103 protein-coding genes, 2 tRNA genes and 1 other RNA gene (1 of these 106 cut by a window edge) are annotated in these 113809 nt (G+C 66.9%); 48 read left to right on the top strand and 58 right to left on the bottom strand.

The window, feature by feature from the left end; all coding sequences use genetic code 11:
• Window positions 1–189 precede the first annotated feature (189 nt).
• From DW2_RS16425 to DW2_RS16455, 7 genes are all read right to left on the bottom strand, one after another.
• The gene (locus tag DW2_RS16425; RefSeq protein ID WP_081875041.1) at window positions 190–783 is read right to left on the bottom strand and encodes a helix-turn-helix transcriptional regulator; all 594 of its coding nucleotides are present in this window, start codon (window positions 781–783) and stop codon (window positions 190–192) included.
• A 3-nt stretch (window positions 784–786) separates the two neighbouring features.
• A complete protein-coding gene (locus DW2_RS16430; protein WP_156103005.1) occupies window positions 787–1308 on the bottom strand; it encodes a hypothetical protein in 522 nt (173 codons plus the stop codon).
• 351 nt (window positions 1309–1659) lie between these two features.
• Window positions 1660–2250, bottom strand: coding sequence for a hypothetical protein (locus tag DW2_RS16435; RefSeq protein WP_038148261.1), 591 nt, complete (start codon window positions 2248–2250; stop codon window positions 1660–1662).
• Between the two features lie 199 nt (window positions 2251–2449).
• Complete coding sequence (gene queE / locus DW2_RS16440; protein ID WP_038148262.1) at window positions 2450–3157, bottom strand: 7-carboxy-7-deazaguanine synthase QueE; 708 nt, start codon at window positions 3155–3157, stop codon at window positions 2450–2452.
• Window positions 3154–3507, bottom strand: a complete 354-nt coding sequence (gene queD, locus DW2_RS16445) for a 6-carboxytetrahydropterin synthase QueD (protein WP_038148263.1) — start codon at window positions 3505–3507, stop codon at window positions 3154–3156. The genes queE and queD overlap by 4 nt, the downstream gene beginning before the upstream one ends.
• On the bottom strand, window positions 3507–4208 hold the full coding sequence (queC, locus tag DW2_RS16450; protein ID WP_038148264.1) for a 7-cyano-7-deazaguanine synthase QueC: 702 nt from the start codon (window positions 4206–4208) through the stop codon (window positions 3507–3509). Before queC ends, queD begins: the two co-directional genes overlap by 1 nt.
• A gap of 126 nt (window positions 4209–4334) precedes the next feature.
• Window positions 4335–5399 (bottom strand): YeiH family protein, encoded by a 1065-nt coding sequence (locus DW2_RS16455; protein WP_081875042.1) that lies wholly within the window; start codon window positions 5397–5399, stop codon window positions 4335–4337.
• A 121-nt stretch (window positions 5400–5520) separates the two neighbouring features.
• Here DW2_RS16455 and DW2_RS16460 point away from each other — a divergent pair, with 121 nt between their 5' ends.
• A complete protein-coding gene (locus DW2_RS16460; protein WP_038148265.1) occupies window positions 5521–6399 on the top strand; it encodes a LysR family transcriptional regulator in 879 nt (292 codons plus the stop codon).
• Here DW2_RS16460 and DW2_RS16465 read toward each other — a convergent pair.
• The 4 genes from DW2_RS16465 to DW2_RS16480 form a co-directional block, all read right to left on the bottom strand.
• The gene (locus tag DW2_RS16465) at window positions 6387–6746 is read right to left on the bottom strand and encodes a response regulator (RefSeq protein ID WP_038148370.1); all 360 of its coding nucleotides are present in this window, start codon (window positions 6744–6746) and stop codon (window positions 6387–6389) included. The two genes, DW2_RS16460 and DW2_RS16465, sit on opposite strands and share 13 nt — an antisense overlap.
• Before the next feature lie 4 nt (window positions 6747–6750).
• Window positions 6751–10176, bottom strand: a complete 3426-nt coding sequence (locus DW2_RS16470) for a chemotaxis protein CheB (protein ID WP_038148266.1) — start codon at window positions 10174–10176, stop codon at window positions 6751–6753.
• 173 nt (window positions 10177–10349) lie between these two features.
• A complete protein-coding gene (locus DW2_RS16475) occupies window positions 10350–10901 on the bottom strand; it encodes a PAS domain-containing protein (RefSeq protein WP_038148267.1) in 552 nt (183 codons plus the stop codon).
• A 108-nt stretch (window positions 10902–11009) separates the two neighbouring features.
• Window positions 11010–11086, bottom strand: a tRNA-His gene (locus tag DW2_RS16480).
• Between the two features lie 130 nt (window positions 11087–11216).
• Between DW2_RS16480 and DW2_RS16485 the strand changes: the two genes are divergently transcribed.
• On the top strand, window positions 11217–11429 hold the full coding sequence (locus tag DW2_RS16485) for a DUF6324 family protein (RefSeq protein ID WP_038148268.1): 213 nt from the start codon (window positions 11217–11219) through the stop codon (window positions 11427–11429).
• Between the two features lie 3 nt (window positions 11430–11432).
• Here DW2_RS16485 and DW2_RS16490 read toward each other — a convergent pair whose 3' ends face one another.
• Together DW2_RS16490 and DW2_RS16495 are read right to left on the bottom strand one after the other, a co-directional pair.
• Window positions 11433–11891, bottom strand: a complete 459-nt coding sequence (locus DW2_RS16490) for an MmcB family DNA repair protein (RefSeq protein ID WP_038148269.1) — start codon at window positions 11889–11891, stop codon at window positions 11433–11435.
• A 45-nt stretch (window positions 11892–11936) separates the two neighbouring features.
• Window positions 11937–12284, bottom strand: a complete 348-nt coding sequence (locus DW2_RS16495; protein WP_038148270.1) for a hypothetical protein — start codon at window positions 12282–12284, stop codon at window positions 11937–11939.
• Between the two features lie 141 nt (window positions 12285–12425).
• Between DW2_RS16495 and ssrS the strand changes: the two genes are divergently transcribed.
• A non-coding RNA gene (gene ssrS, locus DW2_RS20405) (6S RNA) lies at window positions 12426–12580 on the top strand.
• Window positions 12581–12655: 75 nt separating this feature from the next.
• Here the strand turns inward: ssrS and DW2_RS16500 are convergent.
• The 5 genes from DW2_RS16500 to DW2_RS16520 all read right to left on the bottom strand — a co-directional run bounded on the left by DW2_RS16500 (window position 12656) and on the right by DW2_RS16520 (window position 15933).
• Window positions 12656–13000 carry a hypothetical protein gene (locus DW2_RS16500; protein WP_038148271.1) on the bottom strand — a complete coding sequence of 115 codons (345 nt, stop codon included), beginning with the start codon at window positions 12998–13000 and terminating at the stop codon, window positions 12656–12658.
• Window positions 13001–13140: 140 nt separating this feature from the next.
• On the bottom strand, window positions 13141–13635 hold the full coding sequence (gene nusB / locus DW2_RS16505; protein WP_038148272.1) for a transcription antitermination factor NusB: 495 nt from the start codon (window positions 13633–13635) through the stop codon (window positions 13141–13143).
• A complete protein-coding gene (locus DW2_RS16510) occupies window positions 13632–14177 on the bottom strand; it encodes a 6,7-dimethyl-8-ribityllumazine synthase (protein ID WP_038148273.1) in 546 nt (181 codons plus the stop codon). Before DW2_RS16510 ends, nusB begins: the two co-directional genes overlap by 4 nt.
• Entirely contained in the window at window positions 14177–15331 is a 1155-nt protein-coding gene (gene ribB / locus DW2_RS16515; protein WP_038148274.1) for a 3,4-dihydroxy-2-butanone-4-phosphate synthase, read from the bottom strand. The genes DW2_RS16510 and ribB overlap by 1 nt, the downstream gene beginning before the upstream one ends.
• On the bottom strand, window positions 15331–15933 hold the full coding sequence (locus DW2_RS16520) for a riboflavin synthase (RefSeq protein WP_038148275.1): 603 nt from the start codon (window positions 15931–15933) through the stop codon (window positions 15331–15333). Before DW2_RS16520 ends, ribB begins: the two co-directional genes overlap by 1 nt.
• Before the next feature lie 208 nt (window positions 15934–16141).
• On the opposite strand from DW2_RS16520, the gene DW2_RS16525 reads away from it, so the two are divergent.
• The 3 genes from DW2_RS16525 (at window position 16142) to DW2_RS16535 (ending at window position 20667) form a co-directional block, all read left to right on the top strand.
• The gene (locus tag DW2_RS16525; protein ID WP_038148276.1) at window positions 16142–17428 is read left to right on the top strand and encodes a capsule biosynthesis protein; all 1287 of its coding nucleotides are present in this window, start codon (window positions 16142–16144) and stop codon (window positions 17426–17428) included.
• A gap of 111 nt (window positions 17429–17539) precedes the next feature.
• Complete coding sequence (locus DW2_RS16530) at window positions 17540–18640, top strand: polysaccharide biosynthesis/export family protein (protein WP_238321354.1); 1101 nt, start codon at window positions 17540–17542, stop codon at window positions 18638–18640.
• Entirely contained in the window at window positions 18640–20667 is a 2028-nt protein-coding gene (locus tag DW2_RS16535; protein WP_038148277.1) for a capsular polysaccharide biosynthesis protein, read from the top strand. The genes DW2_RS16530 and DW2_RS16535 overlap by 1 nt, the downstream gene beginning before the upstream one ends.
• Here DW2_RS16535 and ribD read toward each other — a convergent pair.
• The 6 genes from ribD to dnaG all read right to left on the bottom strand — a co-directional run bounded on the left by ribD (window position 20646) and on the right by dnaG (window position 27384).
• Complete coding sequence (gene ribD / locus DW2_RS16540; protein WP_051856315.1) at window positions 20646–21740, bottom strand: bifunctional diaminohydroxyphosphoribosylaminopyrimidine deaminase/5-amino-6-(5-phosphoribosylamino)uracil reductase RibD; 1095 nt, start codon at window positions 21738–21740, stop codon at window positions 20646–20648. The genes DW2_RS16535 and ribD overlap by 22 nt on opposite strands.
• On the bottom strand, window positions 21737–22207 hold the full coding sequence (gene nrdR, locus DW2_RS16545; protein ID WP_038148279.1) for a transcriptional regulator NrdR: 471 nt from the start codon (window positions 22205–22207) through the stop codon (window positions 21737–21739). Before nrdR ends, ribD begins: the two co-directional genes overlap by 4 nt.
• Window positions 22208–22349: 142 nt before the next feature.
• On the bottom strand, window positions 22350–22766 hold the full coding sequence (locus tag DW2_RS16550) for a secondary thiamine-phosphate synthase enzyme YjbQ (RefSeq protein ID WP_038148280.1): 417 nt from the start codon (window positions 22764–22766) through the stop codon (window positions 22350–22352).
• Window positions 22766–23086 carry a hypothetical protein gene (locus tag DW2_RS16555; protein WP_038148281.1) on the bottom strand — a complete coding sequence of 107 codons (321 nt, stop codon included), beginning with the start codon at window positions 23084–23086 and terminating at the stop codon, window positions 22766–22768. Before DW2_RS16555 ends, DW2_RS16550 begins: the two co-directional genes overlap by 1 nt.
• 159 nt (window positions 23087–23245) lie before the next feature.
• Window positions 23246–25240, bottom strand: coding sequence for an RNA polymerase sigma factor RpoD (gene rpoD / locus DW2_RS16560; protein WP_038148282.1), 1995 nt, complete (start codon window positions 25238–25240; stop codon window positions 23246–23248).
• Window positions 25241–25422: 182 nt separating this feature from the next.
• Window positions 25423–27384: a DNA primase gene (dnaG, locus tag DW2_RS16565; protein WP_038148284.1), complete on the bottom strand. Its 1962-nt coding sequence runs from the start codon at window positions 27382–27384 to the stop codon at window positions 25423–25425.
• Window positions 27385–27757: 373 nt separating this feature from the next.
• Here dnaG and DW2_RS16570 point away from each other — a divergent pair, with 373 nt between their 5' ends.
• The 4 genes from DW2_RS16570 to DW2_RS16585 all read left to right on the top strand — a co-directional run bounded on the left by DW2_RS16570 (window position 27758) and on the right by DW2_RS16585 (window position 31827).
• A complete protein-coding gene (locus DW2_RS16570) occupies window positions 27758–29512 on the top strand; it encodes a TadE/TadG family type IV pilus assembly protein (protein ID WP_162178903.1) in 1755 nt (584 codons plus the stop codon).
• A 30-nt stretch (window positions 29513–29542) separates the two neighbouring features.
• Window positions 29543–30151, top strand: a complete 609-nt coding sequence (locus tag DW2_RS16575; RefSeq protein ID WP_156103006.1) for a TadE/TadG family type IV pilus assembly protein — start codon at window positions 29543–29545, stop codon at window positions 30149–30151.
• Between the two features lie 13 nt (window positions 30152–30164).
• Window positions 30165–30800 (top strand): hypothetical protein, encoded by a 636-nt coding sequence (locus DW2_RS16580; RefSeq protein ID WP_038148287.1) that lies wholly within the window; start codon window positions 30165–30167, stop codon window positions 30798–30800.
• 115 nt (window positions 30801–30915) lie between these two features.
• Window positions 30916–31827 (top strand): pirin family protein, encoded by a 912-nt coding sequence (locus tag DW2_RS16585; protein WP_038148373.1) that lies wholly within the window; start codon window positions 30916–30918, stop codon window positions 31825–31827.
• A gap of 45 nt (window positions 31828–31872) precedes the next feature.
• On the opposite strand, the gene DW2_RS16590 is transcribed toward DW2_RS16585, so the two are convergent.
• A complete protein-coding gene (locus DW2_RS16590) occupies window positions 31873–33531 on the bottom strand; it encodes an NAD+ synthase (protein ID WP_038148288.1) in 1659 nt (552 codons plus the stop codon).
• Between the two features lie 253 nt (window positions 33532–33784).
• Between DW2_RS16590 and DW2_RS16595 the strand changes: the two genes are divergently transcribed.
• Window positions 33785–35281, top strand: coding sequence for an MORN repeat-containing protein (locus DW2_RS16595; RefSeq protein ID WP_051856338.1), 1497 nt, complete (start codon window positions 33785–33787; stop codon window positions 35279–35281).
• Between the two features lie 3 nt (window positions 35282–35284).
• On the opposite strand, the gene DW2_RS16600 is transcribed toward DW2_RS16595, so the two are convergent.
• The 3 genes from DW2_RS16600 to DW2_RS16610 are packed head-to-tail and all read right to left on the bottom strand — an operon-like array spanning window position 35285 to window position 38149.
• Window positions 35285–36814: a cryptochrome/photolyase family protein gene (locus DW2_RS16600; RefSeq protein WP_038148289.1), complete on the bottom strand. Its 1530-nt coding sequence runs from the start codon at window positions 36812–36814 to the stop codon at window positions 35285–35287.
• Window positions 36804–37505, bottom strand: coding sequence for an SDR family oxidoreductase (locus DW2_RS16605; RefSeq protein WP_038148290.1), 702 nt, complete (start codon window positions 37503–37505; stop codon window positions 36804–36806). Before DW2_RS16605 ends, DW2_RS16600 begins: the two co-directional genes overlap by 11 nt.
• Window positions 37499–38149 carry an SDR family NAD(P)-dependent oxidoreductase gene (locus DW2_RS16610; protein ID WP_038148292.1) on the bottom strand — a complete coding sequence of 217 codons (651 nt, stop codon included), beginning with the start codon at window positions 38147–38149 and terminating at the stop codon, window positions 37499–37501. The genes DW2_RS16605 and DW2_RS16610 overlap by 7 nt, the downstream gene beginning before the upstream one ends.
• Window positions 38150–38471: 322 nt before the next feature.
• Between DW2_RS16610 and DW2_RS16615 the strand changes: the two genes are divergently transcribed.
• From DW2_RS16615 to DW2_RS16645, 7 genes are all read left to right on the top strand, one after another.
• Window positions 38472–40031: a 2-isopropylmalate synthase gene (locus tag DW2_RS16615; RefSeq protein ID WP_038148375.1), complete on the top strand. Its 1560-nt coding sequence runs from the start codon at window positions 38472–38474 to the stop codon at window positions 40029–40031.
• Between the two features lie 328 nt (window positions 40032–40359).
• Window positions 40360–41391, top strand: coding sequence for a rod shape-determining protein (locus DW2_RS16620; protein ID WP_038148293.1), 1032 nt, complete (start codon window positions 40360–40362; stop codon window positions 41389–41391).
• Between the two features lie 40 nt (window positions 41392–41431).
• Window positions 41432–42397 (top strand): rod shape-determining protein MreC, encoded by a 966-nt coding sequence (gene mreC, locus DW2_RS16625; protein WP_081875043.1) that lies wholly within the window; start codon window positions 41432–41434, stop codon window positions 42395–42397.
• Window positions 42394–42933, top strand: a complete 540-nt coding sequence (locus DW2_RS16630; RefSeq protein WP_038148294.1) for a hypothetical protein — start codon at window positions 42394–42396, stop codon at window positions 42931–42933. Before mreC ends, DW2_RS16630 begins: the two co-directional genes overlap by 4 nt.
• Window positions 42934–42942: 9 nt before the next feature.
• Window positions 42943–44892, top strand: coding sequence for a penicillin-binding protein 2 (mrdA, locus tag DW2_RS16635; RefSeq protein ID WP_038148295.1), 1950 nt, complete (start codon window positions 42943–42945; stop codon window positions 44890–44892).
• The gene (rodA, locus tag DW2_RS16640; protein WP_038148296.1) at window positions 44889–46034 is read left to right on the top strand and encodes a rod shape-determining protein RodA; all 1146 of its coding nucleotides are present in this window, start codon (window positions 44889–44891) and stop codon (window positions 46032–46034) included. Before mrdA ends, rodA begins: the two co-directional genes overlap by 4 nt.
• Window positions 46031–46972: a 2-hydroxyacid dehydrogenase gene (locus DW2_RS16645; RefSeq protein ID WP_038148297.1), complete on the top strand. Its 942-nt coding sequence runs from the start codon at window positions 46031–46033 to the stop codon at window positions 46970–46972. Before rodA ends, DW2_RS16645 begins: the two co-directional genes overlap by 4 nt.
• Before the next feature lie 57 nt (window positions 46973–47029).
• On the opposite strand, the gene hisG is transcribed toward DW2_RS16645, so the two are convergent.
• From hisG to hisS, 3 genes are read right to left on the bottom strand one after another with little or no spacing between them, the layout of a single operon-like run.
• Window positions 47030–47743, bottom strand: coding sequence for an ATP phosphoribosyltransferase (gene hisG, locus DW2_RS16650; protein ID WP_081875044.1), 714 nt, complete (start codon window positions 47741–47743; stop codon window positions 47030–47032).
• Entirely contained in the window at window positions 47740–48810 is a 1071-nt protein-coding gene (locus tag DW2_RS16655; protein ID WP_038148299.1) for an ATP phosphoribosyltransferase regulatory subunit, read from the bottom strand. Before DW2_RS16655 ends, hisG begins: the two co-directional genes overlap by 4 nt.
• Window positions 48810–50312 carry a histidine--tRNA ligase gene (hisS, locus tag DW2_RS16660; protein ID WP_038148300.1) on the bottom strand — a complete coding sequence of 501 codons (1503 nt, stop codon included), beginning with the start codon at window positions 50310–50312 and terminating at the stop codon, window positions 48810–48812. The genes DW2_RS16655 and hisS overlap by 1 nt, the downstream gene beginning before the upstream one ends.
• Window positions 50313–50387: 75 nt before the next feature.
• On the opposite strand from hisS, the gene DW2_RS16665 reads away from it, so the two are divergent.
• Window positions 50388–50594, top strand: coding sequence for a SlyX family protein (locus tag DW2_RS16665; RefSeq protein WP_038148301.1), 207 nt, complete (start codon window positions 50388–50390; stop codon window positions 50592–50594).
• Window positions 50595–50623: 29 nt separating this feature from the next.
• Window positions 50624–51019 (top strand): hypothetical protein, encoded by a 396-nt coding sequence (locus DW2_RS16670; protein WP_156103007.1) that lies wholly within the window; start codon window positions 50624–50626, stop codon window positions 51017–51019.
• 3 nt (window positions 51020–51022) lie between these two features.
• Here DW2_RS16670 and dnaE read toward each other — a convergent pair whose 3' ends face one another.
• Window positions 51023–54523 carry a DNA polymerase III subunit alpha gene (gene dnaE, locus DW2_RS16675; RefSeq protein ID WP_038148304.1) on the bottom strand — a complete coding sequence of 1167 codons (3501 nt, stop codon included), beginning with the start codon at window positions 54521–54523 and terminating at the stop codon, window positions 51023–51025.
• Window positions 54524–54767: 244 nt separating this feature from the next.
• On the opposite strand from dnaE, the gene xdhA reads away from it, so the two are divergent.
• The 8 genes from xdhA to DW2_RS16715 are packed head-to-tail and all read left to right on the top strand — an operon-like array spanning window position 54768 to window position 64386.
• The gene (xdhA, locus tag DW2_RS16680) at window positions 54768–56150 is read left to right on the top strand and encodes a xanthine dehydrogenase small subunit (protein ID WP_156103008.1); all 1383 of its coding nucleotides are present in this window, start codon (window positions 54768–54770) and stop codon (window positions 56148–56150) included.
• A complete protein-coding gene (gene xdhB / locus DW2_RS16685) occupies window positions 56147–58474 on the top strand; it encodes a xanthine dehydrogenase molybdopterin binding subunit (protein ID WP_038148306.1) in 2328 nt (775 codons plus the stop codon). The genes xdhA and xdhB overlap by 4 nt, the downstream gene beginning before the upstream one ends.
• Window positions 58471–59406, top strand: coding sequence for a xanthine dehydrogenase accessory protein XdhC (gene xdhC / locus DW2_RS16690; RefSeq protein WP_038148307.1), 936 nt, complete (start codon window positions 58471–58473; stop codon window positions 59404–59406). Before xdhB ends, xdhC begins: the two co-directional genes overlap by 4 nt.
• The gene (locus DW2_RS16695; protein ID WP_038148308.1) at window positions 59403–60917 is read left to right on the top strand and encodes an ABC transporter ATP-binding protein; all 1515 of its coding nucleotides are present in this window, start codon (window positions 59403–59405) and stop codon (window positions 60915–60917) included. Before xdhC ends, DW2_RS16695 begins: the two co-directional genes overlap by 4 nt.
• The gene (locus DW2_RS16700; protein WP_038148309.1) at window positions 60914–61993 is read left to right on the top strand and encodes an ABC transporter permease; all 1080 of its coding nucleotides are present in this window, start codon (window positions 60914–60916) and stop codon (window positions 61991–61993) included. Before DW2_RS16695 ends, DW2_RS16700 begins: the two co-directional genes overlap by 4 nt.
• Entirely contained in the window at window positions 61990–62319 is a 330-nt protein-coding gene (locus DW2_RS16705) for a hypothetical protein (RefSeq protein ID WP_038148310.1), read from the top strand. Before DW2_RS16700 ends, DW2_RS16705 begins: the two co-directional genes overlap by 4 nt.
• Entirely contained in the window at window positions 62316–63248 is a 933-nt protein-coding gene (locus DW2_RS16710) for an ABC transporter permease (protein WP_038148311.1), read from the top strand. The genes DW2_RS16705 and DW2_RS16710 overlap by 4 nt, the downstream gene beginning before the upstream one ends.
• Before the next feature lie 52 nt (window positions 63249–63300).
• Entirely contained in the window at window positions 63301–64386 is a 1086-nt protein-coding gene (locus tag DW2_RS16715; protein ID WP_038148312.1) for a BMP family ABC transporter substrate-binding protein, read from the top strand.
• Window positions 64387–64546: 160 nt separating this feature from the next.
• Here DW2_RS16715 and DW2_RS16720 read toward each other — a convergent pair.
• Window positions 64547–64623, bottom strand: a tRNA-Met gene (locus DW2_RS16720).
• A gap of 137 nt (window positions 64624–64760) precedes the next feature.
• On the opposite strand from DW2_RS16720, the gene selD reads away from it, so the two are divergent.
• Window positions 64761–66926, top strand: a complete 2166-nt coding sequence (gene selD / locus DW2_RS16725; RefSeq protein WP_038148313.1) for a selenide, water dikinase SelD — start codon at window positions 64761–64763, stop codon at window positions 66924–66926.
• On the opposite strand, the gene mnmH is transcribed toward selD, so the two are convergent.
• From mnmH to DW2_RS16740, 3 genes are all read right to left on the bottom strand, one after another.
• The gene (gene mnmH, locus DW2_RS16730; RefSeq protein ID WP_038148314.1) at window positions 66919–67965 is read right to left on the bottom strand and encodes a tRNA 2-selenouridine(34) synthase MnmH; all 1047 of its coding nucleotides are present in this window, start codon (window positions 67963–67965) and stop codon (window positions 66919–66921) included. The two genes, selD and mnmH, sit on opposite strands and share 8 nt — an antisense overlap.
• Complete coding sequence (locus DW2_RS16735) at window positions 67965–68549, bottom strand: L,D-transpeptidase (protein WP_038148315.1); 585 nt, start codon at window positions 68547–68549, stop codon at window positions 67965–67967. The genes mnmH and DW2_RS16735 overlap by 1 nt, the downstream gene beginning before the upstream one ends.
• Window positions 68550–68668: 119 nt before the next feature.
• A complete protein-coding gene (locus tag DW2_RS16740; protein ID WP_038148316.1) occupies window positions 68669–68875 on the bottom strand; it encodes a YgaP family membrane protein in 207 nt (68 codons plus the stop codon).
• A gap of 136 nt (window positions 68876–69011) precedes the next feature.
• Between DW2_RS16740 and DW2_RS16745 the strand changes: the two genes are divergently transcribed.
• Together DW2_RS16745 and DW2_RS16750 are read left to right on the top strand one after the other, a co-directional pair.
• Window positions 69012–71444: a heavy metal translocating P-type ATPase gene (locus DW2_RS16745; RefSeq protein ID WP_038148317.1), complete on the top strand. Its 2433-nt coding sequence runs from the start codon at window positions 69012–69014 to the stop codon at window positions 71442–71444.
• A 92-nt stretch (window positions 71445–71536) separates the two neighbouring features.
• Window positions 71537–71998 carry a lytic transglycosylase domain-containing protein gene (locus tag DW2_RS16750; RefSeq protein WP_038148318.1) on the top strand — a complete coding sequence of 154 codons (462 nt, stop codon included), beginning with the start codon at window positions 71537–71539 and terminating at the stop codon, window positions 71996–71998.
• Window positions 71999–72136: 138 nt separating this feature from the next.
• Here the strand turns inward: DW2_RS16750 and DW2_RS16755 are convergent, their stop codons facing one another.
• Window positions 72137–74644: an ABC transporter permease gene (locus DW2_RS16755; protein ID WP_038148320.1), complete on the bottom strand. Its 2508-nt coding sequence runs from the start codon at window positions 74642–74644 to the stop codon at window positions 72137–72139.
• Window positions 74641–75327 carry an ABC transporter ATP-binding protein gene (locus tag DW2_RS16760; RefSeq protein WP_038148321.1) on the bottom strand — a complete coding sequence of 229 codons (687 nt, stop codon included), beginning with the start codon at window positions 75325–75327 and terminating at the stop codon, window positions 74641–74643. Before DW2_RS16760 ends, DW2_RS16755 begins: the two co-directional genes overlap by 4 nt.
• Before the next feature lie 82 nt (window positions 75328–75409).
• Here DW2_RS16760 and DW2_RS16765 point away from each other — a divergent pair, with 82 nt between their 5' ends.
• The gene (locus DW2_RS16765; RefSeq protein ID WP_038148322.1) at window positions 75410–76036 is read left to right on the top strand and encodes an arylesterase; all 627 of its coding nucleotides are present in this window, start codon (window positions 75410–75412) and stop codon (window positions 76034–76036) included.
• 70 nt (window positions 76037–76106) lie between these two features.
• Here the strand turns inward: DW2_RS16765 and DW2_RS16770 are convergent, their stop codons facing one another.
• Window positions 76107–77312 carry an MFS transporter gene (locus tag DW2_RS16770; RefSeq protein ID WP_038148323.1) on the bottom strand — a complete coding sequence of 402 codons (1206 nt, stop codon included), beginning with the start codon at window positions 77310–77312 and terminating at the stop codon, window positions 76107–76109.
• A 187-nt stretch (window positions 77313–77499) separates the two neighbouring features.
• Between DW2_RS16770 and DW2_RS16775 the strand changes: the two genes are divergently transcribed.
• Window positions 77500–78057 carry a hypothetical protein gene (locus DW2_RS16775; protein ID WP_038148325.1) on the top strand — a complete coding sequence of 186 codons (558 nt, stop codon included), beginning with the start codon at window positions 77500–77502 and terminating at the stop codon, window positions 78055–78057.
• A 22-nt stretch (window positions 78058–78079) separates the two neighbouring features.
• Here the strand turns inward: DW2_RS16775 and hemC are convergent, their stop codons facing one another.
• Complete coding sequence (gene hemC, locus DW2_RS16780; RefSeq protein WP_038148380.1) at window positions 78080–79033, bottom strand: hydroxymethylbilane synthase; 954 nt, start codon at window positions 79031–79033, stop codon at window positions 78080–78082.
• A gap of 98 nt (window positions 79034–79131) precedes the next feature.
• On the opposite strand from hemC, the gene hemE reads away from it, so the two are divergent.
• Window positions 79132–80163, top strand: a complete 1032-nt coding sequence (gene hemE, locus DW2_RS16785; protein WP_038148326.1) for a uroporphyrinogen decarboxylase — start codon at window positions 79132–79134, stop codon at window positions 80161–80163.
• Between the two features lie 128 nt (window positions 80164–80291).
• Here the strand turns inward: hemE and hemF are convergent, their stop codons facing one another.
• Entirely contained in the window at window positions 80292–81191 is a 900-nt protein-coding gene (hemF, locus tag DW2_RS16790; protein ID WP_038148327.1) for an oxygen-dependent coproporphyrinogen oxidase, read from the bottom strand.
• Between the two features lie 115 nt (window positions 81192–81306).
• Between hemF and DW2_RS16795 the strand changes: the two genes are divergently transcribed.
• A complete protein-coding gene (locus DW2_RS16795; RefSeq protein WP_038148328.1) occupies window positions 81307–81714 on the top strand; it encodes a hypothetical protein in 408 nt (135 codons plus the stop codon).
• A gap of 15 nt (window positions 81715–81729) precedes the next feature.
• Here the strand turns inward: DW2_RS16795 and DW2_RS16800 are convergent, their stop codons facing one another.
• The 3 genes from DW2_RS16800 to clpS all read right to left on the bottom strand — a co-directional run bounded on the left by DW2_RS16800 (window position 81730) and on the right by clpS (window position 84049).
• Entirely contained in the window at window positions 81730–82539 is an 810-nt protein-coding gene (locus DW2_RS16800) for an SDR family NAD(P)-dependent oxidoreductase (RefSeq protein WP_038148329.1), read from the bottom strand.
• Between the two features lie 43 nt (window positions 82540–82582).
• Entirely contained in the window at window positions 82583–83638 is a 1056-nt protein-coding gene (locus tag DW2_RS16805; protein ID WP_038148330.1) for a class I SAM-dependent methyltransferase, read from the bottom strand.
• An 84-nt stretch (window positions 83639–83722) separates the two neighbouring features.
• The gene (gene clpS, locus DW2_RS16810) at window positions 83723–84049 is read right to left on the bottom strand and encodes an ATP-dependent Clp protease adapter ClpS (RefSeq protein ID WP_038148331.1); all 327 of its coding nucleotides are present in this window, start codon (window positions 84047–84049) and stop codon (window positions 83723–83725) included.
• A gap of 122 nt (window positions 84050–84171) precedes the next feature.
• Here clpS and DW2_RS16815 point away from each other — a divergent pair, with 122 nt between their 5' ends.
• Both DW2_RS16815 and DW2_RS16820 read left to right on the top strand, forming a co-directional pair.
• Window positions 84172–84870 (top strand): HAD family hydrolase, encoded by a 699-nt coding sequence (locus tag DW2_RS16815; RefSeq protein WP_038148333.1) that lies wholly within the window; start codon window positions 84172–84174, stop codon window positions 84868–84870.
• 235 nt (window positions 84871–85105) lie between these two features.
• A complete protein-coding gene (locus DW2_RS16820) occupies window positions 85106–86857 on the top strand; it encodes a serine hydrolase (RefSeq protein ID WP_038148335.1) in 1752 nt (583 codons plus the stop codon).
• Window positions 86858–87044: 187 nt separating this feature from the next.
• Here DW2_RS16820 and ccoS read toward each other — a convergent pair whose 3' ends face one another.
• The 5 genes from ccoS to DW2_RS16845 all read right to left on the bottom strand — a co-directional run bounded on the left by ccoS (window position 87045) and on the right by DW2_RS16845 (window position 92354).
• Window positions 87045–87206 (bottom strand): cbb3-type cytochrome oxidase assembly protein CcoS, encoded by a 162-nt coding sequence (gene ccoS, locus DW2_RS16825; protein WP_038148336.1) that lies wholly within the window; start codon window positions 87204–87206, stop codon window positions 87045–87047.
• A gap of 10 nt (window positions 87207–87216) precedes the next feature.
• The gene (locus tag DW2_RS16830; protein ID WP_038148337.1) at window positions 87217–89442 is read right to left on the bottom strand and encodes a heavy metal translocating P-type ATPase; all 2226 of its coding nucleotides are present in this window, start codon (window positions 89440–89442) and stop codon (window positions 87217–87219) included.
• 4 nt (window positions 89443–89446) lie between these two features.
• On the bottom strand, window positions 89447–89902 hold the full coding sequence (locus DW2_RS16835) for a FixH family protein (RefSeq protein WP_038148381.1): 456 nt from the start codon (window positions 89900–89902) through the stop codon (window positions 89447–89449).
• A gap of 5 nt (window positions 89903–89907) precedes the next feature.
• On the bottom strand, window positions 89908–91356 hold the full coding sequence (ccoG, locus tag DW2_RS16840; protein ID WP_038148338.1) for a cytochrome c oxidase accessory protein CcoG: 1449 nt from the start codon (window positions 91354–91356) through the stop codon (window positions 89908–89910).
• A gap of 107 nt (window positions 91357–91463) precedes the next feature.
• Window positions 91464–92354: a LysR family transcriptional regulator gene (locus tag DW2_RS16845; protein WP_038148340.1), complete on the bottom strand. Its 891-nt coding sequence runs from the start codon at window positions 92352–92354 to the stop codon at window positions 91464–91466.
• A gap of 101 nt (window positions 92355–92455) precedes the next feature.
• Between DW2_RS16845 and DW2_RS19875 the strand changes: the two genes are divergently transcribed.
• A complete protein-coding gene (locus tag DW2_RS19875; protein ID WP_156103010.1) occupies window positions 92456–92617 on the top strand; it encodes a hypothetical protein in 162 nt (53 codons plus the stop codon).
• Window positions 92614–92760 (top strand): hypothetical protein, encoded by a 147-nt coding sequence (locus tag DW2_RS19880; protein ID WP_156103011.1) that lies wholly within the window; start codon window positions 92614–92616, stop codon window positions 92758–92760. Before DW2_RS19875 ends, DW2_RS19880 begins: the two co-directional genes overlap by 4 nt.
• A gap of 110 nt (window positions 92761–92870) precedes the next feature.
• Here the strand turns inward: DW2_RS19880 and ccoP are convergent, their stop codons facing one another.
• Genes ccoP through ccoN form a run of 4 tightly spaced genes read right to left on the bottom strand, consistent with a single transcriptional unit; the run spans window position 92871 to window position 96341 of the window.
• On the bottom strand, window positions 92871–93755 hold the full coding sequence (ccoP, locus tag DW2_RS16850) for a cytochrome-c oxidase, cbb3-type subunit III (protein WP_038148341.1): 885 nt from the start codon (window positions 93753–93755) through the stop codon (window positions 92871–92873).
• Window positions 93756–93785: 30 nt separating this feature from the next.
• Window positions 93786–93986 carry a CcoQ/FixQ family Cbb3-type cytochrome c oxidase assembly chaperone gene (locus DW2_RS16855; protein WP_038148342.1) on the bottom strand — a complete coding sequence of 67 codons (201 nt, stop codon included), beginning with the start codon at window positions 93984–93986 and terminating at the stop codon, window positions 93786–93788.
• A 12-nt stretch (window positions 93987–93998) separates the two neighbouring features.
• Window positions 93999–94727, bottom strand: a complete 729-nt coding sequence (ccoO, locus tag DW2_RS16860) for a cytochrome-c oxidase, cbb3-type subunit II (RefSeq protein ID WP_038148343.1) — start codon at window positions 94725–94727, stop codon at window positions 93999–94001.
• Window positions 94728–94739: 12 nt separating this feature from the next.
• Entirely contained in the window at window positions 94740–96341 is a 1602-nt protein-coding gene (gene ccoN / locus DW2_RS16865) for a cytochrome-c oxidase, cbb3-type subunit I (protein ID WP_038148344.1), read from the bottom strand.
• 262 nt (window positions 96342–96603) lie between these two features.
• On the opposite strand from ccoN, the gene DW2_RS16870 reads away from it, so the two are divergent.
• Window positions 96604–97443, top strand: coding sequence for a universal stress protein (locus DW2_RS16870; RefSeq protein ID WP_038148345.1), 840 nt, complete (start codon window positions 96604–96606; stop codon window positions 97441–97443).
• Between the two features lie 90 nt (window positions 97444–97533).
• Here DW2_RS16870 and fnrL read toward each other — a convergent pair whose 3' ends face one another.
• A complete protein-coding gene (fnrL, locus tag DW2_RS16875) occupies window positions 97534–98280 on the bottom strand; it encodes a transcriptional regulator FnrL (RefSeq protein WP_038148346.1) in 747 nt (248 codons plus the stop codon).
• A 62-nt stretch (window positions 98281–98342) separates the two neighbouring features.
• Between fnrL and hemN the strand changes: the two genes are divergently transcribed.
• A complete protein-coding gene (gene hemN, locus DW2_RS16880) occupies window positions 98343–99698 on the top strand; it encodes an oxygen-independent coproporphyrinogen III oxidase (protein ID WP_038148347.1) in 1356 nt (451 codons plus the stop codon).
• 29 nt (window positions 99699–99727) lie between these two features.
• Here the strand turns inward: hemN and DW2_RS16885 are convergent, their stop codons facing one another.
• Window positions 99728–101395, bottom strand: coding sequence for a SulP family inorganic anion transporter (locus DW2_RS16885; protein ID WP_038148348.1), 1668 nt, complete (start codon window positions 101393–101395; stop codon window positions 99728–99730).
• 69 nt (window positions 101396–101464) lie between these two features.
• A complete protein-coding gene (locus tag DW2_RS16890; RefSeq protein WP_038148349.1) occupies window positions 101465–103087 on the bottom strand; it encodes a long-chain fatty acid--CoA ligase in 1623 nt (540 codons plus the stop codon).
• A gap of 236 nt (window positions 103088–103323) precedes the next feature.
• Between DW2_RS16890 and DW2_RS16895 the strand changes: the two genes are divergently transcribed.
• The 6 genes from DW2_RS16895 (at window position 103324) to acuI (ending at window position 111737) form a co-directional block, all read left to right on the top strand.
• The gene (locus DW2_RS16895; protein WP_038148351.1) at window positions 103324–105645 is read left to right on the top strand and encodes a Tex family protein; all 2322 of its coding nucleotides are present in this window, start codon (window positions 103324–103326) and stop codon (window positions 105643–105645) included.
• A 94-nt stretch (window positions 105646–105739) separates the two neighbouring features.
• Window positions 105740–106444: an ABC transporter ATP-binding protein gene (locus tag DW2_RS16900; RefSeq protein ID WP_038148352.1), complete on the top strand. Its 705-nt coding sequence runs from the start codon at window positions 105740–105742 to the stop codon at window positions 106442–106444.
• Between the two features lie 4 nt (window positions 106445–106448).
• Window positions 106449–108812 (top strand): ABC transporter permease, encoded by a 2364-nt coding sequence (locus DW2_RS16905; RefSeq protein ID WP_051856345.1) that lies wholly within the window; start codon window positions 106449–106451, stop codon window positions 108810–108812.
• 5 nt (window positions 108813–108817) lie between these two features.
• Window positions 108818–110035 carry an efflux RND transporter periplasmic adaptor subunit gene (locus DW2_RS16910; RefSeq protein WP_051856348.1) on the top strand — a complete coding sequence of 406 codons (1218 nt, stop codon included), beginning with the start codon at window positions 108818–108820 and terminating at the stop codon, window positions 110033–110035.
• Window positions 110036–110091: 56 nt separating this feature from the next.
• Window positions 110092–110733, top strand: a complete 642-nt coding sequence (gene acuR / locus DW2_RS16915; RefSeq protein ID WP_038148353.1) for an acrylate utilization transcriptional regulator AcuR — start codon at window positions 110092–110094, stop codon at window positions 110731–110733.
• Window positions 110734–110744: 11 nt separating this feature from the next.
• Window positions 110745–111737: an acrylyl-CoA reductase (NADPH) gene (gene acuI / locus DW2_RS16920; protein ID WP_038148354.1), complete on the top strand. Its 993-nt coding sequence runs from the start codon at window positions 110745–110747 to the stop codon at window positions 111735–111737.
• A 2-nt stretch (window positions 111738–111739) separates the two neighbouring features.
• On the opposite strand, the gene DW2_RS16925 is transcribed toward acuI, so the two are convergent.
• On the bottom strand, window positions 111740–112408 hold the full coding sequence (locus DW2_RS16925) for a FadR/GntR family transcriptional regulator (protein WP_038148355.1): 669 nt from the start codon (window positions 112406–112408) through the stop codon (window positions 111740–111742).
• Between the two features lie 88 nt (window positions 112409–112496).
• On the opposite strand from DW2_RS16925, the gene DW2_RS16930 reads away from it, so the two are divergent.
• Entirely contained in the window at window positions 112497–113246 is a 750-nt protein-coding gene (locus tag DW2_RS16930) for a sulfite exporter TauE/SafE family protein (protein WP_038148356.1), read from the top strand.
• On the opposite strand, the gene DW2_RS16935 is transcribed toward DW2_RS16930, so the two are convergent.
• Window positions 113243–113809, bottom strand: partial view of a helix-turn-helix transcriptional regulator gene (locus DW2_RS16935; RefSeq protein ID WP_038148357.1) — the 3' portion only. 420 nt of this gene lie beyond the right edge of the window; only the last 567 of its 987 coding nucleotides appear in the window; the start codon falls outside the window, past its right edge; its stop codon occupies window positions 113243–113245. The two genes, DW2_RS16930 and DW2_RS16935, sit on opposite strands and share 4 nt — an antisense overlap.

Below are 113809 nucleotides of genomic sequence, written 5' to 3' on the forward strand. Positions count from 1 at the left end.
AGCCAGGAAAGCTTAGCCGAAAACTCCAGCTTCAAACGGTCCAGTTTTCAGGGGGCAGAGCACACTCAAAAGCGCAAGCACGCCCGGAACGGAATGCTGTCGCCCGTCGACTTCGAGCGACAGCAGAGACTGAGACAAGACGGCGTCTAAGAAATGCGGGGCTATTCAAGGCGAGCCTCGCGCCGAGCTTCACTCCAGCGCAGGCTCCACGGCGGCTCCCGACATCAGTTCCTCGACGAGAAAAGCCGTAAGCTGCTGGCGGGTGTTCAGGCCGGATTTGCGGAAGACGGCGTTCAGCTGGGTCTTCACGGTCGATTCCGATTTGCCGCGCAGTTCGGCGATCTCGCGGTTCGAGAATCCCTTCATCGCGTAGACCGCGACGGCGCGCTCGGAGCTCGAGAGCCCCCATGCGTCGAAAAGGTCTTCCATATGGGACTGGAAGTTGCCCTGGACCACGTCGATCTGGCGCCCCATCGCCGCGATCCGCTTGCGGCTGTGGCGCACGAAAAGCGCGCTGGTGATGACACCGACGATCAACCCCACGCTGGCGAGGACCTGGATATATTCCTGCAAGGCCCAAGGCAGCAGCCAGGTGCGCAAACCCAGCACCTCGGACCACAGATCGCCGACGAAGAAAGCGGCACTGAGGCTTTGCACCACCAGCGCCGCATAGAGAAAGAAGGTCCGGCTCAGCCGCGCCCTCACGGGGCGCGCCGCAGGTTCGACGCCCATCGCGAGACGGGCCTTGGAAGAAAGCGGGACGTCTTCGCTCAGGTCTTTCACGGGTCAGAGACCTCCCAACCCGCCGGCGCCATCCCGGGACGAGGCCGCGCCGCCCGATCCGCTCGCCGCCTCTCCCGAGGCGCCCCCTGCTGCACCGAGCGACGCCCCCACGGAGACACCACTCGCCCCGACACCGGTCGCGACGCCGGTTGCACCGGAGCCGCTCGAGGGGCCCGCGTGCTGCGCGTTGGAGGCGCCGGTGTCCGCGCCCCCGCTCTCGAAACGCTTGATCACCGCATCGCGCTTGATCTCCCCGGTCGAACTGCTCACGATCACCTCGCGCAATTGGGTCGGGTTGCGGGCGAGGATCTGGTAACGCCCCAGAAAGGTTCGGCTCACCCGCTCGATCGCGTAGCCCTGCGCCTTGAGAGACTGGATCACCTGCAGATAGGCGGCGCTCGCCACCTGCACGGGGCGCATCAGCGGCAGGGCGCTGTCGGACAGCGCTGCGGCGGGCGCGCCGATCGCGATGGCGAGCAGCGCCGCGCCAGCCGCCGACAAACCGGATTTGTCGAAGAGGGTCATGACGATCTCCTCAAAAGAAATGTCGCTATCGCCGCCGAGGCAGGTGCAGCCGCTTCGTTGCGACGAAAGGCAGGGCGTGATCGGTTGCATGTTTCCCGGTTCTGCAGACGAGGTCGGACAGTTCTTTCGGGAAACAAACGCACCGGGCGCGTTTCGGATGCGACCTCGAGAAAAGGTGATCGCCCGTTGCGCGAAATTGTGCCCGAAATCTCGGGAACGGAAGTCCCCCGCGCTCTCGGGATCGGAAGAGAGCGCGGGGGGGAGAGGCCCTGGCCCCCGAGGGGGTGAAAGAGGGAAACGGGGGCTCAGGGCTCCGCCTGCCCCGAAAGGCTGGCGAACCGTGTTCGGGCGTTAGCCCGCGTTATCGACCACGATGGTGATGTCGCCACCCGCGTTCTGCGCCACGCCGACCACATCGCTGGCAGCGTAACCCTTGGCCGAGAGCGCGGCGGAGAGCTTCGCGTTCTCCGAGATCGCCTTCTGGACCTGACCGATGGTCGATTTCTGCGCCTCGATGGCCTTTTCGACCTGCGAGGTCAGCGCCTGCGAACCGGTCTCGAGATTGGCGAGCGTCACCAGCTTCACCTGCGTGGCGGCGTTTCCACCCGAGATCTTCGCGCTGACATCGCTCATGGCGCTGGCCTTGGCCGAAGCCTCCAGGCCGGAGACGACCGAACCGACGGTCATGGCGCCCGCTTGCGCCGCGCCTTTTGCGGTGTCGACGACCGCGCCCGCATCAGGGGTTTGCGCCGCGGCCTGACCCGAGGCACCCGCACCCGTCGAAAGCGTCACGCCCGAACCGGTATCCGAGCTGACTTGCGCGCCGGCATCCACGCCGACCGAAGCACCAACGCCCGCGGCGGAGGCGGTCAGAGGTGCGCCCAACCCGATAGCGGTGATGGCGGCGATACCTGCGGCGGTCATTTTGCTGCGATAGGACATTTCGAACTCCTTCCTGTTTCGAAGACTATGCCGGGCACGATCATCGCGCCGCGGCTCTCACGTCCCGGAAGAAAGGAGATCGGCGGCGCAAGACCATCATCCGATCGGATGAAAACGGCTCATTCGCCCCTTTGGGCCAAAGGGTTTACGCCGATTTTTCGCTCATTCGATGACGCAGGGCGGCCCGGTGCGACAGCCCTCAGACCCCGCGCTTGTTGCCCCAGAGAAAGACGTGGAGCTGCGGCAGGACGCGCGCCGAGAACCAGCCCGCCTCGGTGACCCGGTCGACGAGCCACAGCATCCGCTCGGAAAGCGTCTCGAGATCGACGGGCGTCTGCGGGTCGACCTCGGGATTGCCCGGCTGCAGGTAGAGCGGCAGATCGGGAAAGCGCGCAGCCGCCTCGCGCGCCCAATTGAAATCGGCCTCGTCGAAGATCACGATCTTCATCACCGTGGCCCCCGCGCCCTGCCCGGCCGCGACGCATTTGGCAAATGCCTCCCAATCCACTTGCTCGCCGCTCGAGGGTGGTTTGGGCGACAGCACCAGCCAGTCGAGATCGCCGAACCAGTCGCGGGCAATCGAGCCCTGCGTCTCGCAGGCGAAGCGGTAGCCCTCGGCCTTTCCGCGCCCGATTACCGGCGCGAAATCCTGGATCGCCGGGTTCCCTCCCGAAATCGAGACGGTCAGCGGCTGTCCGCCCGAAAGTCGGCGCACCTCCTCCCAGATCGCGTCGGGCTGCATCGGCCGCCACGTTTCGCGATAGGCGCTGTCGACCGCGTGCAGGCTGTCGCACCAGCTGCAGCGGTAATCGCACCCGCCCGCGCGGATGAACACGGTAGGCTCCCCGATCAGCGCGCCCTCGCCCTGGATCGTGGGGCCGAAGATCTCGGCGATGCGCAGGGTCATGGCCGGAACTCCGCCCAGGTCTTCGGCGTCTCGCTCACCTTCACCGCCGCCGTCTCCGGCCAGCGCGCGCGGCACCAGTCGAAGAAATGCCGCGCGAGGTTCTCGGCGGTCGAAGGCACATCCAGCACATCGTTGAGATGGCGGTGATCGAAGATCTCGTCGATATAGGTCTTGAGCGGCTTGAGCTCGTGATAGTCGCGCACGAAGCCATCGCTGTTGAGCTCGGCGGAAGCCAGCTCGACCACGACGATGTAATTGTGTCCATGCAGCCGCGCACATTGGTGATCGGCGGGCAGATGCGAGAGCTGGTGCGAGGCGGAAAAATGAAACTCCTTCGAGATCCGGTACATCAGCGCCCCTCCCGCGCCGCGATCGCCGCGCGCCAGTAATCGGGATCGTCATAGACGGTCGGATCGGGCACTCCGGCCAGATCGAAAGCCTCGCGGCGCTCGACGCAGGTGCCGCAGCGCCCGCAATGATGCGCGCCGCCCTTGTAGCACGACCAGGTCTCGGCGAAGGGCGTGCCGTATTTCGCCCCCTCGGTGACGATATCGGCCTTGCTGCGATGGACGAAGGGTGTCGAGAGACGCACATCCGCATAACCGTCGAGCGCGGCCTTCTGCATCGCGTCGAAGGCTTCGGTGAAGGCCGGACGGCAATCGGGGTAGATGAAGTGATCGCCGCCATGCACCGCGGTCGCCACCGCGTCGTCGCCATTGGCCGCGGCCACGCCGAAGGCGATGGCGAGCATGATCGCGTTGCGGTTCGGCACGACGGTGATGCGCATCGTCTCCTCGGCATAGTGGCCGTCGGGCACGTCGATATCGTCGGTCAGCGCCGAGCCTGTCAGCGCCGCGCCGATCGGGCGCATGTCGATGATGTCATGGGGCACGCCAAGGCGCTCGGCGGCGCGGGCGGCGAAATCGAGTTCCTTGCGGTGGCGCTGGCCATAATCGAACGAGACGAGACGGGTGAGCGTGTCCTCGGCCGCGACCTTGTGGGCGAGCGATACCGAATCCAGTCCGCCGGAGCAGATCACGATGGTTTTCATGTTGATCCCTTGTTTTGATACCCGGGTGGGCTGCGACCGGGACGCGCGACCCCGACGCGACCTGCGCCGGAGCAACGCGCTCTCCTATCAAATCCGGGCGGGAAAGGTCAATCGCGGCAGGGCGGCTCAGACCGGCAGCAGCGCGACCAGCGCGAGCCCGAGCGCGACGAGCACCACAAGCGAGAGCGTCACCGTCGCGATCACCCGCGGCCCCGCCGCCGCGACCGCGCGCACATCGACGCCCAGCCCGAGCGCGGCCATCGAGATCACGGTGAAGATCGTGGCCCCCGTGCTCATCGGGGCGAGTGCGTCATGCGGAAGGGCACCGGCCGAGCGCAGCGCGATCATCCCCAGGAAGCCGAGGATGAAGAGCGGCGGCATCAGCCCCTTGCGCGGCGCGCCCTTCGCGTTCGGATTGCGTCTCTCCTCGGGCAGGCGCGACGCCAGCAGCGAGAGCACCACCGTGACCGGGCCGAGCATGAGCACCCGCACGAGCTTCACCAGCGTGCCGATCTGGATCGCCCCCTGCCCCATCGGCGCGGCGGCGGCGAGCACCTGCGGCACCGCGTAGACGGTCAGCCCCGAGAGGATACCGTAATGCAGCGCGCCCATCGTGAGCGCATGGCCCAGCAGCGGGAGCAGCAATACCACCGCGACGCCGAGTACGGCGGTGAAGGCGATCGAGGCGCTCACGTCGCGGCTGTCGGCCTCGATGACCGGCGCGACGGCGGCGATCGCGGAATTGCCGCAGATCCCGTTGCCGCAGGCGATCAGAAGCGCCATGCGCGGCGGCAGGCCGAGCGCGCGCCCCAGAAGGAAGGCGAGCGGCACGATCAGCGCGACGACCGCGACGATCCCGAACAGCAGCCACGGCCCGACCGAAAGCAGCGTCTGCGCGCTCACCGAGGCCCCGAGAAGAACGATCGCGATCTCGAGCACGGTCTTGGCCGAGAAATCGATCCCCGCCTTGAACCGCGCATCGGGCCGCCAGAGCGTTCGCACCGCCGCGCCGATGAGGATCGCGAGCACCAGCGGTTCGAGCCATTGTGCCCCGAAGGCGGCCTCCTCGGCCTTCGCCGCGATCACCGCGAGCACCGCGACCCCGGTGCTGAGCGCCAGACCCGGCGCGAGCATGCGCAGATGCAGGTGCGGCTGGCGGAGCGCTTGCGGCAGGGCGGTGAGGAGCGGCATGGCGGGTCCCTTTCGTGGCGGATGTCTCGGTCTGTCCCCGCTCTAATTGCGCTCTCCCATTCATCCTTCAAACGAAATGTTTTTATCGTTATGATCGCTTTTGACGATCAATAGGACTCACATGACCCCCGAACAGCTTCGCGTCTTCGTCACCGTCGCCGAGATGGAGCACATGACCCGCGCCGCGCAGGCGCTCAACATGACGCAGTCGACCGCCTCGGCGGCGATCGCGGCGCTTGAGGCCCGCCATCAGGTGAAGCTCTTCGACCGGATCGGGCGCGGGATCGTCCTGACCGAGGAGGGCCGCGCCTTCCTGCCCGAGGCACGCGCGGTGCTGGCCCGGATCTCCGAGGCCGAGGCGATGCTGGCCGAGACGCGCGGGCTTGAGCGCGGCCATATCCGCCTGATCGCCAGCCAGACCATCGCGGGCTACTGGCTCCCGCGCCATATCGCGGCCTTCCGCGCCGCCCATCCGGGCATCGATATCACGCTCGAGATCGGCAATAGCGAGGAGGCGGCGCGTCAGATCCGCGAAGGGGCGCTCGATTGCGCGCTCGTCGAGGGCGATATCGAGGACGCGAAGCTGATCCGTCGCCGGATCGGGGCGGACCGGCTCGTTCTGGTGAGCGCGACCCCGCCCCCCGAGACCTTCGCGCCTGCCGCCCTGATCAAGGCGCGGTGGGTTCTGCGCGAGGCGGGATCGGGCACGCGCTCAAGCGCGCAGGCAGCGCTCGAAAGCCACGGCATCGCTCCCGAAGCGCTTGCCCCGGCGCTTGTCCTGCCCTCGAACGAAGCGGTGTTGAGCGCGGTCGAAGCCGGTGCCGGGGTGAGCATCCTCTCGGCCCATGTGGTCGAACGCTCGCTGAAACTCGGCGCGCTCCATCGCTGGCCGCTGGAACTGCCGCCGCGCCCGTTCTACGTCCTGCGCCACCGCGAGCATCACGAAAGCAACGCGACGCGCGCCTTTCTCAGGGAGATATCGGCGGCTCAGTCCGCTTGAGCGAGCAGCCGGGAGATATGCGCCTCGATCTCGGCGGGCAGCGCGGGCTTGGGACAGATCGCCGAGCCGGGATAGCGCGAGGTGAGATGCACCGCATCGGCATGGCCGGAATGAAACAGGATCGGCACCCGCGCATCATGCAGCCGATCGGCGAGCTCATAGACCTCGCCATCGGCCAGCATCACGTCGAGAATCGCGATATCGGGGACGGTTTCGGCCACGATATCCAGCCCCGCGGCCACCGTGGCGCAGGGTCCGAGCACGCAGACGCCCATATCTTCCAGCATGCAGCTCAGGTCGAGCGCGACAACGGCCTCATCTTCGGCCAGCAACACGGCACCGTTCATTTCGTCAGGCATCCTCACTTTCGGCCGCGTTCGTAAACCGGATGTTGTAGCTGCGCCATTCCGAAGTCTGGTCCATCTCGACTTTCGCGCCGATCTGTTGCGCCGAGATGTTGACGAGGGTGGAGCCGAACCCTGCCGTCTCGGGCACCGTCTCGAGGGGCTCGTCATAGACTTCCCTCCACTCCACCGTGATCGCGCCCCCGGCATCCATCCCCCAGCAGATATCGAGCTCCCCCGCGATCGGGCCGAGAACCCCATATTTCGCGGCATTGGTGCTCCACTCGTGGAAAATGAGCGCCAAGGCGGTCAGTTCGCTCGTCGAGACCGTGACTTCGGGCCCCTCCAGCCTGAAATTCTTCGTCTTCTCGCCATAGGGCGCGAGTGTCGTCTCCAGAAGCTCGCCCATCGGGATCGTCGCATCGATCTGGCGGGTGCGCGCAAGATCGTGCGAACGTGCCAGCGCATTGATCCGCCCGCTCACGTCATCCACGAGTTCGCGCGGGGTTTCCGCGCTGCGGCCGGAGATCCGGAGCATGCCCGAGACCACCGAGAACAGGTTCTTCACGCGGTGGTTCATCTCGCGCAGCAACAGCTCGCGCATCTTCGCCGCTTCCTGTTCGGAGGTGATGTCCACGTTCAGGCCGAGCAGGGTCGTGACGCCCCCCTCTCGCATCTGCCGCCCGAGACCGCGCAGGTAGCGCTGGCCGCCGCTGGGCAGGTTCACCGCGAAGCTGCAATCGAACTCGCGCTTCTCGGCAAGGGCCGACTCGATCTCGGTGGAGACCTTCGCGCGATCCGCCTCGTCGATCCGCCCGAGGATCTCGTCGAGCGCGAAGGTGCCGGGCTCGTCGAGCTCGTAGAACTCCGCGATCGTGCCGTCGATCTCGACCTCTCCGTTGCGCGGATCGAGCGACCACACGCCGACATTGGAAATCTCGAGCGCGAGGCGCAGCCGCTGCCCTTCGCGCAGCAGCTCGTTCTCCAGCCGGAGGGTCTTGGTGACGTCGGTGAAGATCAGGGTCGCCCCCGCCACCTCGCCACGCGCATTGGTGTAAGGCGTCGCGGCCAGGGACCAGATCCTCCCGAGGGCTTGCGAACTCACCCGGACCGGGCCCGGCGACTCGCCACCCAGTACCGCGTCGATGAGGCCGATCATCACCTCGGGCTGATCGAGCGAGCTCTGCACATCGCTCAGCGGACGCCCCTGGTCGCTGTTGCGCAGGCGGATCACCTCCGCCGCCCCGTCGGTGAAGTTGCGCAGGCGCTTCTTGCGGTCGACCGTCACCAGAGCATGCAGCTTGGAATCGAAGATGTTGCGCAGATCGGCATTGGCCGCGGAGAGTTCTTCGACCTTGGTCTTCAACTCGTCATTGACAGTCGCGAGCTCCTCGTTGGTCGACTGAAGCTCCTCGTTCATCGACATCATTTCCTCGTTCGAGGACTTGAGCTCTTCATTCGCGGTCTCGAGTTCCTCGACGGTCGAACGCAGGCGCGTGCGGGTCGCGCGCAGCTCCGCCTCGAGCACCTGGACATGGCTCTCGGACGGGGCGATTTCGTCGAAGTCGTCCTGCTCGCTCGGCGCGAAGGGTGCGCGGTCGCGGAACACGATCAGGATCGTCTCGTCGGAGAGCGGGTCCGCGAGCACGTCCACCTTCTGGGAGCCGGTCTCGGAAATCACCTCGACATCGCGTATTACCTTGCGCTGCCCCTCACTCCCCGCCTCGCGGATCAGGGCGGAAAGCGCCTCGCGCAGGCCGGCGCGGGCCACGGATTGGGCATATCCCTGCCCGGTCTCTGAAGGGTCGACCTCGATATAGCGCCCGAGCCGGCCGGTCGAAGCGAGGATCGCTCCGTTTCGGTCCACCTGCATGGTTGCCGGAGCGTAGAGGTCCAGAATACGGTTGCTAGCCACTGTGCCAGTCCAGTCCTTGGGTCGTCTGAGATTGGGTTTCGGACGCGAAGGAGAGAGCCGCGAAAACGGATCGCTGCGCGTCGAGAGTTCCGTCGGGTAGGGCGAACGGGGACCGATCGTCTTGAAGATCCGCATCTGCGCATCCAGCGGCGCGAACAGCGAATCGTGACGGCCCACGGTCTCGGAGGGGCCGAGGAAGAGATAGCCGCCCCGATTCAGCGCGTAATGGAAGATCGGCAACACCCGCGCCTGCAGCTTGTCTCCGAAATAGATCAGCAGGTTGCGGCACGAGATCAGGTCGAGCCGCGAAAAGGGCGGATCCTTGATCAGCGAATGGGATGAGAACCGCACCCGCTCGCGCAGCGCCGTCGTGATCTGGAAACTGCCGTCACGCCCGATCGTGTAGAGGTCGCGCATTTCCTCGGGCAGATCGAGCAACGCCGAAACCGGGTAGCGCCCTGCCCGCGCGATCGAGAGCATCCGCTCGTCGATATCGGTGCCGAATATCTGGAAATCGAGCGCCTTCTCCGCTTTGATGATCACCTGGTCGACGAGCATTCCCAGCGTGTAGGCCTCTTCCCCGCTCGAACAGCCGGGCACCCAGATACGCAATTCGCTGCCCGGCTCCGCCTGCGCGACCAACGGTTCGATCACCTTCTCTCGCAGGACCTCGAAATTGGGCTGGTCACGGAAGAAGCGGGTGACGTTGATCAGCAGGTCCCCAAGGAGCGCCTCGGCCTCGCCGGGCTCGCTATCGAGCCTCTCGAGATAGCATTTCGCATCGACCAGCCCCACCACTTGCATGCGCCGCTGGATGCGCCGCTCGAGCGTGGAATTCTTGTAGAGCGTGAAATCATGTCCGGTGAGGCGGGTGACCGCGGCGCAGATCTCCTCAAGCGTGCCCGAGACCGGCACGACCTCCGCCTCGGCCTGCTCGGGATCGACCTCGCGGTAACCGGCGATCCGCGCGATCACCTCGGAGGGCGGGCACACCACGTCCACCATGCCCGTCGCAACCGCGGAATTCGGCATCGAATCGTAGCGCGCGCTCGCGTCCTGCGCGATGCAGAAGCCGCCATGCTCCTTCACCGAACGCAGCCCGACGGTCCCATCCGTTCCGGTTCCCGAAAGGATCACGCCCACCGCGCGTGGGCCGCGATCCTGCGCGAGGCTCTCGAAGAAATCGTCGATCGGCCGCCGCAATCCGCGCGGCTGGTTGAAGGGCGACAGATGCAGCCGGCCCTCGCGCAGTTCCAGCCCCGATCCCGGCGGGATCGTGTAGACATGGCCCGCGCTCAGCAACTCTCCATCCTCGGCCTGTTTCACCGCGAGCGCGGAGGAGCGGTCGAGCAATTCCGCGAGCAAGGATTCGTGATTTGGATCGAGATGCTGGACGATGACATATGCGCAGGGGTCGTCCTGCGGCGCCGCCTCGAGCAATTCGCGCAAGGCTTCGAGCCCGCCCGCCGACGCGCCGATTCCCACGACATAGAGATCGGATTGAGCTCCTTCCGTCACACCCCCTCCGATCTGCGCAAAAAGCCCATCACACGGCACATGCGATGGGACGAGAGGGGCTTGAGGCGGGGCAGGTTCGAATGTCCCATCGGCGCAGCCCTGTCACCGGACAGGGAATGGCGCAATATCATATGACATGATCGACCACGCAGCGTTGTTGGCGCACGCATTCGTTACACCCCGCGATACAGAATGGAGGCCATGGTCGAGACGCTGTCCGCGATGACCTTCGCCGAGCCGATCATCGCAAGCCCGAATCCGCGCGAGATCGCCTCGAGATCCGACGCGTTGCGCAGAAGTGCGGCGTCATTCGCGGCAAGGTCGGCGCGCCGGGCGGCATGGGTCAGGTCGAATTGCGAGCCCAGCAGGAGCTGCGTCGTGCCGGCGCGATCGCTCAGGCGGGTCATGAAGACGAAATTGTCGAAGACGGTGCCGTCCCTGCGCGCGTTGATCACCCGGAATCGTCCCGCCGTCACGGAGCTGTCCCCGATGAATTCCCGCATCGCGGCGCGCGATTCCCCTGTGGTCCGTTCGGTTTGCAGAAAGCGGCAGTTACGGCCCAGTGCCTGATCTGCCCTGAAGCCCGTCAGAGCGCTGAAGGCCGTGTTGACATAGACGAGGGGTGTGTCCTCGAGAACGGGCGTCGCGATGGAAAGCGCCACCGTCGAACGATCACAATATTGCACCAGAGCTTCTGGCAAATCGAAATCTGCGAGAACTGACATTAAAGAACCTGACCAACCCGTCTCACACCAAATTAACCCTTGCAGGAAAAAGTCCAGTGCGCACCTGTTTTCGGCACGGATCGGGCAGCATTTGCGTCTTGGGGGAAGTGGTACCGCCTCCCCGGCTTGAACGGGGGACCTCTGGATCCACAATCCAGCGCTCTAACCAACTGAGCTAAGGCGGCACTGGCGCGGGAGATAGACCGGGTTCGCACGGATTGCAAGACCGAGGATGCAGGAAATTCACCCCAACTCTTGCCTGCGGCGCGTCCCGGCGTTACCTGAGATCGCGTGACCCGCCCGAGGAGAGTTCCGATGAGTATCGACAAGCAAAGCGACATCGCCGCCAACATTCAGATCGGTCCGACGTCTCTGGGGATGGTGCGGATCTATGTCGAGGGCGAAGGTGTCGAACTGCCCCTCGATTTCGATCCCGACGAGGCCGAGGAAATCGCCGAGGAACTGCAGGCCGCGGCCGAAGCCGCGCGCGAGCTTTCCAAGGGCGGCAAGGGCAAGAAGAAGCCCTGAACCTCAGGGCGCGAGCCCGTCGAGACCCGGATCGGTAAGACGTTGCAGCCGCCGCGCAGCCGCGCGCGCGAAATCGAGCGTGAGCGCCTTGCGCCGGGTGGGGGCCAGTTTGTCCAGCGGCGCCTCGCGGATCATCTCGGCCCCGTAGCCATCCGCGATGAAAAGCCCCGTCCCCTCGGGCAGCAGCTCGGTCGGGAAGGCGTCATCGACAGCCCAGAAGTAACGGTCGCACCACTCCAGATAGCCACCCCATTTCCGGTCCGAGGTGAAATCGGTCCGGCTCGACTTGCATTCCACGATCCAGATCTCGCCCTTGCGGTCGAGCGCCATCAGATCGGCCCGCAGACGGGGCCGCAGGGGCATTTCGGGCACGCAGTCGAGGCCGAGTTCGCATAGCGCCCGCGCCACGCCCCGGGCGAGAACCTGACCGGGCTGAAGGTCGGAAAGAGGTGTGCTCATCATCCGGCAAAAGATGAACGAAATGGGAACAAAAGTCCAGCCGGCCCCTCAGAACATCACGACCCACAGCACGAGCAGCACCAGCGCCGCGCGAAGACCGACCGCCCCGCGCCGCGCGCCCTTGAGCAAGGTCTCGTCCTCGTAGCGCGCGCTGGCCGGCACCAGCCGCGCAAGCCCGAGGCCGGTCTCCGAGACGAACTCGGCCGCAAAGAGCCCGATGGCCAGGAGAAGATACAATACGTATTGCGCGGCAATCGCGTGCCCCGCCACGAGAACCGGCAGCAGCAAGGCGCCGGCCAGCACTTCGTGACGCACGCGTTCCACCTGCCACAGGCGCTCCAGGCCCTTTGCGAGACCACCGCTCGTACGGGCGCCGGGCCCGAATCCCTCGTCCATCTCAAACCTGCTCCCTGTCGGATCCGTTTCCTGCGATGGTAGCGACAGAACCGCCCGTGCCAAGCGCCAGAGTTTCGCATCCGCGTGAGCCCGCCGATGCCCCTTGCCGAGACCGCGAAGGCCCCCTATCTGTGCCTCCGACGGTTACTGCTCTTTCCGTGTGAGGCCCTTTTCCAGTGGCCTATACCATTCCTGAGGGAGCTGGCTCTGGCGGGGTCCTGGCCTCGTTACCTGGCGCCCACCTGATTTTTCAGGTCTCCGGGAACTTTCGCCTCCACGTCTGCTGCGGTTTCCGTCACTTTCCCCCCGAAGACAGCAAAAAGCCCCGCCGGTTCAGGCGGGGCTTTTGTCGTTGGGATCTTCGGGAAAGATCAGCGCTTGAGCTGGATCTCGCGGCGCGATTTCGGCTGATCGACCGGAACCGGGATCGCGAGCCGCTCGGCCGCGAACCCCGTGGGAATCGCGTCGCGCTTGCCGCCCCCCGCATCTTCGTCATCCTCCGCCATCCGCATCACCGCGATCGCGAACTGCACGCCGGAAAACACGATGGTGTTGAAGACGACCAGAAGGAGCACGGCGATGAAGCCGACATCCGAGGTCGAGACGAGATGCCAGAGGTTCCCGACATTCAGGCCGAGCAACAGGCCGACAAAGGCCAGTGCGATGCCGAAGCCGATGAAGACGTTCTTGATGTAGAGCCGGACGAGTTCGGGCATGGGACCTCCTCTTGCTTGATCACAATCTAGCGCAGATTCGCGTGATTCAAACAGGGGAATCTCCGAAATCGGCCCGATCGGCGGGGTTTGGCCCGTGACATGCCGACGCAGAGCCAGACCGGGCTGGCCCGCCTCGCGGCTCAGAACGCTTCCGGGCGCAACGCACGGGCCATGTGATCGAGCACCGCGTTGACGAATTTCGGCTCGCGACCTTCGGGGAAGAAGGCCCGCGCGACATCGACGAACTCGGTGATGACCACCTTGGGCGGGGTCGCGGGGGTGATGAGCTCGGCCCCCGCCGCACGGAACAGGGCACGCAGAACCGGGTCGATCCGCTCGATCGGCCATTTCGCCACCAGGGCCCGGTCGGTCGCCTGGTCGATCTTGGCCTGCCAGGTCACCGCGTCATCGACGAGCCGGCGGAACAGGTTGGGATCGCCCTCGGCCATCTCGGTGCCGTCCTCGTCGATCACACCGAAGCGATGGCTCTCGAATTCGCGGCACACCTTGGTGGCCGACTGCCCCGCAGCCTCCATCTGAAACAGCGCCTGCACGGCATAGAGCCGGGCGGCGGATTTCATCTGCCGCTTCTCTTCGGTGGTCAGTTTGCGGGGCTTGGGGCTGTCTTCGGTCATGCGCTCTCGGATCCGTCAGTCTCGCCGGCGATACGGAAGGATTCGGCGGGCTTGAACCCGATACCCTTCGTCCGGCGCGCCCATTTGCGCGACAATGAGATGAGATGCAAGGCCGCAGCGGCCGCGCCGCCGCCCTTGTTCTGTTCAGCGGGGTCCGCGCGCACCGCGGCCTGCTCGTAATTCTCGACCGTGAGGATGCCGTTGCCGATGCAGGTTCCCTCGAGCCCGAGCAGGGTCAGCCCGCGCGAGCTGTCGTTGCACACCGTGTCGTAATGGGTCGTCTCGCCGCGGATCACGCAGCCGAGCGCGACGAAACCGTCATAATCGGCCATGCGCGCGGCCATCGCGATCGCGCTCGGGATCTCGAGCGCGCCGGGCACCTCGACGATATCGACATAGGCGCCGGCCTTCTCGGCCTCCGCCTTCGCACCCGCCACGAGATTATCCGCGATTTCCTTGTAATAGGGCGCGACCACGATCAGGAGCCGCGGCGCGGTGTCGAATTTGGGAAGGTCGAGAATGTAATGCGATGCGCCAGCCATCAGCCAAGCTCCGAGATCTTGCGGGTTCCGACGATTTCCAGGCCGTAGGCGTCGAGGCCGATCACCTTGGGCTTGGGCGAATTGGTCAGCAGTTCGATCTGCGACAGGCCCAGCGACGACAGGATCTGCGCGCCGAGGCCGTATTGGCGCAGCGTGCGCGGGCTCGCCGCATCATGGGGGGCCAGTTTCATCGAGGTGTCGCGCAGCAGCACGACCACGCCCCTGCCCTCCTCGGCCACGAGCTCCATTGCGCGCGAGAACTCGTCGGCGCGCCCCTGCGGGCCGGTCCCCACGATATCGAGCAGCGGGTCGAGCGCGTGCATCCGCACCAGAACCGGCTCGGGCGTGGTGATGTCGCCCTTGATCAGCGCGAGATGCTCGTCGCCATGCGAGGCATCCGAATAGGTGCGCATCAGCCAGTCGCCGCCGAACTCGCTGGCGATCGTCTCCTCGCGCTCCACCCGCACGAGATTGTCGTAGCGGCGGCGATAGGCGATCAGGTCGGAGATCGTGCCGATCTTGAGCCCGTGTTTCTGGGCGAAGGCCACGAGATCGGGCAGGCGCGACATCGAGCCGTCCTCGTTCATGATCTCGCAGATCACACCCGACGGGTTGAGGCCTGCCAGCCGCGCCACATCGACGGCGGCTTCGGTATGGCCCGCGCGCACCAGCACTCCGCCATCGCGGGCGCGGAGCGGAAAGACATGGCCCGGGGTCGCGATATCGGCCGCGCCCCTGGTCGGGTCGATCGCGACGGCTACGGTCCGCGCGCGGTCATGGGCCGAGATGCCGGTGGAGACCCCCTCGCGCGCCTCGATCGAGACGGTGAAGGCGGTCTCGTGGCGCGAGGAGTTCGACGACGCCATCAGCGGCAGCCCGAGCGCGTCGATCCGCTCGCCCGGCAGCGACAGGCAGATCAGCCCGCGCCCATGCGTCGCCATGAAGTTGATCGCGTTGGGCGTGGCCATCTGCGCGGGGATCACCAGATCGCCTTCGTTCTCGCGATCCTCGTGGTCCACGAGGATGAACATCTTGCCGTTGCGCGCATCCTCGATGATCTCCTCGACCGGCGAGATCGCGTCGCGATAGGTCTCCTCGACCGGGCCGGGAGTGTCATGGGTGCCCGACTTGTTCACGGGGCTCTGGGTCGTCATCAGTTCCACTCCTGCAAACGGGCGACATAGCGTGCGAGCGTGTCGATCTCGAGATTGACCGGATCGCCCGCCTTCGCCTGCCCCCAATTGGTGACCTGCTTGGTATGGGGGATGATGTTCACGCCGAACTCGCGGCCCGAGACCTCGTTCACGGTCAGCGAGGTGCCGTTGAGCGCAACCGATCCCTTGGAGGCGATGAATTTCGCGAGGCTCTCGGGGGCGCGGAAGGTGAAGCGCGTGCTGTCACCCTCATCGGCGAGCGAAACGATCTCGGCCACGCCGTCGACATGGCCCGAGACGATATGCCCGCCCAGTTCGTCGCCGACCTTGAGCGCACGTTCGAGATTGAGCTTCTTGCCCGTCCACCAGCCGTTGCGCCCGATATTGGTCTTCGAGACGGTCTCGGCGGAGATCTCCACATCGAACCAGTTGCGCGGCTCCGAACCCTTGGCGATCACGGTCAGGCAGACCCCGTCGCAGGCGATCGACGCACCGATATCGATGCCCGTCACGTCGTAACTCGTCGCGATGCGCGCGCGCAGGTCGCCGCGCTGCTCAAGCTCGAGCACCTCTCCAACATCGGTCACGATCCCGGTGAACATGGTCTTATCCCCTTAGATTTCGGCTCCTAGCTAGCCCGCACGCCGCCCCTTCGCAAGGGATCAGGCCCGCACATCGCCTGCGCCCTGTCGCGTAGCTTCCTGCCGCGGGCCGCAAATTCGCCGCACTGGCGGATGAAAATGGCACAAATCCCGTGACTTCGCACCCGGCATGCGCGATCACGGGCCAGGGACGGGGTGACGGGGCGGAATGCAAGGCTTTCACGATCGCCATTTTCTGATGCTGCAGGGGCCGCACGGGCCCTTCTTCCACCAGCTCGGCGCGATGCTGCGTCAGGCGGGGGCTCAGGTCTGGCGCGTCGGCTTCAATCCGGGCGACGAAGCCTTCTGGCGCGACCGCCCCTCCTATATCCGTTTCGACGCCCCTTCCGACAGCTGGCCCCGCCGCCTGCGCGAACTCGTCTCCGAGAAGGCGATCACCGATCTCGTGCTCTATGGCGACATCCGTCCCCTCCATGCGCAAGCCGTCGAGATCGGGCGCGAGCTGGGCCTGACGGTGCATGTCTTCGAGGAAGGCTATCTGCGCCCCTATTGGGTGACCTATGAGCGTGGCGGTTCGAACGGCCATTCGCGCCTGATGGAGATGTCGGTGGCGCAGATGCGCGAGGACCTCGCGCGCTCCGAGATCGAGTTTCCCGACGCCCCGCCCCGCTGGGGCGACACCCGCCACCACATCTTCTACGGCGCGCTCTACCATTTCCTCGTGATGGCGCGCCCCCGCCCCTATCGCCATTTCCGACCGCATCGCGACATCGGCGTCATCGAGGAGTTCCGCCTCTGGCTGCGCCGCCTTCTGCTGATGCCATTGCACATGACGGAACGCCGCCTCGCCACCCGGCGGGTGCGCCGCGGCGGCTTTCCCTATCATCTCGTGCTGCTTCAGCTCGAGCATGATGCGAGCTTCCGGGCCCATTCTCCCTTCACCAGCCAGACCGAGTTCATCGAGCGCGTGATGGCCGGGTTCGCACGCGGCGCCCCGCCCCATCACCACCTCGTCTTCAAGGCCCACCCGCTCGAGGATGGCCGCGCCCCGATCCGGGCCGCGATCCGCAGCGCCGCGCGCAGCCACGCCCTGGAGGCGCGCGTGCATTTCGTGCGCGGCGGCAAGCTCGCGGGGCTTCTGGCGCAGGCGCGTTCTGCCGTCACCGTCAATTCCACCGCTGCGCAGCAGGTGCTCTGGCGGGGCCTTCCGCTCAAGGCGCTCGGCCGGGCGATCTTCGACAAGCCGGGCTTCACCTCCGCCCAGCCGCTCGAGGAGTTCTTCGCCAATCCCGACCGCCCCGATGCCCGCGCCTACCGCGCCTATCGCCATTACCTCCTCGAGACGAGCCAGGTTCCGGGCGGCTTCTATTCCGCCCGCGGCCGGCGCGCGCTGCTTCGACAGGTGGTCGACATGATGCTGGCGGCGGAAGATCCCTATGACGCGCTGACCGAGGGCAAAGCGGCCCCGAGGCAACAGTTGCGGGTGGTGAGATAATTTTTTCTCGTTTTTTTACCGATGGTTCGGTAGATTCGCTGCAAAACGAACAAGCAGCATCCCGAACGAGGAGCGCGAGCAGTGAATACCCGACCCAACCGCAGGGCCCTGTTGACGGGCCTTTCCGCGACGTTGCTGACCGCCTCTTGCGGCCTGCCGCGCTCCGGCCCGAACAAACGCGAGCTCTTTTCCGGCTCGGTCTTGCGTCAGGGCGACGCTTTCGTCGTTCAGGTCAATGATTTAGTCACCCGCGCCACGGCCGTGCAGCCCGCCTTGGGCTTCTCGTCGAAATTCATCAATGCCAGCCCGCTCGGATCGGACACGATCCGGCCCGGCGACACGCTCGCGCTGACGATCTGGGAAAACGTCGATGACGGGCTCCTCGCGAACCAGGGCGCGAATGCGACGCAGCTGCAGCAGGTCCAGGTGGACAGCGCCGGTTACATCTTCATCCCCTATGCCGGGCGCATCAAGGCCGCAGGCAACACCCCCGAAGGGCTGCGCCGGGTCATCACCGCCAAGCTCGACACCCAGACGCCGGACCCGCAGGTGCTCATCTCGCGCACGGCCGGAAATGGCGCGACCGTCTCGGTGATGGGCGCGATCAACGGCCAGGGCGTCTATCCGATCGAGCGGCCGAACCGCACGCTGTCGGCGATGATCGCCCGGGCGGGCGGCGTTTCGATCCCCGCCGAAGTCGCCAAGATCACCGTCAAGCGCGGCAGCATGGCGGAATCGGTCTGGCTCAAGGATCTCTACGAGAATCCGAGGATGGATATCGCGCTGCGCGACAATGACGTGATCCTCGTCGAGAAGGACAAGCGCTCCTTCACCGCCCTCGGCGCGACCGGCAGCCAGGCGCGGGTGCCCTTCGAGACCCAGACCCTCTCGGCGCTCGAGGCGATCGCCACCGTGGGCGGCCTGCAACCGAACCTCGCCGATCCGACCGGTGTCTTCGTGCTGCGCAACGAGCCCGCCGATATCGCGATGAAGGTGCTCGGCCGGACCGATCTCGTGGGCGATCAGCGCATGATCTACGTCCTCAGCCTGACCGAGCCCAACGGCATGTTCCTGGCTCGCGATTTCGCGATCCGCGACGGCGACACGGTCTATGTCACCGAAGCGCCCTTCGTGCAGTGGCAAAAGATGCTCTCGGCCCTCACCGGGCCGCTCGGGACGGCGAACACGCTGAACTCGCTCGCCGGAAACTGATGCGCGCCGCGAAAGATCTCGAAGCCGTCGGGGACATCCCCCGGCGGCTTTTCTTCTACAATGCAGGCATGTTGCGCCAGCGGCGCCTGCGCGAGATCCTGCACGCGGCCGGCCACGAGACGCTCCTCGGCCTGCCCGCGCCCGATGACGGCGTGGTGGTCTGGGGCCGCTCTCCTTACGCCGCGCGCGGAGAAGCCGTCGCCGCCCGCCGCGCGGTGCCCCTGATCCGGCTCGAGGACGCCTTCCTGCGCTCGATCCGGCCGGGGCGGATGGGCGATCCGCCGCTGGGACTGCTGATCGACCCGGAGGGCGTGCATTTCGACAGCGCCAGCCCCTCGCGGATCGAACGGCTTCTGGCCGGGACGCCGCTCGACGATCACGCGGTCCTGCAACGCGCCCGCGACGGGATTGCCCGCATCCGCGAGCTGGAGCTTTCGAAATACAATGATTTCGACCCCGCCCTGCCGGCGTCCGACCCCGGCTATGTGCTGGTGATCGACCAGATCGCAGGCGACGCCTCGATCACGCATGGCGGCGCGACCGCCGCGACCTTCCGCGAAATGCTCGCCGTCGCCCGGATCGAGAATCCCGGCGCGCGGATCGTGATCCGTACCCATGCCGAAACCCGCGCGGGGCTCCGCCCCGGTCATTACACGTCAGAGAGCGGCGATGCGGCGACGGAAATCTGCGATGCACCGATCTCGCCATGGAAGCTATTCGAGGGCGCGATCGCGGTCTACACGGTGTCGTCCCTGATGGGTTACGAGGCTATCCTCGCGGGGCACAAGCCGCGCGTCTTCGGCCAGCCCTTCTATGCCGGCTGGGGCCTCACACAGGACGAAAATCCGGTACCGCGCCGCACCCGCAAGCTCACCCGTGCGCAGATCTTCGCCGTGACCCATATCCTCGCGCCCACATGGTTCGACCCGTGCCGCAAGCGGCTATGCAGCTTCGAGGAGGCGGTCGATCAGCTCGAGGCGGAAGTGCGCGCCTTTCGCGAGGACCGACACGGCTATGTCGCGGGTGGCATGTCGCTGTGGAAGCGCCCGCATCTGCGGCGCTTCTTCGGACGGCATGGCCCGCTCCGCTTCTCAGAGCGCCCCCTCCCGGGTCGCCCGTTCCTCTATTGGGCCTCGCGGATATCCCCCGAAATCGCCGCACAAGAGCCGATCCGGGTCGAGGACGGCTTCCTGCGCTCGCGCGGTCTCGGGGCCGAACTCGTGCCGCCGCTATCTCTTATCACCGACCGTCAGGGGATCTACTACGACCCCACCCGCCCCTCCGATCTCGAGGACCTGATCGCGCAGGAGCCGCCCGCCGGCGGGCGGATGCGGGCCGAGCGTCTGAACGCCCGGCTGAGCGCGGAAGGGGTGACGAAATACAATCTCGAGGGCCCCGCACCCGCTCTTCCCGAAGGTCACCGCATTCTGGTCCCGGGCCAGGTGGAGGATGATGCCTCGATCCGGCTCGGGGCAAGCGAGGTTTGCACAAATCTCGCATTGCTGTGCGAAGTCAGGCGTCGAAACCCTGACTCCATTGTCATTTTCAAACCTCATCCCGATGTCGTAGCAGGGCTTCGCCCGGGCGCGGTGGCGCGGGACATGGCCGCGAAATATGCCGATCTGGTGTTGCCCAAAGTCGATCTGGGCGCCCTGCTCGAAACCGTGGACGAGGTCTGGACGATGACCTCCGGGCTGGGCTTCGAGGCGTTGTTGCGCGGCAAGCCGGTCACCACGCTCGGCGCGCCCTTCTATGCCGGATGGGGGCTCACCCGGGATCTCGCGCGGATGCCGGAACGGCGCAAAGCCCGGCCCGATCTGTTACAGCTCGCCCATGCCGCGCTGATCGCCTATCCGCGCTATCTCGACCCGGTGAACCGCCTGCCCTGTCCGCCCGAGGTGGTGCTCGACCGGCTTGCTCAGGGTGAGATCCCGCGCAGGGGGCCGCTCAATCGCGGCTTGTCGAAATTCCAGGGGCTGCTCGCTTCCCAAAGCTGGATCTGGCGTCAATCACGCCGCCACCGGTGAAGCACATCCGCGCCGATCCGCGTGGTCTCCACCAGCCGGAAGCGCGGCGCGTCTGCCAGGTTTCCCACTCCCATCCCCCCGATCCCCGCCCGTCCATCCGAGCCCAGCAGCACCCCGGCGGTGAAGCCGATCAGCTCATCGACAAGCCCCGCCGTCGCCAGCGCGGCCGCGAATTGCCCGCCACCCTCGCAAAACACGCGGGTGAGGCCCCGCGCCCCGAGCGCCTCCATCACCGCGAAGGGATCGAGCCCGCCCCCAGCCAGGGCAGGCAGATCGAACAGCTCGGCCCCCAGTTCCGACCAGTAATCGCGCGCCTCCCGCGGCGCACGGGGGCCATGCATGAGCCAGAGCGGGGCCTGATCGAGCGACCCGGCCAGACGCGCGCTCGGCAGATCGAGCGTCTCGGAGACGATGACCCGGACCGGCGCGCGCAGCGGCGTGAAATTGCGGACGGTCAGCAGCGGGTCATCCGCCCGCGCGGTCCCGCCCCCCACCATCACCGCGTCGAATTCGGCACGCATCGCATGAACGCGTGCGCGCGCCTCGGGCCCGGTGATCCACTGGCTCTCGCCCGTGGCGGTGGCGATCCGGCCGTCGAAGCTGCTGGCGAGCTTGAGTGCGAGCCACGGCCGGTTGCGGGTGATGCGGCTGAGGAAGCCGGCCTGAAGCGCGCGCGCCTCGGCCTCGAGGCAGCCGGTCTCGACCGCGATCCCGGCCGCACGCAGCTTTTCATGGCCGCCGCCCGAGACCCGCGGATCGGGATCCTCCATCGCCGAGACCACCCGCGCGACCCCGGCCGCGATCAGCGCCTCGGAACAGGGCGGCGTCTTGCCGTGATGGGCGCAGGGTTCGAGCGTGACATAGACGACAGCGCCGCGCGCCGCCGCACCGGCCTGGGCCAGCGCGCGCACCTCGGCATGGGGGCGGCCACCCGGCTGGGTCCAGCCGCGTCCGACGATGCGCCCCTCGCGCACGATCACGCAGCCTACCGCCGGGTTCGGCCAGACATTCCCGAGGCCGCGCCGCGCGAGGCCCAGGGCAAGCGACATGAAGCGCCGGTCGGCGCCCGTCACTCCGCCTCGCCCGGCTGCGGCGGACGCAGTTCGGAGACGAATTTGTCGAAGTCGTCCGCTTCCTGGAAGTTCTTGTAAACGCTCGCGAAACGCACATAACCCACGGTGTCGATCCGGGCCAGCGTCTCCATCACGATCTCGCCGATCACCTTCGAGGAGATATCGGTCTCGCCCATGCTCTCCAGACGGCGCACGATGCCCGAGATCATCTGGTCGATCCGCTCGGGCTCGACGGGGCGTTTCTGCATCGCGATGCGGATCGAGCGTTCGAGCTTGTCGCGGTCGAAATCCTCGCGCTTGCCCGAGGTCTTGATCACCACGAGGTCGCGCAATTGCACGCGCTCATAGGTGGTGAAGCGTCCGCCACAGGCCGGGCAGAACCGCCGCCGCCGGATCGCCACATGATCCTCGGCCGGACGGCTGTCCTTCACCTGAGTATCGACATTTCCGCAAAATGGGCAGCGCATCGCGTCCCCCTCGTCCTTGGTCCCGCCTCTACCTGGGGTCTTAGGGCCCCGGTTGTCCACAAGACCTTAGCCTGCCCCTCAGCATTTGGGTAGAAAAAATGTATGAACCCCAGATATGGCGGCGAGATGTGTCTTGGGAGACTCAGCGCAAAAGCGCCACCACCTCGCGCCGATGTGCCGCCCGGCGATGTTCGAAAAGGTAAATTCCCTGCCAGGTCCCAAGCGCCATCCGCCCAGAAATGACAGGTATCTGCAAATGCGTAGGCAGGAGAGCGGCTTTGATATGGGCGGGCATATCGTCCGGCCCCTCATAGGTATGGGTGAGATAACCCATGCTCGGATCGGTCGTAGGCGGCACGAGGCGGTGGAAGAATTCCGTCAGATCGGTGCGCACCTCGGGATCGGCGTTTTCCTGAATGAGCAGGCTCGCGGAGGTGTGCCGGACGAAGAGCGTGAGCAGCGCCTCCTCGACATTCGCGACATCGACCCAGGAGCGCAGCTCGCGGGTGAATTCGTAGAGGCCCGGACCCGACGTGGAGATTTCGAACGCGGTATGCATCAGCGCTCCGACGCGGGCCGCGCCTGCGTGCGATCGGTCGCGACAATCGCGAGGCATTCGGGGTTGAGGTCCATGATCCTGCGCTCCTTCACCCAGAGCGCATCCGCCGCCGCCGCGCTGAGCCCGCGGGTGACCATCGCCTTGGGCGCGGGCGTCCCGTCCCCCACCCCGGAGACCACGGTAAAGGTCCCGTCGGGCGCCGCCTCGACATAAAGGAAACAGGTCCCCGCCTGATCCATCCGCGCAGGATCGCTCGCGGGCGCGCCCGTCATCTGGCAGGCCGCAAGAACCAGAGGGGCGAGGAGGAGAAGACGGGTCATGGCGGGCTCCCTGTTGGTGTCCGTTCAGGGATAGCAGGCGGGCCGGTTTCGGGGAAGCCTCGGCGGGCGGCCTGTATCGGATGGGGCCCCGGCCAGAGTGACCATGTGAGCGCCCCCAGCCCCAAAAAGCAAAACGCCCCCTTCCGGGGGCGCCTTTCATTACTGGTCGAGGAAGCTCCTGAGCTTCCGGCTCCGGCTCGGATGCTTGAGCTTGCGCAGCGCCTTCGCCTCGATCTGGCGGATCCGTTCGCGGGTGACCGAGAACTGCTGCCCCACCTCTTCGAGCGTGTGGTCGGTATTCATCCCGATGCCGAAGCGCATGCGCAGCACGCGTTCCTCGCGCGGGGTGAGCGAGGCCAGAACCCGCGTCGTGGTTTCCTTCAGGTTTTCCTGAATCGCGCTGTCGAGCGGCAGGACCGCGTTCTTGTCCTCGATGAAATCGCCGAGCTGGCTGTCTTCCTCGTCGCCGATCGGCGTCTCCAGCGAGATCGGCTCCTTGGCGATCTTCATCACCTTGCGGACCTTCTCGAGCGGCATCTGCAGCTTCTCGGCCAGTTCCTCCGGCGTCGGCTCGCGGCCGATCTCGTGGAGCATCTGACGGCCGGTGCGCACCAGCTTGTTGATCGTCTCGATCATGTGGACCGGGATGCGGATCGTGCGCGCCTGGTCCGCGATCGAGCGGGTGATGGCCTGACGGATCCACCAGGTCGCATAGGTCGAGAACTTGTAACCGCGGCGGTATTCGAATTTGTCGACCGCCTTCATCAGGCCGATATTGCCTTCCTGGATCAGGTCGAGGAATTGCAGGCCGCGGTTGGTGTATTTCTTGGCGATGGAGATCACGAGACGCAGGTTCGCCTCGACCATTTCCTTCTTCGCCTGACGCGCTTCCTTCTCGCCCTTCTGCACCTGGTTCACGATGCGGCGGAATTCCGAGATATCGACCCCGACATACTGGCCGACCTGCGCCATGTCGGCGCGCAAATCCTCGACCTTGTCCGAGGAGCGCTCGAAGAGCATCTGCCAGGCCCGGCCCGATTTCGCGGCCATCCGCTCCATCCAGGTCGGATCGAGTTCATAGCCGCGATATTCCTCGATGAACTCGCGGCGGTTGATGCGCGCCTGATCGGCGAGCTTCACCATATTCGAGTCGATCGACATGATCTTGCGGTTGATACCGTAGAGCTGGTCGATCAGCGCCTCGATGCGGTTGTTGTGCAGGTGAAGCGAATTCACCAGCTCGACGATCTCGGAACGAAGTTTCTGATAGGCGGCCTCATCGGCGACCGAGAAGGAGCCATCCTCGTTGAGCGTCGCCGACATCCGCAGATCCTGCATCTCGGCCAGGTTCGCATAGTCGCGCGCGATCAGTTCGAGCGTCTCCAGCACGCGCGGCTTGAGCGCGGCCTCCATCGCGGCAAGAGAGAGGTTCGCCCCCTCCTCGTCGTCCTCGTCGTCGGTCTGGATCGGGTTGCCGTCGGCGTCGAGCTCTGGCTCGGAGGATTTCTTTTCCTCCGACGGCGCGGCGCCGTCGAGCACCGGCTCGGCGATCTCTTCCTCTTCCTCGCCTTCGAGCGAATTGCCGAAGGTGGTCTCGAGGTCGATCACGTCGCGCAGCAGGATCTCCTCGTTGAGAAGCTCGTCGCGCCAGATGGTGATCGCCTGGAAGGTCAGCGGGCTTTCGCACAGCCCGGCGATCATCGTGTTGCGCCCGGCCTCGATACGCTTGGCGATCGCGATCTCGCCCTCGCGCGAGAGCAGTTCGACCGAGCCCATCTCGCGCAGGTACATCCGCACCGGATCGTCGGTGCGGTCGAGCGTCTCGCTCTGGCTGGTGGCGACGGCGACCTCGCGCGAGCCGGACGAGGTCGTGGTGACCTCACCGCCGGAGCTCTGCGCGCCATCGTCCTCGTCGGCCTCCTCGGCCTCGATCACGTTGATGCCCATTTCGGAGAGCATCGACATGACATCCTCGATCTGATCCCCCGAGACCTGCTCGGGCGGCATCACCTTGTTGAGCTGGTCATAGGTGATGAAGCCGCGCTCTTTCGCCTCGGCAATCATCCGCTTCACCGCGGCTTGACTCATGTCGAAAGAATTGGCGTCGTCACTCGGGGTGTCGGACTTGTTGTCGTCGATGTCTTTGGCGGCCATTTGGGCTCCTCGGTCAGGGCTTGGATCGGCTCAAGCTATGACGAAAGCGAATCATATCTAGTCTGTCTAACGAATCGTGGCGGCGAATCACAGGGGCGCGAGGCGGGCGGACATAAAGTTGATCACATCTGTGTCCACAACGATTCGCTTTCCTGCATCCGGATGCTCCGACGCCATCCTTCTCAACTCTTTTTGCGCCAGATTTCCCCGTCGATCATGGCCTGAAGCGTCGCGGACAGGGCCGCGCGGTCTTCGCCCATATCGGAGTTGTCCTCCAGCTTCGATCTCTCGGCGCGATGACGCAAAGAGGTGGCTTGTGCAAGCCGCCATGTCACGCCCTCGTCTGCCAGTCCCTCCAGATCCTCCATCGCGTCAGCGACCTCTTCACGAACCGCCCGCGCCGCATCGAGCTTGGCAAGCTCCTCGGTCAGGCACATCCGCGCCAGATCCGTGTTGTCAGCATTGCGAACCGGGGGGGCAGAGCGCAAATGGGGCAGAGCCAAAAGCTTTTCAAGGTCTGCCGCCGCCTCTTCGCGCAAGATTTTTTCGATCGCGGGGGCCGGTTCCGGGGCGAGTCGCAGCATCAGGTGGCGCAGCCGGTCATGCCCCTCGTCGCGCAGCGGCACCGCCTCGAGCTCGGCCTCGAATTCCGCGATCAGAGCGGGATGGGTGGCGCAGATCCCCAGGATCATCGCCTCGCGCAAATGCTCACCCACATCGTCGGGGGCGGTCGCCAGCAGCGAGGCGCGGGTCTCGGGGAGCGCGGGCAGCGCCATCGGGAACCGTCCCCGCCCGGGCGCATTGCGCGCAAACCGCCCCTGCCCCTGCCCCTGCGGCGGGCGCGAGCCACCGCGCGGCCCGGCGCCGAACAGCTCCCAACGCAGGCGTTTGATCTCTTCGGCGTAATGCGCGCTGATGGAGGGGTCCGCGATCTGCTTGATCGCGGCGCGCAACCGCTTGTCGAGCGCGGCGCGCCGTTCCGGACTGTCGAAGACCTTGCCTTCCGTCTCGCGCTGCCAGAGCAACGCGACCATCGGCTTGGCCTCGGCGAGCAGCTTCGCCATCGCCTCGCGGCCCTGTTTCTTGATCACGTCATCGGGGTCGAGCCCCGGCGGCATGACCGCGAAGCGCACCCCCTTGCCCGCCTCGAGCAGCGGCATGGCGAGATCGATCACCCGCAACGCCGCGCGCAGCCCCGCCGTGTCGCCGTCGAGCGCGATCACCGGCTCGTCATGGATGCGCCACATCAGCCGCAGCTGATCCTCGGTGATCGCGGTCCCGAGGGGGGCGACCGCGCCGCCGAAGCCCGCCTCCACCATCGCGATGACGTCCATGTAACCTTCGCAGACGACAAGCGGCGCGCCCTTCCCGCAGGCCTCGCGCGCGGGGCCGTGGTTGTAGAGCGAGCGTCCCTTGTCGAAAAGCTCGGTCTCGGGCGAATTGAGGTATTTCGCGGGATCGCCGGGGTCCATCGCGCGACCGCCGAAGGCGATGCAGCGCCCGCGCGCATCGCGGATCGGGAAGATGATGCGATTGCGAAAGACGTCGAAGGGCTCCTTGCCCTTCTGGCTTTCCCTTGCGAGCCCCGCGCCGAGGATCAGATCGTCCGGAATTCCCTTGGCCTTGAGCGCTTCGCGCAGCCCCTGCCATCCGGGCGGCGCGAAACCGATCTCGAAGCGGTCAATCGCCGCCTTGTCCAGCTTGCGCCCGGCCAGGTACTCCCGCGCCGGGGAGCCGGCCTGGGTGTTGAGATGCAGGCGGAAATATTTCACCGCCTCCTCCATCACGCGGGCAAGCTCGGTCCGGCGGTCCGCCTTCTCCTGCGCCTGCGGATCGCGCGCCGGCATCTGCAGGCCCGCCTCGCGTGCGAGGATCTCGACCGCCTCCATGAAGCCCACATTCTCGGTCTCGCGCACGAAACTCAGCGCGTCGCCCTTCGCGTGGCAGCCGAAGCAATAGTAGTAGCCCTTGCGGTCGTCGACATGGAACGAGGCCGACTTTTCCTGGTGGAACGGGCACGGCGCCCACATGTCGCCCTTGGCCTGGTTGGACTTGCGCATATCCCAGATGACCTTGCGCCCCACGACCTGAGCGATCGAGGTGCGATTGCGCAATTCGTCGAGGAATCCGGGCGGCAGGCTCATGCTCTCTATATTGGCCGGAGAGGGGCGAGAGTCGAGGGGGGAGAGCGGGCGAAACATGCCCCGAGATAACCGCGGGTCGGGCTCTCGGCACGACCGGGACCTCGCCGAATCACGCAGCGCTCTCTTATCAAAAGCTAAATAATTGTTGCCCGCGACGACACCAAATGCGCCTGCAGCACCGACTGACGCCGCAGAATCCCACAATGTGAAGGAATACAGAGGCCTTCTGCCATATTTTGGCCTCAGGCATTGGCCAACCTCTCCGACTGGAGGGGTCTCCTCGTAAGGGCGCCGGTGATGACATCGGCGCGAACCAGTCCGGAGAAGTGGGATGCGGATTGTCAGTGCGAAACGTAATGAATGCGAACCGGGCATGAGAACGCCGGGGCGCTTTCGCTGGTTCGTGCAAGATGAGACGGGCGCCGTCTTCATATTCGGCCTTCAGATCTTCCTCATCCTGCTTGTCGTGAGCGGGCTAGCCATCGATTTCGTCCGCCAGGAAGAACGTCGGACCGTGATCCAGAACACGCTCGATCGTGCCGCCCTCGCCGCCGCGAGCCTCGATCAGACCCTCGATCCCAAAGCCGTCGTGAAGGACTACCTCGACAAGGCCGGGCTCGGCTATCTGGGCATCACCCCGGTCGTCGAGGAGGGCAAGAACGTCGAATACCGCCGGGTGACGGTCGAGGCGCATGACGACATGCCCACCATCTTCGGCAACCTTCTGGGCGCCGCCTCGCTCAGAACCAACGCGAAAGCCCGTGCCGAGGAATCGATCGGCAATGTCGAGATCTCGCTCGTGCTCGACGTCTCCGGCTCGATGGGCCAGCGCGACGCGAATTCGAGCTCGGGCAACAGCAAGATCGCCTCCCTGCGCGGCGCGGCGGACAATTTCGTCAGGAAGATGTTCGACAACGTGCAACCGCCCGGCGCGCCGGCGGGACGCCTGTCGATGTCGATCGTGCCCTACAATCAGCAGGTCTCGATGGGCAACACGCTGGCCGGCATTTACAACCTGAGCACCGATCACACCCAGAATACCTGCGCGGATATCCAGCTGCTGGGTTTCGACAACCTCGCGATCCCGCCGAGCGACCCCCTGCAGCGGACGATGTACGGGTCGAGCTACGATTTTCTCGGCCAGAACCGCTCGATCTCCAGGACGATGAGCGCATCCGGCGAGAACTGCTACGAGCGCAGCTACTCCCCGATGATGGCCTTCGAGGACAACGAGTCCGACCTTCTCAACAAGGTCCAGAGCCTGAACGCGGGTGGCGACACCGCGATCGATATCGGCGCGAAATGGGGCCTCGCGCTTCTCGATCCCTCGGCGCAGCCGGTGGCCCAGAAACTGGCGGATCTGGGCGTGATCGATGCCGCCGTCGCCAATCGCCCCCTCGCCTATCCTGACGGGCAAAGCAGTGTCGCCGACAGCTCGATGAAGGTGATGATCCTGATGACCGACGGCGAGAACACGCGCACCTTCTCGATGAAGATGGCCTATCGCACCGGGGCATCGGGCTTCTACTCGACCGTCTCCGCAACCGATTTCTCGGATCAGGACATGAGCAATCTCTACTGGTATTCGGAACAACGCGCCGCGGACAATCTCAAGCCCTATTACAGCTTCTTCGACCATAACTGGCACAGCCTCGACGAAGTCGGCAAGACGACCACGACCCAGTCCTGCACCTGGAAGCAATCCTACTGGGGCTGGTATCAGGATTGCACGACCAATACGACTTTCGAGAAGAAGGCCCCGATCTCCATCGATTGGGAGACGATCTGGGGCAAGGGCTGGACGCTGCAATACGTGATCAAGACCTTCCTGCTGCCGCCGCGCCAGGCGCTCGATTCCAGCACCACCATCTCGAGCATCTATGACGAGATGGCGATCGCGTCGGTCTACGCCCAGAAGGACGCGAACCTCGCGCAGGTCTGCACGGCCGCGCGCGACCGCGGCGTGCTGATCTTCACCGTCGCCGTCTCCGCCGAGCAGAAGGGGATCAACGCGCTCTCGAATTGTAGCTCGGGGCCGAGCTACGAATACACGGTGGGGGCCGACGATCTCAATGACGCCTTCTCCTCGATCGCAACCCAGATCAGCACCTTGCGGCTGACGAACTAGGATCGGAGTCCGGACCGCATGGATCATCCGATGACAGGCACAACCGTCCCAGAGCGCGAGAGCACGCGACGCCATCGCTTCCTTCGCGACGAGGACGGTGCGGTCACGATCCCGGCGCTGTTCTGGATCGTGTTCTACCTGTTCGTGCTGTTCTCGGCCATCGACATGGCGGTCGTCTTCACCAAGCAGGTCCTGCTCGATCGCGCGACGGAGGCGACGGGGCGGATCGTCCGTCTCAGCCTTCAGCCCAAGGTCGACGAAGAGGTTCTGCGCAACTCGATCTGCCGGCATGCGGGGTTCTTCGGCAAGGACTGTCTCCAGCGCGTTTCGGTCGAAACCTTCTCCGTCGACAAGACCAACTGGAGCTCATCGATCGACAACCACCCGCTGCGCTGCGTCGATTTCTCCGACACCGACAATCCGCCTCCCGCGGCAACGCTCGAGGGCGGCGCTCCGAACCAGCTCGTGCTGATGCGGGTCTGTCTGCGGGTCAAGCCGATGATGATCGACGACTTCTTCGCGCAAGCGATGCTGAGCGCATCGCCGCTCAACACGCCCGGGGAATTCGCCCTCGTCTCGACTACCGCCTTCGTCATCGAACCCAATTCGGGCGCGGCCGCCGCGTCTCCGGGCAGCTGAGACGGAGACACGCATGAGACGCTTCAGGTTCAGACGGTTTCGCGACGACGAGACAGGCTCGATCCCGATCGAGGGGCTGATGGGCTTCCTGCTGATCATGGGCTGGTTTCTCGTCGCCTTCGAAATCTACGACGCCTTCCGCATTCGCGCCGCCGCGACCCGCGCCAGCTATGTCGTTGCCGATCTCCTGTCGCGCGAACGCAACCCCGTCGGGCCGAAATACGTCGAGGGCATGAAGCGCGTCTTCGATTTCGTGGCCGGGGCACAGGATGCGAACCAGGCGTGGATGCGGGTCACGCTCGTCAAGTGCTGGGACGATCCCAACAACCCCGGCGTTCCGTGCAATGACGGCGATCCGAACCGGCTGGTCAAGCTGGTGGCCTCCTACGCGACGGGGACGGCCGACATCTATACCCAGACCGCGCTCGACAGAGAGGCGCCGCGCATTCCGGTTCTGGCGGCAGGCGATACCGCGACGATCGTCGAGACCTCCTTGCAGTTCCGCCCGCTCTTCGGCATCGGCGAGCGTTGGGTCAAACACCAGAATGACGAATTGGGCCAGATGGGCCTGACGAGCGCTCTGCGTTTCTCGAGCTTCGTGGTCACCCGCCCGCGCGTGACGCTGCTCGTCTGGGATCCCAACAAGTAACCTCGCCAGCTTGCGTTGTGCGCCCGCTCAGAGGTCCTGTGCCCCGCTGAGCGATTGCGCTTTGGCGGCGCGCGGCTATCTGATGGACGAAGCCGCAATCCCGAAAGGTGGTGCCATGTCGATCCGTCCCGTTCTCGAAACCCGCAAGTCCCAACCCTTCATGGAAGGCGCGGGCGTGCATCTTCATCGTGCCTTCGGGTTTCAGGACCCGTCAGAGGCCGATCCGTTCCTGCTCTTCGACGATTTCCGCAACGACCGGCCCGAGGATTACCTCGCCGGCTTTCCCTGGCATCCTCATCGCGGGATCGAGACGATCACCTATGTTCTGGCCGGCACGGTCGAACATGGCGACAGCCTCGGCAATCGTGGAGAACTGGGCGCCGGCTCGGTGCAATGGATGACGGCGGGCTCGGGCATCCTGCATCAGGAGATGCCAAAAGGAGATGCGGCCGGCCGGATGCACGGGTTCCAGCTCTGGGCGAACCTGCCCTCGCACCAGAAGATGACCGCGCCGCGCTACCAGGACATTCAGGGGTCGGACATTCCCGAGGTGATCGACGATGACGGCACCCGCGTGCGCGTCGTCACCGGCGAATTCTGGGGCAAGCGCGGCCCGGTGGACGGGATCGCGGCCGATCCGCAATATCTCGACATCTCGGTCCCGCCCGGCGTGAAGAAGCGCTTCAAGGTCGACACCTATCGCAACACCTTCGCCTATGTCTTCGACGGCGCGGCGGCGTTCGCGGATGCCTCGAGCCCCTCCGGCGTGCTTCTGGAAAAGGAAGTGATGGGCCAGGAGGTGAACATCCGCGACCTTTCGGGCGACCGGACGCTCGTGCGCTTCGGCACCGGCGACGAGATCGTCGTTCAGGCAGGCGAGAAGGGCGTGCGTTTCCTGCTGATCTCGGGCGCGCCGATCCAGGAGCCCGTCGCCTGGCACGGGCCGATCGTGATGAACACGCGCGAGGAACTCCAGACCGCCATGGCGGAACTGCGCAACGGCACCTTCATCAAGCCCGCGCACTGATCGCGAAAAGACAACGGGCTGGGGGCTGCGGCCCCCGCCCCCGGCTCAGCCGTGATCGCGCCAGCGGTTGACGATCGGATAGCGCCGGTCGAGCCAGAAGGCCTTGCGCGAGAGCCGCGTGCCGGGCGCCGACTGGAAGCGCTTCCATTCCGAGATATAGAGCAGGTGCTCGACCTTCTTGATGGTCGCGTGGTCATAGCCCGCGGCCTCGAGATCGGAGACCGAGGCATCATGCTCCACCAGCCCCTCGAGGATCGCATCGAGCACCGGATAGGGCGGCAGGCTGTCCTCGTCCTTCTGATCGGGCCGCAACTCGGCCGAGGGCGGCTTGTCGATGATCGCGACGGGGATCACCTCGCCCTCCGGGCCCTTCATCCAGTCGCGGTGATTGGCATTGCGCCAACGGCAGGTCTCGAAGACGCGGGTCTTGTAAAGATCCTTGATCGGATTGTAGCCGCCCGCCATGTCGCCGTAGATCGTGGCATAGCCGACCGCCATCTCGGATTTGTTGCCGGTGGTCAGGAGCATCTCGCCGAACTTGTTCGACAGCGCCATCAGCATCATGCCGCGCAGGCGCGACTGGATGTTTTCCTCCGTCACGTCCGGCTCGGTCCCCGCCATCAGATGCGCGAGCGCCTCGGTGACCGCGTCGCGCGCCCCGTCGATGCGCACCGTATCGAGGCGCAGCCCCTGACGCTTCGCCAGTTCGGCCGCATCGTCGAGAGAGCCCTGCGAGGTATATTCCGAGGGCAGCATCACGCAATGCACCGCCTCCGGCCCCAACGCATCGGCCGCGATCGTGGCGACCAGCGCCGAGTCGATCCCGCCCGACAGTCCGAGCACGACCTTCGAGAAACCGGATTTGCGCAGGTAATCCCCGAGCCCAACGACCATCGCGCGGTAATCCTGCTCCCATTCCGAGGGCTGCGGATCATCGCGACCGGCCTCGGCATGCCACCCCTCCGCGTCGCGGACGAAATCGACATGGTCGATGATCTCGTCGAAGGGAGCGAATTGCGCGGCAAGCTGGCCGTGACGGTTGAGAACGAAGCTCGCCCCGTCGAAGACCTGATCGTCCTGACCGCCGACCGAATTGAGATAGGCCAGCGGCAGCCCGGTCTCGACCACCCGCGCGACCATGTGGTTCATCCGCGTCTCGAGCTTGTTGCGGTAATAGGGCGAGCCGTTGGGCACGATCAGGATCTCGGCCCCGGTCTCGGCCAGCGTCTCGGCGACGTCCGGGTGCCACGCATCCTCGCAGATCGGCGTGCCGATCCGCACCCCGTTGATCGCATAGGGCCCCGAGATCGGGCCGACATCGTAGATCCGGTATTCGTCGAAGATGCCGTGATGGGGCAGCTCGTGCTTGAGCATCCGCGCGACGAGCTTGCCGTCCTTCCAGACCCAATAGGCGTTGTACTGGCCTTCCTCGCTCCACCAGGGGCCGCCGATCCCCAGCGCGGGGCCATCGGTGATGCGCCTGCCCAGCAGCTCCATCGCCTCGACCGAGTCCCGCACGAAGGCGGGTTTCGCGATCAGGTCCTGGGTCTGGTAGCCGGTGATGAACATCTCGGGCAGCACGACCATGTCCGCACCCGCCCGCTTGCCCTCTTCCCAGGCGGCGAAAGCTTTGTCGGCATTGGCCTCGAGCGCGCCCACTGTGGGGTTGAGCTGGGCCATGGTAAGGCGGAAACGATCGGCCATGCGGGTCCTCGGCTAACGGTTTGTCCCCCATTTAGCAGAATGTGCCCGGCAGGGAAGGCCGTGCAGGGAAAAGCCGCCATTCCGAGGCGATCCCGCCCGCGCCGATGCGCGCCCTTCGCGCCACTGTCCGGAGGCGTTCGCGGCACAGCGGAGCGCGGCGCTTGTCACCCCCTGCCCCGTTGCCTAATCTTTTCGGGAACATGGGCGGGACGAATCCCGCGCCCCAGGCTGGGCAGAAGCATCGAGGACAGGCATGGCAGAGGCGCAGCTCCGGTTGATCGTATTGGCGTTTCTCGCCGGGCTCGGCGTGCAGCCCGCGCTCGCCAAGGACGTCATCACCAAGCAATACGAGGATGGCGGCCTCTACACGGGCACCTTCACCGACGGCAAGCAGGACGGCCACGGCACCTACAAGCTCCCCTCGGGCTACGAATACGAGGGCGAATGGGTGATGGGGGAAATCCGCGGCGAGGGCCGCGCGCAATTCCCCAACGGCTCGGTCTATGTCGGCCATTTCGCCCGCGGCAAGCCCGACGGCAAGGGCAAGATAACCTTCGCGGACGGCTCGACCTACGAGGGCGACTGGGTGAACGGCCAGATCACCGGGACCGGCGTTGCCAACTATGCAAACGGCTCGACCTATACCGGCCAGTTTCTCAACGCGATGCATAACGGCACCGGCACGCTGGTGAGCGCCAACGGCTATCGCTACGAGGGCGACTGGGTCGAGGGCGTCAAGCAGGGTCAGGGCAAGATCACCTATCCCGACGGCTCGGTCTATCTCGGGCAGATGAAGAACGGCCAGCGCGACGGCACCGGGACGCTCACGATGGCCGACGGCCTCGTCTACGAGGGCGCCTGGCAGAACGGCCAGATGAGCGGGACCGGAAAACTCACCCAGGCCAATGGCGATGTCTATGAGGGCCAGATGGCCGACGGCAAGCGCGAGGGCAAGGGCAAGGTCACCTATGCCAATGGCGACACCTACGAGGGCGAGTTCCACGACGACAAGCGCGACGGCACCGGCACCTTCCACGGCACGGATGGCTATATCTACGAGGGCGAGTGGAAAGCGGGCCGGATCCAGGGCACGGGCAAGGTGACCTATCCCGACGGCTCGGTCTATCAGGGCAGCTTCAAGAACGACCTTCCCGACGGGCAGGGCAAGATCACCTATCCCGACGGGTCGAGCTACGAGGGGGGCTGGGTCGCAGGCGTGATCGAGGGCAAGGGCGTTGCCAATTACGCGAACGGTCTGGTCTACGAGGGCGAGTTCAAGAATGCGCGCAACGAGGGTCACGGCAAGATGACCTATCCCGACGGCTACACCTATGAGGGCGAATGGGTCGGCGGCCAGCGTCAGGGACAGGGCGTTGCGCAATATGCCGACGGCACGGTCTATGACGGCACCTTCAAGAACGGCCAGCGCGACGGGATGGGCAAGCTCACGATGCCCGACGGGTTCGTCTATGAGGGCGAGTGGCGCAACGGCGCGATCGACGGCCAGGGCAAGGCGACCTATGCCAATGGCGATACCTACGAGGGCTATTTCTCGAACGGCAAGCGCGAGGGCCGGGGCACGATGACCTATGCGTCGGGCAAGGTCGCCGAGGGCCAATGGGCGAATGACGAACTCAAGAGCGGCGGCGACGCGGCGCCAGCGCCCGCCACCCCGGAGGCAGGAACGAGCGCGGGCGGGCAGGATGCCGCCCCGCCGTCGGAAACCGCCCCGCAACCGCAGGACAACTGAGGCTCAGACGCGCGCGCCCGCGTCGAGCTTTCGCAAGATCGCCTCGGCTGTCTCGAGCTTCGCCTTGCGGGTCTCGGGCGCCTGCCGGTCCCAGTTCCGGTAGATCATCCTCATCCGCATATTCCCCTCGAACCGGTCGCGGTGACGGTCGAGGAAATGCCAGTAGAGGCTGTTGAACGGACAGGCCCTGTCGCCGTCCTTCGCCTTCACGTCATAGGCGCAACCCGCGCAGTAGTCCGACATCTTGTCGATATAGACACCCGAGGAGATGTAGGGTTTCGAGGCCACGACGCCCCCATCGGCGAACTGGCTCATGCCTGCGGTGTTGGGGGCCTCGACCCATTCATAGGCGTCGATATAAACCCCGAGATACCACTCCTGCACCTGCGCGGGGTCGACGCCTGCGAGCAGCGCGAAATTGCCCGTCACCATCAATCGCTGGATGTGATGGGCATAGGCCAGATCGCGGGTCTGCTCGACCGTTGCGCGCAGGCAGGCCATGTCGGTTTCCCCCGACCAGTAGAACCAGGGAAGATCGCGGTGGTGCGCGAGCGCGTTGCGGGAAGTGTAATCGGGACCCTCGAGGAAATATACCCCGCGTACATATTCGCGCCAGCCGAGGATCTGCCGGATGAACCCCTCGGCCGACTGGATCGGCACCTTGCCCGCACGGCAAGCTGCCTCGGCGGCCTCGCAGACCTCGCGCGCAGACAGCAATCCGAGATTGAGCGACGAGGACAGGAGCGAGTGATAAAGTAGCGGGTCGCCATCCAGCATCGCGTCCTGATAGGGGCCGAACTCGACGAGGTTATGGGCGATGAAATGCGCGAGCGCGCGCAAGGCCTGCGCCCGGCTGACGGGCCAGTTGAACTGATCGAGCCCACCGAAACTGTCCGGAAACTCCGCCTCGACCATCTCGATCACCTCCTGCACCAGCGCATCCTTGCGAAACGTGGGCGCGGCTTCGCGGAAGAGATCGGCCTGGGCGGGCTTGCGGTTCTCCTTGTCGTAATTCCACTCCCCGCCTGCGGGCTTGTCGCCCTCCATCAAGAGCCCCGTCTCGCGGCGCATTTCGCGGTAGAACCACTCCATGCGCAGCTCCTTGCGGCCCTTGGCCCAGTCGGCAAAGCGCGTCTCGGAACAGAAGAACCGGTCGTCGGGCAGCTGGCGGATCTTCAGCGGCGCGGCCTCGAACGCTTCGCGCAACCGCCATTCGCCGGGCGCGATCGTCAGAACCTCATCGGCCCCCTCCTCCCCGGCGCGGCGCGCGAACTCGCCGACCAGAGATCCCGCATTCTCCGGATCGGTCAGCTTGGTGTAGCGGACCTGCCAACCCTCGCGCGACAGCTCATCGGCAAAGCGGCGCATCGCGGCGAAGGTGAGCGCCAGCTTCTGCTTGTGATGGGGCGCGTAGCTCGCCTCCTCGCGCACTTCGGCCAGCACCACGACATCGCGCGCCTTGTCGCCTGCGCGCAAAGCCGCACCGTCATGGCTGAGCTGATCGCCGAGAACCGCGATCAGCCTAGTCGGCATAGATCATCTTCCGTGTCATGCCGCCATCGACGACAAGAACCTGGCCCGTCACGAAGCCCGCACCCGCAAGGTAGAGCACGGCTTCGGCGATATCGGCAGGCTCACCCACCCGCCCCGCGGGATGCTGGGCATGATCGGCCGCGCTCAGCTCCGCGCCCGCAGAGTTGATCCAGCCCGGGGCGATCGCGTTGACGCGCACGTCCGGCCCGAGCCCGACCGCCATCGCATGGGTCAGTGCCACCACCCCGCCCTTCGCGGCCGCATAGGCATAGGTATCGGGTTCGGATTGCAGCGCGCGGGTCGAGGCGATGTTGACCACGGCGCCCCTGGCCGCCCGCAGGCCCGGCAGACATTCGCGGGTCATCAGGAAGCTGCCCGTCAGATGCGGGGCGACCCAGTCATTCCAGCGCTCCAGGCTCAACTCCTCCAGCGGGCCGCAATGGGGGTCCGCCGGCCCGCCATTGTTGACCAGCAGATCGACCCGATCGAACCCCGCCTCGGCGACAGCCGCGCGGATCACGTCTTCGCGCGCGAGATCGCAGCGGATCGCGCGCAATCCTTCACGGGGGTCCAGTGGGCCGATATCCAGATCGAGCGCCGCGACCTGCCAGCCCTTGTCCAGCAGCATCTCGGTCACGGCGCGGCCGATGCCGCGCGCGGCTCCGGTGACGATGGCTGTGCGCTTTACCATGGGATCTCCTTGCCTCCGTAATCGAAAAAGCCACCCGAGTGCTGCGGGTCCAGCCCTTCGAGCACATCGAGAAGGCGGCATGCCGCCTCGGCGGGGCTCAGCTTCTCACGCGGGTAATCGGCGGTGAAGGGGGTGTCCACCGTGCCCGGATGGAGCGCCGCGATCACAAGCTGCGGATGGCTGCGCGCCAGTTCGATCGCCGCGCCGTGCAGGAACTGGTTCAGCGCCGCCTTGCTGGCGCGGTAGCTGTACCATCCGCCCAGACGGTTGTCCCCGATCGAGCCCACCCGCGCCGAAAGCGCCGCGAACCGCGCGGGACGATCCCGCGGCAGCAGCCTGCGGACATGCTTGAGCACCAGAGCCGGGCCCATTGCGTTCACCGCGAATTGCGCGGCCATCTCTTCCGGAGCGAGATGAGAGAGCGCCTTTTCGGGTGTGCCGAGCTGCCCCGAGGCCACGAAGACCAGATCGACCGGCTCCTCGATCGGCGCGAGCCCCGCCTCGATCGACGCTTCGTCGGTCACGTCGAAGCCGTCGCGCGAACGCGACAGCCCCGTCACCGAGACCCCGCGCGCCTCCAGCTCCGTCCGGAGCGCCGCCCCGATCCCGCCCGTGTCCCCGATCACGATTGCCCGAGATGCCACCCGTGCCTCCTCTGTGCCCTGCTCCTCCTACGCGAGGCTGTCCCGCGCGGTTCCTTTTTTGCTTTTCATTTCGACAGGCTGACCTATAGTGCGCTGCATGACACGGGAAATGCACATCGCGACACCGCCGACCGGAGCCATTCTGCTCCGCGCGACCACCCGTGGTCTCCTTCTTCTTAGCAGCCTCTGAGCGTGCCTTCGGGCGCGAACGCTCAGGGGTAACCAGCGCCCGGACAACTCCCGAAGCCCAAGCGCGATGCTGGTCTTCGGGCCCAAGTGACGCTAAGACCTGCGAAGAGAGAGACTAGAGATGGCCCCGACCATGGCCGACAATTCCCGCGTTCTGATTTTCGACACGACCCTGCGCGACGGCGAGCAATCGCCCGGTGCGACGATGACCCATGACGAAAAGCTCGAGATCGCCGAGCTGCTCGACGAAATGGGCGTCGATATCATCGAGGCCGGGTTCCCGATCGCCTCCGAGGGCGATTTCGAGGCGGTCAGCGACATTGCCAAGCGCTCGAAGAATTCGATGATCTGCGGCCTCGCACGGGCGAATTACAAGGATATCGACCGCTGCTGGGAAGCCGTGCGCAACGCCGCGCAGCCGCGCATCCACACCTTCATCGGCACCTCGCCGCTCCATCGCGAGATCACCAAGCTCACGATGGACGAGATGGCCGAGCGCATCCACGACACCGTGACCCATGCGCGTAACCTGTGCGACAACGTGCAATGGTCGCCGATGGACGCGATCCGCACCGAGCGCGACTATCTGGCCCGCGTGGTCGAGATCGCGATCAAGGCGGGCGCCACGACGATCAACATCCCCGACACGGTGGGCTACACCCTGCCCGAGGAAAGCGCGCAGATCATCCGCGAACTGATCGAGCGCGTGCCCGGCGCCGACGAGGTGATCTTCGCCACCCATTGCCATAATGATCTGGGCATGGCGACGGCGAACGCGCTGGCCGCCGTTCAGGGCGGCGCGCGCCAGATCGAATGCACGATCAACGGCCTGGGCGAGCGCGCGGGCAATACCGCGCTCGAAGAGGTCGTGATGGCGATCAAGGTGCGCAAGGACCTGATGCCCTTCGTCACCGGTATCGACACCACGAAGATCATGCACCTGTCGCGCCGCGTCTCTCAGGTCTCGGGTTTCCCGGTCCAGTTCAACAAGGCGATCGTCGGCAAGAACGCCTTCTTGCATGAATCCGGCATCCACCAGGACGGCGTCCTGAAGAATGTCGAGACCTTCGAGATCATGAAGCCCGCCGATATCGGCATCACCGAGACCAATATCGCGATGGGCAAGCATTCGGGCCGCGCCGCGCTGCGCTCGAAGCTGAAGGATCTGGGCTACGAACTGGCCGACAACCAGCTCAACGACGTCTTCGTGCGGTTCAAGGCGCTGGCCGACCGCAAGAAGGAGATCTACGACGACGACCTGATCGCGCTGATGACCGACAGCGCCGCCAATACCGCGGATGATTATCTGCAGGTGAAATGGCTGCGCGTGGTCTGCGGCTCGGACGGTCAGGAAGCCGAGCTGAAGATGCTGGTCGATGGCGAGGAAAAGAGCTGCAAGTCCGAGGGCGACGGCCCGGTCGATGCGGTCTTCAAATGCGTCAAGGAGATCTACCCGACCCAGGCCAAGCTGAAGCTCTATCAGGTCCATGCGGTGACCGAAGGGACCGATGCGCAGGCCACCGTTTCGGTGCGTCTCGAGGAGGAGGGTCGGATCGTGACCGGCGCGGCCTCCGATACCGACACGATCCTCGCCAGCGTGAAGGCCTATGTCGGCGCGCTCAACCGCCTTCGGGTGCGCAGCCAGAAGACCGCTCCCGATGCCGACGTGAAATCGGTCAGCTACAAGCTCTGATCGCGGAGAACCGATCCGCCGTTTCGAAGGGCAGCCGCCAAGGCTGCCCTTTTTCGTCTCCGCGGCCGACCCGAAGCCTCGCGGACAGCACGATTTCGTGACGGATCGCAAAAGTTCAACTTCAGGCTGAGCAGATGGGCCCAGAACACGACAAATGTTGAAAAAGGTATATTCCTTCGCCGCCCATGCGCGGATTGCTGCCCCACTCACCTTGCATTGGCGCAAATCCGCTTCCCCGACTGGCCCCGTTTGACTATACGAAACGCCAACAACGGCTGGGGCGAGTCGGGGTTTCAAAACGTTATTTTGCGGATGGGACGGCGAAAAAATGGTAGGCGGGATCTTCTCTTCGGACATGGCGATCGACCTCGGGACGGCGAACACGCTGGTCTACATGAAGGGCAAGGGGATCGTTCTTAACGAACCCTCGGTGGTCGCCTATCACGTGAAGGACGGCAAGAAGCAGGTGCTCGCGGTTGGCGAGGACGCCAAGCTGATGCTCGGCCGCACCCCCGGCTCGATCGAGGCGATCCGCCCGATGCGCGACGGCGTCATCGCCGATTTCGACAGCGCCGAGGAGATGATCAAGCATTTCATCCGCAAGGTGCACAAACGCTCGACCTTCACCAAGCCGAAGATCATCGTCTGCGTCCCCCATGGCGCGACCCCGGTGGAAAAGCGCGCGATCCGTCAGTCGGTCCTATCGGCCGGCGCACGTCGCGCGGGCCTGATCGCCGAACCGATCGCCGCAGCCATCGGCGCGGGCATGCCGATCACCGACCCCACGGGCTCGATGGTGGTCGATATCGGCGGCGGCACGACCGAAGTGGCCGTGCTCTCGCTCGGCGACATCGTCTATGCGCGTTCGGTGCGTGTCGGCGGCGACCGGATGGACGAGGCGATCATCTCCTACCTGCGCCGCAACCAGAACCTTCTGGTGGGCGAATCCACCGCCGAGCGGATCAAGACCACGATCGGCACCGCGCGGATGCCCGATGACGGCCGGGGCATGAGCCTGCATGTGCGCGGCCGCGACCTTCTGAACGGCGTGCCAAAGGAAACCGAGATCACCCAGGCCCAAGTCGCCGAGGCGCTCTCCGAGCCGGTGCAGTCGATCTGCGACGCGGTGATGCAGGCGCTCGAGACCACCCCCCCGGATCTGGCCGCGGACATCGTGGATCGCGGCGTGATGCTGACCGGCGGCGGCGCGCTTCTGGGCGAGCTCGACCTCGCGCTGCGCGAGCAGACGGGCCTGTCGATCTCCATTGCCGACCAGTCGCTCAACTGTGTTGCGCTCGGTACCGGCAAGGCGCTTGAATACGAAAAGCAGCTTCGCCACGTCATTGACTACGACAGCTGAGTCGGGCGGCCCCCGGCCAGCGAGCTGACCGGAGACGGATTTGGCCAGAAATCGCGACGATCAGGACTATATCGGACCGCTGCGCCGGCTTGGTGTGGCGGTTCTGGCCCTGCTGCTGCTCCTGTCCTTCTTGTTCTGGCGCATCGACAACCCGCGCATGGAGCGGCTGCGCTCCGCGCTCGTAGATCGCGTGGTGCCCAGCTTCGACTGGATGATGGCCCCGGTCACGAAGCTCACCGACATGATCGAGAGCTTCCAGTCTTACACGCGCATCTACGAACAGAACCAGGAGCTGCGGCGCGAACTTCAGCAGATGAAGGCCTGGAAGGAAGCCGCCGTTCAGCTCGAGCAGCAGAATGCCAAACTGCTCGCGCAGAACAAGGTGCGGCTCGATCCGAAACTGACCAGCGTTTCGGGCCGCGTGCTGGCCGATAGCGGCTCGCCCTTCCGCAAATCCGTGCTTCTCAATGTCGGCAGCCGCGACGGGATCGTCGATGGCTGGGCGACGATGGACGGGCTCGGTCTGGTCGGACGGATCTCGGGCGTGGGCAAATCGACCTCACGCGTGCTTCTGCTGACCGACGCCTCGAGCCGGATCCCCGTCTCGATCCCCGCCTCGGGCCAGAATGCGATCCTCGCGGGCGACAACTCCCCCTACCCGGTGATCGACTTCCTCGAACATCCCGACCGCGTGCGCCCGGGCGACCGGGTGATCTCGTCGGGCGATGGCGGCGTCTTCCCCGCCGGCCTGCTTGTCGGGCAGGTCTTCCAGGGCACCGACAAACGTCTGCGGGTGCGCCTCTCGGCCGATTACGAGCGCCTCGACTTCCTGCGCGTGCTGCGCTCGCATCCGGCCGAGCAGATCAGCAACGGCGGCGGGCTGATCGCCCCGAACCCCTCGCAGATCGAGAAGGAAGCGGCCGAGAAAGCCCGCGCGGAAGCCGCGATGGGCGCGATCGAAACCGATGACGGCTCGGGGGACGGCACGTCGGGGTCGGGCCAATGATCGATCCGCTCACCCGTCGCAGGCTCTCGCATCGCGCGCTCTTCGCCGCGATCGGCATCGTGCTGATCTTCATCCGGCTGATGCCGGTGAACCACACGCCCGGGGGACTTCCCGGCCCCGATCTGACATTGGCGCTCACCCTTGCCTGGCTGCTGCGCCGGCCGGAATATGTGCCCGCGGCCCTGGTCGTTCTCGTCTTCCTGCTCGAGGACGTGATGTTCTGGCGCCCGATCGGGCTCTGGACGCTGATCGTGCTGGGGGCGACCGAATTCCTGCGCACCCGCGAGCAGAGCCTGCGCGACCTGCCCTTCGCCCTGGAATGGGCCTTGGTCACGGGCCTTCTCATCGCTATGGTGACGCTCAAGCGGATGATCCTGCTGATGACGATGGTCGAGCAACCCGCCCTCGGGCTCGAACTGTTCCAGATGCTGATGACGCTCGTCGCCTACCCGATCGTGGTGGTGGTGTCCCGCGTGGCCTTCGGCCTGCGGCGCGCCGCCCCGGGCGAGGTCGACGCCTTCGGCCACAGAATGTGAGGGGGAACGATGAGACGATCCCCGAAAGAGACACAGCAAAGCACGCGCCGCATCACCCGCCGTGGCCTCATGCTCGGGGGCGCGCAGGCCGCGGTGGTCGCGGTTCTCGCCGCGCGGATGCGCAAGATGCAGCTCGAGGACGCGGCGCAATACCGTATGCTGGCCGAGGGCAACTCGGTGAAGATCCGGCTCATCCCGCCCGCGCGCGGGCTGATCTACGACCGCAACGGCGTGCTGCTTGCGGGCAACGAACAGAACTACCGCGTCACCATCACCCGCGAGGACACCGATGACGTCGATGCGACGCTGGCCGAGCTGCGCCGCCTCGTGCCGATCACCGATGCCGATGCGGAGCAGATCCTGCACGATATCCGCCGCCGCCCGCCGACGACCCCGGTGACGGTGGCCGACCGCCTCACCTGGGACGAATTCTCGCGCGTGGCGGTCAACACCCCTGCCCTGCCCGGCGTCAATCCCGATGTCGGCCTCTCGCGGGTCTATCCGCGCCGGGAGGATTTCGCCCATGTGATCGGCTATGTGGGACCGGTCTCGGATTACGATCTGAGCAAGATGGAAGACCCCGATCCGGTCCTGCTGATCCCGCGCTTCCAGCTCGGAAAGTCGGGGATCGAGGCGAAAGAGGAGGACGGGCTGCGCGGCGCGGCGGGCCAGCGCCGGGTCGAGGTGAACTCGGCCGGGCGCGAGATGCGCGAGCTGTCGCGCGAACCCGGCAAACCCGGCGAGAACCTTCAGCTGACGGTCGACTACCGGCTCCAGAATTACGCGCTCAAGCGCCTCGAGGCGGAATCGGCCGCGACCGTGGTGATCGACGTCACCAACGGCGATGTTCTCGCCTGCGCCTCCGCCCCCGCCTTCGACCCGAACCTTTTCGTGCGCGGGATCTCGGTCACCGATTATCGGATGCTCACCCAGAACGACCATCGCCCGCTTGCCGACAAGACGGTGCAGGGTCTCTACCCGCCAGGCTCGACCTACAAGATGGTCACCGCCCTGGCCGCCCTCGAGGCCGGCCTGGTCACCCCCGAGGAAACGATCTGGTGCCCCGGCTATGTCGAGATCGCGGGCCGCCGCTTCCACTGCTGGAAAAGCGCAGGCCACGGCCATGTCAACATGACCAAGAGCCTCGAGCAGAGCTGCGACGTCTATTACTACGAGCTCTCGCAGCGCATCGGCATCGAGAAGATGAGCGCGATGGCGGAACGCCTCGGCGTGGGCGTGAAGCCCGACCTGCCGATGTCCGCGGTCAAGGAGGGTGTCGCACCGACCAAGGAATGGAAGCAGGAGCGCTACGGCAAGGACTGGCTGATCGGCGACACCGCGAACGCGGCGATCGGCCAGGGCTACGTGCTCGCCTCGCCGATGCATCTGGCGATCATGGCCGCGCGGATCGCCAGCGGCAAGAAGGTCGAACCGCGGCTGATCCGGTCGCGCGACGGGGTCGAGGAGCCGATCCGCGTGAGCGACGATCTCGGCGTGACGAAGGCGCATCTCGACAATGTGCGCCGGGGCATGACCGCCGTGGTGAATTCGAACCGCGGCACCGCGCGCGGCTCGCGCATCGCGATGGCCGAATGGAAGATGGCGGGAAAGACCGGCACGTCCCAGGTGCGCAACATCACCAAGGCCGAACGCGCGCGCGGCGTGCTCCGCAACGACCAGCTGCCCTGGGACCAGCGCGACCATGCGCTCTTCGTGGCATTCGCCCCTGTCGACAACCCGCGCTACGCGGTTTCGGTCGTGGTCGAACATGGCTCGGGCGGCTCCACCGCCGCCGCGCCGATCGCGCGCGACGTGCTGCTCTTCGCGCTCGCGGGGGGGCTGCCCCCCGACGATGCCTATCCCTCCTTCGCGCGTGACAAGGCGAAGGAACTCAACGACGCGCTCGATCTGGTCGATCCCGAAACCGTACAGAAACCGCAGGCGAGGTCGCGCGCGTGAGCTATCTCGAAAGCAATCTCAAGACCGTCCCCACGGGCTGGCGCAAGATCTTCTATCTGAACTGGCCGCTGGTGATCCTGCTGACCGCCGTGGCCTGCGCAGGCTTCCTGATGCTGTATTCGGTCGCGGGCGGAAATATCCATACCTGGGCCGAGCCGCAGATGAAGCGCTTCGCGCTCGGCATGGTCGCGATGTTCCTCGTCGCCTTCATCCCGGTCTGGTTCTGGCGCAACGTCTCGGCGATGGCCTATTTCATCGCCTTCCTGCTGCTCGTCGCGGTGGAGTTCTTCGGCGCGATCGGCATGGGCGCGCAGCGCTGGCTCGAGATCGGCCCGCTGCGAATCCAACCCTCCGAGCTGATGAAGATCACCCTCGTGATGCTGCTGGCCGCCTATTACGACTGGCTGCCGGTCGAGAAGGTCTCGCGCCCGCTCTGGGTCTTCATCCCCGCGATCATCATCCTCGCGCCGACCTTCCTCGTGCTCGCCCAGCCCGATCTCGGGACGGCGGTCATGCTGGTGATGGGCGGCGCCTTCGTGATGTTCGCAGCCGGGGTCTCTCTGTGGTATTTCGGGACGGTCCTTGCGCTCGTCGTGGCCCTCGTCTTCGGCGTGATGGAGACGCGCGGCACGCCCTACCAGCTCCTGCATGACTACCAGTACAAGCGGATCGACACCTTCCTCGATCCCGGCTCCGACCCGCTCGGCGCGGGCTACAACATCATGCAGGCGCAGATCGCGCTCGGTTCCGGCGGCTGGGCCGGACGCGGTTTCATGCAGGGCACGCAATCGCGGCTGAACTTCCTGCCCGAAAAGCACACCGATTTCATCTTCACCACGCTCGCCGAGGAATTCGGCTTCGTGGGGGCCTTCTCGCTGCTGATGCTCTATGCCGGGATCATCGGCTTCGCGCTCTATACCGCGATGGCGACCAAGGATCGCTTCGCCTCGCTTCTGAGTTTCGGCGTGGCGGGGACGTTCTTCTTCTTCTTCGCGATCAACATGGCGATGGTGATGGGGCTGATGCCGGTGGTGGGGGTGCCCTTGCCGCTGGTAAGCTACGGGGGCACCGCCATGCTGATCCTTCTTGCGGCATTCGGCCTTGTCCAGAGCGCCCATATCCACCGACCGAGGCAGAGATGATCCGCATCCTTTTCGCCGACAAGCCCGAGAACCGGCCGCGCTACGAGGGGCCGCTCACCCGCGCCATCGCGCAGACCGGCATCGTGGCCGAAATCGTTCAGCCCGGCGAGACCGATCCCGCGAGCGTCGATTACATCGTCTATTCGCCGCAGGGCCCGGTGCAGGATTTCACCCCCTTCACCCGTGCCAAGGCGGTGCTCAATCTCTGGGCCGGGGTCGAGCGTGTCGTGGGCAACGAGACCCTGACCCAGCCGCTCTGCCGGATGGTCGATCTCGGCCTCGAGCGCGGGATGGTCGAATATGTCACCGGCCATGTGCTGCGCTACCATCTGGGGCTCGACGCGACGCTCGCTGCGCAGGACGGGGTCTGGCGCCATGACACGGGCGTGCCGCCGCTCGCACGCGACCGCTCGGTGGTGATGCTGGGACTGGGCGCGCTCGGCCGCACCTGCGCCGAGGCGCTCGCGGGGCTCGGGTTCAAGGTGACCGGCTGGAGCCGGACCCCGAAGGACATCTCCGGCATCGACTGTCTGAGCGGCCCGGATGGCCTGCACGCGGCGCTCGCGCGCGCGGAGATCCTCGTCTCGATCCTCCCCGACACGCCCGGGACGACGAACCTGCTCAATTCGGAGACGCTGGCCCTCCTGCCCGAGGGCGCGCGGATCATCAATCCGGGACGGGGCACGCTGATCGACGATGATGCGCTTCTGGCCGCGCTCGACGCGGGCCGGGTGGGCCATGCCACGCTCGACGTCTTCCGCGTGGAGCCCCTGCCGCCCGAACATCCCTACTGGGCGCATCCGAAAGTCACGGTGACCCCGCATATCGCCGCCGAAAGCCGGGCCGAGACCGCCTCCGAGGTGGTGGCGGAGAATATCCGGCGCGGCGAGGCGGGCGAGCCGTTTCTCTACCTGGTCGACCGGTCGCGGGGTTATTGAACGACCGGGGGTTTCACACCCCCGGACCCCCGTGGGATATTTCGGGCATTTGGAAGTTCAGAGTTCCGGCGCGGCTACCCCGAGCTGTTTGGCGAGATCGCCGAGGCGCATCTGCTTGCCGTTCCAGTCGGCCGCGCGCGAGGCGAACAGCGTCGCCTGGCTCTGGTGGATGAGACCGTCCGAGAGGATCTTGAGGTGGTTGGCGCGCAGCGTCTCGCCGCTCGAGGTGATGTCGGCCACGGCTTCGGCGGTGAGATTGGCGATCGTGCCCTCGGTCGCGCCCTGGCTGTCGACGAGCTGCCAGTCGGCCACGCCCTCGCGGATCAGGAACTCGCGCACGAGCCGATGGTATTTCGTCGCGATCCGCAGCCGGAACCCATGGGTCGCGCGGAAACGGTGCGCGGCCGCGTCGAGGTCCTCGAGGCTGTCGACATCCGACCAGCAGGACGGCACCGCGATGATCAGGTCGGCATGGCCGAAGCCCATCGGCGCGAGGGCGGCGACCTGGCTATCCCAGTCAGCGAGCTTCTCGCGCACGAGATCGGAGCCGGTGATCCCGAGATGAATGCGCCCGGCGGCCAGTTCGCGCGGGATCTCGCCCGCCGAGAGGAGCACCAGCGCAACGCCATCGGCGCCCTCGACCGCGCCCGCATATTCGCGTTCCGAACCGGTGCGCTTGAGCGTGATCTCCCGCTCGGCGAACCACTCGAAGGTCTTCTCCATCAGACGGCCCTTGGAGGGCACACCGAGTTTGATCATGGGATCGCTCATTTCCGGGCCTCCAGATCGGCCATCAGCCCCGCACGGATCACCGCCCCAACGGCCGGGATCTCGCGCCCCTGCCCCAGTTGCCGGGTCAGCGCGTCGTACCGGCCGCCGAGGCAGACCGGCGGCAGCGCGGGATCGGCGGCGGAGAAGGTGAAGACGAACCCGTCGTAATATTCCATCGTCGAGCGGCCATGACCGGCATCGAAGCGCAGCGCGGCCGGGTCGATGCCGCGCGCGGCGAGCGCTTCGAGACGGCGTTCGAGCCGCGCGATGGCCGGCTCGAGCGTGCCGATCCCGAGTGCGCGCAACGCGTCGGGGGCGCGATCGGCCGGGCAGCGCAGCTCGGCCAGCGCGTTGAGGGCCACGACATCCGCGGCCGCGATCGGCGGGGCCTCGGCATCGGCATGGAGCGCCGCGATCCGCGTCTCCATCTCCTCGGGGGTCCGAAGCCCGATCCAGGGCGCCTCGGAGCGGGTCCCGGCGAGCAGATCGGCGCGCGCCTGCGGGACCGGGATCTGGCCGGAATAGCGGGCGAGAAGATGCTGGAAGCGCCGGGGCCGCCAGATGTGCCGGGCGAGCGCGGCCTTGCGTTCGGGGAGGGTGTCGAGCCCGTCGACGGCCGCGCGCAGGAGCCCCATATCCCCGATCGTCGCAGTCAGATCGAGTTTCGCGAGCAGCCCCTCGAAGAGCGCGAAGACCTCGGCATCGGCGGCTTCGGGATCGGTGCGGTCGAAGAGTTCGAACCCGGCCTGGAAATACTCGTTCGAGCGGGCCGGGCCGCGATGGTCCTGGCGGCGGAAAACCTCGCCTGCATAGGCGTAGCGGGCAGGCTCGGCGCCGTTCGCCATGTGCTCCTGAACCACCGGCACGGTGAAGTCGGGGCGCAGCATCATCTCGCCGCGCAGGGGGTCGGCGGTGACATAGGCGCGGGCCCGGATATCCTCGCCATAGAGGTCGAGCAGCGCCTCGGCGGGTTGCAGGATATCGGGCGTGACCTCGAGCGCTCCGGCGGCGCGGAACGCTTCGAGAAGCCGGGCAGCCATCGCCCGAGACTGCGCCTTGTCCGCCATCACTCCGCCCCGTAGCGCGCTAGGATCTCTTGCACTTTTTCAACCATTTCGGCGGTGGGCACCTCGAATTGCGCGGGTTGGGATTTCCATTCCTCGACCGTGGCGTCCTGCGCGATCTTGGCACCGAGGATCAGGTCCTTGATCTGGACGACGCCGCGTTGCGCCTCGTCCGAGCCCTGGATGATCGCCACCGGGCTCTCGCGCTTGTCGGCATATTTGAGCTGGTTGCCGAAATTCTTCGGGTTCCCGAGATAGACCTCGGCGCGGATGCCCGCCGCGCGCAGCGTGCTCGCCATTCCGAGATACTCGGCCATCCGGTCGCGATCCATCACGGTCACGACGACAGGACCCTGCGCGGTGCCGCCGATGCGCCCCTTGGCGCGCAGTGCGGCCAGAAGCCGGTCCACCCCGATCGAGACGCCGGTCGCGGGCACTTCCTGACCGGTGAAGCGCTTGACGAGATCGTCATAGCGCCCGCCGCCCGCGACCGAGCCGAATTGGCGCGGGCGCCCCTTCTCGTCGGTGATCTCGAAGGTCAGTTCGGCCTCGAAGACCGGGCCGGTATAATAGCCGAGGCCGCGGACCACCGAGGGGTCGATCACGATCCGGTCGGGGCCGTAACCCTGCGCGTCGAGCAGCGCCGCGATCTGTTCGAGTTCCGCCACGCCATCCGAACCGAGCGCCGAGCCCGCGACCAGCTCGCGCAGCCGCGCGACCGTGGCCGCATTGTCGGCGCGCCTGGCGTCCATGAAGCTCATCACCGTATCGGCCTGCGCGTCCGAAAGCCCCGCCCCGTCGGTGAAATCGCCGGACTCGTCCAACCGGCCCTTGCCCATCAGGAGCCGCACGCCCTCCTCGCCGAACTTGTCGAACTTGTCGATCGCGCGCAGGACGATGCCGCGCTCGTGTTCGAATTTCGACGGGTCGGCCGGATCGAGCACGCCCGCGACCTCCATCACGCCGTTCAGAACCTTGCGGTTGTTCACCCGCACGACGTAGTCGCCGCGCGGAATGCCCACCGCTTCGAGCGCATCCGCGAGCATCCCGCAGATCTCGGCATCGGCCGCGACCGAGGAGGCGCCCACCGTATCGGCATCGCATTGATAGAACTGGCGGAACCGCCCCGGCCCCGGCTTTTCGTTGCGCCAGACCGGGCCCATCGTGTAGCGCCGATAGGGCGAGGGCAGATCGTTGCGGTATTGCGCCGCGACGCGCGCCAGCGGCGCGGTCATGTCATAGCGCAGCGCCAGCCACTTGCCGTCATCCTCTTCCTGCCAGGCGAAGACGCCGGCATTGGGACGGTCCACATCGGGGAGGTATTTCCCGAGCGCCTCGACCGTCTCGATGCCCGAGGTCTCGAGCGCCTCGAACCCATGTGCGCGGTAGACCTCGGCGATCTTCGCGAGCATCTCGGCCCGCTCGGTCACCTCCGCGCCGAAATAGTCGCGGAAGCCCTTCGGGGTCTCGGCCTTGGGACGGGGCTGCTTTTTCTGTTTCGCCATCGGCTTGCACCTGATCTTATCTCGCGCGAGGGTGTAGCCCAAGGGGCTGGCCCCGGCAAGCGATAGGGACGACAGATGCAGGATCGGGTTGAGCGCGCGGAAGAACAGATCGCCTATCTGACGCGGACGGTGGAGGAACTCTCCGACGTTGTCGTCGAACAGGGCCGCCGGATCGAGCGTCTCGAGCGGCAGCTGGGCCTGCTGATCGAACGCGAGGCCGAGCGCGAATATGAAGGCGGCGGGCAGGTTCCGCTCGCCGATCAGAAACCGCCGCACTGGTAATGCTGAACGCGCTCTGGGGAGTGTCCGGAGTGTGTCTGGGCGCCCAGGCGCTCCTTTATACCGGCTTGCTGGTCTGGCCCCTCGGCTTCCATCTCGACGCCGCGATCGAGCGCTTCGATCTCTGGGAGCGCAGCGGCATCGTCGCGTTGCAGATCTTCGTCATGCTCCCGCTTCTGAGCTTGCTGGCCTGGACCCTGCGCACGCACCGCCAGGCCCAGTTTCTGGTCAGTGTCGCCGTCCTCGGCGTCGCGCTTCTCGCGGTGAGCGGCTGGATCGAGATGCACGCCATCGCGGGCGCGATCCGCGAGTCGGTGGATGCGCAGGACCGTCTGCGCGGGGTGGCGTTCCTGCGTTGCGTGGAATTCGCGGTCGCATTGTCCGCCGCGATCATGGTGCGGCTGGCCTGGAGCGCGCGGCGGATCTGAGGATCAGACCTCTTCGACCTGCCCCACACCGCGCAAGCTCCTGAGCGCCCCCTTCACCTGTGGATTGACCGGAAACTCGCGGCCCGCGGCGATCTTGTAGCGGCAGTTGCGCTCGGGATCGAAGACCATGAAATGCACCGGCCCGCGCGAGCGGACCTTGCCCTCCTGCTCGATCCGGCCCAGCAGCGAGGCGATCGAGGGCAGCGCCTGCACGTCGTCGAGATGGATCAGCAGCCCCGACGACCCCGCATCCGCGGTCGCCTTGTCGACGGGCTGCGCGGCATTCGCGACCAGCCGCACCGACTCGCCATCGACCTCGACCTTCACCGTCAGCACCAGAAGGTTGCCGGTCTCGAGCATGTCGCGGCATGCCTCGAGCGCCTCCGACCAGAAGGCGACCTCATAGGGACCCGACGCATCCGACAGCGCCACGAAGGCGAACCGGTTGCCCTTGGCCGATTTCTTCTCGCGCACCGAGGCGACCTCGCCCGCGATCTTGGTGATGAAGGGGCCGCCTTGGGCCTTTTGCTGCACCTCTTCCCAGCTCAGAACATTCTTGCGCTTGAGCGCGGGCAGGAAATCCTCGATCGGGTGGCCCGAGAGGTAGAAGCCGATCGCCTTGTGTTCCTCGGCCAGACGCTCTCCGGGCAGCCAGTCATCGGTATCGGCCAGACGCGGCGGCGGCAGATCGTCGCCCGCCTCGCCGAAGAGCGAAACCTGCGCGCTCTGCGCCGCCTCGATCACCGCGCCCGACCAGGCCATCAGCGATTCGAGCGATTCGAAGACGCGCTTGCGGTTCGGATCGAGCAGGTCGAAGGCCCCGGCCCGCGCGAGCATCTCCAGCGGGCGCTTGCCGACGCGTTTCATGTCGACCCGGCGGGCGAAATCGAACAGATCCCGGAAAGGCTCCTCGCCGCGCGCGGTGACGATCATCTGCATCGCCTCGACGCCCACGTTCTTGAGCGCGCCCAGCGCATAGACCAGTTTCTGATCGACCACGTCGAACATCGCGAGCGAGCGGTTCACGCAAGGCGGGATGATCTCGATCCCGAGTTTCTTTTGAACTTCGTCGGCATAGATCGCGAGCTTGTCGGTCAGATGAATATCGCAATTCATCACCCCGCCCATGAACTCGACCGCGTGGTTCGCCTTCAGCCAGCCGGTGTAATAGGACACCACCGCATAGGCCGCCGCGTGCGATTTGTTGAAGCCGTAATTGGCGAATTTCTCGAGAAGGTCGAACACCTCCGAGGCCTTCTTCTTCTCGACCCCGTTCTTGGCAGCCCCCGCCTCGAATTTCGGGCGCTCGGCGTCCATCGCCTCCTTGATCTTCTTCCCCATCGCGCGGCGGAGCAGGTCCGCGCCGCCGAGCGAGTAACCCGCCATGACCTGCGCGATCTGCATCACCTGCTCCTGGTAGACGATGATGCCCTGTGTTTCCTCGAGGATATGGTCGATGGTCGGATGGACCGAGGTGATCTCGCGCAGCCCGTTCTTCACCTCGCAATAGACGGGGATGTTCTCCATCGGGCCCGGACGATAGAGCGCCACGAGCGCGACGATATCCTCGATACAGGTGGGCTTCATCTGGCGCAGGGCCGATTTCATGCCCTCCGATTCCACCTGGAACACCGCCACCGTCTTCGCGTCCGAATAGAGCTTGTAGGTCTTCGGGTCGTCGAGCGGGATCGCGTTGATCAGGTTCTCCGCGCCCTCGGCCGGTTCGTAAAGCGTGTTGCCCTGCGCATCGACATGCAGCGGCCGGCCCGATTTGAAGATCAGGTTCATCGCCGACTGGATCACCGTCAGCGTCTTCAGCCCGAGAAAGTCGAACTTCACCAGACCCGCCTGTTCGACCCATTTCATGTTGAACTGGGTCGCGGGCATGTCCGAGCGCGGATCCTGATAAAGCGGCACCAACTCGTCGAGCGGCCGGTCCCCGATCACCACCCCGGCGGCGTGGGTCGAGGCGTTGCGCAACAGCCCCTCGACCGCCTGCGCGTAATCGAGAAGGCGTTTCACCACCTCTTCGTTGCGCGCCGCCTCGCGCAGCCGCGGCTCGTCGGCCAGCGCCTTCTCGATCGAGACCGGCTTCACCCCTTCGACGGGGATCAGCTTCGAGAGCTTGTCGACATGGCCGTAGGACATCTGCAGCACGCGCCCCACATCGCGCACCGCCGCCTTCGACAGAAGCGCGCCGAAGGTGATGATCTGCGCCACCTTCTCGCGGCCGTATTTCTCCTGCACGTACTGGATCACCTCCTCGCGGCGATCCATGCAGAAGTCGATATCGAAGTCCGGCATCGAGACGCGTTCGGGGTTGAGGAAGCGTTCGAAGAGCAGCGAATAGCGCAGCGGATCGAGGTCGGTGATGGTTAGCGCATAGGCCACCAGCGAGCCCGCACCCGAGCCCCGCCCCGGTCCGACCGGGATGTTGTGCTCCTTGGCCCATTTGATGAAGTCGGCAACGATCAGGAAATAGCCGGGAAAGCCCATCTGCTCGATGATATCGAGCTCGAATTGAAGCCGTTTCTCATAGTCCTCGACCGGCGCGGCATGCGGGATCACCGCAAGACGCGCGCGCAGCCCGTCCCAAGCCTGTCGGCGCAGTTCCTCGACCTCGTCATCGGCGAATTTCGGCAAGATCGGCTTGCGTCGATAAGCGGCGAAGGCACAGCGTCTGGCGATCTCGACGGTGTTCTCCACCGCCTCGGGAAGATCGGCGAAAAGCGCGACCATCTCGCCTTCGGATTTGAAGTAATGCTGCGGCGTCAGCCTGCGACGCGGCTCGATCTGGTCGACATAGGCGCCCTCGGCGATGCAGATCATCGCGTCATGGGCCTCGTACATCTCGGTTTTCGGGAAATAGACGTCGTTCGTGGCGACCAGGGGCAGGCCCAGCTCATAGGCCCATTCCACGAAGGGGCGTTCGGTCGCGATCTCCGCCTCGGGCAGGCTCCCCCCCTCGCCCGGATGGCGCTGCAACTCGACATAGAACCGGTTCGGATAGAAGCCGGCAAGCCTTTGCAGCAGCGCCTTGGCCCGGTCCTTCGCCCCGTTCCGGATCAGGCGGCCGATCGGACCGTCGGGGCCGCCCGCGAGGCAGATCAGCCCCTCCGAATGCGCCTCCAGCTCCTCCAGCGTCACCTGCACCTGCGCCCCGTGCTTGTCGAGATAGAGGCACGAATTGAGCTTCATCAGGTTCTCGTACCCGCGCTCGGATTGCGCGAGCAGAACGATCGGCGCAGGCAGGCGCGGCTTCTCGCCGGGCTTGGCCGGATCGTATTCGAGAGAGACCTGGCAACCGATGATCGGCTGCAACCCCGCCCCGATCGCGGTGACGGAGAACTCGAGCGCCGCGAACATGTTGTTGGTATCGGTGACGGCGACCGCGGGCATGCCCGCGCTTTCGCACATCTTCACCAGTTTCTTCGCGGGCACGGCGCCCTCGAGAAGCGAATATTCGGTATGGACGCGCAGATGGATGAATCGGGGGCTGGTCATGGGCACAAGCTAGCCCCGGCCGCGCCCCCGCGCCAGCCTCTCGCGACGCCAACTACGGGACACGTCCGGCACCCGTCGCCCAAAATTTGACCACCGGATCAGATTCGAGGCAGCCCCGCCCCTCAATTTCCTTGCCAAGCCCCGCTCCGATCGGTTTTGCTGAAGCCCGGGCCGCCTTCTCTACGCCGCATCGAGCGGGCGCGCGCGCAGGACAGGGACCTCGGTAAGGCGGCGGAATTTTCTGATGCAGATCACGTTTCTTCTGAACGGAGAAACCCGGGTCGTCACGGTGAACGACCCGACGCAATCGGTGCTGGACTGGTTGCGCGGCGAAGGGCTGACCGGGACCAAGGAGGGCTGCAACGAGGGCGATTGCGGGGCCTGCTCGGTGATCGTGACCGACGAGACGGGGGCGAAACCGCTCAATGCCTGCCTGATGATGCTGCCGCATCTGCATGGCCGCGCGCTGCGCACGGTCGAGGGAATCGCGGGGCCGCAAGGCGCGCTTCACCCGGTGCAGGAGGCGATGATCGCGCATCACGGCTCGCAATGCGGTTTCTGCACGCCGGGCTTCATCGCCTCGATGGCGGCGGCGCATCTCAATGGCCGCAAGGATCATGACGACCTGCTCGCGGGCAATCTGTGCCGCTGCACGGGCTACGCGCCGATCATCCGCGCGGCGAAGGCCGCCGAAGAGGCGCCCGTCCCCGACTGGATGCGCGACACCCCCCTCCAAATGCCCGAAATATCCTCGGGGGTGCGGGGGCAGACAGCCCCCACCTTCCTGCCCCAAAGCGCCGACGACCTGGCCGAGTGGTACCTCGCCCATCCCGAGGCCACCCTGATCGCAGGCGCGACCGATGTCGGGCTCTGGGTCACCAAGCAGCTGCGTGAACTCGGCGAGGTCGCCTTTCTGGGCCAATGCCGCGACCTTCAGCGCATCGAGGAGACCGCGGACGGGTTCGCGATCGGCGCGGGCGTCACCATCGCGGCCCTGCGCGCAGCGATGGCCACCCCGCATCCGGCCTTCGCCGAGCTGCTTCGCCGCTTCGCCTCCGAGCAGGTCCGGCAGGCCGCGACCATCGGCGGCAATATCGCCAACGGCTCGCCGATCGGCGACGGCGCGCCCGCGCTGATCGCGATGGGCGGGCGGCTCACCCTGCGCAAGGGCGCCGCGCGGCGTACGATCCCGCTCGAGGCGTTCTTCCTCGAATACGGCAAGCAGGACCGCGCGCCCGGCGAATTCGTCGAAAGCGTCACGCTGCCGAAATCCGCCCCTGCGCTGACCTGCTACAAGCTTTCGAAACGCTTCGATCAGGACATCTCGGCGGTCTGTGGCGCGCTCAGCATTCCCCGCGAAGAGGGTCGGATTCGGGCCCCGCGCCTCGCCTTCGGCGGCATGGCGGGGATCCCGAAACGCGCCGCGGCCCTCGAAGCGGCGCTCGACGGCCAGCCCTTCACCGAAGCGGCGATCACGGCCGCGCTGCCTGCGCTCGAGGACGATTTCACCCCGCTCTCGGACATGCGCGCCTCGGCCCGCTACCGGATGGAGGCGGCCAAGGCGATGCTGATACGCTACCTGCGCGAGGCGGAAGGCGCACAGAGCATTCTCGAGGTGCAGCCATGAGCGTCGGAACCCGCAAGGAACACGATTCCGCGCATCTCCATGTCACCGGGGCCGCGCGCTATGTCGACGACATCCCCTGCCCCGCGAACACGCTTCACCTCGCTTTCGGCCTCTCGAGCGAGGCCCATGCCGGGATCACCGCGCTCGATCTCGAGGCGGTGCGCGCAGCCCCCGGCGTGGTCGCGGTGCTGACAGCCGCCGACATGCCCTTCGCCAACAACGCCTCGCCCGCACCCGAGCCCGAGCCGGTTCTGGCCGAAGGCGTTGTGCATTATGTCGGTCAGCCGATCTTCCTCGTCGCCGCGACGAGCCATCTCGCCGCGCGCAAGGCCGCCCGGCTTGCCAAGGTGGACTACGAACCGCGCCCCGCGATCCTGACCGTCGAGCAGGCGTTGGCGGCGAAAAGCCATTTCGAGGGCGGGCCCGTGATCTGGGGCCGGGGCGATGTCGCGGCGGGTTTCGCGCAGGCGGTGCATCGCGTCGAGGGCAGCTTCGATATCGGCGGGCAGGAGCATTTCTACCTCGAGGGCCAGGCCGCGCTCGCCCTGCCCGAAGATCAGGGCATGGTGATCCGGTGCTCCTCGCAGCATCCGACCGAGGTGCAGCACAAGGTGGCCGATGCCCTGGGCTGCGCGATGCATGACGTGCGCGTCGAGATGCGCCGGATGGGCGGCGGCTTCGGCGGCAAGGAGAGTCAGGGCAACCCGCTCGCCATCGCCTGCGCGGTGGCCGCGCGCGCGACGGGCCGGCCCTGCAAGATGCGCTATGACCGCGACGACGACATGATGATCACCGGCAAGCGGCACGATTTCCGGGTGCGCTACCGGATCGGCGCAGATGCCGAGGGACGGATCGTCGCGGCCGAGTTCACCCATCTCGTGCGCTGCGGCTGGTCGCCCGATCTCAGCCTGCCGGTCTGCGACCGCGCGATGCTGCATGCCGACAGCGCCTATGACCTGCCCAATATCCGCATCGAGAGCCATCGGCTGCGTACCAATTCCCAGAGCGCGACCGCGTTTCGCGGCTTCGGCGGCCCGCAGGGGATGATCGCGACCGAAGTGGCGCTCGATCATCTGGCCCATGCGATGGGGCGCGACCCGCTCGAGCTGCGGCAGAGGAATTTCTATGCGGAGAGGCCGGGGGCTGCCTGCCCCCGGACCCCCGGGGATATTTCCGGCATTTGGAAGGCGGGGGAGACCCATTACGGCCAGCCGGTCGAGGATTTCATCCTCGGCGGGATCACCGAGAAACTTGCCCAAAGCGCGGATTTCGCCGCGCGCAGGGCGAAGGTCGCGGCGTGGAACGATGCGAATGCGACGCTCAAGCGCGGGCTTTCGCTGACACCGGTGAAATTCGGGATCTCCTTCACGCTGACCCAGCTCAACCAGGCGGGCGCGCTTGTACATGTCTATTCGGACGGCTCGATCCAGCTCAATCACGGCGGCACCGAGATGGGCCAGGGCCTGCATCGCAAGGTCTGTCAGGTCGCGGCCTCGATCTTCGGGGTCCGCGACGAGGAAGTGCGCATCACTGCCACCGCCACCGACAAGGTGCCCAATACCTCGGCCACCGCGGCCTCGTCCGGGGCGGATCTGAACGGCATGGCGGTGAAGGCCGCCTGCGAGACGATCAAGGCGCGGCTCGCGGCATTCATGGCCGAGAGCACGGGCTGTGCGCCCGGGGAGGTGCGTTTCGAGGCGGGCGAGGTGCGTGCGGGCGAAACCGCCCTGCCCTTCGCGACGGTGGCCAGGCAGGCCCATGCGGCGCGGATCTCGCTTTCGTCGACCGGGTTCTACGCAACTCCCCGGATCAGCTGGGACCGGATCAAGGGTCAGGGCCGGCCGTTCTTCTATTTCGCCTATGGCGCGGCGGTGACCGAGGTGGTGATCGACACGCTCACCGGCGAGAACCGGATCCTGCGCACCGATATCCTTCATGATGCGGGCAAGTCTCTCAATCCGGCGATCGATATCGGGCAGATCGAGGGCGGCTATATTCAGGGTGCGGGTTGGCTGACGACCGAGGAACTGGTCTGGGACGCGGCCGGGCGGCTGCGCACCCATGCGCCCTCCACCTACAAGATCCCCGCCTGTTCGGACCGGCCGCGCATCTTCAACGTCGCGCTCTGGGACGAACCCAATCGCGAGGAGACGATCTACCGCTCCAAGGCGGTGGGCGAACCGCCCTTCATGCTGGCGATCTCCGCCTTCCTCGCGCTGGAAGATGCCTGCAGGGCCTGCGGGCCGGACTGGCCGGCGCTGCGCGCGCCCGCCACGCCCGAGGCGGTGCTGGACGCGGTGCGGCGCGCACGGGGCGCGGCATGAGCCTCGATCCCGGATATCTCGCACGGATGGCCGAACGCGGTCCCTTCACCCGCGTGGTGGTGGCGCGCGTGCAGGGTTCGACCCCGCGCGAGGAAGGCGCGGCGATGCTGGTCTGGCCCGATCGGTGCGAAGGCACGATCGGCGGCGGCGCGCTTGAATTCGCGGCGATCGCGAAGGCGCGGGCGGGGATGGAGGGGCTCGAGACCGTGCCGCTTGGACCTGCGATGGGCCAATGTTGCGGCGGGGCGGTCACGCTGGCCTATGAGCGCTTCGACACGCAGCGCATCGCCCGGATCGAGGGCGCGTGGCATGCCCGCCCGGTCGGCGGCGCAGGCGCCGCGCCGCTTGCCGTGACCCGCGCCCTCGCCCGGGCCCGCGATCGCGGCGCGGCGCCCCCCTTGCTGACCGGCGCCTGGCTGATCGAACGCGTCGCCCCGCCCGCCACCCCGGTCTGGATCTGGGGCGCGGGTCATGTCGGGCGCGCCCTTGTCGGCACGCTCCACCCCCTGCCCGATCTGGCGATCTCCTGGACCGATAGCGGCGCGGAGCGGTTTCCCGAAGCGATCCCTCAAGGCGTCACCCCGCTCATCGCGCAAGACCCGGCCCGGCTGGTGCCGCTCGCCCCCGCGACGGCGCGCCACTTTGTACTGACCTATTCACATGCGCTCGATCTCGAGCTGTGCCACCGGCTTCTCGGCCACGGGTTCGGCACGCTCGGCCTGATCGGATCGGCGTCGAAATGGGCCCGGTTTCGCAAGCGGCTGCGCGCACTTGGCCACAGTGACGCACAAATTTCGCGCATTGCCTGCCCGATAGGCGACCCGAGCCTCGGCAAGCACCCTCAGGCCATTGCCCTCGGGGTCGCCGCCGCGCTAGTGAGAGACCTGAACGAAGCGGGGGCTGCCGAGACCATGGGGATGCGTGCCGGGTGAGCGAGCTGTTGAAGATCGAAGGGCTGACCAAGGCCTATCCCGGCGTCGTGGCGAATGACGGCGTCGGTTTCTCCGTGAGGCCCGGCGAGGTTCATGCGCTTCTGGGCGAGAACGGCGCGGGCAAATCCACGCTGGTCAAGATGATCTACGGGTTGGTCAAGCCCGATGCGGGCAGCATGCAATTCGCAGGCCAGCCCTTCGCCCCGGCCGATCCGCGCGCGGCGCGCGCCGCCGGGGTGGCGATGGTGTTCCAGCATTTCTCGCTCTTCGAGGCGCTCAACGTGGCCGAGAACGTGGCGCTCGGGATGGAGACCCCGCCGCCGATGCGCCAGCTCGCGGCGCGGATCCGCGAGATCTCCACCGCCTACGGCCTGCCGCTCGACCCGATGCGGTTGGTGGGCGATCTCTCCGCGGGCGAACGCCAGCGGGTCGAGATCGTGCGCTGCCTGCTGCAGGATCCGAAACTCCTGATCATGGACGAGCCGACCTCGGTGCTGACCCCGCAGGAGGTGGAGATCCTCTTCCACACCCTGCGCAAGCTCTCCTCGGAGGGCACCGCGATTCTCTACATCTCGCACAAGCTCGAGGAGATCCGCGCGCTGTGCGACGGCGCGACGATCCTGCGCGGCGGCAAGGTGGTCGCCTCCTGCGATCCGCGCGAGAAGACCGCGCGCGAACTGGCCGAACTGATGGTGGGGGCCGAGCTGAAGGTGACCGACCGGGCCGAGAGGAGGCTGGGCGATGTCGTGTTGAGCGTGCGCGAACTCTCGCTTGCGCCGATGTCGCAATTCGGCCCGTCGCTGAAGGGCGTGAGCTTCGATCTGCGCGCGGGCGAGGTGCTCGGTATCGGCGGGGTCGCGGGGAACGGGCAGGAGGAACTGCTCGCCACGCTTTCGGGCGAGCGCCCCTCGGCGGCCGCGACCGTGATGCTGAACGGCATGGATATCTCCGGGCTCGGTCCGAACGGACGCCGCGCGAAAGGTTTGCTCGCCGCTCCCGAAGAACGTCTGGGCCATGCGGCGGTCCCCGCGATGAGCCTGACCGAGAACGCGATCCTCACCGGCACGATGCGCAAGCCGCTCACCCGGCACGGCTTCGTGGATCAGGGCGCCGCGCGCCGCTTCGCGGAGGAGACCATCGCCGCCTTCGACGTCCGCACGCCGGGGGCGCATGTGGCCGCGCGGGCGCTTTCGGGCGGCAATCTCCAGAAATTCGTGATCGGGCGCGAGGTCTTGCAGGCCCCGTCCGTGCTCGTGGTCAACCAGCCGACCTGGGGCGTGGACGCGGCCGCCGCCGCCGCGATCCGGCAGGCCCTTCTCGATCTCGCGGCCCAGGGCGCGGCGGTGATCGCCATTTCGCAGGATCTCGATGAGCTGATGGAAATCTCCGACCGTTTCGCCGCCCTCAACGAAGGCCGCCTGAGCGCGCCGCGTCCGATGCAGGGGCTGACGCTCGAGGAGATCGGGCTGATGCTCGGGGGCGCGCACGGGATGCAGGAGGCGCAGCCGTGATCACGCTTGTCCGCCGCCCGACGCCCTCGAAACTCTGGACCTATGCCACCCCCCTCGTCGCGGTGATCGCGACGATGATCGCGGGCGGGCTGCTGTTCAGCCTGCTTGGCAAGCACCCGGTCGAGGCGATCCGCGTGATCTTCTGGGAGCCGCTTTTCGGGGCCAATGCGAGCTATTTTCGCGGCCAGCTTCTGGTCAAGGCGGGGCCGCTGATCCTGATCGCCGCGGGCCTCGCGGTGGGCTTCCGCGCCGGTATCTGGAATATCGGGGCGGAGGGGCAATACATCATGGGCGCGCTTTTCGCAGCCTGGCTCGCGCTCAGGATCTACCCCGCCGAGAGCCATTGGCTGTTCCCCGCGATGATCGTGCTCGGCGCGCTCGGCGGGCTTCTCTGGGCGCTGATCCCGGCGCTGTTGCGGGTGTTCTTCGGCACCTCCGAGATCCTCGTCTCGCTGATGCTGGTCTATGTCGCCGAGAACCTGCTCGCCTATATGGCCTTCGGCCCGATGAAGAACCCCGAGGGCTACGGCTTTCCCGGCTCGCGCAACCTGCAGGATTACCCCTCCGCCTATAACCACGAACTGATCGCGGGCACGGGGATGCACTGGGGCGTCGTCGCCGCGCTCGTCGCGGTGATTTTCACCTATGTGCTGATGCATCGCCACATCATGGGCTTCCGGATCCGGGTCGCGGGCGAGGCCCCCAAGGCCGCGCGCTTCGCGGGCGTGATGCCGGCGCGGCTGGTGATCTTCTGCCTCGGCCTCGGCGGCGCCTTCGCGGGACTTGCGGGGATGTTCGAGGTCGCGGGCCCCTCCGGCCAGATCACCGACAGCTTCAACGTGGGCTATGGCTTCACCGCGATCATCGTGGCCTTCCTCGGCCGCCTGCACCCGCTCGGCATCCTGCTCGCGGGGCTTTTGATGGCGCTCACCTATATCGGCGGCGACATGGCGCAGCTCACGCTCGGCCTGCCCTCCGCCGCGATCCAGGTGTTTCAGGGGATGCTGCTGTTCTTCCTGCTCGCCTTCGACGTGCTGACCAATTTCCGGATCCGCATCGGGAGGGCCATCGCATGAAGCTGCCCTCGCTGCATCTGCCGGTTATCGTTCTCGCCGGCTTCCTCGGGGGACTCGGGCTCTATTATCTTTTCGCGCTGCTGGGGGTCCTCTGGCGGCTGGTGCTGATGGGCGTGGTGCTGCTCGTGGTGCTCGAGGCGCTGGTGCGGATCTCGCAGGCGGTGATCTACCGGATGGGTGCGCGTCCCGAAGACGAGGCCCCCGCGATGCCGCGGCTGCGCGGGCGCGACCGCTACGCGGCGCTTGGCGGGGTGATCGCGGGCATGGCTGCGGGCTTCGCCCTCTGGGGCCCGGTCCTGATCTGGAAACACGGAGGCGGCGCATGATCGTCGGCGGTATCGATGTCATCACCCTCACCGCGACCCTGATGGGCGCCTCCACCCCGGTGCTGCTCGCCGCGACCGGCGAGCTGGTGGCCGAGAAATCGGGCGTCCTCAATCTCGGCGTCGAGGGCATGATGATCATCGGCGCGGTCGCGGGCTTCGCGGCGGCGGTGACGACCGGCAACCCGGTTCTGGGCTTTGTCGCGGGCGCGCTCGCGGGGGCCCTTCTGGCCACGCTCTTCGCCGCGCTCACCCAGCTTCTGCTGTCGAACCAGGTGGCGACGGGGCTTGCGCTCACGCTGTTCGGGCTCGGGCTCTCGGCGCTGATCGGCAAGGGCTATGAAGGGGTGCGGCCGCCGGGCACGCCGAAGCTCGATTTCGGGCCGCTCTCGGACATTCCGGTTCTGGGGCGGATCCTGTTCTCGCATGACTGGGTGGTCTATCTCTCGCTGCTCCTCGTCGCGCTGGTCTGGTTCGTGCTGCGCTTCACCCGGGCGGGGCTGATCCTGCGCGCGGTGGGCGAGAGCCACGACGCGGCCCATGCGCTCGGTTACCGGGTCGTCGCGGTGCGCTTCGCAGCCCTCGCCTTCGGCGGCGCGCTTGCCGGCCTGGGCGGGGCCTATCTCAGCCTCGTGCGGGTGCCGCAATGGACCGAGGGCATGACCGCGGGCGCGGGCTGGATCGCGCTCGCCATCGTCGTCTTCGCAAGCTGGCGGCCGTGGCGCGTGCTGCTCGGGGCCTATCTCTTCGGCGGCATCACCGCGCTCCAGCTCCAGCTTCAGGCGGCGGGCTACGCGATCCCCGTGCATATCCTGTCGATGGCGCCTTACCTGGTGACGATCGTCGTCCTCGTCATCCTCTCCGCCATCCATCGCCACGGCGTGCAGGCCGCGCCCGCCTGCCTTGGCAAACCCTTCCACGCCTCGAGCTGAGGCATTCATCCTCAGGGTCCTCAAGAGGCCCGCAACCAACTGGGAGTCACCGATGAACCGCAGATCCTTCCTGAAAACTTCCGCCGCGACCGCCGTCGTCGCGGGCGCGGGCCTGCCCGCCTTCGCCGCAGACGAGCCGCTCAAGATCGGCTTCATCTATGTCGGCCCGGTGGGCGACATGGGCTGGTCCTACCAGCACGACCAGGGCCGCAAGGCGATCGAGGCCGAATACGGCGACAAGGTGAAGACCTCCTTCATCGAGAACGTCCCCGAAGGGCCCGACGCAGAACGTGCGCTGACGCAGCTGGCGCTCGAGGGCAACAAGCTGATCTTCGCGACCTCCTTCGGCTTCATGGATGCCGTGATGAATGTCGCGAAGAAATTCCCCGACGTGAAATTCGAGCACGCCACCGGCTACAAGCGCGCCGACAATGTCGCGACCTATGACGCGAAATTCTACCAGGGCCGCGCCATCCAGGGCACGATCGGCGGCCGCATGACCAAGACCAACAAGATCGGCTATATCGGCTCCTTCCCGATCCCCGAGGTCTATCAGGGCATCAACGCGGCCTATCTCGCGGCGAAGAAGGTGAACCCCGATGTCGAGATGAAGGTGGTCTGGGCCTATACCTGGTTCGATCCTGCGAAAGAGGCCGACGCGGCCTCTGCACTGATCGCGGACGGTGTCGACGTGCTGCTTCAGCACACCGATTCGACCGCCCCGCAGGCGAAGGCGCAGGAAGCGGGCAACGTCATCACCTTCGGTCAGGCCTCGGACATGTCGAGCTTCGCGCCCAAGCCGCGCGTCTCCTCGACGATCGACAACTGGGCGCCCTATTACGTCAAGCGCGCAGGCGCGGTGATGGACGGCACCTGGAAGTCGGAGGCCACCTGGGGCGGCATCGATACCGGCATGGTCGAGATCGGCGAGATCTCGGACGCGGTTCCGGCCGATGTGAAAGCCGAGGCGCTTCAACTCAAGGACGACATCGCGGCGGGCAAGGCCCATCCCTTCACCGGCCCGCTCAACAAGCAGGACGGCTCGGCCTTCCTCGCCGAGGGTGAGGTCGCGACCGACGAGCAGCTCCAGTCGATGACCTTCTATGTCGAGGGCATCACCGCCGAGCCGCCGAAATAAGACGCTCACGCAGAGAACACCCCGAGGGCCGGCCAAGCGCCGGCCCTTTTGCGTTCGGGGCATCCGGCGAGACCGGGCCCGCAAATTCCGCGCGGGGCCGGAAAATGCAAAGGGCGCTCTCACGAGCGCCCTTTTTGGCAGATCTTCCCTAGGAAGGAAGTGGTGGCGAGGGGGGGACTCGAACCCCCGACCCCACGATTATGAGTCGTGTGCTCTAACCAGCTGAGCTACCTAGCCACTGCCCGCGCTAACTAGGCAAAGCGCCCCGCCCCGTCAAGGGCGTTTTGTGCGAAAAATGCCTCGGCCCCGGCGGCAGATTGACGATTGGCGAAACCACCTGCAACGGCTAGGCATGACGGGCGAAAGGAGTCCCCATGCGCCAAGACGCCGATCTGCCCCTGACCCGCGACCTCGTGCTGATCGGAGGCGGGCATTCCCACGCGCTGGTGCTGCGCATGTGGGGGATGAAGCCCCTGGCCGGCGTGCGCCTGACCGTCATCAACCCGCTGCCGAGCGCCGCCTATTCGGGGATGCTCCCGGGCCATGTGGCGGGGCATTACGCGCGGCAGGAACTGCAGCTCGATCTGGTCAGGCTCGCCCGTCATGCCGGGGCGCGTCTGGTGCTGGGCCGTGCGACGGGGATCGACCGCGCGCGCAAGCTGATCGAGGTGCCCGGGCGCGCGCCCATCGCCTATGACGTGGCCTCGCTCGATATCGGGATCACCTCGGAGATGCCGCAGCTGCCGGGCTTTTCCGAGCATGTCACGCCCGCCAAACCCCTCGATGCCTTCGCCGATGCCTGGGAGGCCTTCGCGACGGACCCGCCGCCCGAGCCCCGCATCGCGGTTGTGGGAGGCGGCGTGGCCGGGGTCGAGCTGGCGATGGCCTGTGCGCATCGTCTGCCGCAGGCGCGCGTCACCGTCTACGAGGCGGCGCGGGAAGCGCTTCGGTTGCTCGGGAGCGGGGCGCGCGGCGCGATGCTGCGCCATTGCGCGCGCCTCGGGGTGAGGATCGAGACCGGCGCGGCGCTCGCCGGGGCCGAGGCCGGGCAGCTCCTGCTCGAAGGCGGCAAGACGGCACGGGCCGATTTCGTCATCGGAACCGGCGCGACCAAGCCTGCGGACTGGCTCGAGCGGACGGAGCTCGATCTCACCGACGGTTTCGTCACCGTCGGCCCGACGCTGCAAAGCTCGGACCCCGCGATCTTCGCCTCCGGCGATATCGCCCATCTGAGCCACGCCCCGCGCCCCAAGGCCGGCGTCTATGCCGTGCGGGCGGCGAAGCCCCTCTTCCGCAATCTGCGGGCCGCGCTCTCGGGCCGGCCGCTCACGCGCTTTCAGCCGCAGCGCGACTATCTCAAGCTGATCTCGACGGGCGGCAAGCATGCGGTCGCGGACAAATGGAGCCTGCCGCTCGACGGGGAATGGCTGTGGCGCTGGAAGGACCGGATCGACCGCAAGTTCATGGCCAAGGTCCATGACCTGCCAATCATGGCACCCCCGCCCCTGCCGCGCGAGCGCGCGCAAGGCCTCGAGGAGGTTCTGGGGACCAAGCCGATGTGCGGCGGCTGCGGCGCGAAACTCGGAGGGGTGGCGCTGCGCGAGGCGCTGGCCGGTCTCCCTGCCCCCACGCGTCCCGATGTGCTCAGCGGCCCGGGCGACGATGCGGCGGTGCTTGCCTGCGGGCCGCGCAAGCAGGTCTTCACCACCGATCACGTCCGCGCCTTCACCGAGGATCCCTGGGTGCTGGGCCGGATCGTCGCGCTGCACGCGATGAGCGATGCCTGGGCGATGGGCGCCGCCCCGCAGGCCGCGCTCGCGCAGGTCACCCTGCCCCGCCAATCCGAGGAACTGGGCGCGCGGGCGCTTTCCGAAATGCTCGGAGCGGCGGCCGAGGCCTTCCGCGAGGCGGGGGCGGATCTCGTGGGCGGGCATACCTCGATGGGCGCGGAGCTGAGTCTCGGCTTCACCGTCACCGGGCTGTGCGACGACCCGCTGGGGCAGGACGGCGCGCAGCCGGGCGACCGTCTGATCCTGACCAAGCCGATCGGCGCGGGCGTGATCCTCGCCGCCGAGATGCTGGGGGCGGCCCCCGGCGCAACCGTCGCGAAAGCGCTCGAGATGATGGCGCGGTCCTCGGGGCCGGCAAGCGCAATCCTCGCGCCCCATGCCCATGCGATGACCGACGTGACCGGGTTCGGGCTGGCGGGCCACCTGCTGGGACTGTGCGAGGCCTCGGCCGTATCCGCGCGGCTCGACCTCGCCGCGATCCCGGTCCTCGAAGGCGCTGAGAAGCTCGCGGCGGCGGGGCACCATTCGAGCCTGCTGCCGCAGAATATCGCGAATTGCGCGGGCCGGATGACCGCGCCGCCCGGGCCGCGCAGCGAAATCCTGCACGATCCGCAGACCTCGGGCGGGCTTCTGGCGGCGGTCCCGGCGGAAAAGGTCGAAAAAATTCTCGCCTCGTTGCGCGCGGCGGGATACGAGGCGGCCGCGATCGGCGCGATCGAGCCGGGCCCGGCCTTCCTGCGCGTCAGCTAGTCAGACGCCTGGCCATTTCGGCCACCCGGGCGGCGAGCCCCTCGATCGCCTCCGCATCGAGCCGCTCGGCCTCGACCACCAGCTCACCCTCGACATGGCGAGCGCGGTGCTTCTCGTAGCGCGGATCGTAATGGTCGCGCATCAGCTCCCCGGCGAGCGCGGCATACTCCCCGGCCACGGCCTGCGCCTGCCACGCGGCGATCCGCTCGGCCGGCTGGAAGGGGCGCAACTGCTCGATCACCGCCAGCAGCCGCTCCGGATCGGCGGTGATATCGGCATAGGCGCGCGCCAGATAGCTCGCCCGTTCGGAAAGCGGCGCCCGGACGCGGATGCGCGGCGCGTTGCGGATCGCGTCCCAGACGCCCTTGGGCAGTTGCAGATCGCCGATCTTGGAACTTTCCGCCTCGAGCAGCACGGGACGCGCCGGATCGAGCGCGGCGACCTCCATCGCGAGGCGCGTCTCGAAATCCTTCTGGCCCGACTGCCCGCCCGCCATCGCTCCGAACAGCGAGCCGCGATGATTTGCAAGCCCCTCGAGGTCGATCACCTGTGCGCCCTGGCGCGCGGCGGATTTCAGGATGTCGGTCTTCGCGGTGCCGGTATTGCCGTCGAGCACCACCACCGGACCGGGCATCGGCGCGTCATTGGCCTCGATCACCAGCCGCCGCCAGCTCTTGTAACCGCCCTCGACCAGTTCCGCCCGCCAGCCGACCTGACGCAGGATCGTCGCGAACGACCCCGAGCGCTGCCCGCCCCGCCAGCAATAGACCAGCGGCCGCCAGCCGCCGGGCTTGTCGGCAAGCGCCCCCTGCAGGTGGCGCGCCGCATTCTGCGCGACCAGCGCCGCACCGATCTTGCGGGCATCGAAAGGCGAGACCTGCTTGTAGATCGTGCCCACCTCGGCGCGCTCGGCATCGTCGAGCACGGGCAGATTGATCGCACCGGGAACGTGATCCTCGGCAAATTCGGAGGGGGAGCGCACGTCGATGATCGTATCGAAATCGAGCGCGGCGACCTGCGCGACGGAGGTGAGTTGCATCAGTAGACGGTGACCTGCGTGCCGAGCGGGACCTTGTCGAATAGCTCGATCACGTGGTCGTTGACCATGCGGATGCAGCCATTCGAGACCGCATGGCCGATCGAACTCGGGGTGGTCGTGCCGTGGATCCGGATCGCGGTATCGCGGCCGTTCTGATAGAGATACATAGCGCGTGCCCCGAGCGGATTTTCCGGCCCGCCCTGCATCCCGTCGGCATATTTCGCATAGGAGCGGGGATCGCGCTCGATCATCTCCGGCGTCGGTTTCCAGCTCGGCCATTCGACCTTGCGCCCGACTACGGCCTGACCGCGGAAGGTCAGCTCCGCCTTGCCCACCGCGACGCCGTAGCGCATCGCCTCGCCGGGCGCGGTGACGTGATAGAGGAAGAACTTGTCCGACAGGATGATGATCGAACCCACGGGGAGATCGGGCTTCACCCGCACGCGCGTCGGGTAATATTGCGATCCGATCGGCCAGCGGCCCGCAGCCACGTTCTCGGCCTCCGGCTCGATCGCCTCGGCACGGGCGGCAAGCCCGCTGAGCGCAAGGGCGGCGAGCGAAAGCGTGAAGGCGCGGCGATCCATCGAAAACTCCTGACACAAGGCACGAAACGAACAAGGGCGAGGCTAGCAAAGCCGCCCCGCCCTCTCAAGATTTCCCACGTCGCGGGCGCGCTTGCCCGCGAAAGCGTGGCCGCGATGCCTTACTTGTCGAAGGCGCAGCCGGCCTTCACGCCGAACATGCCGAAGATCTTGGCCGCCGGGCAGAAGCCGGTGAAGGCGGATTGCAGGAGGTTCACGCCGATGAAGGCGGTGAACCAGAGCCAGTAGATCGACACGTAAACGGCCAGCAGAAGGCTGATCAGGATCATGACGCCGGCAAAGGCGAAGATGGCGCGGTCGAGGTTCATTGGATATCTCCGGAAAGAGTGAAAGCGCTTGCCTCGGAGATATCATCCCCGCGCAATAAATTCAATAGAATGCATATGTTGCCGCGACTCTTGACCACAGGTGCGAATACCTCACTTCTGCTACAGGAGCGACACGATGACCAAGACCGTTTTCACCATAGATGCAATGCATTGCGGGGCCTGCACCGGGCGCGTGGAACGCGCGCTGAGCGCCGAGCCCGGCGTCACGGAGGCGCGGGCGAACCTGATGGCGCGCACCGCCACAGTCGAGTTCGAGGCGCCCGCGACCCCGGCCTCGCTGATGGAGGCTCTCGAGAAGGCCGGCTACCCGGCCTCGGGGGGCGAGGCGCTGCTCGATGTCGAGGGGATGACCTGTGCCAGTTGCGCCGGACGGGTGGAACGCGCCCTGACCGCGCTGCCCGGCGTCAGCGCGGCGAGCGTGAACCTCGCGACCCAGAGCGCGCAGGTCTCCTACGTTGAGGGCTCCGTCACGCCCGAGGATCTCGCGAAGGCGGTGACCGAGGCGGGCTATCCCGCGCGACCGCGCGACCGTGCCGCGCCGCCCGAACCCGCAGCCGCGCGGCAGGCCGAGGAAGCGCGCCGCCTGCGCCGCCACTTCCTGACCGCGCTGGCACTCACCCTGCCCGTCTTCGCGCTCGCGATGGGATCGCATCTGGTCCCGGGCGTGCATCACCTGATCGCCACCACGATCGGCGAGCGCACCAGCTGGTGGATCCAGTTCGTCCTGACCGCGCTGGTGCTCGCCTTCCCGGGACGGCTCTTCCTCACCATCGGCATCCCCGCGCTCCTGCGCGGCGCGCCCGAGATGAATTCGCTCGTCGCGATGGGCTCGCTCGCGGCCTTTCTATATTCCGCCCTCGTCACCATCGCGCCGGGCTTGGTGCCCGAAAGCGCGCGCGGGGTCTATTTCGAGGCTGCCGCAACCATCGTCACGCTGATCCTGCTCGGCCGCTGGCTCGAGGCCCGCGCCAAGGGTCGCGCCGGCGAGGCGATCTCGCGGCTGATCGGGCTGCAACCCAAGACCGCCCGCGTGCAGACCGAAACCGGCATCGAGGAACGCGCGATCGCCGATCTGACACCCGGAGACATTCTGCTTCTGGCGCCGGGCGAACGCGTCGCGCTCGACGGGGTGATCGTGGAAGGTGCGGGCCATGTCGATGAGAGCATGCTCACCGGCGAGCCGGTCCCGGTCTCGAAAGCCGAAGGTGATCCGATCACCGGCGGCACCGTGAACGGCGAGAGCGCGCTGAGCTACCGCGTCACCGCGACCGGGGGCGACACCGTGCTCGCGCGCATCATCGCGATGGTCGAGGAGGCGCAGGGGGCGAAACTGCCCGTCCAGGCGCTCGTCGACAAGGTGACCCGCGTCTTCGTGCCGGTGGTGATGGCGCTCTCGCTCACGACTTTCCTGATCTGGCTCGCCGCGGGCATGGGATTCACCCATGCCTTCGTCGCGGCGATCGCGGTGATGATCATCGCCTGCCCCTGTGCGATGGGGCTCGCGACGCCGGTCTCGATCCTCGTGGGCACGGGGCGCGGCGCGGAGCTGGGCCTGCTGTTCCGGCGCGGCGACGCGCTCCAGCGCCTCTCCGAGGTGTCCATCGTCGGCTTCGACAAGACCGGCACGCTGACCCAGGGCGCACCCGCCTTGACCGACCTGCATCCGCTCGCCGAGCTCTCCGAGGACGAAATTCTCGCCTTGGCGGCGGGGGCCGAGAGCCGCTCCGAACATCCGCTCGCCCGTGCGATCCTCGGCGCTGCCGAGGCGCGCGGCATCGCCCATGCGCCTGTCAAACGGGTCAAGGCACTCTCGGGCAAGGGCCTGCGCGCCCAGGTCGAGGCGGGCAAGCTCTGGATCGGAAATGCGGGCGCGATGGCCGAGGCCGGGGCGGATATCGCCCCGTTCCGCGCGCAGGCCGAAGCGCTCGCCGCGAAGGGCCGAACCCCGGTCTGGATGGCGCTCGAGGACCGTGTCGTAGCGCTGATGGCGCTCTCCGATCCGATCAAGCCAGAGGCCCGCGCGGCCGTCGCGGCGTTGCACCGGGCGGGCGTCGAGGTCGCGATGGTCACCGGCGACACGCGCGCCACCGCGCAGGCCGTGGCGGATGAGCTCGGGATCGACCGGGTCGAGGCCGAGGTCCTGCCCGAGGGCAAGCGCGACGCGGTCGAGACCCTGCGCAAATCGGGCGCAGTGGCCTTCGTGGGCGACGGGATCAATGATGCCCCGGCCCTCGCCGCGGCCGATGTCGGCCTCGCGATCGGGACCGGGACCGATGTGGCGATCGAGGCGGCCGAGGTGGTGCTGATGCGCGGCGACCCGACCGGCGTCGCGCAGGCGCTCGGGCTGTCGCGCGCGGTGATGCGCAACATCAAGCAGAACCTGTTCTGGGCCTTCGCCTATAATGTGGCGCTGATCCCGGTCGCCATGGGCATTCTCGTGCCCTTCGGCGGGCCCGGCCTCTCGCCGATGCTGGCGGCGGGCGCGATGGCGTTTTCCTCGGTCTTCGTGGTCACGAACGCGTTGCGCCTGCGCCGCGCCGGAGGCTGATCGGCAAGGCGGCGCCGACCGCAACCCTGCCCCCTTGCTCCCTTGCGCGCCAGAGGCTTTGCTGCGCCAAAATCCCTGGCCGGAGCCCGCGCATGCTGCCTCGTCGTTCCTTTCTGCTCTCGCTGGGTGCGCTCGCCGCCTGCGGCGGTGCTCCGCATCCGCTCCCGAAGCCGGACAACAACCCCGCGCTGCACCGCAATGAGACCCCGCAGATACGCCGGCTCATCAACCATTATTCCGACCGTTACGGCGTGCCGCGCAGCCTCACGCACCGGGTGATCCAGCGCGAAAGCGGCTATCGCCCCGAGGCCCGCAACGGCCCCTATTACGGGTTGATGCAGATCCTGCCCCAGACCGCGCGCGGCATGGGGTTTCGCGGTCATCCCTCGGACCTGCTCGATGCCGAGACCAACCTGAAATACGCGGTGAAATACCTGCGCGGCGCGTGGCTCGTCTCCGACGGCTCGCAGGATCGCGCGGTGATGTGGTATGCGCGCGGCTATTACTACGAGGCCAAGCGGCGCGGGATGCTGAAGGCGACCGGGCTGCGCTGAGCCCTGCGGCGCGCATCGTGATCGGGTCGGGACGCTCCGCGGGGGTATTGGGGCTAGGTGAAGATCACAAGCGCCTTTGCCTTCACCGAGGTTCAGATCCCCCGCCGGAGGCGTCCGCGCGAACCGCCCACGACCGCGCTATTCGGGTGCGCGCAACACCCCGGCCGGGCGCGCGGCGAGCGGGCGCAGCGCGAAGAGCAGACCGGCGATCAGCGTCGCGAGCATCCCGCCGAGCACGATCACGAGCGCCGGCGCGAGGGCGAAGCGGTAATCCACCCCCATCACCTGATGGACCACCGCCCAGCCCGCGAGCCCGCCGAAGAGGATCGCGACCAGCCCCGCCGCCGCGCCCATCAGCGCCGAGCGCAGCGCGAAGCTCGCGAGGATCGCGCCTCGCGTCGCACCGAGCGTCTTGAGCATCGCCGCTTCCCAGGCCCGTTCGCGCTCGCCCGAGGCGGCCGCGCCCACCAGCACCACGAACCCCGTCAGCAATGTTACGCCAGCCGCCAGAGACGTCGCGCGCGCGATCGCGGAGAGCGCCTCGGTGACGCGCGCGATCGCGTCGCGGACCCGGATCGCGGTGATATTGGGAAATCGCTCGGCCAGCTGGCGCATCACCTGCGCCTCGGCCTCGGGCGGGGCGTAAATGGTCGCGAGCCAGGTATGGGGCGCGCCGCGCAGCGCCGCCGGGTCGAGGGTGAGGACGAAACCGATCCCGCCGGTCGAGAAATCGACATCGCGGAACGAGCTGATCGTCGCGGTGATGTCGCGGCCGAGAATGTTGACGGTGATCGTGTCGCCGAGTTTCAGCCCCAGCTCCTGCGCCTCCTTGGCCGAGAAGCTCGCAAGCGGCGGCCCGGTGTAATCCTCGGGCCACCATTCGCCTGCGGTGAGTTTCTCGCGCGGGGCATCGCCATAGGTCACGCCCCGGTCTCCGCGCAGCACCCAGTGCTCGCCCGCCACCTTGCGTGCATCCTGCCCGTTGATCCTGGTGATCACGCCGCGCAGCATCGGCACCGCCTCGACCTTGCTGACCTCGGGCATCTGGCCCAGCAGGGTCTCGAAGGGGTCGATCTGGTCGGGCTGGATATCGAGGACGAAATAGGCCGGCGCGACTTTGGGCAGATCCCGGTCGATCGCATGGCGGAGCCCCTGATCGACCTGCCCCACCGCGGCGAGCACGGAGAGCCCGAGCCCGAGCGAGAGGATGACGGGGCGCGCCTCGGAGCGCGGGCCGCCGATCGCGGCGAGGGCCGCGCGCAGCACCGGACGCCCGCGGGCGAGATGCCGGGCGCCGCGCGCGGCGCGGCGGATCAGCGCGGCGGCGAGCGCGAGGATCAGGAGCGCGACGGCGATCCCGCCGAGGCTCGACAGCGTCAGCCCCCAGAGCCCGGAGAAGAGCGCCGAGACCACGACGATCACGCTCAGGAGCGCCCCCGTCAGCATCAGCGTCGGCCAGCCCGGCAGCATCCGCCCGCTGCGGGTGTCGCGATAGAGCCGTGCTGCGCGCATTCCCGCCATCCGCGAGAGCGGCCAGAGCGCGAAGAGCGTCGCCACCAGAGCGCCGTAGAGCGCGGCTTCGCCGAGCGGGCCGGGATCGAGCGTGAGCGTCACCGGCAGCGGCAGCGCCCGCTCGATCAGCCCCGAAGTGCCGAAGACGAGGCCAGCGCCGAGGCCGAGCCCCAGGAGAATACCCACCAAACCGATTGCCGCGAGCTGGATCAGGAAGGCCGCCCGGATGACCGCCCCCGTCGCGCCGAGCGCGCGCAGCGTCGCGATCGTGGGCGCTTTCCGCTCGATCCAGGCCGCAACCGTGGCCGAGATGCCGACGCCGCCCACGGCAAGCCCGGCGAGCCCCACCAGCACGAGGAAGGAGCCGAGGCGTTGCACGAAGCGTTCCGCGCCGGGGGCCGCGCGGCGACGGTCGGACCAGCGCATCCCCGCCCCCTCGAACCGGCGCAGGGCGTCGCGCTTGAGCGTGGCGAGTTCCGTTCCGGGCGGCAGTGTGACGCGGTATTCCGTCTCGAAGAGTGAGCCTGGGGCGAGCAACGGCGTCTTCTCGATTGCCGCGAGCGACACGATCGAATGCGGCCCGAGCGCGAAGCCCGTGCCGGTGCTGTCGGGCTCGCGCAGGATCCGCGCCATCATGACGAAGTCCTGCCCGCCGAGCTTGACCGGATCGCCCGGTTCCAGGCCCAGACGATCGGCGAGGATCGGGTCGAGAAAGATCCCCGGCCTGCCCCCCTCGCCCTTGAGCGCGCCCATCCCGACCGGCGGGTCGAGCTGAAGCTTGCCGGCGAGCGGATAGGCCCCGTCGACCGCCTTGGCCTGGGTCAGCGCCCGGTCGGCAAGGTCGGTGCCGGTCGCGAGCATCGAGCGGAAATCGATCACCTCCGACACGCGCTCGGCGTGCTCCGCGATCCAGCTCAGTTCTTCGGCTTTGGCGCGGCGATAGGTAAATTCGTATTGCGCATCGCCGCCCAGAAGCACCGCCCCCTGATCGGAGAGCGCGCGTTCGATGGCGGAGCGCACCAACCCGACCGCGGCGATCGCGGCAACGCCCAGCATCAGGCACAGGAGCATCACCCAGAACCCGCGAAGCCCCGAGCGGAGCTCGCGCCGGGCGATGGTGAGGGCGGTCCTCATGCAGATTTCTCCGCGCCCGCGACCTGCCCGTCATGCAGCTCCACGATCCGGCCGCAGCGCGCGGCGAGATCGGGGGCGTGGGTGACAAGAACCAGCGTCGCCCCGTGGCGCGCCTGCAGGTCGAAGAGCATCTCGATGATCGTCTCGCCGGTCGCGCTGTCGAGATTGCCGGTAGGCTCGTCGGCGAGAAGGATCGCGGGGCGCGGCGCCACCGCGCGGGCGAGCGCGACGCGCTGCTGCTCGCCGCCCGAAAGCTGGCTCGGATAGTGATCGACGCGATGCCCGAGCCCGACTGCGTCGAGTTCGCTCAGCGCGCGCTCGAACGCCCGCGCGACGCCCGCGATCTCGAGCGGCATCGCGACGTTTTCCAGCGCGGTCATCGTCGGGATGAGGTGGAAGCTTTGGAAAACCACCCCCATATTACCTCTGCGGAAACGGGCCAGCGCATCTTCCGACATGCGCGACAGATCCTGACCCAGAGCCGTGACCGATCCGGAGGTGGCCCGCTCGAGCCCCCCCATCAGCATCAGGAGCGAAGATTTGCCCGATCCCGAAGGCCCCGTCAGCCCGACGCTTTCCCCCCGCGCGATCGCGAGGTCGATCCCGCGCAGGATCTCGACCGGCCCGGTATTGCCCTCGAGCGCGAGCCGCGCCGCCTTCAGTTCGAGAATGGTCTCATTCATGCGCCGCCGTCTTTCTTTTGCTTCAAAGGGATATGGTCCGCTCGGGGCGTTACGCAAGCGGATCGCGGCCGGATTTCTCGTCATGCTGCTCGGTCCGGCCCCCGCCCTGCCGGCCGCGGCGCAGGTCTCGATCCTCGCGCTCGGGGATTCGCTCACCCAAGGCTACGGGCTCGACAATCCGCAAGACGGGCTGGTGCCGCAGCTGCAAAGCTGGCTGCGCGAACACGGGCAGGATGTTCAGGTGATCAATGGCGGCGTCTCGGGAGACACCACGGCCGGGGGGTTGTCGCGGATCGACTGGCTGCTGACGCCGCGTCCCGATGCGGTGATCGTCGCGCTCGGGGGCAATGACCTGTTGCGCGGGCTGCCGCCGCGCGAGGCGCGCTCCAATCTCGACGCGATCCTCGCCAAGCTTCAGACGCAGCACATCCCGGCGCTGATCGCGGGCCTGCCCGCCCCGGGCAATTACGGCCCCGATTACCAGACCGAATTCGATGCGATCTGGCCCGACCTGGCCCAGAAATACGACGCGGTCCTCGTGCCGAACCTGCTGCAGCCGATCACCGACACCCCGATCGAGGAGCGCGCGAAGATCGACCTGATGCAGCCCGACAATATCCACCCCTCGCCCGCGGGCGTGAAGAAGGTGATCGCGGCGCTCGGGCCGAAGGTGCTCGATCTGCTGGCGAAGGTGAAGCCGGGGAACTGAGGCTTGCGACGCTGGCGCGGCTGGGATGCCTCCGGCAGGGGTATTTCCGTCTAGGTGAAGGGGGCGCGGATCAGCTGCGCGCCGCGCGCCGGTCGAGCGCCCAGAGCGCGCCCGCGCCCGCCACGCCGAGAAGCGCGCCCGCGGCGGCGGCCAGTTCGTAGCCCGCGATTGCCGTGCCGATGGCGAAGATCGCCGCCGAGAACCCGTCCCCCGCGAGCTTCTGGAGCGCCATCAGCGAGGCCCCCGCGCCGGGTCGGTTCGAAAGCAGGTCCTGCAGATAGGCCATCGGCTGGGTGAGCACGACCGCACCGCCCGCCGCGCCGGGCAGCGTGAGCAGCCAGACGAAGGGCGTGGGCGCCAGCAACGGGATCAGCCCGAGATGGGTCGCGTAGAGCGCGCTCCCGACCCAGATCAGCGTATTGCGCGAGATCCGCCCCATCACCAGCGGCAGCGCGAGCATGAAGGGCACTTCGAGCCCCGCCATGATCCCGGCATAAAGCGCGGTATCGGCAGCCCCGCGCCCGGGCGTCGCCTCGAAGACGAGGCCCATCACGACGAGATAGAGCATCACCGCGCCATTGATCGTGCCGAGCGCCACGACCCGGGCGAGGATCGGCAGATTGGCCATCTCGTGCAGCGACTGGCGGAAACTCAGCCCCGATTTCGGGTCCGGCCAGCGGGTCGCCCCGTCGCGCGGCCAGAACAGGTAGGTGAGCGCGAGGATCGCCGCCCCCAGGCTCAGCGTCACCGGGTAGATCGAGGTCAGCGGCGCGCCCTGATCGAAGATCACCGACCAGATCGGCAGCACCACCAGCCAGGGCAGCGCGAAGAGCGCGCGCAGGGTGGAGAGGATCGCGGGCCGGTCGGGTTCGGGATGGGTCGAGGCCGCGAGCCGCGAGAGCGCGAAGAGCTGGCCGAAGATCGAGGCCGAGAGCGGCAGGATCAGCGTGTTGGCCACCACGAAGACGGTCGCATTGTCGCCCGCGAGCACGAGGCCCGAGCCGAGGATCAGCATCGCCGAGGTGCCAAGCGCGATCACGCGCCGATTGGCCCGCTGATCCGCGAGGATGCCAAGCCCCACCGAAGCCGAGACCGACAGCACCGAAGCGCCGAGCAGCACCGCCGAATAGGCGCTGTCCGAGAGGCCGAACACCTTGATCGCGAGCGCCGAGACATAGGGCCCCATCGTCGCCGCATGCGCCCCGAAGAGCACGAGCAGGATCGCGGCGAGGCGCAGGGCGGGGTCGGTCAGGACGAGGCGAAGAGGCGCGAACATGCCCCTCCCATGCGCTGCTTCGCGCCCGAGTGCAAGACACTTGCCGGCCCCTGCCCTCCGCCCGGCGCAGAGCCCCGTCTGCGGCTCGATGGGCGGGTTTCCGCCACGTCACCGGATTGCGTGGCACGTGCGCCTGTCTGGGCGCGTTGGGGAAGGAGAGACAGATCGCATCGTGGAAAGGCAACGCATGCTCTCCAGACACATCGCTTCCAAATTCGACTCCGTGATCCGCAACATCCTCCTGCGCGCCGAGGCCCCGTCCGGCGAGGTGATGACGCCCCGGCTGGGACGGCTCGAGGATGCCGAAACCCGGCTTGAGCAGCGCTGCGCCCGGGTCGTGCAAGCGCTCCCCTCCGACGAGAAGGCCGTTCTCTGCCTGACCTATGGCCTCACCGGTCAGGCCCCCTGCCCGCCCCATCGCGCCGCCGACCTTCTCGGCTGGGGACTGGCGCAGACCCTCACCATCGGCGAGGCCGCGATCTTGCGGCTGCGCAACGCCGCGAGCGCGCGCGCTGCCTTCGAGCCGCTGCTCGAAAGCCTGCATCCGAAACTCCTGGTGGCGGCGGACGAGATCTACGAGATGCGCCTTGCCGAGATCCCCAAGCCGCAACGCAACAAGGTGCTCAAGCGGTTTTGGTGCGAGCTTGCCCCGCTCGAACGGCTCGCCCTGCGCGGCTATGGCGAGGGCGAGGTCGAGGAGATGCGGGTGGCGCTCGAGAAGCGCGCTTCGGGACGATTGATCTGAGTCAGCCCGATCCAGAGAGATATCAGCGCCAGTCGAAGAAATTCTTCGGCGCGCGGGACAGCAGGTCGCGGGCCAGGTGCTCGCCCATCGCCGCGCCGTCGGAGATGTCGCCCCAGCGGTCGTCCGAGAGCGCCTCGGACCCGTCGGGCCTCAGGATCTCGCCGCGCAGCCACAGCCGGTCGCCCTCGATCACCGCGAGCCCCGCGATCGGCGTCTCGCACGAGCCGTCGAGCGTCGCGAGGAAGGCACGCTCGGCCGCGAGCCGATGCTCGGTCTCGATGTCGTGGATCGCGTCGAGCAGCGCCTCGGCGCGCGCATCCGCCATCCGCCGTTCGATCCCGATCGCGCCCTGCGCCACGGCCGGGAGCATCTCCTCGGGCGAGATCGCGGCGCGCGCCACGTCCTCCATCCCGAGCCGCCGCAGCCCGGCCATCGCGAGGAAAGTCGCCGCCGCGACCCCGTCCTCGAGCTTTTTCAGCCGGGTCTGCACGTTGCCGCGGAACTCGACGAGTTCCAGATCGGGCCGGCGATGGGCAAGCTGCGCGCGCCGGCGCAGGCTCGAGGAGCCGACCGTCGCGCCATGGGGCAGCATGCCGATACTGTCGTGATCCAGGCAGACGAAGGCATCGCGCACATCCTCGCGCGGCAGGTAGCAGTCGAGCACCAGCCCCTCGGGCTGCTCGGTCGGCATGTCCTTCATCGAATGGACCGCGATATCGATGCGCCCCGCGATCATCGCCTCTTCGATTTCCTTGGTGAAGAGGCCCTTGTTTCCGATCTCCTTGAGCGGCGTGTCGGCCGCGATCATCGCCCGGTCGTCGCCCGTGGTCTTGATCACCACGATCTCGAACGCCTCCTCGGGCAGCCCGTGCGCGGCCATCAGCCGCTGCCGGGTTTCACGAGCCTGGGCAAGCGCCAGCGGCGAGCCGCGGGTGCCGATCTTGAGCGGGGATTTCGCATCGGGCATCTGGGTCATGAGCATCGGCTTACCCGCGACGGATCGTCCGCGCAAGAAGGCCCGCGCTTGACATGACGCCACAGGTCGCGATGAAGGGGAGCAAAGAGGAGGCGCGAATGGCTGAAAAGACGATCCTGCGGGCACTCAATGGCGAGATTCTCCCGACCCCTCCGGTCTGGATGATGCGACAGGCGGGCCGCTACCTGCCCGAATACCGCGCGACCCGCGCCAAGGCGGGCGATTTCCTCTCGCTGTGCTACACGCCCGAACTCGCGGCCGAGGTGACGCTGCAGCCGATCCGCCGCTACGGTTTCGACGCGGCGATCCTGTTCGCCGATATCCTGCTTCTGCCCCAGGCGCTCGGCGCGGATCTGTGGTTCGTCACCGGCGAGGGCCCGCGGCTCTCGACCACGACGAGCGCGAGCGACTTCGCCAAGCTCAAGGGCCGCGACGACATCCATGACACGCTCGCCCCGGTCTATGAAACCGTCGGCATCCTGTCGCGCGAATTGCCGCGCGAGACCACGCTGATCGGCTTTGCGGGCGCACCCTGGACGGTCGCGACCTACATGATCGCGGGCCGCGGCACCAAGGATCAGGGCCCCGCGCATGCGCTCAAGGCCGAGGATCGCGAGACTTTCGTGAAGATCATCGACCTGCTCACCGTCTCGACCATCGAATATCTCTCGAAACAGGTCGAGGCCGGGGCCGAGGTGGTCAAGCTCTTCGACAGCTGGGCGGGCTCGCTCAAGGGTCCGGATTTCGAGGAATTCGCGGTCGAACCCGCGCGCCGCATCATCGCCGAGATGAAGGCGCGCTTCCCGGGCCTGCCGGTGATCGCCTTCCCGCGCGAGGCGGGCGAGGGATATATCGGCTTCCACGAGAAGACCGGCGCGGATTGCGTGGCGATCGACAATTCGGTGAGCCCCGAATGGGCGGCGCGGAATGTGCAGATCTCGGGCTGCGTGCAGGGCAATCTCGATCCCAAGCACATGATCACCGGCGGTCAGGCGCTGATCGACGCCACCCGCCATGTCGTCGAGGCGTTCAGGAACGGCCCCCATATCTTCAATCTCGGCCACGGCATCACCCCCGATGCCGATCCCGAGAACGTGGCGCTGATGATCGAGACGATCCGCAACGGGTGAGTTCCGGCCCGCGGGGCGCGCCGGGCGTCCCGCACCGCCCCTTCCTCTTGATCCAAATATCCCGGGGGTGAATGGCGAAGCCAGAGGGGGCAGCGCCCCCTTCCCCGGCCCGGTGGATCACCCGGCGCTCAATACCACTTCGCGACCGGCGGCAGGCTCATCAGCACCGCATCGGCATTATGGCCGGTCTCGAGGCCGAACTTTGTACCGCGATCATAGACGAGGTTGTATTCGGCATAGAGCCCGCGGTGGCGCAGTTGCGCCTCGCGATCCTCCTCCGACCAGTCCTGCACGCGGCGCTTCTCGATCAGCGGAACATAGGCGGGAAGGAAGGCGGCGCCGACAGCCCGGGTGAAGGCGAAATCCGCCTCCCAGTCGCCGGTATTCAGGTCGTCATAGAAGATCCCGCCCACGCCGCGCGCGCGGCCGCGATGCGGGATGAAGAAATACTCGTCCGCCCAGGCCTTGAAACGCGCATAGTATTCCGGGTCGTGTGCGTCGCAGGCGCACTGCATTTCGGCGTGGAAATGGGCGGTATCCTCGTCATATTCGAGGCAGGGGTTGAGATCCGCCCCGCCCCCGAACCACCAGGCCTGCGGGGTCCAGAACATCCGCGTGTTCATGTGGACTGCCGGACAATGCGGGTTCTGCATATGGGCGACCAGCGAAATGCCCGAGGCCCAGAACCGCGGGTCCTGCTCCATGCCCGGGACGCCACGCGCGGCCATCGCCTTTTGCGCGCGGGGCGCCAGCTCGCCCCAGACGGTCGAGATGTTCACGCCCACCTTCTCGAAGACGCGGCCGCCGCGCATCACGCTCATCTTGCCGCCACCATGGTCTTCGCCCGCGGGTCCCTTGCGCTCGGTCGGCGTGACCTCGAACCGGCCCGGCGCCTGATCGGCGAGCGGGCCCTGCGCATGGCTGTCCTCGAGCCCCTCGAAGGCCGCGACGATCCGGTCGCGCAGATCGGAGAACCATTGGCTCGCGCGTGCCTTGCGGTCGTCGAAACTCTCGGGACTGTCACTCATGCGGGGGCCTCCTTGAACATTGCGACTGTCCTTAGCAGCCCGGTTCGCCTGCGGGAAGGGCGCGATTGATCGGAACGCGGCGAGGGCGTAGGCTGACTGGCAAAGGAGATCCGCCATGCGTGCCCTGCTTCTGCTCTTGCCGCTCGTCGTGCTCGCTGCCTGCGGGACACCGCAGGAACGCTGCATCCGGCAGGCCACGGTCGAGCTGCGCCGGGTGAACGCGCTGGTCGCCGAGGTTCAGGGCAACCTCGCCCGCGGCTATGCTTGGGAGGAATACGAGACCACCTCGGTCCGCTGGGAGGTCTGCGGCTATGACACGATCGAGAAGGACGGCAAGCAGATCACGCGCCCGCGCATGTGCCTCGAGGATTACCCCGTCACCCATCGCCGCCCGGCGCCGATCGACCCGGCCGCGGAAGAACGCAAGCTCGACGGGTTGCTCAAGCGGCAGGCGGAGCTGACCCGCGCCGCGCAGGCACAGATCGCGGCCTGCAAGGCCGCCTATCCCGAAGAGCCGAAATAAGACCGCAGGAGCGGCTCAGAAGGCCGGCACCTGCACGCGGTCGAGCAGGCCGCGCCCGCCATCGACATGGATGATCTGCCCGGTCACGAAGCTCGCCCCGCTCGAGGCGAGATATTGCACCGTCTCGGCCAGTTCCGAGGGCGGCGCGATCCGGCCCAGCGGCGTGCCCTCGCAGATCGCCTCGCGCCAGTCGTCGTTCTCCTTCAGCGCGTCCTGCAGCGAGCGGCTCATCACCGAGGCGAAGCTCACCCCGTTCACCCGGATCCGCTGCGGCGCGAGCGCCACCGCGAGCGAACGGATCGCCTGATCCTGCGCCGCGCAGGCGATCGAATAGGCCATCAGTTCGGGCTGGGTGCGCGCCGAGGCCAGCGTCGAGACATTGATGATCGCGCCGATCTCGCCCTCGCTGCGGCCTTCGTCCTCGGCCTGCTTGATCATCCGCTTCGCGGTCATCTGCGAGACCCGCAGGGATGCTTTCATGTTCTTGTTGAGCATGTCGTCGAGGACCTCGCTCGAGGGATCGAGCGGATCGCAGGGCGCGAAGACCCGCGCGCAATTGACGAGGATGTCGATCCGGTCGAAGGCGTCGACCGTCGCGGAGAGCAGGTTCTTCACCGTCAGCTTCTCGCACAGGTCGCCCGCGAAATAGCGCGCGGGGCCTTCGGACTTGGCCTCTCCCCCCAGTTCGGCGAGCAGTTTTTCCTCGTCGATATCGGCGAACATCACCTGGGCGCCGCGATCGAGGAAATGGCGCGCGATCGCGAGCCCGATGCCGTGGGCCGCGCCGGTGATGATGGCGGTCTTGCCGGAAATGGAAAGCGACATTGCGGGTAGCTCCCGTGATTGAGTGGGCGCAAGTTAGGCGCGTTCAGCGCCGCTTGCGAGGGGCGCGGCCCTGTTTCGGAGCGGCTGTGGCGTGTTTGCCCGCCGCGATGGGCTTGGCCGCGCGAATGATGCGGAACCGGGTCGAGGGGCCGGAAGGGGGCGTGATCTCCTCGATCTCGGCGAAGGCCGCGGCCAGCGCATCCGAGTAGGGCAGATGCCGGTTCGCGACCATCCAGAGCGTTCCCGAGAGAGAGAGCATCGCGCGCGCCGCCGCGATGAAGGCAAGCCCGAGCGCGGGCTCCGCGCCGCGCGCCGCGCCGTGGAAAGGCGGGTTCATCACCACCGCGCCGTAGCGCTCGGCCGGCGAGAAGCGGGTCGCGTCTGCCCAGTGGAACCGAGCCCGCGGATCGGTGATGTTGCGCTGCGCGCAGTCGAGCGCCACCTTGTCGGCCTCGATCAGGTCGAGTTGCTCGACGCCCTTGCGCGCGAGGATCTGCGCCGAGAGCCAGCCCCACCCCGCCCCGAGATCGGCCACGCGTGCCGGCAGGGTTCCGGGCAGGCAGGCGGCGAGCAGCGCCGAGCCCTCGTCCACCCCGTCGGCGGAGAACACGCCGGGCCGGGTCACGAACCCCTCGGTGGGCTCGATATCGGCCGCGAGCCAGTCCGCCAGCGGGGCGGGATCGGCGGCGAACCAGGCGATCTTGCCATGCGCCTTCGCGATCGGCGCCGAAAGATCCACCCGGCCCCGCAGCTCCTTGAGCAGGGAATCGATCCCCTCCGCCTTCACCCCGTCGACATAGACCGGGCCGCCGGGCGCGACATGGGATGCCGCCGCCGCGATCAGCGCCCTGGCCTCGGCCTTGGCGCGCGGTGCGAAGACCACCGCCGCGGCGTAGGTTCCCTCGGGCTCCGTCGCCACGCGCAGGCCGCGCGCGGCCAGCGCATCGTGATCGGGTTTGAGCGGCTGCAGCGCGACGAGCCGCTCCAGCGTGAGGCCGCCCAGATCGAGCGCCCCCGCCGGAGCGAAGAGCGCGATGTCGCCTTCGGGCGGAAACGCGTCGGGCGCATCGAGCGCGAGCGAGAGACGGGGATGGCTCATGGTGGAACTCTGGGCAGACTTCTGGAACGAAACGAGCCCGCCAGATAGGCGGGCGGCGCGATATTTGCAAGAAAGCGCGGTGCGCTATTCCTTCTCCATGGTGCATTGCAGAGGGTGTTGATGGCGGCGCGCGAAATCCATCACCTGCGCGACCTTGGTCTCGGCGACCTCGAAGGAGAACACGCCGACGACGGCCAGCCCCTTCTTGTGAACGGTCAGCATGATCTCGAAGGCCTGCGCATGGTTCATGCCGAAGAACCGCTCGAGGATATGCACGACGAATTCCATCGGCGTGTAATCGTCATTGAGCAGCATGACCTTGTACATCGGCGGGCGCTGCGTCTTCGGCCGGGTCTTGGTCGCGACACCGGGGGCGCCTTCGCTGTCGTCCTGGTCATCATCGGACATCATGTGAAGAGGCTCGGTCACGGGTATTCCAGCTTCAGGATTCGTTGAGGGCTCTGGCGAAATATAGGCAGTTCGTGACATATGAAAAGCCTCTGGATTTCGCAAATGCAGCACGGGGCGAGGTAATGCGGCTCACGACGATCGGTTTCGATGCGGATGACACGCTCTGGCACAACGAGCGGTTCTTCCAGCTCACACAGGCGCGTTTCACCGAACTGATGGCGGAGCATGCCGGGCCCGACCACCTGTCCGACCGGCTGATCGCGGCCGAGACCCGCAATATCGCGCATTACGGATTCGGCGTGAAGGGTTTCACCCTGTCGATGATCGAGACCGCGATCGAGGTGAGCGAGGGGCGCGTGCCCGCCACGGTGCTCGCCGAGATCCTTTCGGCCGGACGCGAGATGCTCTCCCATCCGATCGAGCTGCTGCCCCATGCCCGCGAGGTGATCGAACAGCTCTCCGACCGCCACCGGATCGTGCTCGTGACCAAGGGCGACCTGATCGACCAAGAGCGCAAGCTCGCGCAATCGGGGCTGGGCGATCTCTTCGATGCGGTCGAGATCGTCTCCGACAAGCGGCCCGACACCTATATGGAGGTCTTCGCCCGCCATGGCAGCGGCCCCGAGGAAGGCCTGATGGCCGGCAATTCGCTCAAGTCCGACGTGATCCCGATGATCGAGGCCGGCGGATGGGGCGTGCATGTGCCGCACGAGCTGACCTGGGCCTTCGAACATGCCGAACCGCCGCGCGACCATCCGCGCTTCGCGGAGCTTCCCGATCTCGGCGGATTGCCGCACTTCATCGCGCGGATCGAAGGCTGAGAGCCCGCCATTTTCTCGCCACATTCAACTGCCGACATCAACGGAATGACCCCACCACCCAGACGACCCACAACATGTAGGGAGACTGGTTGAATATCGCTGAGAAAGCTCTTGAAAATAGGTGGTTTTCAGCCTGTGCGGGTCATGTTACGATATTTTTCAGGAACCCCGGAGCTCTTCATAAATCGAGCTCACGAAAAAGGGGCAATTGAGGCAGTGATAAATAGGTGAAACCGTGACCACGCTTGCGCGATGGGTCCGTCATGGGCTGTTAGTCGTCCTCCTGACCATTTTCGCACCGCTCGCGGCGCTCGCTGCGCCCTATGCGGCCCTCGTCATGGACATGCGAACCGGCGAGGTGCTCTACTCGAAGAACGCCGACACCCCGCTCCACCCCGCCTCGCTGACGAAGATGATGACGCTCTACATCACCTTCCAAGCCATCGAGCATGGGGAATTCAGCCTCGATTCCATCGTCACCGTCACCAAGCACGCCGCAAGCCAGCCGCCCTCGCGCCTCGGGCTGCGCCCGGGCCAGCGCATCGCGGTGCGCTACTTGATTCGCGCCGCCGCGATCAAATCGGCCAACGATGCGGCCGCGGCCCTCGGCGATTTCATCGGCGGCTCGGAAGCGGGCTTTGCCGAGCGGATGAACCGCACCGCGCGCCAGCTCGGCATGACCAACACCCATTTCGTGAACGCCAATGGCCTGACCCGCCGGGGCCACCTGTCCTCCGCGCATGACATGACCATCCTCGGCCGCCACCTGTTTTTCGATTTCCCGCAATATTACAACATCTTCTCGCGCCGCTCGGCCGATGCGAAGATCGCCAAGGTCTATTCGACCAACCGCCGCTTCCTGAACGCCTATGAGGGCGCGGACGGGATCAAGACCGGCTACACCTCGGCTTCGGGCTTCAACCTGACCGCCTCGGCCAAGCGCGGCTCGAAGCGGATCATCGCCACCGTCTTCGGCGGCACCTCGACCGCGCAGCGCAATGCCAAGATGGCCGACCTGCTCGATCTGGGCTTCAAGCGCGCCCCCGGGAAAGCCCCGATCCTGCGCCCGAAGATCCCGGCCTATATCGCGCCGCAGGGCAACGAACCGGCGCTGCTGGCGAAGAACCTCGCGCCCAAGGCGAGCCCGCGCCCCGATCTGCGCCCCGCGCCGCCCGCGGCTGACGGCGACGCGATCGCACTGGCGCTGGCCGAAGCCGTTCAGGGCGATCAGGTCGACGATGCCACGACGGACATCCCCGAAGACGTGGCCGAGAACACAGACGCTTCGGGTGCGGCGCAGGCCGATCCGCAAGAGAGCGTGATCGCCGATGCAGGCCCTGCGGGCATCGGGGCGACGATCACCGCGAGCCCGCGCCCGATGGCCTCGCCGCGCGCGGTGCAGGTCGCGGCCGCCCCCGCCAAGCCGGCCGAACCGGCGCAGGCAGGCGCGGGCGATGTCGCCGCCGCCATCGAGCCCAGCGACGTCCAGCTCGCCTCCTACGAGCCGGGCACCAATGGCAAGACCGGACCGCAATTCCTGCAAGACACCAAGCCGCAGCCCGAAACCCTCGAGCTCGCCAAGGCCCGCTCGCTCGATGTGACCAACGCGCTCAAATCCGCAGGCGACAAGAGCCAGACCGGTCAGCAAGATGCGGCGGCGACGGATTCGCAGGTGATCCTCGCGGCGCTGACGCCGCCCGCCCCGACCCCGCAGGCCAAACCCCGCGTCGTGGCCCGCGTCTCGAGCTCGGGCGGGCGCAACTGGGGTGTCAGCATCGGCCAGTACGGCTCGCGTTTCGCCGCCGAGCGCCACATGCTGACCACCGCGCTGATGGAGACCGACACGCTGGGAGAGGCACTGCGCAAGGTCGCGCGCCGCACGACCGGCTATGAGGCGAATTTCGTAGGAATGACCGAGGACATGGCGCAGCTCGCCTGCGCACGGCTTCAAGCCCGCGCCATGGACTGCAAGGTGATCGGACCGTAATCTTCCTCCGCGGGATCCGATCAGACAAGCCGCGCCTTTCGGGGCGCGGCTTTTCTCATTCCCTCCGAGGGCGGCATGGGCGGTGCGCGGTGGAGCCTCCGGCGGGGGTATTTCGCTCTAGGTGAAGAGATCGGATCGACGCGTCCCGGCGCCGGTAGCCTCGCGAGTGCGGCGCCGCTCTGCGGTCTCATTCCTGCTTCGGATGGTCGTCATATTCGGGCGAGAGGATCCGCTCGGCATCGCCTTTCGGATCGTCATATTGCCGGGTACGGATCGTCCACCAGAAGGCCGCGAGGCCGACCCCGCCAAGCAGCAGGGAAATCGGGATCGAATAGAGCAAGGCTTCCATGGCGGTCTCCTCAGCGCAGTCGAAGGGAATTGAGCGACACCGTGATCGAGGAGGCCGACATCGCGAGCGCGGCCATCAGCGGCGTCGCGAGCCCGACGAGAGCGAGCGGCACCGCGATCACGTTATAGACGATGGAGATGCCGAAATTCTCCTTGATCCGGCGACGCGCCTGCACCGCGATCGTCGCCGCCTCGGCCACCGGGGCGAGATCGCGCCCGAGAAGGACGATATCGGATGCGGTGCGCGCGGCATCGAGCGCCGAGGCCGGCGAGACCGACACATGCGCCGCGGCGAGCGCAGCGGTATCGTTAAGCCCGTCGCCCACCATCAGAACGCGACGGCCCTGAGCGGTCAGGTCGGCCACGAGCTGCGCTTTCTCCTGCGGCAGCACGCCCGCGCGCATGTGCCCGATATCGAGCCGCCCCGCGAGCTCCGCGACCGCCCCCTCGACATCGCCCGAGACGAGCCAGACCTGTTTGCCCTGCGCGCGCAGCCCCGCGACCGCCTCTTCGGCGCCCGGGCGCAGACTGTCGGCGAAGGTGATCGCAACCGGCGGCCGCGCCCCGATGCGCAGATGGGTGGCGGTGCTCGCCCCCTCCTCGGCCCCGATCCAGTTCGCGCGGCCAAGCCGCACGGTCTCGCCCTGCCACCGGCCCTCGATGCCGTAGCCGGGCACCTCGCGGAGATCCTCGAGTTGCGCGGCCTGCGCCCCCTGCCCTGCCGCCGCCTCGTGCAGCGCGCGGGCCAGCGGGTGGGAAGATCCCTCGGCCAGCGCCATCGCCACCGAGAGCGCCTCGGGATCGAGGTCATCGAGGTTTTGCGGATGCGGTGCGCCCATCGTCAGCGTGCCGGTCTTGTCGAAGACGACCGTGTCGATCTCGGCCATGCGTTCGAGCGCGGTCCCGTCCTTGATCAGGAGCCCCTTGCGAAACAGCTTGCCGCTCGCCGCGGTGACCACGGCGGGCACCGCGAGGCCGAGCGCACAGGGACAGGTGATGATGAGAACGGCCGCCGCGATGTTCACCGCGAGCCGGAAATCGCCCCCCGTCACCCAGGCCCAGGAGCAGAACGCCACGAAGGAGAGCACATGCACGATCGGCGCATAGAGCCGCGCGGCGCGTTCGGCCAGCGAGGTGTATTTCGTGCGCGCCGATTCCGCCGCCGCCACCAGATCGGCCATCCGGTGCAGCGAGCTGTCGCGCCCCGCGGCGGTGACCCGCAGCGTGAGCGGGCCGGTGAGGTTCACCTCGCCCGCGCTCATCACCATGCCGGGTGCCACCTGCACCGGCAGGCTCTCGCCCGTCAAGAGCGAGCGGTCGCTTTCGGAATGCCCCTCGAGGACCTCGCCATCGGCGGGGATCCGGCCGCCGGGGCGGACCCGGATCAGATCGCCGGGCGCCAGTTCGCCCACCGCAACGGCGACCTCCGCGCCATCGCGCAGAACGGTTGCGCGCGGCACTTCAAGCGCGGCCAGTTCCTCGGCCGCCGAGCGCGCCACGGCGCGGGTGCGATAGTCGAGATAGCGCCCCACCAGCAGGAAGAAGGTGAGCATCGTGGCGGCTTCGAAATAGGCATGCGCGCCCGAATGGACCGTTTCGAAAAGCGAGATCCCGAGCGCGAGCATGATCGCGAGCGAGATTGGCACGTCCATCCCCAGGCGCCGCCCGCGCAGCGCGGCGAGCGCGTTGGCGAAGAAGGGCTGGGCCGCGAAGACCGTGGTCGGGATCGCGATCGCCGCCGAGATCCAGTGGAAGAGATCGCGGGTGCTGTCCTGCGCCCCCGACCAGACCGCGATCGAGAGCATCATGATGTTCATCATCGCGAAGCCCGAAACCCCGATCCGCATCAGCAGGTCGCGGCCGCGCCTGTCGGCCTCGGTGGCCGAAAGCATCCCGGGATCGAGTTCATGCGCCTCGTAGCCGATCCGGTCCAGCGCGCCGATGAGACTGGCCGGTTCGACATCGCCCTCCGCATCGACCGAGGCGCGTTTGAGCGTGAGGTTCACCCGGGCCGATTTCACGCCCGGCTGCTTCATCAGCTCGCGCTCGACATCGGTGATGCAGACCGCGCAATGGGCCGTGGGCAGCGAGAGCATGATCCGCGCGCCCTTGATATCGCCCGATTTCGCCAATTGCTCGGCCGAAGGGGCCGCGATGCAGGCCGGGCAAGCCGAGGCGGAGACGTGCTCTTCCTCATAGGCGTTGCGAGGCGCAGGGCTGGCGGGCGAGACGGTCATCTCATCAGCCTTTCACGAACAGGTCGATCCGCTGCCGGAAATGGGTCCCGTCGGCGGCCTTGGCGTCGAGATGGACCAGCCACACCCCCGGCGAGAGATCGACCGGCGCCACGAAGATCCCGCCGACATTGTCGAAGACCGGCTTCATGTCCTCGCGCACATGGGTCGGACGGCCGACGAGCGCGTCGAAGGAGGCGACCCGGGCGGGCAGCCCTTGCTTGTCGCGGATCACGAAGCTCAGCTTGCCGCCCGAATATTCGGTCGAGACGTTCCAGCCGAGCGCGTCCTGCGCGGCCTTGTTGCGGTCGAATTCCTGCGAGGCGACGTAGGAGTTCTCCACCTCGAGGCCGGGGAATGTGCTGACCGCCTGCCAGGCCATGACCACATTGACCGCGATGATCACGCCGAAGGCGGCCACCGCGATCAGGAGAACCTTGCGTCCGGTAAGGGGCTTGCTCATCGCGCTCATTCCGTTCTTCCGTTGAAGACCGCCGTCTCCGAGACCCGGTCCTTGTTCGTCGCATCCTCGATCCAGATCGTCAGCTCCGTGCGCTCGGTGGAGGCGAGTTTCGACCCGGGTGCCGCCATAATATAGAGCCGCTGGGTCAAGGTGTCATCCGCGGGCACCGAGACGGTGTTGTCCTCGCTCCCCTCGAGCAGGAGGCTGAGCGCCGCTTGATCCTCGGGCGTCGGCGCCACGGCCGTCACCTTGAAGGTGGTGTCGGTGCCGTGCTTGTTGCGCAGGCGCAGCGTGTAGATGTTGCGGATCGCGCCCGAGGGTTCGACCACGAAGAGCGGATCGCGGTTCGGCGTGATGTTGAAATCGATCGGCGAGCGCATGAAGAGCGCCACCACCAGCCCGACCCCGATCCCGCCCCAGAGCGTGAAATAGAGGAGCGTGCGCGGGCGCAGGATGTGCTTCCAGACATTCACGACCGGATTGCCCGCGCGTTCGTTGGCCTCGTCCTTGAGGGCCATGTAGCCGATCAGGCCGCGGGGCTTGCCGATCTTGTCCATCATCTCGTTGCAGGCGTCGATGCACAGCCCGCAGGTGATGCATTCGAGCTGCTGCCCGTCGCGGATGTCGATGCCCATCGGACAGACGTTGAAACAGGCCATGCAGTCGATGCAATCGCCCTGCGTCGGATCGTGCTCGCCCTTCTTCAGCTTGCCGCGCGGCTCGCCGCGCCATTCGCGATAGGCGATGGTGATCGTGTCCTCGTCCATCATCGCGGCCTGGATGCGCGGCCAGGGGCAGGCATAGATGCAGATCTGCTCACGCGCGAAGCCGCCGAAACCGAAGGTCGTGGCGGTCATCACCGCGATCGTCATATAGGCGATCGGCGAGGCGGTTCCGGCGAAGAGCTCGCGCAGCAGCGTCGGCGCGTCGGTGAAGTAGAAGACCCAGGCCCCGCCCGTGGCGAGCCCCATCAGCAGCCACAGCGTCCATTTGGTGACGCGCTTGCGGATCTTCTCGGCGTTCCAGTCCTGGCGCAGCAGGCGGATCCGGGCGTTGCGATCACCCTCGACCCACCGCTCCACGAGAATGAAAAGATCGGTCCAGACCGTCTGCGGGCAGGCATAGCCGCACCAGACCCGGCCGAGCGCGGAGGTGAACAGGAACAGACCGAGCCCCGCCATGATCAGCAGGCCCGCGACGAAATAGAATTCCTGCGGCCAGATCTCGATCATGAAGAAGAAGAATCTGCGATTGGCGAGGTCGAGAAGCACTGCCTGATCGGGCAGCTCGGGCCCGCGATCCCAGCGGATCCAGGGCAGGATGTAGTAGAGGCCCAGCATCACCCCCATCAGGATCCATTTCAGCCGGCGGAAGTCCCCCTTCACGCGGCGCGGGAAGATGGGTTCGCGCGCGGAATAGAGGGGCGGCGGTTCTGGGGTCTCGGTGGAGCTCACGACTCTCTCCGTTCTGAATAGTCTGCGTCCGGGGCTCGTTCTGGTATGACATAGACGTGACGACTTTGACCTGCGTCAAAAAGACAGGTTGGCCATGCAGGAAATCGTTACATACCGGTTCTTTCTCGCTCCGTGGCCTGCTTGTGAAGCCAGGTCAGGAAATGGCGCAGCGCCGGCCGCTTCACGCCCGGTCGCGTGACCGTGTAATAGCCCTTTTCCACGCCTTCTTCAAATAGCAGGCGCAACCGGCCCGCGGCGATATCCTCCTCGACAGACACGCGCGCGGTCACGGCCACCCCCTGCCCGCGCCGCGCCGCCTCGATCAGCAGATTTCCGGGCAGGACGGTCACGCCCTGCGCGCGATCGCCGCCGATGCCCTGACGCGCGAACCAGTCGCTCGCTTCCGACGTGCCGAGCTCCTTCAGGAGCGGCAGGCCACGCAGACAGGCGGGGGTCTCGTAGCGCCCCGTTCCCACCAGAGCGGGCGCGGCGACGACCGCCAGGGGCGAGCGCACGAGAAGCCGCGACTCGAGCCCCGGCCAGTTGCCATTTCCGAAGCGCAGCGCAACCTCCACCCCGCCTGGCGCGAGCGCGACGACCGAGGCGGAGGGGTCGATGCTCAGGCCGATCTCGGGATGGGCCTCGCGAAAGGCGGGCAGCCGCGGCATGAGCCAGGATGCGGCGAAACCCGGCGTGGTCGAGATCTGCAGCGGGCGGGTATCGCCTTCGGTGCTGAGCGCGGCGATCGCCTGCGCGATCGTGCCGAACCCCTCTTGCAGCGCCTGCGCGAGCTGCCGCCCCTCCGGAGAAAGCTGCGGCCGCGCTCCGGAGCGGTCCACGAGGCTCAGATCGAGATGCGTCTCGAGTGCGCGCAGTTGCTGACTGATCGCCGCATGGGAGACGTTGAGCGCGCGTCCGGCGCCCGCGACGGAACCGCATTCGGCAAAGGCCGAGAAAGCGCGCAACGCGGTGAGCGGGGGGAGAGATCGCCAGTCCATGACCGTAACCTCTACTTACATATCCGAAAGTTTCCTGAGTCGCATATTTTCGCAGAGAGCGCATCATGACCAGAGTTCATGCACCGCACAGGAGATCCGCCATGAAAGCCAGAGTTACACCCGACCCGCTCTTTCCCGCCCGGATGAGCCTCGATCCGCCGCAAAGCAACTGGCCGCATCTGCCGCAACCGGAGGCCCCGCGCCGCCATGATCTGACGCACCGCCCCGGCTTCTGGGAACGCGTGCGGAGGATGCGGCAATGATCGGGATCTGGGCCCAAAGCTTCGCGGTCGCGACACGGATGGACCGGTCTCCCACCGCGCCCGTGGCCGGCTCGCATCGCCGCATTCGCGAAACGGGAAAGCTTGCTTTCGCAAAAGATGCATATCAGATAAAGGAAAAGTGAGCCTCACGGATGAGAGGCTCACTGATAAGGGCACCGGCACCCCAGGAAACGCGCGAACAGGACGGGGTGCCGGTGCGTTCCAAGGGACCGAAGCCCCTCAGAATTCGGTATTACTGACCACCGCCGAGGCCGTGAACATAGGCCGCGACCGCGCGGATATCGGCTTCCGACAGGCGCGTATTCCAGTTCGGCATCACGCCGAAACGGGCATTGGTCACGGTTTCGGTCAGCGTCGCGACATCGCCGCCATAGAGCCAGACGGCGTCGGTCAGGTTCGGAGCGCCCTGCATCTGGTCGCCCGTGCCGTCATCGCCGTGGCAGGCCGCGCAGTTGTCGGCGAACACGGTCGCGCCGGCATCCGCGAGCTGAGCGTCATGCTCCTGCCCCGAGATCTGGCGAACATATTGCACGACCTCGTCGATCTGCTGCGGCTCGAGGATGCCATCCTTGCCGAAGGCGGGCATCTGCGAGTACCGGGCCTCTTCGTCCGGGTCGGTCTCGTTGCGGATGCCGTGGGTCACGGTGAAGTGGATATCCTCCATCGTGCCGCCCCAGAGCCAGGCGCTGTCGAGCAGGTTGGGATAGCCGAGCTGCGAATTGCCGCCCGCGCCCGCCCCGTGGCATTGCGCGCACCAGGTCCGGAACACGGCCCCGCCCGCATTCTGGGTATAGTTCTTCAGCTCGGGATCGGCCGAGATCTCGTTGAGATCCACCGCCACGAGCTTCTCCTGGATCGGCTTGTTCATCGTGGCGAACTTGTCGATCTCGGTCTGCACGTTGGCGCGGGTCGAGGAATGGAGCACGCCCGGCGTCGCCCCGTCCTTGAAGATCGGCCAGGCGGGCATCGCGATAGAATAGCCGACGCCCCACACGACGCAGGCATAGAAGGTCCAGAGCCACCACTTGGGCAGCGGGTTGTTGTATTCCTCGATGCCGTCCCACGAATGCCCCGTGGTCTCGACCTCATGCTTTTGCTTGTTTGGTCTCTTGCTCATAATTCCACGCCTCCTTCGAACGTGGCGCCGTCATTCCTGAGGGGTCCGGCGCGAGCCGGACGCCTCGGAACTGGCGGGTTTGTCTTCATTCCGGAAGGGGATGGCGGACGTATCCTCGTAGGTCTTGCGTGCCCCGGGCCGGAAGACCCAGAGGAAGACCCCGATGAAGAACACGAACAGGAAGATCAGAAACCAGCTGTCCGCGAACTCTCTGAGGAGATGATAGTCCATCTTGCTTATCCCTTACCGGCTGGCCACGGGTTGGAAGGTCGAGAAATCGACCATGGTGCCGAGAACCTGGAGATAGGCGACCAGCGCGTCCATCTCGGAAATTCCCGGTCGACCGTCGAAGTTACGGACGTTGGTGGCGTTGGGATAACGCTCCAGAAGGCCGTCATAGTCGCTGTTCGGGTCGGCCTGAGCGGCAAAGTCCGCCTTGGCGTTCTCGATCATGTCGGACGTGTAGGGCACGCCCACCATCGCGTCGGTCTTCAGACGCTCGTCGATATGGTTCGCATCGACCATCCGGTTCAGCAGGAAGCCGTATTTCGGCATCACCGATTCCGGCACGACCGATTGCGGGTTGGTCAGGTGATCCACATGCCAGCCGTCCGAGTAGCGGCCGCCGACGCGGGCGAGGTCGGGCCCCGTCCGCTTCGAGCCCCACTGGAACGGGTGGTCATATTGCGACTCCGCAGCCAGCGAATAGTGGCCGTAGCGCTCCACCTCGTCGCGCATCGGGCGGATCATCTGCGAGTGGCAGACATAGCAGCCCTCGCGGATGTAGATGTCGCGCCCGGTGAGCTCGAGAGGCGTGTAGGGGCGCATGCCCTCCACCTCTTCGATGGTGTTTTCGAGATAGAAGAGCGGTGCGATCTCCACGATGCCGCCGACGGTGACGACGAGGAAGGCGAAGATCAGCAGGAGCGTGGCGTTCTTTTCGATGACGCCGTGCTTGTCGAGAAGTCCCATCTGTTCTCCTCCTTATTCAGCCGGCATCGCGGCAACCGAACGCGCTTCCACGCGCGGTTTGCGAGCGACCGTCATGTACAGGTTATAGGCCATGATGATGCCACCGGTGAGGTAGAGCACCCCGCCCAGAGCCCGCACCACGAACATCGGGTGCATCGCGGCCACGGTGTCGGCGAAGGCGTTCACGAGGAAGCCCTGGCTGTCCACTTCGCGCCACATCAGACCCTGCATGATCCCGGCGACCCACATCGAGGCGGCATAGAGCACGATCCCGATCGTCGAGAGCCAGAAGTGCCAGCTCACCAGTTTCAGCGAGTAGAGCCCTTCCCGCGCCCACAGGCGCGGCACCAGGAAGTAGAGCATCCCGAAGGTGATCATGCCGTTCCAGCCGAGCGCGCCCGAATGCACGTGACCGATCGTCCAGTCGGTGTAGTGCGACAGCGAGTTCACCGCCTTGATCGACATCATCGGGCCTTCGAAGGTCGACATGCCGTAGAAGCCGATCGACACCACCATCATGCGGATGATCGGGTCGGTGCGCAGCTTGTCCCAGGCGCCCGAGAGCGTCATCAGGCCGTTGATCATGCCACCCCAGGACGGCATCCACAGGATGATCGAGAACACCATGCCCAGCGTCGAGGCCCAGTCGGGCAGCGCGGTATAGTGCAGGTGGTGCGGACCGGCCCAGATGTAGAGGAAGATCAGCGCCCAGAAGTGAACGATCGACAGCTTGTAGCTGTAGACCGGGCGCTCGGCCTGCTTCGGCACGAAGTAATACATCATCCCGAGGAAGCCGGCGGTCAGGAAGAAGCCCACCGCATTATGGCCGTACCACCATTGCGTCATCGCGTCCTGCACGCCCGAGAAGAGCTGCACCGACTTGGACCCGAACACCGAGACCGGGATCGCCAGGTTGTTCACGACATGCAGCATCGCGATCGTGACGATGAAGGACAGGTAGAACCAGTTCGCGACATAGATGTGGGGTTCTTTGCGCTTGAAGATGGTCCCGAGGAAGGTCAGCAGATAGGCGACCCAGACGATGGTCAGCCAGATATCGACATACCATTCCGGCTCCGCATATTCCTTCGACTGCGTCGCGCCCAGGATGTAACCGGTCGCCGCGAGGACGATGAACAGGTTGTAGCCCCAGAACACGAACCAGCCCAGACCGCCGCCCCAGAGGCGCGCGGCCGAGGTGCGCTGCACGACATAGTAGCTCGACGCGATCAATGCGTTACCGCCAAAGGCGAAAATCACCGCCGAGGTATGCAGCGGGCGCAGCTTGCCGAAGTTCAGGTATCCCTGAGCCCATTCGAAATTCAGCGCCGGATAGGCGAGCTGAAACGCGATGACGACCGCGACCAGGAAGCCCACGACACCCCAGAAAACGGTGGCGATGACCCCGGCGCGAATAACACCGTCGAAATATTCATTTTCAGCAGCCGGCTGGCGGCTTCCCATGGTGCGAAGCACCCAGATGAACGCGAGCGCCGCGACCAGCATGACCTCGACGGCATTCACCTGATAGGCGAGATCGCGCGCGTAACCGGCCGCGATAGCGGCAAAAACCGCTACGAGACCAAGCGCGATCAGCTTGATGTAATCCCACATTTTGTGCGTCCCTTCGTCTTGTCTGCCCCTCGGCGGACCGTCTCGTAAAAGAGAATCCGCCACGAGTGTGACTGGATTCCTTTTGTTCCGACGGTATGCACGATGCCTTGATCTGCATCAAATACTCGCGATCCGGCTGTGCGCTTTCGTCGCAGTCTCGTGAGTTGTATATGTAACGCTTGATCCTAGTCAAAGTCATGCGGAACACGGCTCGCTAGTCTTTTTTCCGAAACGCATGATGCTTTCTGCAAGGACGGGACCAATGGCCTACAAAACGCTACTCACAATCATCACCGATGCGAAGGCGGCGGCAACGCAGCTTGACGCCGCGGTCGCGATCGCGCGTCGGCGCGATGCTCATCTCGACGTGCTCTGCCTCGGCGTGGACCGGACCCAGACCGGGTACTATTACGCGGGCGCCACCGCTTTCGTGCAGCAGGAAACGATGGATCGCGCGCAGGCAGACGCCCGCGCGGCCGAAGCCGCGGTGCGCGCAAAGCTTGACGCAGAGGACATCCGCTGGGGCGTCGACGCGGTCGTGTCGCAGATCGGTGCGATGCCGACGGTGGTCGGCCAGCGCGCACGTTTTGCCGATCTCGTGGTGATGGGCCGCCCCTATGGCGAAGGCCGGGGCCCGGAACTTGAGGCCTCGGTCGAGGCCGCACTCTTCGAGGGCCAGGTGCCCGTCGCGATCGTTCCCGACAAATATAACGGCGACATGCCGGCGCGCCGGGTCGTCCTTGCCTGGAACCAGTCGCATGAGGCCATGCGCGCGGTGCGAGCGACCCTGCCGATCCTCAAATCGGCCGATCTGGTAGATATCGTCGTCATCGACCCGCCGGCACACGGGCCCGAACGGTCCGATCCGGGCGGTCAACTCAGCCAGATGCTCGCGCGCCATGGGGTGCATACCGAGGTTTCGGTGCTCGCCAAGACGATGCCGCGCATCTCGGACGTCCTCAACCGCCATGTGCGCGATTCCAATGCCGATGCGATCGTGATGGGCGCTTACGGCCATTCGCGCTTCCGCGAGGCGATCCTGGGCGGCGCGACCCGCAACATGCTGGAACTTGCCGAAGTCCCGGTGATCATGGCGCACTGATCCGGCCTGCAGAACGGAAAACGGCGCTCGGAAGAGCGCCGTTTTTCTTTGCCGTCCGGGCGCCGAGGCGCCGCGAGAGCATCGTTGGTTTCAAATGATGAAGCCGCCGTCGCTGTCGTCGCCCGCCTCGAGCAGCAGCCGGTCCATGTCGGGAACCCGCACATGGCGCTTGCCCTGCAGCTCGATCACCCCGTCGCGCTTGAGCGCCGACATTTGCCGGCTCACGGTTTCGAGCGTCAGCCCGAGGTAATCGGCCATCGCCTCCCGGGTGAGCGGAAGATCGAAGGTCATGTCCCTTTCGGAGGCGCGCATCTGGATCGAGGCGTTGCGCCGCGCCACGATCGACAGCAGCGACGCGATCTTCTCGCGCGCGGTCTTGCGGCCCAGAAGCAGCATCCATTCGCGCGCGGCGTCGAGTTCGTCGAGCGTCATCTGCAACAACCGCTGGGCGATATGGGGCGTGTGCTCCATCATGTCCTCGAAGGGCTTGCGGCGGAAGCAGCACATCAGGATGTCGGTCGTCGCGATCACGTTATAGGCAGCGCGCGAACGCCCCGGGCGGCCCACGAAATCCGACGGCAGCAGCAGGCCCACCATCTGCGTGCGCCCGTCTTCGAGCGTTTGCGTGAGCGTTGCGATGCCGGAGACGACCGAGGCCACGAAATCCATCTGGTCTCCGGCCCAGATCACCGTCTGACCGGCTTCGAAACTCCGGTAATACTTGATCCTTTCAAGCTCTTCGAGCTCATCGGTCTCACAGCGGGCACAGACCGCACGGTGACGGATCGGGCAGTCTCCGCAATTCAGCGAGACGAGTTTTGCGTCATCGTGTGGCATGTGTGCTCTGGGCTTGATCTGGGTCAAATTCTGTCGCGCATTTTCGCGGATAAGATACGACCATGACACAAGAATCGCAACTGACCCGGCTCGGCCTTTTCGACGCACGGGTCCCCCGCTATACGAGTTACCCGACCGCGCCGCATTTTTCGGCCGAGGTCGGGCCCGCGAAATTCGAGGAATGGATCGAGGCCATTCCCGAAGGAAGCGCGATTTCGCTATATATGCATGTCCCTTTCTGCCGCAGGTTGTGCTGGTTTTGCGCCTGCCGCACCCAGGGCACGCAAAGCGAGGCGCCGGTACAGGCCTATGCCGAGACGCTGCTTCAGGAACTCGAATTGCTCCGGGCGCGGCTCCCTGCCCGCGTCAGCCTGTCGCGGCTCCACTGGGGCGGCGGCACGCCGACCCTGATGCCGGCGGATATGATTCGCCGCCTGGCGGACGCGATCTTCGACACCGTTCCGATGGGCGAGAATGCCGAATTCTCGGTCGAGATCGACCCGAACGAAATCGACGCCGAGCGTATGAACGCGCTCGCGGCCTCGGGGATGAACCGCGCCTCGATCGGCATTCAGGATTTCGACCCGATCATCCAGGGCGTGATCGGACGCAACCAGAGCTACGAGATCACCAAGGCCGCCGTCGACATGCTCCGCGAACGCGAGGTCGCGAGCCTGAATGCGGACATTCTCTACGGCCTGCCGCATCAGACGCCGACCAAGATCGCGGATTCCGTCCAGAAGCTGCTTTCGCTCGGCCCCGACCGGGTGGCCCTTTACGGCTACGCCCATGTGCCCTGGATGGCGCGGCGGCAGAACCTGATCCCCTCCGACCATCTGCCGACGCCGCAAGAGCGACTGAAGCTTTTCGAGGTCGCGCAGCAACTGTTCGAGGCGGATGGCTACGACGCGATCGGGATCGACCATTTCGCGCTGCCCACCGACGGGCTGTCGATCGCCCGGAAGACCGGCAAGCTGCGGCGCAACTTCCAGGGCTATACCGACGATCTCGCCGAGGTTCTGGTGGGGCTCGGAGCCTCGTCGATCTCGCGCTTCCCGCAGGGCTACGCGCAGAACGCCCCCGCCACCTCCGCCCATGTCGGCGCGATCCGCGAAGGGCATTTCTCAACCGCGCGCGGGCATGAATTCCGGGGCGAGGACAAGATGCGCGCCCGGCTCATCGAAGCGCTGATGTGCGATTTCCACGTCAGCCGGGCAGAGCTGATCCGCGATTTCGACGCCGATCCGGACGCCCTGGACGCGATGCTTCGTTCCTGTGCGGACCATTTCGGCGAGATGGTCGAATTGCGCGATGACGGGCTTTCCATCCCGGTCCAGGGGCGCCCGCTCACCCGCATGATCGCGCGTCATTTCGACGCCTATGATCTGTCGAAAGCGGGCCACAGTTCGGCGATCTGAACGGCAACGCGTCCCGGATCGGCACGGCGTCACTTCGCGGCGGCCGTGTCGATCTCGGGATGGCGCGCGCGCCAGGCCGTGACCGCCTCGCTCACCGACTGGAAGAAATTGTCGCGCCCGAGCCGCTCCAGGAAACCGCTGCGGTCGAGATCCCTCTGGGCATGCGCGGATTCGAGCCTTGCCATCGCGACCGAGATCCCCTTCCCGCGCAGATCCTCGACCAGATCGCCCAGCCGATCCGCTCCCGAAAGATCGACCGCCAGCACCCCGGCGCATTCCAGCACGACCAGTCGCGGGGCCGGTCCCTCGGCGATCCGCTCGCGGATCCGCGCGACGATCGATGCGACATTGGCGAAATTCACCGGCGAGGTGAGGCCGAGCACCAGAACCTCGGGCCAGTCCCGGGCGGTGCCCGGCGCACCTTCGGGACGGTGCCACCAGATGCTCGTTCCCGGCACGTTGCGCAGCTCGACCACATCCGACTGGAAGAGCGGCAGCGAGGCATAGACGAGCGACAGCAGGATCGCGAGCGGCAACCCGCTATTGAGCGGCAGCCCGATCACCAAGGCAAAGGTCGCAAGCGCGATCAGCCCCTCGGACGGGCTGCGCCGCATCAGGTCGCGCAGGCGCGCGGCACCAAGCAGGTGCAGCGCGATGAAGACGAGGATCCCGGCCAGAGCCGCGGCGGGCAGTCGCTCGATCAGCCCCGCCCCCGTCCAGATCAGCGCGAGCCCGACGAGGGCCGCAAATCCCCCCGCCAATTGCGAGCGCGCGCCCGCCTCGCGCAGAAGCTGGGTGCGCGGCGGGCTGCTGTTGACCCCGAACCCGCCGATCGCGGCCACCGCCAGATTGGCCAGCCCGATCGCCCCGAAAGCGTTGCGCCGCGCCGCGGGCTCGGTCTGCCCGCCCGTTTGCAGCACGATCGTGGTCTGGGAGAGGCAGAGGAACAGGACGCTCAGCGCGGTCGGCAGAAGCGTGACGGCGCGCTCCGCACTCAGGTCCGGGAAGGCAAGCCCGACACTCCCCGAGGCAGCCTGTACCCGCGGGAAAAGCGCACCTTGCGGGTCCATCACCGCCGCGACGCCCACCGCCCCGATCAGCGCCAGAAGCGCCGCGGGAAAGCGCTTGTTGGCCCGAGCGCCCAGCATCGCGAGCCCCGCCACGCCAAGTGCCATCGCGAGCGGCGCAAACCGGATCTCGGACAGGTCTCCCAGGACGAGCCGAAGGGTCTGCGTCGGGCTCCCGGCATGGGCGGGAAGGCCGAGCGCGGTCGGCAACCTGCCCACGAGAATATGCACCGCGATCCCCGCGAGCATCCCCGCCGCGACCGCCTTCGAGAGAAGTTCCGCCACCCATTCGAGCCGGAGCGCATAGATCGCAAGCATGCCCAGCCCCACCATGCCCGCCAGCAGAGCCGCATCGCCGGGCACCGCACCGCTGGCCGCGAGGGTCGCCGCAATCAGGGGGGCGATAGTGGAATCCGCCCCCACCGAAAGAGCCCGGTCCCGCGTCACGACCAGCATCACCAGCGCGGCCACGGCAAAGACGATCAGCCCCTGAGCCGCGGGCACCCCGGCAAGTTGCGCCGTCGCAAGCTGTTCGGGGATCGCGATCGCCATCAATGTCACGCCCGCGACGAGATCGCGGCGCGGATGCGCATCGCGCAGGCTCGGGAACAGGGGCGGGTTCGGCGTCATGTCGGGATCATAAACCGGCGCGGCCCGCCCGCAATAGGCGCCGCGAAAGGCCCCGATCCGGCCCGCGCCTCACCGCTTCCCGAGCAGGACGTCGCCGTACTCGTCGCGCAGCTTCGCCTTGACGACCTTGCCGGTGCTGCCCAGCGGAAGCGTCTCCACGAAGATCACCTTGTCGGGCACCTGCCAGCTCGGGACCTTCCCGGCATAGCTGGCGAGGATCTCGGCCCCGCTCATCTCCGAGCGGATCGCACGTTGGACCACGAGTACCGGCCGCTCGCCCCATTTGTCGTGTTTCGCGGCGATCGCGGCGGCATTGGCGACGCCGGGATGGGCGATCGCGATATTCTCGAGCTCCACCGTCGAAATCCATTCCCCACCCGACTTGATGATGTCCTTCGAGCGGTCGCGGATCACCATGTAGCCGTTCGGGTCGAGCGTCGCGATATCGCCGGTATCGAACCAGCCATCGACGGTGAGCGCGCTTTTTTCCTCCCCGAAATAGGTATCGACGATCCAGTGGCCGCGGATCTGCAGCTCGCCCTGCGTCCTCCCGTCGGCGCCCAGGACATGCCCCTCGGCATCGACGAGCCGCAGATCGACGCCGAATGGCGGCCGCCCCTGCCCCAGCCGCAATTCCTCCTGCGCCTCCACCCCGAGCGCCTGATGCTTCTGCAGGAGCTGGTTGACCGTGCCCAGCGGCGAGGTCTCGGTCATGCCCCAGGCATGAATCAGTTCGACCCCGTACTTGTCGCGGAACTCGGCGATCATCGAGGGCGGGAGTGCCGAGCCGCCAACCACCGTGCGCTTGAGGCTCTCGGCCTTCGAGCCCGTCGCCTCGAGCCCGGCCAGGAGCCCCATCCAGATCGTCGGCACGCCGAGCGCGATCGAGACCGCCTCGGCATCGATCAGCCGCGCGAGGCTCTCGCCATCGAGATTGGGCCCCGGCAGGACCAGTTTCGAGCCCACCATCGCCGCGATATAGGGCACGCCCCAGGCATTGACGTGGAACATCGGCACCACCGGCAGCACCGTGTCGACGGCCGAGAGCGCGAGCCCGTCGGGCTGGTTGCCACCCATCGAATGCAGCACGGTCGAGCGATGGGTATAGAGCACGCCCTTCGGCTGGCCGGTCGTGCCGGAGGTGTAGCACAGCGAGGAAGGCGCGGTTTCCTCGAGCTCGGGCCAGGCGTAATCCGCATCGCCCCCTTCGATCAGCTCGTCATAGAAGAGAAGCCCATCGAACTGTGCGGCCACTGCATCGTCACGCGGCCCCATCAGAACGAAATCGCGCACCGTCGCCAGCTTGTCGCGGATCGCGGCGACGAGCGGCAGGAAGGTCCGGTCGAAGAACAGCACCCGGTCCTTGGCGTCGTTGACGATATAGGCCAGTTGCTCGGGCGCGAGGCGCGGGTTGATCGTGTGGCAGACGAAGCCCGCGCCCGACACCCCGAAATAGATCTCCAGATGGCGGCGGTTGTTCCACGCGATCGTGGCGCAGCGATCTCCCCGCGTCACGCCCCGCATCTCGAGCGCCGAGGCGAGCGCGCGCGCATTGCTGACCACCGTGGCCCAGTCCGCGCGCTCGATCCCACCGGTGGTCTCGACCGAGACGATCTCGGCATCCCCGTGATGGCGCGCGGCGTGATCGGCCAGCGCACTGATCAAGAGCGGCATATGCATCATCGAAGTCATCGCATCCTCCCTGAAACGGACAGCGCATCCCTCCTCAAGGACACGTGCTCGGCGCGAAGAGTGATCGAGCGCCGCGCCGCTGAAAAGTGCGGATACCATGCCGCGCGGGATAACGGTGCGTCACAGGCGGCGCCTCGCGCATGTCCGACGCGCTTAACATCGCGACCCGCGCGCCCCCTTGGCCGCGCCGCGCCGGCTCGCTAAAGCTGGCAGCCCGAATGCATGAGGAGACACCCTTGGCCCAGACCGATTCCGCCCCCGTCCAAGCCCGTATCGCGCAGACCATCGCCCGCGACATCTCCGCCGCGCCCTCGCAGGTGAGCGCTGCGATCGGGCTGCTCGACGGCGGCGCGACGGTGCCCTTCGTCGCGCGCTACCGCAAGGAGGTGACGGGCGGGCTCGACGATACGCAATTGCGGCTGCTCTCGGATCGCCTTTCCTATCTGCGCGAACTCGAGGCGCGGCGCGAGACGATCGTCAACTCGATCCGCGAGCAGGGCAAGCTGACCGACGATCTGGCGCGGTCGATCGCGCAGGCCGAGAGCAAGGCGACGCTCGAGGACATCTACCTTCCCTTCAAGCCCAAGCGCCGCACCAAGGCGATGATCGCGCGCGAGAACGGGCTCGAGCCGCTGCTGCGCGCGATTCAGGAAGATCGCGCGAGCGCGCCCGAGACACTGGCCGAGGCCTATGTCACCGAAGCCGTGCCGAGCGTGAAGGACGCACTCAACGGCGCACGCGACATCCTGACCGAGGAACTGTCGGAAAACGCCGACCTGCTCGGGCGCCTGCGCGACTTCATGCGCACCGAGGCCTTCATCACCGCCCGCGTGGTGCCCGGCAAGGAAGAGGCCGGCGCGAAGTTCTCGGACTATTTCGACCATCGCGAGAAATGGGCCGATATCCCCGGCCACCGGGCGCTCGCGATCCTTCGGGCGGCGAAGGAAGAGGTGGTGACGATGGAGATCGCGCCCGATCCCGAGACCGGCGAGGTGCGCGCGATCGGGATCGTCGCCACCGTTCTCGACACCAGCGCGGGCCGTCCGGGCGATCTGTGGCTGCGCGACGTGGCCCGCTGGGCCTGGCGGGTGAAATTCTCGGTCTCGCTCTATGTCGATCTGCTGGGCGAATTGCGCCAGCGCGCGCATGACGAGGCGATCAAGGTCTTCGCGCGCAACCTCAAGGATCTGCTGCTGGCGGCTCCGGCCGGTCCGCGCGCGACGCTCGGGCTCGATCCCGGCATCCGTACCGGGGTGAAGGCCGCGGTGGTCGATGCGACGGGCAAGGTTCTCGAGACCGCGACGCTCTACCCGTTCCAGCCGAAGATGGATCTGCGCGGGGCGCAGGCGAAGATCGTCGAGATGGTCAAGCGCCACGGGATCGACCTGATCGCGATCGGCAACGGCACCGCGAGCCGCGAGACCGAGCGGATGGTCGCCGAAACGCTCAAGCTCTTGCCTCAGGGTGTGCGTGCGCCGACGAAAGTGGTGGTCTCGGAGGCCGGGGCATCGGTCTATTCCGCCTCGGAACTGGCCGCGCGCGAATTTCCCGATCTCGACGTGTCCTTGCGCGGGGCGGTCTCGATCGCGCGACGCCTGCAGGACCCGCTGGCCGAACTGGTGAAGATCGAGCCGCAAAGCATCGGCGTGGGCCAGTACCAGCATGACGTGGACCAGCGGCGGCTGTCGCAGGCTCTCGAGGCGGTGGTCGAGGATGCGGTGAACGCGGTGGGCGTGGATCTCAACACCGCCTCGGCCCCGCTTCTGGCGCAGGTGGCTGGGCTCGGCCCCGCGCTCGCGCAGGCCATCGTCGCCCATCGCGACGCGCATGGGGCCTTCCCGTCGCGCCGCGCGCTGATGGAGGTGGCGGGGCTCGGCCCGAAGGCCTTCGAGCAATGCGCGGGCTTCCTGCGCATCCGCGACGGAAAGGAACCGCTCGACGCCTCTTCCGTCCACCCCGAAGCCTATGAGCTCGCCCGCCGGATCGTGAAGAATTGCGGCCGCGACATCCGCGAGATCATGGGCCAGCCCTCGGTGCTGAAAGGACTGCGCGCGGAGGATTTCGTCACCGAGACTTTCGGCCTGCCGACCGTGCGCGACATCATCGCCGAACTCGAGAAACCCGGCCGCGACCCGCGTCCGAGCTTCAAGACCGCGCAGTTCACCGACGGGGTCGAGGACATCAAGGATCTCAAGCCCGGCATGAGCCTCGAAGGCACGGTGACCAACGTGGCCGCCTTCGGCGCCTTCGTGGATATCGGGGTGCATCAGGACGGGCTCGTCCATGTCAGCCAGCTCGCCGACCGCTTCGTCAAGGATCCGCATGAGGTGGTGAAGGCGGGCGACGTGGTGCGGGTGCGCGTGACCGAGGTCGATGTGGCGCGCAAGCGGATCGGCCTCACGATGCGCAAGCAATCCGGCCCCGAGGACCGCGCGCCGAAGGGCGGATCCGCGCCGCGCGGCAAGGGCAAGCCGAAAGCCCCGCAGCCCCCGCGCGCAGACGGGCCGGAGAATGGTGCGCTCGGGGCGGCGCTGCGCGCGGCGATGAAACCGCGCTGATCGTCACGGGCGTCCTGCGAGGCTTTGACTGTCCCCGGGCGCTGTGCTCTGATCGTCGCGGGCCCTCCGGCCCGAGAGACCAGGGAGAGCCCGTTTGCAGCCCGCCTATCGCACCGAAGTCCTGAGCAAGACCTATGGCGAGGGTCCGGCCGCGGTCCATGCACTGCGCGAGGTCACCCTCGAGATCCCGCGCGGCGAGGTCGTGGTGCTGCTCGGCCCGTCGGGCAGCGGAAAATCCACTTTTCTCAACATCCTGGGAGGGCTCGACCGGGCCAGCGCGGGCCGAGCCTGGTTCGGCGAGACCTGTCTGACCGACCTCTCCGACCGCGCCCTCACGCAATATCGCCGCAGCCATGTCGGCTTCGTCTTCCAGTTCTACAACCTGATGCCGAGCCTGACCGCGCGCGAGAATGTCGAGCTCGTCACCGAGATCGCCCGCGATCCGATGGATGCGGGCGAGGCTCTGGGGCTCGTCGGGCTCGAGGGGCGGCTCGATCACTTCCCCGCGCAGATGTCGGGCGGCGAGCAGCAACGCGTCGCGATCGCACGCGCGGTGGCCAAGCGGCCCGAGGTCCTTTTCTGCGACGAGCCGACCGGGGCGCTCGACAGCACGACCGGCCGGCGCGTCCTGCAGGTGCTCGATGATGTGAACCGCGAACTGGGTACGACCGTGCTGATCGTGACCCATGCCGCCGCGACCGCTGCGATGGCGCACCGCGTCCTGCATTTCACCGACGGCCAGCTGCGCGAGACGATCACGAACGAGACCCGCGCCGCTCCCGCCGATATCGAGTGGTGAGGCGATGGCTCTGACGGTCCTCCACCGCAAGCTGGCCCGCGACCTCTGGCGCATCCGCGCGCAGGCCCTCGCGATCGCGTCGGTGGTCGCCGTGGGCGTGATGGTGCAGGTGATGATGAGCGGCCTCAGCGACACGCTCACCGATACCCGCGACGCCTATTTCGAGCGCCACCGTCTCGCCCAGATCTTCGAACCCGTCACCCGCGCCCCGAATGCGATGATGGAAAAGGTCTCCGCCCTGCCCGGCGTGCTGGCCGCGGAAGGGCGGGTGAGCGGCTATGGCCGCGTCGAAGGCGATGGCGGCGAACCGGTGCGCGCCCAGATCCTGTCGCTGCCCGGTCCGGCCGGGCTCAACGGCATCCTGATGAAAGCGGGGCGGATGCCGGTCGCGGGGCGCAGCGACGAGGTCGTTCTGCTCGACAGTTTCGCGACCGCACGCGGTGTCGCGCTCGGCGACCATATCGGCGTCACCGTCGAGGGGCGGCACCTGCGGCTGCGCGTGGTGGGCCTCGCCCGCGCGCCCGAATTTCTCTTCATGCCCGCGCCGGGCGAGTTCTTCCCGCTCGACGGGCGCTTCGCGGTGATCTGGATGGAACGCAAGGCCGCCGCGGCGGTGCTCGATCTCGAAGGCGCGTTCAACGAGGCGCTGGTGCTGACGACCCGGGCGCGCCCCTCCGAGGCCGTGCTCGCCGATCTCGACCGCCTCCTCGGCCCCTATGGGGGCGGCGCGGGGTTCTTGCAGGACCAGCAGACCTCGGCGCGCTTCATCAACGAGGAACTCACCCAGCTCAAGCGTTCGAGCCTGTTCCTGCCGCCGATCTTCCTTGCGGTGGCGGCCTTCCTGCTCAACGTGACGATCACACGGATCGTTCAGGCCGAGCGGCGCGAGATCGGTCTTATGAAGGCCTTCGGACACGGGGGGACCGAGATCGGGGGGCATTATCTCGAACTCGCCTTCCTGATCGCGCTGGCGGGAGCCGCTCTCGGCTGCCTGCTCGGGCTGATGGCCGGACGGGCGCTGACGGGCGTCTACATGGAATTCTACAAGTTCCCCTATCTCGTCTTCAGCCTGCGCCCCGGCCCCTTCGCGAGCGGGATCGCCTTCAGCCTGATCGCGGCCGCGCTCGGGGCGGCGATCGCCTTGCGCACCGTCTTCCGGCTGACCCCGGCCGAGGCGATGAGCCCCCCCGCCCCGCCGGATTTCACCCATGGGCGCACCGGGATCCTGTCGCTCATGGCCCGCCCGCTCGACCAGCCCGGACGGATGATCCTGCGCCAGATCACGCGCCAGCCGATCCGCAGCCTCGGCACGATCGCCGGGGTCTCGGCCGGGCTCGCGCTCAACATGGCGATGCTGATGATCTATGCCGGGTTCGATCACACGATGGCCGTCACTTTCGGCTTTGCCGATCGCTCCGACGCGGTGGTCGCCTTCACCCGCCCCGTCTCGCGCGATGTGGTCCATGAGATCGCCCATCTGCCCGGCGTTCTTTCCGCCGAGCCGCAACGCAGCGTCCCGGTGCTGTTCCGCAACGGGCTCATCACCCATCGCGGCGAGCTCACCGGCCTGCCCGAGGGGGCGACGCTGAGCCGCGCGCTCACCCCGGATCTCGATCCGATCACCCCGCCCGCGCGCGGGGTGGTCCTGTCGCGCGGGCTCGCCGAGCGGCTCGGCCTCCAGCCCGGCGACCCGATCTCGGCCAAGGTGACCGGTGGCCGACGCCGCGATCTGACCCTGCCGGTCGCCGCGATCTCCGACACGCTGCTGGGCGCGCCGGCCTATATGCGGCTCGACGCGCTCACCCGTGTCATCGGAGAGCCCGACCGGATCACCTCCGTCGCGATCCGCACCACCGGCAAGCCCTCGGCCGCGCTGCTCCACGCGTTGCGCGAGCGTCCCGGGGTCGCCGGGGTGTCGATCAAGTCCGATACCTTCGAAGCGTTCAAGAAGATCGCCGACGAGGGCGCCGGCCAGATGCGTTTCATCTTCGGGGCGATCGCTTTCGTGCTGAGTTTCGGCATCGTCTACAACGCCGCGCGCAACGCCTTCGCCGAGCGCACGCATGAACTTGCGAGCCTGCGCGTGCTGGGCTTCACCCGTGGCGAGGTGGCCCTGGTGCTCGCCGGGGAGATCGCGGTGATGGTGGCGATCGCGCTTCCGCTGGGCACCTGGCTCGGCTGGAGCCTCGCGAAGCTCATCGCGATCGCCTTCTCGAACGAACTCTATCGGATCAGCGTCCCCTTCGACCTGCCCAGCATCGCCGTTGCCGTGCTGGTCGTCATCGGTGCGATGCTGGCCTCGATCCTCATGTTGCGCCGCGCGCTGGATCGGGTGAACATGGTCGCGGCACTCAAGGCAAGGGACTGAATTTCGTGACCCCAAAACCCCGGACCCGCTGGCTCATCCCGATCCTTGTCGCGCTGATCACCGCGGGCGCGCTCGCCGCCCTGTTCTGGCCCCAGCCGCAACCCGTCGACACCGGCATCGTGTCGCGCGGGCCGATGAAGCTGGTGATCGAGGATGACGGGCGCACGCGGGTGAACGAGGCCTTCACCGTCTCCGCCCCGGTCAGCGGTCGTCTCGAGCGCCTCGACATCCATGTCGGCGATCCGGTCGTGAAGGGAGAGACCGTGGTCGCGCGGATGCGCCCGGCCCTTCCGGCGGTGCTCGACGCGCGCAGCCGCGCCCAGGCCGAGGCCGCGCTTGCCGAGGCGAAAGCCGCACTGAGCGCGGCCGAGGGAGATTACCGCGCGGCCGTCGCCAAGCGCGCGCAGGCCGAGGCCGATCTCGCCCGGTCGCAGCGGCTTGCGCTCTCGGGCACGATCAGCCAGTCCGTGCTCGACCGCGATCAGGTGACCGCCGATTACGCCGAAGCCCAGGAGGCGGCCGCGAAAGCCGCCATCGCGATGCGCGAGGCCGCCGTGGCCAGCGCGCAGTCGGTCCTGCAAAACGATGCCGCGGCCAGCAATGGCGAGGCGGCCGACGCGATCCCGCTCTATGCCCCGGCCTCCGGGACGGTGTTGCAGATCCTCAGGGAGAGCGAGACCGTGCTCGCGGCCGGCACCCCGATCATGGAGATCGGCAATATATCCGACGGGCTCGAAGTGGTCGCCGATCTTCTCTCGCGCGACGCGGTGCGCGTGCGCGTCGGCGACCCGGTCGAGATCACCGACTGGGGCGGGCCGAACGTGCTCGAAGGCAAGGTCGAGCGGATCGACCCCTCGGGCGTCACCAAGGTCTCCGCACTCGGCGTCGAGGAACAGCGCGTGGGTGTCGTCATCGGCTTCACCGGCGATCCGGCGCGGCGCGAAGGGCTCGGGCACGGGTTTCAGGTGACGGTGGGGATCGTCGTCTGGCAGGCGCAGGACGCTCTGCGCGTGCCCTCGAGCGCGCTGTTCCGGCGCGGTTCCGGCTGGGCGGTCTTCCGGGTGAAGGATGGAAGGGCGCACGAGATCCCCGTCGAGATCGGCACCGATAACGGTCAGGTGGCCGAGGTCACCTCGGGGCTCTCGGAGGGCGATCAGGTCGTGCTCTACCCGGTCGAAGGCCTTGCCGACGGTGCCCGCGTCGCGCCCCGCATCGCGAGCTGAAACCGGCACGAAAACCGCGTCTTTATTTCGCATACCGGTTGGTATAATTAATTTCCATGACCGCATCCGCGCCGCCATCAGACCTGCCCCGCCCGAGGGGCCGCCCCCGGCGCGGTCCGGCTGAACAGGCCGCGCGCAAGGCGCTGATCCGGGCCGGGCTCGTCCACCTGACCGAGCGCGGCTATACCAGCGTCGGGATCGACGAGATCGTCACCGCGGCGGGCGTGAGCAAGGGTAGTTTCTATTATCACTTCGCCTCGAAGGCCGCCTTCGGCGAAGCATTGATCGACGCCTATGGCGAGTATTTTCGGGACAAGCTCCTGCGCTCGCTCGACCGCCGCGAGCTGCGACCGCTTGCGCGGCTGCGCGCCTTCACCGTGATCGCCGAGGCCGGCATGGCGAAATTCGGGTTCCGGCGCGGCTGCCTGATCGGCAATCTCGGGCAGGAGATGGCGGCGTTGCCCGAAGGCTATCGCACGCGCCTCATCGCCGTGCTCGAAAGCTGGCAGGCGCCGACCGCCGCGTGCCTGCGCGAGGGACAGGCGACCGGAGAGGTCTCCGCCGATCACGACCCCGACGCGCTCGCTGAGTTTTTCTGGACGGGCTGGGAAGGCGCGGTGCTGCGCGCCAAGCTCGAACGCAACCCCGGGCCGCTCCGGCGCTTCGCCGCCGGGTTCGAGCGGCTCGCAACCTGCTGAAAGGACGTTCCATGACGCAAGCCATTCTGATCGAGAAGACCGGCGAGACGCAGACTGTCGGGCTCAAGGAGATCGAGCTGCCGCCGCTGGCCGAGGGCGATGTCGCGGTCGATGTCGCCTTCTCGACGCTCAACTACAAGGACGCGCTCGCGATCACCGGGGCGGCGCCCGTCGTGCGCACCTTCCCGATGGTGCCGGGGATCGACTGTTCGGGGATCGTGCGCGAGAGCCGCCATCCCGATTTCACGGAAGGCGACCGGGTCGTTCTCAACGGCTGGGGCGTGGGCGAGAAACACTGGGGCGGTCTGGCGGGCCGCGCGCATCTGAAAGGCGACTGGCTGGTGAAACTGCCCGCGGGCGTCTCGCTGCGCCAGGCGATGGCGATCGGCACGGCGGGCTACACGGCGATGCTGTGTGTGATGGCGCTCGAAGCGAATGGGGTGACGCCCGATCGCGGCGAGGTCGTGGTGACCGGCGCGACGGGCGGCGTGGGCAGCGTCGCGACCGCGCTGCTCGCGGCGAAGGGCTTCACCGTCGCCGCGGTGACCGGCCGCCCCGAGGAGGAAGCCTATCTCAAATCGCTCGGCGCGGCGTCGATCGTCCCCCGCGAGGAGCTTACCGGCAAGCCGCGCCCTCTGGGCAAGGAACGCTGGGCGGGCGCGGTCGATGTGGTGGGCGGCGAGGTGCTGGCCAACGTGATCTCGATGATGACCTATCGCGGCACGGTCGCGGCCTGCGGGCTGGCCGGCAGCATGAACCTGCCCAGCTCGGTTGCGCCTTTCATCCTGCGCGGCGTGACCCTGGCGGGCGTCGACAGCGTGATGTGCCCGCGCGAGGACCGGATCGCCGCCTGGGAACGGCTCGCGAGCGATCTCGACATGGGCAAGCTCGAGGAGATGGTCACCGAGGTTGCGCTGGAAGATGTCGTCTCGGTCGCGCCGAAATTCCTCGAGGGGAAGGTGAAGGGTCGGATCGTCGTCCCCGTCGCGCCCGATCTCGGCTGAGTTCACGCGCGCATCGCCGCCTCGATCGTCTGAAGATGGTCGCGCATCGCCGCCTCGGCCCCGGACGGGTCGCGCGCGGCGATGGCGGCGACGATCGCCCCGTGCTGGGCGCTGTGCGCCCCGGTGAATTCCGCAACGCCGAGCCGGCGATAGGTGCGCTCCCATTCGCGCTGCCAGGCGGCGCGCCGGCGCGCGCCTGCGAGATAATCGAGCACCCCGAGCAGAACCGGATTGCCCGCCACCTCGGCAATGCCCCGATGAAAGCGCGCATCGGCTTCCTCGCAGGTCCGACGGTCGCCCGCGCACCTCCCCTCCTCGACGAGGTTCCGCAAATAACCGAGATCGGCGGAAGAGGCCGCGCGCGCCGCATGGGCCGCCACGGGCGGCTCGATCATCAGCCGCGCCTGCATCAGCTGCGCGGGCGAGGTCGCCTCGATCAGGATCTGCTCGCGCACGAGATGACCGCGCGGCGGCGGACCCGCGAAGGTCCCCTGCCCGACATGGCGCCAGATCGCGCCCTCCTGCTCCAGCACCGCGAGCGCCGCCCGCAGCGTCTCGCGGCTGCAGCCGATCTGCGCGGCAAGCGTGCGTTCGGCAGGCAGACGCCCCTCGGCCTCGCCCACGAGCGCGCGCAACCGCTCCAGAACCTCTGACCTGCCTTTGCGTGACATCCCGCCCCCGATTTCAGACCAATTTGCAGACCATTCCCGCGATCTGCAATGAGCCATCTCGATTCTCGCAAGAAAAAGGCACAGCCAGATGGAGCAGATCCTCATCCTCGTCCTCGCAGGCCTCGCGGCGGGCGCGCTCAATGCGGTCGCGGGCGGGGGCACCTTCATTTCCTTCCCGGCGCTGGTCTGGACCGGCGTGCCGCCGATCTCGGCCAATGCGACGGCGACGCTGGCCGCGCTTCCGGGCTATCTGAGCAGCGCCTGGGCCTTCCGTCACGAGCTGCGCCACCGCGGCCCGATGGGGATGCGCGCGGTGCTGGTCGCCGCCGTACTGGGCGGATTTCTGGGCGCGATGCTGCTGCTCGCGACCCCGCAAAAGCTCTTTGCGGGCGTCGTGCCGTGGCTGCTGCTTCTGGCCACCTCGGTCTTCGCCTTCGGCCCCGCCCTGCTGAAGAGCCTGCGGCGCGGCGGGCGCAGCCTGAGCTTCCCCGTGGCCTTCGCGCTCCTTCTCGCGGTCACGATCTATGGCGGCTATTTCAATGGCGGCCTCGGGATCATGCTGCTCGCCGCCTTCGGGCTGATCGGCTTCACCGATCTGCATGCGATGAACGGGCTGAAGAACCTCGTCTCGGCGGTGCTCTCGCTCGTCTCGGTCGCGACCTACGCGGCGGCCGGGCTGATCGACTGGCATGCGGTGCTCGTGCTGGGGCTGGCAAGCGCCACGGGCGGCTGGCTCGGCGCGCATCTGTCGAAGCGGATCACCAATATCGCGCTGTTGCGCGCCTTCATCCTCCTGGTCGGGCTCGGAATGGCCGTGGTGTTCTTCCTGCGCGGCTAACCGAACCAGAGCGTGCCGGTCAGCATCTTGCGCAGCAGCCCGGTCTGGCCGTTCACCCCGGCCCGGGCAAAGATCCGCTTCGAGACCGAGCGCGCGGTCTCGAGTGTCCAGCCGAGCTGATCGGCCGCCTCGCGCAGGCTCAGCCCGTCACATAGATGCATGGCGAGCCGCGCCTCGGACCGGCTGAGATCGAGATGCGCCGCGACCCGCTCCACCGAAACCGCCCGTGCCACGGGGGCCTGGCGCAGATGCCCGATCAGAGCGGGCGCGCCGTGCCACTCTCCCGGTTGCATCCACAGATGCGCGGGCGGATCGTCCGAGAGTTCGATGGGCCGCCCCGCCGCCCTTCCGACCGCAAGTTCCGCGAGCGCCTGGCGGAAGGCGAGTGCCGCATCGGCCTCGGCAAATTCCGGACGCGCCCCGATCCGAAACCGGATCCAGCCTTCCGCCTCGAGACGGCGCGCGACCTGCGGATCGAGATCGAGCACCGCCCCGGTCGGACCGAGCACGATCCAGCCCGCCCCGAGCGCGGCGGCCGCTCCGAGATGGCGTGCGGCGCGCGA

This window comes from Thioclava atlantica (assembly GCF_000737065.1).
GTDB lineage: Bacteria > Pseudomonadota > Alphaproteobacteria > Rhodobacterales > Rhodobacteraceae > Thioclava > Thioclava atlantica.

Bases quoted from the DNA above. Each gene is read 5' to 3' on its own strand.
- DW2_RS16495 (WP_038148270.1), bottom strand. From the start codon at position 12,284: ATGGACGAGGGATTCGGGCCCGGCGCCCGTACGAGCGGTGGTCTCGCA.
- DW2_RS16585 (WP_038148373.1), top strand. From the start codon at position 30,916: ATGTCGATCCGTCCCGTTCTCGAAACCCGCAAGTCCCAACCCTTCATG.
- mnmH (WP_038148314.1), bottom strand. From the start codon at position 67,965: ATGCAACTCACCTCCGTCGCGCAGGTCGCCGCGCTCGATTTCGATACG.
- DW2_RS16595 (WP_051856338.1), top strand. From the start codon at position 33,785: ATGGCAGAGGCGCAGCTCCGGTTGATCGTATTGGCGTTTCTCGCCGGG.
- DW2_RS16475 (WP_038148267.1), bottom strand. From the start codon at position 10,901: ATGTCAGTTCTCGCAGATTTCGATTTGCCAGAAGCTCTGGTGCAATAT.
- DW2_RS16550 (WP_038148280.1), bottom strand. From the start codon at position 22,766: ATGCATACCGCGTTCGAAATCTCCACGTCGGGTCCGGGCCTCTACGAA.
- DW2_RS16575 (WP_156103006.1), top strand. From the start codon at position 29,543: ATGACAGGCACAACCGTCCCAGAGCGCGAGAGCACGCGACGCCATCGC.
- DW2_RS19880 (WP_156103011.1), top strand. From the start codon at position 92,614: ATGATCGGGATCTGGGCCCAAAGCTTCGCGGTCGCGACACGGATGGAC.
- DW2_RS16760 (WP_038148321.1), bottom strand. From the start codon at position 75,327: ATGAATGAGACCATTCTCGAACTGAAGGCGGCGCGGCTCGCGCTCGAG.
- DW2_RS16525 (WP_038148276.1), top strand. From the start codon at position 16,142: ATGCAAGGCTTTCACGATCGCCATTTTCTGATGCTGCAGGGGCCGCAC.
- ccoS (WP_038148336.1), bottom strand. From the start codon at position 87,206: ATGGAAGCCTTGCTCTATTCGATCCCGATTTCCCTGCTGCTTGGCGGG.
- DW2_RS16930 (WP_038148356.1), top strand. From the start codon at position 112,497: ATGGAGCAGATCCTCATCCTCGTCCTCGCAGGCCTCGCGGCGGGCGCG.
- DW2_RS16745 (WP_038148317.1), top strand. From the start codon at position 69,012: ATGACCAAGACCGTTTTCACCATAGATGCAATGCATTGCGGGGCCTGC.
- DW2_RS16455 (WP_081875042.1), bottom strand. From the start codon at position 5,399: ATGCCGCTCCTCACCGCCCTGCCGCAAGCGCTCCGCCAGCCGCACCTG.
- DW2_RS16465 (WP_038148370.1), bottom strand. From the start codon at position 6,746: ATGAACGGTGCCGTGTTGCTGGCCGAAGATGAGGCCGTTGTCGCGCTC.
- DW2_RS16485 (WP_038148268.1), top strand. From the start codon at position 11,217: ATGAGTATCGACAAGCAAAGCGACATCGCCGCCAACATTCAGATCGGT.
- DW2_RS16500 (WP_038148271.1), bottom strand. From the start codon at position 13,000: ATGCCCGAACTCGTCCGGCTCTACATCAAGAACGTCTTCATCGGCTTC.
- DW2_RS16905 (WP_051856345.1), top strand. From the start codon at position 106,449: ATGGCTCTGACGGTCCTCCACCGCAAGCTGGCCCGCGACCTCTGGCGC.
- DW2_RS16925 (WP_038148355.1), bottom strand. From the start codon at position 112,408: ATGTCACGCAAAGGCAGGTCAGAGGTTCTGGAGCGGTTGCGCGCGCTC.
- DW2_RS16885 (WP_038148348.1), bottom strand. From the start codon at position 101,395: ATGACGCCGAACCCGCCCCTGTTCCCGAGCCTGCGCGATGCGCATCCG.
- ccoN (WP_038148344.1), bottom strand. From the start codon at position 96,341: ATGTGGGATTACATCAAGCTGATCGCGCTTGGTCTCGTAGCGGTTTTT.
- ccoP (WP_038148341.1), bottom strand. From the start codon at position 93,755: ATGAGCAAGAGACCAAACAAGCAAAAGCATGAGGTCGAGACCACGGGG.
- selD (WP_038148313.1), top strand. From the start codon at position 64,761: ATGCGCCAAGACGCCGATCTGCCCCTGACCCGCGACCTCGTGCTGATC.
- DW2_RS16890 (WP_038148349.1), bottom strand. From the start codon at position 103,087: ATGACTTCGATGATGCATATGCCGCTCTTGATCAGTGCGCTGGCCGAT.
- DW2_RS16775 (WP_038148325.1), top strand. From the start codon at position 77,500: ATGCTCTCCAGACACATCGCTTCCAAATTCGACTCCGTGATCCGCAAC.
- queC (WP_038148264.1), bottom strand. From the start codon at position 4,208: ATGAAAACCATCGTGATCTGCTCCGGCGGACTGGATTCGGTATCGCTC.
- DW2_RS16855 (WP_038148342.1), bottom strand. From the start codon at position 93,986: ATGGACTATCATCTCCTCAGAGAGTTCGCGGACAGCTGGTTTCTGATC.
- dnaE (WP_038148304.1), bottom strand. From the start codon at position 54,523: ATGACCAGCCCCCGATTCATCCATCTGCGCGTCCATACCGAATATTCG.
- DW2_RS16520 (WP_038148275.1), bottom strand. From the start codon at position 15,933: ATGTTCACCGGGATCGTGACCGATGTTGGAGAGGTGCTCGAGCTTGAG.
- DW2_RS16605 (WP_038148290.1), bottom strand. From the start codon at position 37,505: ATGGTAAAGCGCACAGCCATCGTCACCGGAGCCGCGCGCGGCATCGGC.
- DW2_RS19875 (WP_156103010.1), top strand. From the start codon at position 92,456: ATGAAAGCCAGAGTTACACCCGACCCGCTCTTTCCCGCCCGGATGAGC.
- hemC (WP_038148380.1), bottom strand. From the start codon at position 79,033: ATGACCCAGATGCCCGATGCGAAATCCCCGCTCAAGATCGGCACCCGC.
- DW2_RS16715 (WP_038148312.1), top strand. From the start codon at position 63,301: ATGAACCGCAGATCCTTCCTGAAAACTTCCGCCGCGACCGCCGTCGTC.
- DW2_RS16655 (WP_038148299.1), bottom strand. From the start codon at position 48,810: ATGGCGGACAAGGCGCAGTCTCGGGCGATGGCTGCCCGGCTTCTCGAA.
- DW2_RS16740 (WP_038148316.1), bottom strand. From the start codon at position 68,875: ATGAACCTCGACCGCGCCATCTTCGCCTTTGCCGGCGTCATGATCCTG.
- DW2_RS16490 (WP_038148269.1), bottom strand. From the start codon at position 11,891: ATGATGAGCACACCTCTTTCCGACCTTCAGCCCGGTCAGGTTCTCGCC.
- hisG (WP_081875044.1), bottom strand. From the start codon at position 47,743: ATGAGCGATCCCATGATCAAACTCGGTGTGCCCTCCAAGGGCCGTCTG.
- hisS (WP_038148300.1), bottom strand. From the start codon at position 50,312: ATGGCGAAACAGAAAAAGCAGCCCCGTCCCAAGGCCGAGACCCCGAAG.
- DW2_RS16435 (WP_038148261.1), bottom strand. From the start codon at position 2,250: ATGTCCTATCGCAGCAAAATGACCGCCGCAGGTATCGCCGCCATCACC.
- ccoO (WP_038148343.1), bottom strand. From the start codon at position 94,727: ATGGGACTTCTCGACAAGCACGGCGTCATCGAAAAGAACGCCACGCTC.
- DW2_RS16795 (WP_038148328.1), top strand. From the start codon at position 81,307: ATGCGTGCCCTGCTTCTGCTCTTGCCGCTCGTCGTGCTCGCTGCCTGC.
- DW2_RS16835 (WP_038148381.1), bottom strand. From the start codon at position 89,902: ATGAGCAAGCCCCTTACCGGACGCAAGGTTCTCCTGATCGCGGTGGCC.
- hemE (WP_038148326.1), top strand. From the start codon at position 79,132: ATGGCTGAAAAGACGATCCTGCGGGCACTCAATGGCGAGATTCTCCCG.
- DW2_RS16570 (WP_162178903.1), top strand. From the start codon at position 27,758: ATGAGAACGCCGGGGCGCTTTCGCTGGTTCGTGCAAGATGAGACGGGC.
- DW2_RS16845 (WP_038148340.1), bottom strand. From the start codon at position 92,354: ATGGACTGGCGATCTCTCCCCCCGCTCACCGCGTTGCGCGCTTTCTCG.
- DW2_RS16630 (WP_038148294.1), top strand. From the start codon at position 42,394: ATGATCGATCCGCTCACCCGTCGCAGGCTCTCGCATCGCGCGCTCTTC.
- hemN (WP_038148347.1), top strand. From the start codon at position 98,343: ATGACACAAGAATCGCAACTGACCCGGCTCGGCCTTTTCGACGCACGG.
- dnaG (WP_038148284.1), bottom strand. From the start codon at position 27,384: ATGAGCCTGCCGCCCGGATTCCTCGACGAATTGCGCAATCGCACCTCG.
- DW2_RS16620 (WP_038148293.1), top strand. From the start codon at position 40,360: ATGGTAGGCGGGATCTTCTCTTCGGACATGGCGATCGACCTCGGGACG.
- DW2_RS16815 (WP_038148333.1), top strand. From the start codon at position 84,172: ATGCGGCTCACGACGATCGGTTTCGATGCGGATGACACGCTCTGGCAC.
- DW2_RS16615 (WP_038148375.1), top strand. From the start codon at position 38,472: ATGGCCGACAATTCCCGCGTTCTGATTTTCGACACGACCCTGCGCGAC.
- clpS (WP_038148331.1), bottom strand. From the start codon at position 84,049: ATGATGTCCGATGATGACCAGGACGACAGCGAAGGCGCCCCCGGTGTC.
- DW2_RS16645 (WP_038148297.1), top strand. From the start codon at position 46,031: ATGATCCGCATCCTTTTCGCCGACAAGCCCGAGAACCGGCCGCGCTAC.
- DW2_RS16460 (WP_038148265.1), top strand. From the start codon at position 5,521: ATGACCCCCGAACAGCTTCGCGTCTTCGTCACCGTCGCCGAGATGGAG.
- mrdA (WP_038148295.1), top strand. From the start codon at position 42,943: ATGAGACGATCCCCGAAAGAGACACAGCAAAGCACGCGCCGCATCACC.
- DW2_RS16800 (WP_038148329.1), bottom strand. From the start codon at position 82,539: ATGTCGCTTTCCATTTCCGGCAAGACCGCCATCATCACCGGCGCGGCC.
- xdhB (WP_038148306.1), top strand. From the start codon at position 56,147: ATGAGCGTCGGAACCCGCAAGGAACACGATTCCGCGCATCTCCATGTC.
- fnrL (WP_038148346.1), bottom strand. From the start codon at position 98,280: ATGCCACACGATGACGCAAAACTCGTCTCGCTGAATTGCGGAGACTGC.
- DW2_RS16590 (WP_038148288.1), bottom strand. From the start codon at position 33,531: ATGGCCGATCGTTTCCGCCTTACCATGGCCCAGCTCAACCCCACAGTG.
- nusB (WP_038148272.1), bottom strand. From the start codon at position 13,635: ATGACCGAAGACAGCCCCAAGCCCCGCAAACTGACCACCGAAGAGAAG.
- DW2_RS16510 (WP_038148273.1), bottom strand. From the start codon at position 14,177: ATGGCTGGCGCATCGCATTACATTCTCGACCTTCCCAAATTCGACACC.
- hemF (WP_038148327.1), bottom strand. From the start codon at position 81,191: ATGAGTGACAGTCCCGAGAGTTTCGACGACCGCAAGGCACGCGCGAGC.
- acuR (WP_038148353.1), top strand. From the start codon at position 110,092: ATGACCGCATCCGCGCCGCCATCAGACCTGCCCCGCCCGAGGGGCCGC.
- DW2_RS16710 (WP_038148311.1), top strand. From the start codon at position 62,316: ATGATCGTCGGCGGTATCGATGTCATCACCCTCACCGCGACCCTGATG.
- DW2_RS16830 (WP_038148337.1), bottom strand. From the start codon at position 89,442: ATGACCGTCTCGCCCGCCAGCCCTGCGCCTCGCAACGCCTATGAGGAA.
- DW2_RS16770 (WP_038148323.1), bottom strand. From the start codon at position 77,312: ATGTTCGCGCCTCTTCGCCTCGTCCTGACCGACCCCGCCCTGCGCCTC.
- DW2_RS16705 (WP_038148310.1), top strand. From the start codon at position 61,990: ATGAAGCTGCCCTCGCTGCATCTGCCGGTTATCGTTCTCGCCGGCTTC.
- DW2_RS16870 (WP_038148345.1), top strand. From the start codon at position 96,604: ATGGCCTACAAAACGCTACTCACAATCATCACCGATGCGAAGGCGGCG.
- acuI (WP_038148354.1), top strand. From the start codon at position 110,745: ATGACGCAAGCCATTCTGATCGAGAAGACCGGCGAGACGCAGACTGTC.
- nrdR (WP_038148279.1), bottom strand. From the start codon at position 22,207: ATGCGCTGCCCATTTTGCGGAAATGTCGATACTCAGGTGAAGGACAGC.
- DW2_RS16735 (WP_038148315.1), bottom strand. From the start codon at position 68,549: ATGGATCGCCGCGCCTTCACGCTTTCGCTCGCCGCCCTTGCGCTCAGC.
- DW2_RS16555 (WP_038148281.1), bottom strand. From the start codon at position 23,086: ATGACCCGTCTTCTCCTCCTCGCCCCTCTGGTTCTTGCGGCCTGCCAG.
- DW2_RS16580 (WP_038148287.1), top strand. From the start codon at position 30,165: ATGAGACGCTTCAGGTTCAGACGGTTTCGCGACGACGAGACAGGCTCG.
- rpoD (WP_038148282.1), bottom strand. From the start codon at position 25,240: ATGGCCGCCAAAGACATCGACGACAACAAGTCCGACACCCCGAGTGAC.
- DW2_RS16600 (WP_038148289.1), bottom strand. From the start codon at position 36,814: ATGCCGACTAGGCTGATCGCGGTTCTCGGCGATCAGCTCAGCCATGAC.
- DW2_RS16750 (WP_038148318.1), top strand. From the start codon at position 71,537: ATGCTGCCTCGTCGTTCCTTTCTGCTCTCGCTGGGTGCGCTCGCCGCC.
- DW2_RS16805 (WP_038148330.1), bottom strand. From the start codon at position 83,638: ATGAGCCATCCCCGTCTCTCGCTCGCGCTCGATGCGCCCGACGCGTTT.
- queE (WP_038148262.1), bottom strand. From the start codon at position 3,157: ATGACCCTGCGCATCGCCGAGATCTTCGGCCCCACGATCCAGGGCGAG.
- queD (WP_038148263.1), bottom strand. From the start codon at position 3,507: ATGTACCGGATCTCGAAGGAGTTTCATTTTTCCGCCTCGCACCAGCTC.
- xdhA (WP_156103008.1), top strand. From the start codon at position 54,768: ATGCAGATCACGTTTCTTCTGAACGGAGAAACCCGGGTCGTCACGGTG.
- DW2_RS16430 (WP_156103005.1), bottom strand. From the start codon at position 1,308: ATGACCCTCTTCGACAAATCCGGTTTGTCGGCGGCTGGCGCGGCGCTG.
- DW2_RS16665 (WP_038148301.1), top strand. From the start codon at position 50,388: ATGCAGGATCGGGTTGAGCGCGCGGAAGAACAGATCGCCTATCTGACG.
- xdhC (WP_038148307.1), top strand. From the start codon at position 58,471: ATGAGCCTCGATCCCGGATATCTCGCACGGATGGCCGAACGCGGTCCC.
- ribB (WP_038148274.1), bottom strand. From the start codon at position 15,331: ATGACGACCCAGAGCCCCGTGAACAAGTCGGGCACCCATGACACTCCC.
- DW2_RS16755 (WP_038148320.1), bottom strand. From the start codon at position 74,644: ATGAGGACCGCCCTCACCATCGCCCGGCGCGAGCTCCGCTCGGGGCTT.
- DW2_RS16765 (WP_038148322.1), top strand. From the start codon at position 75,410: ATGCTGCTCGGTCCGGCCCCCGCCCTGCCGGCCGCGGCGCAGGTCTCG.
- DW2_RS16535 (WP_038148277.1), top strand. From the start codon at position 18,640: ATGCGCGCCGCGAAAGATCTCGAAGCCGTCGGGGACATCCCCCGGCGG.